Source organism: Brevundimonas sp. Bb-A (assembly GCF_009394735.1).
GTDB lineage: Bacteria > Pseudomonadota > Alphaproteobacteria > Caulobacterales > Caulobacteraceae > Brevundimonas > Brevundimonas aurantiaca.
Genome location: NZ_CP045456.1, coordinates 331,725 through 442,609, shown reverse-complemented (window position 1 = coordinate 442,609; position 110,885 = coordinate 331,725). Strand labels below are relative to the sequence as shown.

112 protein-coding genes and 2 pseudogenes (2 of these 114 cut by a window edge) are annotated in these 110,885 nt (G+C 68.8%); 70 read left to right on the top strand and 44 right to left on the bottom strand.

All coding sequences use genetic code 11. The features are described 5' to 3' along the window. The 9 genes from BSP_RS02255 to BSP_RS02215 form a co-directional block, all read left to right on the top strand. Positions 1-1,299, top strand: partial view of an MFS transporter gene (locus BSP_RS02255; RefSeq protein WP_054764272.1) — the 3' portion only. 228 nt of this gene lie to the left of the window's left edge; only the last 1,299 of its 1,527 coding nucleotides appear in the window; the start codon falls outside the window, past its left edge; it ends in the stop codon at positions 1,297-1,299. An 87-nt stretch (positions 1,300-1,386) separates the two neighbouring features. After that, on the top strand, positions 1,387-2,577 hold the full coding sequence (gene sucC / locus BSP_RS02250; RefSeq protein ID WP_152949167.1) for an ADP-forming succinate--CoA ligase subunit beta: 1,191 nt from the start codon (positions 1,387-1,389) through the stop codon (positions 2,575-2,577). 116 nt (positions 2,578-2,693) lie between these two features. Next, entirely contained in the window at positions 2,694-3,578 is an 885-nt protein-coding gene (locus BSP_RS02245) for a hypothetical protein (RefSeq protein WP_152949166.1), read from the top strand. 72 nt (positions 3,579-3,650) lie between these two features. After that, positions 3,651-3,908 (top strand): ribbon-helix-helix protein, CopG family, encoded by a 258-nt coding sequence (locus tag BSP_RS02240; RefSeq protein ID WP_054764270.1) that lies wholly within the window; start codon positions 3,651-3,653, stop codon positions 3,906-3,908. After that, on the top strand, positions 3,892-4,314 hold the full coding sequence (locus BSP_RS02235; protein WP_082382563.1) for a PIN domain-containing protein: 423 nt from the start codon (positions 3,892-3,894) through the stop codon (positions 4,312-4,314). Before BSP_RS02240 ends, BSP_RS02235 begins: the two co-directional genes overlap by 17 nt. Before the next feature lie 18 nt (positions 4,315-4,332). Beyond that, positions 4,333-5,235, top strand: coding sequence for a succinate--CoA ligase subunit alpha (gene sucD, locus BSP_RS02230; protein ID WP_054764268.1), 903 nt, complete (start codon positions 4,333-4,335; stop codon positions 5,233-5,235). 256 nt (positions 5,236-5,491) lie between these two features. Beyond that, positions 5,492-8,503: a 2-oxoglutarate dehydrogenase E1 component gene (locus tag BSP_RS02225; RefSeq protein ID WP_054764267.1), complete on the top strand. Its 3,012-nt coding sequence runs from the start codon at positions 5,492-5,494 to the stop codon at positions 8,501-8,503. Positions 8,504-8,542: 39 nt separating this feature from the next. Continuing rightward, the gene (gene odhB, locus BSP_RS02220) at positions 8,543-10,048 is read left to right on the top strand and encodes a 2-oxoglutarate dehydrogenase complex dihydrolipoyllysine-residue succinyltransferase (protein WP_152949165.1); all 1,506 of its coding nucleotides are present in this window, start codon (positions 8,543-8,545) and stop codon (positions 10,046-10,048) included. A 174-nt stretch (positions 10,049-10,222) separates the two neighbouring features. After that, positions 10,223-10,618: a hypothetical protein gene (locus tag BSP_RS02215; protein WP_152949164.1), complete on the top strand. Its 396-nt coding sequence runs from the start codon at positions 10,223-10,225 to the stop codon at positions 10,616-10,618. A 149-nt stretch (positions 10,619-10,767) separates the two neighbouring features. On the opposite strand, the gene prfA is transcribed toward BSP_RS02215, so the two are convergent. Then, complete coding sequence (gene prfA, locus BSP_RS02210) at positions 10,768-11,835, bottom strand: peptide chain release factor 1 (RefSeq protein WP_152949163.1); 1,068 nt, start codon at positions 11,833-11,835, stop codon at positions 10,768-10,770. A gap of 189 nt (positions 11,836-12,024) precedes the next feature. On the opposite strand from prfA, the gene BSP_RS02205 reads away from it, so the two are divergent. Genes BSP_RS02205 through BSP_RS02195 form a run of 3 tightly spaced genes read left to right on the top strand, consistent with a single transcriptional unit; the run spans position 12,025 to position 14,000 of the window. Next, positions 12,025-12,708 (top strand): response regulator, encoded by a 684-nt coding sequence (locus tag BSP_RS02205; RefSeq protein WP_152951032.1) that lies wholly within the window; start codon positions 12,025-12,027, stop codon positions 12,706-12,708. 44 nt (positions 12,709-12,752) lie between these two features. After that, positions 12,753-13,208: an Rrf2 family transcriptional regulator gene (locus BSP_RS02200; protein ID WP_054764262.1), complete on the top strand. Its 456-nt coding sequence runs from the start codon at positions 12,753-12,755 to the stop codon at positions 13,206-13,208. A 15-nt stretch (positions 13,209-13,223) separates the two neighbouring features. Beyond that, positions 13,224-14,000: a sulfite exporter TauE/SafE family protein gene (locus BSP_RS02195; RefSeq protein ID WP_054764261.1), complete on the top strand. Its 777-nt coding sequence runs from the start codon at positions 13,224-13,226 to the stop codon at positions 13,998-14,000. Positions 14,001-14,043: 43 nt separating this feature from the next. Here the strand turns inward: BSP_RS02195 and BSP_RS02190 are convergent, their stop codons facing one another. The 6 genes from BSP_RS02190 to BSP_RS02165 all read right to left on the bottom strand — a co-directional run bounded on the left by BSP_RS02190 (position 14,044) and on the right by BSP_RS02165 (position 21,252). Next, a complete protein-coding gene (locus BSP_RS02190) occupies positions 14,044-14,577 on the bottom strand; it encodes a hypothetical protein (protein WP_152949162.1) in 534 nt (177 codons plus the stop codon). After that, positions 14,574-15,044 (bottom strand): PEGA domain-containing protein, encoded by a 471-nt coding sequence (locus BSP_RS02185; RefSeq protein WP_191554694.1) that lies wholly within the window; start codon positions 15,042-15,044, stop codon positions 14,574-14,576. Before BSP_RS02185 ends, BSP_RS02190 begins: the two co-directional genes overlap by 4 nt. A gap of 118 nt (positions 15,045-15,162) precedes the next feature. Further along, entirely contained in the window at positions 15,163-16,308 is a 1,146-nt protein-coding gene (gene ispG / locus BSP_RS02180; protein ID WP_054764259.1) for a flavodoxin-dependent (E)-4-hydroxy-3-methylbut-2-enyl-diphosphate synthase, read from the bottom strand. A gap of 49 nt (positions 16,309-16,357) precedes the next feature. Further along, positions 16,358-17,473, bottom strand: coding sequence for a RodZ family helix-turn-helix domain-containing protein (locus BSP_RS02175; protein WP_152949161.1), 1,116 nt, complete (start codon positions 17,471-17,473; stop codon positions 16,358-16,360). 184 nt (positions 17,474-17,657) lie between these two features. Then, the gene (gene ptsP, locus BSP_RS02170; RefSeq protein WP_306414842.1) at positions 17,658-19,916 is read right to left on the bottom strand and encodes a phosphoenolpyruvate--protein phosphotransferase; all 2,259 of its coding nucleotides are present in this window, start codon (positions 19,914-19,916) and stop codon (positions 17,658-17,660) included. A 61-nt stretch (positions 19,917-19,977) separates the two neighbouring features. Beyond that, on the bottom strand, positions 19,978-21,252 hold the full coding sequence (locus BSP_RS02165) for an aspartate kinase (RefSeq protein WP_054764257.1): 1,275 nt from the start codon (positions 21,250-21,252) through the stop codon (positions 19,978-19,980). Positions 21,253-21,308: 56 nt separating this feature from the next. Here BSP_RS02165 and ubiG point away from each other — a divergent pair, with 56 nt between their 5' ends. Beyond that, positions 21,309-22,124, top strand: coding sequence for a bifunctional 2-polyprenyl-6-hydroxyphenol methylase/3-demethylubiquinol 3-O-methyltransferase UbiG (gene ubiG / locus BSP_RS02160; RefSeq protein WP_152949159.1), 816 nt, complete (start codon positions 21,309-21,311; stop codon positions 22,122-22,124). A gap of 50 nt (positions 22,125-22,174) precedes the next feature. On the opposite strand, the gene BSP_RS02155 is transcribed toward ubiG, so the two are convergent. Both BSP_RS02155 and BSP_RS02150 read right to left on the bottom strand, forming a co-directional pair. Continuing rightward, entirely contained in the window at positions 22,175-24,235 is a 2,061-nt protein-coding gene (locus tag BSP_RS02155; RefSeq protein ID WP_152949158.1) for an OPT family oligopeptide transporter, read from the bottom strand. Positions 24,236-24,313: 78 nt separating this feature from the next. Further along, positions 24,314-25,048: a phosphatase PAP2 family protein gene (locus BSP_RS02150; protein ID WP_227976017.1), complete on the bottom strand. Its 735-nt coding sequence runs from the start codon at positions 25,046-25,048 to the stop codon at positions 24,314-24,316. A 198-nt stretch (positions 25,049-25,246) separates the two neighbouring features. On the opposite strand from BSP_RS02150, the gene mutM reads away from it, so the two are divergent. The 3 genes from mutM to BSP_RS02135 all read left to right on the top strand — a co-directional run bounded on the left by mutM (position 25,247) and on the right by BSP_RS02135 (position 27,931). Further along, a complete protein-coding gene (gene mutM, locus BSP_RS02145; RefSeq protein WP_152949156.1) occupies positions 25,247-26,110 on the top strand; it encodes a bifunctional DNA-formamidopyrimidine glycosylase/DNA-(apurinic or apyrimidinic site) lyase in 864 nt (287 codons plus the stop codon). A gap of 67 nt (positions 26,111-26,177) precedes the next feature. Then, positions 26,178-26,963: an enoyl-CoA hydratase gene (locus BSP_RS02140; protein WP_054764253.1), complete on the top strand. Its 786-nt coding sequence runs from the start codon at positions 26,178-26,180 to the stop codon at positions 26,961-26,963. Positions 26,964-27,016: 53 nt separating this feature from the next. Beyond that, on the top strand, positions 27,017-27,931 hold the full coding sequence (locus BSP_RS02135; RefSeq protein ID WP_054764252.1) for an alpha/beta fold hydrolase: 915 nt from the start codon (positions 27,017-27,019) through the stop codon (positions 27,929-27,931). A gap of 164 nt (positions 27,932-28,095) precedes the next feature. Here BSP_RS02135 and BSP_RS16280 read toward each other — a convergent pair whose 3' ends face one another. The 3 genes and pseudogenes from BSP_RS16280 to BSP_RS02125 form a co-directional block, all read right to left on the bottom strand. Next, positions 28,096-28,392, bottom strand: a complete 297-nt coding sequence (locus tag BSP_RS16280) for an endonuclease domain-containing protein (RefSeq protein ID WP_192513689.1) — start codon at positions 28,390-28,392, stop codon at positions 28,096-28,098. A 72-nt stretch (positions 28,393-28,464) separates the two neighbouring features. Then, positions 28,465-30,327: pseudogene (recQ, locus tag BSP_RS02130) on the bottom strand (DNA helicase RecQ); the annotation flags it as partial. Positions 30,328-30,412: 85 nt separating this feature from the next. Beyond that, on the bottom strand, positions 30,413-31,390 hold the full coding sequence (locus BSP_RS02125; RefSeq protein WP_152949154.1) for a complex I NDUFA9 subunit family protein: 978 nt from the start codon (positions 31,388-31,390) through the stop codon (positions 30,413-30,415). Between the two features lie 357 nt (positions 31,391-31,747). Here BSP_RS02125 and BSP_RS02120 point away from each other — a divergent pair, with 357 nt between their 5' ends. Next, positions 31,748-32,179 (top strand): DUF488 family protein, encoded by a 432-nt coding sequence (locus tag BSP_RS02120; protein WP_152949153.1) that lies wholly within the window; start codon positions 31,748-31,750, stop codon positions 32,177-32,179. A gap of 178 nt (positions 32,180-32,357) precedes the next feature. Here the strand turns inward: BSP_RS02120 and BSP_RS02115 are convergent, their stop codons facing one another. Both BSP_RS02115 and BSP_RS02110 read right to left on the bottom strand, forming a co-directional pair. Continuing rightward, positions 32,358-34,310: a M1 family metallopeptidase gene (locus BSP_RS02115; RefSeq protein WP_152949152.1), complete on the bottom strand. Its 1,953-nt coding sequence runs from the start codon at positions 34,308-34,310 to the stop codon at positions 32,358-32,360. Positions 34,311-34,394: 84 nt separating this feature from the next. Beyond that, positions 34,395-35,639 (bottom strand): multidrug effflux MFS transporter, encoded by a 1,245-nt coding sequence (locus BSP_RS02110; protein ID WP_152949151.1) that lies wholly within the window; start codon positions 35,637-35,639, stop codon positions 34,395-34,397. Between the two features lie 128 nt (positions 35,640-35,767). On the opposite strand from BSP_RS02110, the gene BSP_RS02105 reads away from it, so the two are divergent. The 5 genes from BSP_RS02105 (at position 35,768) to BSP_RS02085 (ending at position 40,673) form a co-directional block, all read left to right on the top strand. Further along, positions 35,768-37,213, top strand: a complete 1,446-nt coding sequence (locus BSP_RS02105) for an AMP nucleosidase (RefSeq protein ID WP_054764247.1) — start codon at positions 35,768-35,770, stop codon at positions 37,211-37,213. 255 nt (positions 37,214-37,468) lie between these two features. Continuing rightward, entirely contained in the window at positions 37,469-38,092 is a 624-nt protein-coding gene (locus BSP_RS02100) for a hypothetical protein (protein WP_194166993.1), read from the top strand. Continuing rightward, the gene (locus tag BSP_RS02095) at positions 38,092-38,394 is read left to right on the top strand and encodes a transcriptional regulator (RefSeq protein ID WP_054764246.1); all 303 of its coding nucleotides are present in this window, start codon (positions 38,092-38,094) and stop codon (positions 38,392-38,394) included. The genes BSP_RS02100 and BSP_RS02095 overlap by 1 nt, the downstream gene beginning before the upstream one ends. 144 nt (positions 38,395-38,538) lie before the next feature. Further along, a complete protein-coding gene (locus BSP_RS02090; protein WP_054764245.1) occupies positions 38,539-39,330 on the top strand; it encodes a tyrosine-protein phosphatase in 792 nt (263 codons plus the stop codon). Continuing rightward, complete coding sequence (locus BSP_RS02085; protein WP_152949149.1) at positions 39,327-40,673, top strand: anthranilate synthase component I family protein; 1,347 nt, start codon at positions 39,327-39,329, stop codon at positions 40,671-40,673. Before BSP_RS02090 ends, BSP_RS02085 begins: the two co-directional genes overlap by 4 nt. On the opposite strand, the gene BSP_RS02080 is transcribed toward BSP_RS02085, so the two are convergent. The 3 genes from BSP_RS02080 to BSP_RS02070 are packed head-to-tail and all read right to left on the bottom strand — an operon-like array spanning position 40,625 to position 42,126. Beyond that, positions 40,625-41,179 carry a TadE/TadG family type IV pilus assembly protein gene (locus BSP_RS02080; RefSeq protein WP_054764243.1) on the bottom strand — a complete coding sequence of 185 codons (555 nt, stop codon included), beginning with the start codon at positions 41,177-41,179 and terminating at the stop codon, positions 40,625-40,627. The genes BSP_RS02085 and BSP_RS02080 overlap by 49 nt on opposite strands. Continuing rightward, positions 41,179-41,709: a TadE/TadG family type IV pilus assembly protein gene (locus tag BSP_RS02075; protein WP_054764242.1), complete on the bottom strand. Its 531-nt coding sequence runs from the start codon at positions 41,707-41,709 to the stop codon at positions 41,179-41,181. The genes BSP_RS02080 and BSP_RS02075 overlap by 1 nt, the downstream gene beginning before the upstream one ends. Positions 41,710-41,712: 3 nt before the next feature. Beyond that, entirely contained in the window at positions 41,713-42,126 is a 414-nt protein-coding gene (locus tag BSP_RS02070) for a pilus assembly protein N-terminal domain-containing protein (protein WP_054766768.1), read from the bottom strand. A 240-nt stretch (positions 42,127-42,366) separates the two neighbouring features. Here BSP_RS02070 and BSP_RS02065 point away from each other — a divergent pair, with 240 nt between their 5' ends. The 9 genes from BSP_RS02065 (at position 42,367) to BSP_RS02025 (ending at position 51,761) form a co-directional block, all read left to right on the top strand. Beyond that, positions 42,367-42,543, top strand: coding sequence for a Flp family type IVb pilin (locus BSP_RS02065; RefSeq protein ID WP_054764241.1), 177 nt, complete (start codon positions 42,367-42,369; stop codon positions 42,541-42,543). A 106-nt stretch (positions 42,544-42,649) separates the two neighbouring features. Further along, the gene (locus tag BSP_RS02060; protein WP_152949148.1) at positions 42,650-43,171 is read left to right on the top strand and encodes a prepilin peptidase; all 522 of its coding nucleotides are present in this window, start codon (positions 42,650-42,652) and stop codon (positions 43,169-43,171) included. A 76-nt stretch (positions 43,172-43,247) separates the two neighbouring features. Next, positions 43,248-44,225 carry a Flp pilus assembly protein CpaB gene (cpaB, locus tag BSP_RS02055; protein ID WP_224762254.1) on the top strand — a complete coding sequence of 326 codons (978 nt, stop codon included), beginning with the start codon at positions 43,248-43,250 and terminating at the stop codon, positions 44,223-44,225. Then, the gene (locus BSP_RS02050) at positions 44,222-45,880 is read left to right on the top strand and encodes a type II and III secretion system protein family protein (RefSeq protein WP_370513371.1); all 1,659 of its coding nucleotides are present in this window, start codon (positions 44,222-44,224) and stop codon (positions 45,878-45,880) included. Before cpaB ends, BSP_RS02050 begins: the two co-directional genes overlap by 4 nt. A gap of 4 nt (positions 45,881-45,884) precedes the next feature. Further along, a complete protein-coding gene (locus BSP_RS02045) occupies positions 45,885-46,568 on the top strand; it encodes a CpaD family pilus assembly protein (RefSeq protein WP_152949147.1) in 684 nt (227 codons plus the stop codon). 5 nt (positions 46,569-46,573) lie between these two features. Continuing rightward, entirely contained in the window at positions 46,574-48,142 is a 1,569-nt protein-coding gene (locus BSP_RS02040; RefSeq protein ID WP_227976016.1) for a cellulose synthase operon protein YhjQ/BcsQ, read from the top strand. Positions 48,143-48,331: 189 nt separating this feature from the next. Beyond that, positions 48,332-49,786 (top strand): CpaF family protein, encoded by a 1,455-nt coding sequence (locus BSP_RS02035; RefSeq protein ID WP_054766766.1) that lies wholly within the window; start codon positions 48,332-48,334, stop codon positions 49,784-49,786. Between the two features lie 4 nt (positions 49,787-49,790). Further along, positions 49,791-50,771 carry a type II secretion system F family protein gene (locus BSP_RS02030; RefSeq protein ID WP_054764236.1) on the top strand — a complete coding sequence of 327 codons (981 nt, stop codon included), beginning with the start codon at positions 49,791-49,793 and terminating at the stop codon, positions 50,769-50,771. Positions 50,772-50,780: 9 nt separating this feature from the next. Next, entirely contained in the window at positions 50,781-51,761 is a 981-nt protein-coding gene (locus BSP_RS02025; RefSeq protein ID WP_054764235.1) for a type II secretion system F family protein, read from the top strand. Between the two features lie 4 nt (positions 51,762-51,765). Here the strand turns inward: BSP_RS02025 and BSP_RS02020 are convergent, their stop codons facing one another. The 3 genes from BSP_RS02020 to dapE form a co-directional block, all read right to left on the bottom strand. Continuing rightward, the gene (locus BSP_RS02020) at positions 51,766-52,197 is read right to left on the bottom strand and encodes an SRPBCC domain-containing protein (protein ID WP_054764234.1); all 432 of its coding nucleotides are present in this window, start codon (positions 52,195-52,197) and stop codon (positions 51,766-51,768) included. Between the two features lie 41 nt (positions 52,198-52,238). Continuing rightward, positions 52,239-52,592: a hypothetical protein gene (locus BSP_RS02015; protein WP_152949145.1), complete on the bottom strand. Its 354-nt coding sequence runs from the start codon at positions 52,590-52,592 to the stop codon at positions 52,239-52,241. Between the two features lie 196 nt (positions 52,593-52,788). Continuing rightward, a complete protein-coding gene (dapE, locus tag BSP_RS02010; protein ID WP_152949144.1) occupies positions 52,789-53,976 on the bottom strand; it encodes a succinyl-diaminopimelate desuccinylase in 1,188 nt (395 codons plus the stop codon). Positions 53,977-54,018: 42 nt separating this feature from the next. Here dapE and BSP_RS02005 point away from each other — a divergent pair, with 42 nt between their 5' ends. Both BSP_RS02005 and BSP_RS02000 read left to right on the top strand, forming a co-directional pair. Further along, complete coding sequence (locus BSP_RS02005; RefSeq protein WP_152949143.1) at positions 54,019-54,495, top strand: cupin domain-containing protein; 477 nt, start codon at positions 54,019-54,021, stop codon at positions 54,493-54,495. A gap of 80 nt (positions 54,496-54,575) precedes the next feature. Then, entirely contained in the window at positions 54,576-55,784 is a 1,209-nt protein-coding gene (locus tag BSP_RS02000) for an MFS transporter (protein ID WP_152951027.1), read from the top strand. 87 nt (positions 55,785-55,871) lie between these two features. On the opposite strand, the gene BSP_RS01995 is transcribed toward BSP_RS02000, so the two are convergent. Further along, positions 55,872-56,897, bottom strand: a complete 1,026-nt coding sequence (locus tag BSP_RS01995; RefSeq protein WP_152949142.1) for a 2'-deoxycytidine 5'-triphosphate deaminase — start codon at positions 56,895-56,897, stop codon at positions 55,872-55,874. A gap of 81 nt (positions 56,898-56,978) precedes the next feature. On the opposite strand from BSP_RS01995, the gene apaG reads away from it, so the two are divergent. Then, positions 56,979-57,386 carry a Co2+/Mg2+ efflux protein ApaG gene (apaG, locus tag BSP_RS01990; protein WP_152949141.1) on the top strand — a complete coding sequence of 136 codons (408 nt, stop codon included), beginning with the start codon at positions 56,979-56,981 and terminating at the stop codon, positions 57,384-57,386. A gap of 249 nt (positions 57,387-57,635) precedes the next feature. On the opposite strand, the gene BSP_RS01985 is transcribed toward apaG, so the two are convergent. Further along, complete coding sequence (locus BSP_RS01985; RefSeq protein WP_054764228.1) at positions 57,636-58,172, bottom strand: GcrA family cell cycle regulator; 537 nt, start codon at positions 58,170-58,172, stop codon at positions 57,636-57,638. Between the two features lie 317 nt (positions 58,173-58,489). On the opposite strand from BSP_RS01985, the gene BSP_RS01980 reads away from it, so the two are divergent. The 5 genes from BSP_RS01980 to argF all read left to right on the top strand — a co-directional run bounded on the left by BSP_RS01980 (position 58,490) and on the right by argF (position 63,005). After that, entirely contained in the window at positions 58,490-59,323 is an 834-nt protein-coding gene (locus BSP_RS01980; protein WP_054764227.1) for an ABC transporter permease, read from the top strand. A 38-nt stretch (positions 59,324-59,361) separates the two neighbouring features. Beyond that, complete coding sequence (locus BSP_RS01975) at positions 59,362-60,255, top strand: M28 family metallopeptidase (RefSeq protein ID WP_152949140.1); 894 nt, start codon at positions 59,362-59,364, stop codon at positions 60,253-60,255. 97 nt (positions 60,256-60,352) lie between these two features. Then, positions 60,353-61,570, top strand: a complete 1,218-nt coding sequence (locus BSP_RS01970; RefSeq protein WP_255478934.1) for an aspartate aminotransferase family protein — start codon at positions 60,353-60,355, stop codon at positions 61,568-61,570. Between the two features lie 27 nt (positions 61,571-61,597). After that, positions 61,598-62,005, top strand: coding sequence for a GxxExxY protein (locus tag BSP_RS01965; RefSeq protein WP_152949138.1), 408 nt, complete (start codon positions 61,598-61,600; stop codon positions 62,003-62,005). 85 nt (positions 62,006-62,090) lie between these two features. Further along, the gene (gene argF, locus BSP_RS01960) at positions 62,091-63,005 is read left to right on the top strand and encodes an ornithine carbamoyltransferase (RefSeq protein WP_152949137.1); all 915 of its coding nucleotides are present in this window, start codon (positions 62,091-62,093) and stop codon (positions 63,003-63,005) included. Positions 63,006-63,050: 45 nt separating this feature from the next. Here argF and BSP_RS01955 read toward each other — a convergent pair whose 3' ends face one another. Together BSP_RS01955 and BSP_RS01950 are read right to left on the bottom strand one after the other, a co-directional pair. Next, on the bottom strand, positions 63,051-63,551 hold the full coding sequence (locus BSP_RS01955; RefSeq protein WP_152949136.1) for a pyridoxamine 5'-phosphate oxidase family protein: 501 nt from the start codon (positions 63,549-63,551) through the stop codon (positions 63,051-63,053). 70 nt (positions 63,552-63,621) lie between these two features. Beyond that, entirely contained in the window at positions 63,622-63,834 is a 213-nt protein-coding gene (locus tag BSP_RS01950; RefSeq protein ID WP_152949135.1) for a hypothetical protein, read from the bottom strand. A gap of 214 nt (positions 63,835-64,048) precedes the next feature. Between BSP_RS01950 and BSP_RS01945 the strand changes: the two genes are divergently transcribed. From BSP_RS01945 to BSP_RS01935, 3 genes are all read left to right on the top strand, one after another. Further along, positions 64,049-66,946, top strand: coding sequence for a tetratricopeptide repeat protein (locus BSP_RS01945; protein WP_227976015.1), 2,898 nt, complete (start codon positions 64,049-64,051; stop codon positions 66,944-66,946). 115 nt (positions 66,947-67,061) lie between these two features. Next, on the top strand, positions 67,062-67,985 hold the full coding sequence (locus BSP_RS01940) for a sulfite exporter TauE/SafE family protein (RefSeq protein ID WP_054764221.1): 924 nt from the start codon (positions 67,062-67,064) through the stop codon (positions 67,983-67,985). Next, positions 67,985-68,806, top strand: coding sequence for a TIGR02186 family protein (locus BSP_RS01935; RefSeq protein ID WP_152949134.1), 822 nt, complete (start codon positions 67,985-67,987; stop codon positions 68,804-68,806). Before BSP_RS01940 ends, BSP_RS01935 begins: the two co-directional genes overlap by 1 nt. Here BSP_RS01935 and gluQRS read toward each other — a convergent pair. Then, positions 68,790-69,650 (bottom strand): tRNA glutamyl-Q(34) synthetase GluQRS, encoded by an 861-nt coding sequence (gluQRS, locus tag BSP_RS01930; RefSeq protein WP_152949133.1) that lies wholly within the window; start codon positions 69,648-69,650, stop codon positions 68,790-68,792. The two genes, BSP_RS01935 and gluQRS, sit on opposite strands and share 17 nt — an antisense overlap. A gap of 214 nt (positions 69,651-69,864) precedes the next feature. Between gluQRS and BSP_RS01925 the strand changes: the two genes are divergently transcribed. The 3 genes from BSP_RS01925 (at position 69,865) to BSP_RS01915 (ending at position 71,860) form a co-directional block, all read left to right on the top strand. Next, positions 69,865-70,521, top strand: coding sequence for a DNA-3-methyladenine glycosylase (locus tag BSP_RS01925; RefSeq protein WP_054764219.1), 657 nt, complete (start codon positions 69,865-69,867; stop codon positions 70,519-70,521). Next, positions 70,518-71,168, top strand: a complete 651-nt coding sequence (locus BSP_RS01920) for a trimeric intracellular cation channel family protein (protein ID WP_054764218.1) — start codon at positions 70,518-70,520, stop codon at positions 71,166-71,168. The genes BSP_RS01925 and BSP_RS01920 overlap by 4 nt, the downstream gene beginning before the upstream one ends. A gap of 131 nt (positions 71,169-71,299) precedes the next feature. Then, positions 71,300-71,860, top strand: coding sequence for an HNH endonuclease (locus BSP_RS01915; protein WP_054764217.1), 561 nt, complete (start codon positions 71,300-71,302; stop codon positions 71,858-71,860). A 19-nt stretch (positions 71,861-71,879) separates the two neighbouring features. On the opposite strand, the gene pdeM is transcribed toward BSP_RS01915, so the two are convergent. From pdeM to BSP_RS01895, 4 genes and pseudogenes are all read right to left on the bottom strand, one after another. Beyond that, on the bottom strand, positions 71,880-72,665 hold the full coding sequence (gene pdeM / locus BSP_RS01910) for a ligase-associated DNA damage response endonuclease PdeM (protein WP_054764172.1): 786 nt from the start codon (positions 72,663-72,665) through the stop codon (positions 71,880-71,882). Continuing rightward, positions 72,662-75,249 (bottom strand): annotated as a pseudogene (locus BSP_RS01905) (ligase-associated DNA damage response DEXH box helicase). The gene pdeM and the pseudogene BSP_RS01905 overlap by 4 nt, the downstream one beginning before the upstream one ends. Then, positions 75,246-75,680, bottom strand: a complete 435-nt coding sequence (locus BSP_RS01900; protein ID WP_054764170.1) for a type II toxin-antitoxin system VapC family toxin — start codon at positions 75,678-75,680, stop codon at positions 75,246-75,248. The pseudogene BSP_RS01905 and the gene BSP_RS01900 overlap by 4 nt, the downstream one beginning before the upstream one ends. After that, entirely contained in the window at positions 75,677-75,913 is a 237-nt protein-coding gene (locus BSP_RS01895) for a hypothetical protein (RefSeq protein WP_152949132.1), read from the bottom strand. The genes BSP_RS01900 and BSP_RS01895 overlap by 4 nt, the downstream gene beginning before the upstream one ends. Before the next feature lie 96 nt (positions 75,914-76,009). On the opposite strand from BSP_RS01895, the gene BSP_RS01890 reads away from it, so the two are divergent. Genes BSP_RS01890 through hisC form a run of 5 tightly spaced genes read left to right on the top strand, consistent with a single transcriptional unit; the run spans position 76,010 to position 82,269 of the window. Further along, positions 76,010-78,889: an ATP-dependent DNA helicase gene (locus tag BSP_RS01890; RefSeq protein ID WP_152949131.1), complete on the top strand. Its 2,880-nt coding sequence runs from the start codon at positions 76,010-76,012 to the stop codon at positions 78,887-78,889. A gap of 1 nt (position 78,890) precedes the next feature. Next, entirely contained in the window at positions 78,891-79,364 is a 474-nt protein-coding gene (ybaK, locus tag BSP_RS01885) for a Cys-tRNA(Pro) deacylase (RefSeq protein WP_152949130.1), read from the top strand. 54 nt (positions 79,365-79,418) lie between these two features. Further along, positions 79,419-80,471, top strand: coding sequence for a DUF2125 domain-containing protein (locus BSP_RS01880; protein ID WP_152949129.1), 1,053 nt, complete (start codon positions 79,419-79,421; stop codon positions 80,469-80,471). Then, positions 80,471-81,157: a hypothetical protein gene (locus BSP_RS01875; protein WP_152949128.1), complete on the top strand. Its 687-nt coding sequence runs from the start codon at positions 80,471-80,473 to the stop codon at positions 81,155-81,157. Before BSP_RS01880 ends, BSP_RS01875 begins: the two co-directional genes overlap by 1 nt. Positions 81,158-81,171: 14 nt before the next feature. After that, entirely contained in the window at positions 81,172-82,269 is a 1,098-nt protein-coding gene (gene hisC / locus BSP_RS01870) for a histidinol-phosphate transaminase (RefSeq protein WP_054764164.1), read from the top strand. A gap of 278 nt (positions 82,270-82,547) precedes the next feature. On the opposite strand, the gene BSP_RS01865 is transcribed toward hisC, so the two are convergent. The 5 genes from BSP_RS01865 to BSP_RS01845 are packed head-to-tail and all read right to left on the bottom strand — an operon-like array spanning position 82,548 to position 86,387. Next, positions 82,548-83,342: a MipA/OmpV family protein gene (locus tag BSP_RS01865; protein WP_152949127.1), complete on the bottom strand. Its 795-nt coding sequence runs from the start codon at positions 83,340-83,342 to the stop codon at positions 82,548-82,550. A gap of 26 nt (positions 83,343-83,368) precedes the next feature. Further along, positions 83,369-84,100 (bottom strand): 1-acyl-sn-glycerol-3-phosphate acyltransferase, encoded by a 732-nt coding sequence (locus BSP_RS01860; RefSeq protein WP_054764162.1) that lies wholly within the window; start codon positions 84,098-84,100, stop codon positions 83,369-83,371. Beyond that, on the bottom strand, positions 84,101-84,769 hold the full coding sequence (locus tag BSP_RS01855; protein WP_152949126.1) for a YdcF family protein: 669 nt from the start codon (positions 84,767-84,769) through the stop codon (positions 84,101-84,103). Next, on the bottom strand, positions 84,766-85,671 hold the full coding sequence (locus BSP_RS01850) for an ABC transporter permease (protein ID WP_152949125.1): 906 nt from the start codon (positions 85,669-85,671) through the stop codon (positions 84,766-84,768). Before BSP_RS01850 ends, BSP_RS01855 begins: the two co-directional genes overlap by 4 nt. Beyond that, complete coding sequence (locus tag BSP_RS01845; protein ID WP_152949124.1) at positions 85,668-86,387, bottom strand: cell division ATP-binding protein FtsE; 720 nt, start codon at positions 86,385-86,387, stop codon at positions 85,668-85,670. The genes BSP_RS01850 and BSP_RS01845 overlap by 4 nt, the downstream gene beginning before the upstream one ends. 71 nt (positions 86,388-86,458) lie before the next feature. On the opposite strand from BSP_RS01845, the gene BSP_RS01840 reads away from it, so the two are divergent. The 5 genes from BSP_RS01840 to BSP_RS01820 all read left to right on the top strand — a co-directional run bounded on the left by BSP_RS01840 (position 86,459) and on the right by BSP_RS01820 (position 89,773). Further along, positions 86,459-87,487, top strand: a complete 1,029-nt coding sequence (locus BSP_RS01840) for an MJ0042-type zinc finger domain-containing protein (protein ID WP_152949123.1) — start codon at positions 86,459-86,461, stop codon at positions 87,485-87,487. Then, positions 87,480-88,013 (top strand): phosphoribosyltransferase, encoded by a 534-nt coding sequence (locus BSP_RS01835; RefSeq protein ID WP_152949122.1) that lies wholly within the window; start codon positions 87,480-87,482, stop codon positions 88,011-88,013. The genes BSP_RS01840 and BSP_RS01835 overlap by 8 nt, the downstream gene beginning before the upstream one ends. A 122-nt stretch (positions 88,014-88,135) precedes the next feature. Beyond that, on the top strand, positions 88,136-88,690 hold the full coding sequence (gene rplU / locus BSP_RS01830; protein ID WP_152949121.1) for a 50S ribosomal protein L21: 555 nt from the start codon (positions 88,136-88,138) through the stop codon (positions 88,688-88,690). A 97-nt stretch (positions 88,691-88,787) separates the two neighbouring features. Continuing rightward, complete coding sequence (rpmA, locus tag BSP_RS01825; RefSeq protein ID WP_054764155.1) at positions 88,788-89,075, top strand: 50S ribosomal protein L27; 288 nt, start codon at positions 88,788-88,790, stop codon at positions 89,073-89,075. A gap of 164 nt (positions 89,076-89,239) precedes the next feature. Further along, positions 89,240-89,773, top strand: coding sequence for a GNAT family N-acetyltransferase (locus BSP_RS01820; protein ID WP_054764154.1), 534 nt, complete (start codon positions 89,240-89,242; stop codon positions 89,771-89,773). Between the two features lie 14 nt (positions 89,774-89,787). On the opposite strand, the gene BSP_RS01815 is transcribed toward BSP_RS01820, so the two are convergent. The 3 genes from BSP_RS01815 to BSP_RS01805 all read right to left on the bottom strand — a co-directional run bounded on the left by BSP_RS01815 (position 89,788) and on the right by BSP_RS01805 (position 91,259). Then, complete coding sequence (locus tag BSP_RS01815; RefSeq protein WP_152949120.1) at positions 89,788-89,982, bottom strand: hypothetical protein; 195 nt, start codon at positions 89,980-89,982, stop codon at positions 89,788-89,790. 129 nt (positions 89,983-90,111) lie between these two features. Beyond that, entirely contained in the window at positions 90,112-90,675 is a 564-nt protein-coding gene (locus tag BSP_RS01810; protein ID WP_152949119.1) for a BA14K family protein, read from the bottom strand. A 74-nt stretch (positions 90,676-90,749) separates the two neighbouring features. Continuing rightward, a complete protein-coding gene (locus tag BSP_RS01805) occupies positions 90,750-91,259 on the bottom strand; it encodes a hypothetical protein (protein WP_152949118.1) in 510 nt (169 codons plus the stop codon). 189 nt (positions 91,260-91,448) lie between these two features. On the opposite strand from BSP_RS01805, the gene BSP_RS01800 reads away from it, so the two are divergent. After that, the gene (locus BSP_RS01800) at positions 91,449-92,651 is read left to right on the top strand and encodes a threonine ammonia-lyase (protein ID WP_152951025.1); all 1,203 of its coding nucleotides are present in this window, start codon (positions 91,449-91,451) and stop codon (positions 92,649-92,651) included. Further along, positions 92,632-93,147, top strand: a complete 516-nt coding sequence (locus tag BSP_RS01795) for an FKBP-type peptidyl-prolyl cis-trans isomerase (RefSeq protein ID WP_054764150.1) — start codon at positions 92,632-92,634, stop codon at positions 93,145-93,147. Before BSP_RS01800 ends, BSP_RS01795 begins: the two co-directional genes overlap by 20 nt. 221 nt (positions 93,148-93,368) lie before the next feature. On the opposite strand, the gene queG is transcribed toward BSP_RS01795, so the two are convergent. Both queG and BSP_RS01785 read right to left on the bottom strand, forming a co-directional pair. Continuing rightward, positions 93,369-94,496: a tRNA epoxyqueuosine(34) reductase QueG gene (gene queG / locus BSP_RS01790; RefSeq protein ID WP_152949117.1), complete on the bottom strand. Its 1,128-nt coding sequence runs from the start codon at positions 94,494-94,496 to the stop codon at positions 93,369-93,371. Between the two features lie 194 nt (positions 94,497-94,690). Further along, positions 94,691-95,230, bottom strand: coding sequence for a DUF2239 family protein (locus BSP_RS01785; protein WP_152949116.1), 540 nt, complete (start codon positions 95,228-95,230; stop codon positions 94,691-94,693). Positions 95,231-95,288: 58 nt separating this feature from the next. On the opposite strand from BSP_RS01785, the gene BSP_RS01780 reads away from it, so the two are divergent. Then, complete coding sequence (locus tag BSP_RS01780) at positions 95,289-95,624, top strand: GIY-YIG nuclease family protein (protein WP_152949115.1); 336 nt, start codon at positions 95,289-95,291, stop codon at positions 95,622-95,624. Here BSP_RS01780 and BSP_RS01775 read toward each other — a convergent pair. Further along, positions 95,621-96,307 (bottom strand): glutathione S-transferase family protein, encoded by a 687-nt coding sequence (locus tag BSP_RS01775; RefSeq protein ID WP_152949114.1) that lies wholly within the window; start codon positions 96,305-96,307, stop codon positions 95,621-95,623. The genes BSP_RS01780 and BSP_RS01775 overlap by 4 nt on opposite strands. Positions 96,308-96,362: 55 nt before the next feature. Next, positions 96,363-97,373, bottom strand: coding sequence for a cation diffusion facilitator family transporter (locus tag BSP_RS01770; RefSeq protein WP_152949113.1), 1,011 nt, complete (start codon positions 97,371-97,373; stop codon positions 96,363-96,365). A 157-nt stretch (positions 97,374-97,530) separates the two neighbouring features. Here BSP_RS01770 and BSP_RS01765 point away from each other — a divergent pair, with 157 nt between their 5' ends. The 12 genes from BSP_RS01765 (at position 97,531) to BSP_RS01710 (ending at position 107,430) form a co-directional block, all read left to right on the top strand. Then, the gene (locus BSP_RS01765) at positions 97,531-98,697 is read left to right on the top strand and encodes a citrate/2-methylcitrate synthase (protein ID WP_227976014.1); all 1,167 of its coding nucleotides are present in this window, start codon (positions 97,531-97,533) and stop codon (positions 98,695-98,697) included. Positions 98,698-98,721: 24 nt separating this feature from the next. After that, positions 98,722-99,522 carry an undecaprenyl-diphosphate phosphatase gene (locus tag BSP_RS01760; RefSeq protein WP_152949111.1) on the top strand — a complete coding sequence of 267 codons (801 nt, stop codon included), beginning with the start codon at positions 98,722-98,724 and terminating at the stop codon, positions 99,520-99,522. 45 nt (positions 99,523-99,567) lie between these two features. Continuing rightward, a complete protein-coding gene (locus BSP_RS01755) occupies positions 99,568-100,479 on the top strand; it encodes a class I SAM-dependent methyltransferase (RefSeq protein WP_152949110.1) in 912 nt (303 codons plus the stop codon). A gap of 142 nt (positions 100,480-100,621) precedes the next feature. After that, on the top strand, positions 100,622-101,356 hold the full coding sequence (locus BSP_RS01750; RefSeq protein WP_152949109.1) for a pseudouridine synthase: 735 nt from the start codon (positions 100,622-100,624) through the stop codon (positions 101,354-101,356). Positions 101,357-101,375: 19 nt separating this feature from the next. Beyond that, on the top strand, positions 101,376-101,639 hold the full coding sequence (locus BSP_RS01745; protein ID WP_152949108.1) for a type II toxin-antitoxin system Phd/YefM family antitoxin: 264 nt from the start codon (positions 101,376-101,378) through the stop codon (positions 101,637-101,639). Beyond that, on the top strand, positions 101,636-102,049 hold the full coding sequence (locus tag BSP_RS01740) for a type II toxin-antitoxin system VapC family toxin (protein ID WP_152949107.1): 414 nt from the start codon (positions 101,636-101,638) through the stop codon (positions 102,047-102,049). Before BSP_RS01745 ends, BSP_RS01740 begins: the two co-directional genes overlap by 4 nt. Further along, positions 102,046-102,687, top strand: a complete 642-nt coding sequence (locus BSP_RS01735) for a phosphoribosylanthranilate isomerase (protein ID WP_152949106.1) — start codon at positions 102,046-102,048, stop codon at positions 102,685-102,687. The genes BSP_RS01740 and BSP_RS01735 overlap by 4 nt, the downstream gene beginning before the upstream one ends. A 77-nt stretch (positions 102,688-102,764) precedes the next feature. Further along, the gene (gene trpB / locus BSP_RS01730; protein WP_370513382.1) at positions 102,765-103,967 is read left to right on the top strand and encodes a tryptophan synthase subunit beta; all 1,203 of its coding nucleotides are present in this window, start codon (positions 102,765-102,767) and stop codon (positions 103,965-103,967) included. After that, positions 103,964-104,413: a hypothetical protein gene (locus tag BSP_RS01725; protein WP_152949105.1), complete on the top strand. Its 450-nt coding sequence runs from the start codon at positions 103,964-103,966 to the stop codon at positions 104,411-104,413. The genes trpB and BSP_RS01725 overlap by 4 nt, the downstream gene beginning before the upstream one ends. Further along, a complete protein-coding gene (gene trpA, locus BSP_RS01720) occupies positions 104,410-105,249 on the top strand; it encodes a tryptophan synthase subunit alpha (protein WP_152949104.1) in 840 nt (279 codons plus the stop codon). The genes BSP_RS01725 and trpA overlap by 4 nt, the downstream gene beginning before the upstream one ends. Before the next feature lie 10 nt (positions 105,250-105,259). Beyond that, complete coding sequence (locus BSP_RS01715; protein WP_152949103.1) at positions 105,260-106,150, top strand: acetyl-CoA carboxylase carboxyltransferase subunit beta; 891 nt, start codon at positions 105,260-105,262, stop codon at positions 106,148-106,150. A 5-nt stretch (positions 106,151-106,155) separates the two neighbouring features. Next, the gene (locus tag BSP_RS01710; protein ID WP_152949102.1) at positions 106,156-107,430 is read left to right on the top strand and encodes a folylpolyglutamate synthase/dihydrofolate synthase family protein; all 1,275 of its coding nucleotides are present in this window, start codon (positions 106,156-106,158) and stop codon (positions 107,428-107,430) included. Here the strand turns inward: BSP_RS01710 and BSP_RS01705 are convergent. From BSP_RS01705 to addA, 3 genes are all read right to left on the bottom strand, one after another. After that, entirely contained in the window at positions 107,427-107,615 is a 189-nt protein-coding gene (locus tag BSP_RS01705) for a hypothetical protein (RefSeq protein WP_152949101.1), read from the bottom strand. The two genes, BSP_RS01710 and BSP_RS01705, sit on opposite strands and share 4 nt — an antisense overlap. 71 nt (positions 107,616-107,686) lie before the next feature. Beyond that, complete coding sequence (gene trxA / locus BSP_RS01700; RefSeq protein WP_152949100.1) at positions 107,687-108,025, bottom strand: thioredoxin; 339 nt, start codon at positions 108,023-108,025, stop codon at positions 107,687-107,689. 117 nt (positions 108,026-108,142) lie between these two features. Beyond that, positions 108,143-110,885 carry the 3' portion of a double-strand break repair helicase AddA gene (addA, locus tag BSP_RS01695; protein ID WP_152949099.1) on the bottom strand. Its footprint extends 689 nt past the window's final position, so the window shows 2,743 of its 3,432 coding nt (coding positions 690-3,432); its start codon lies beyond the right edge, outside the window — the gene reads right to left on this strand; the stop codon is at positions 108,143-108,145.

Genomic DNA, 110,885 nt, shown 5'->3' with positions numbered 1-110,885 from the left:
GCCATTCCCCTGGCCTGGCTGGCCGACCGGTTCAGCCGGGTGTGGATCATGACCGGGGCGCTCGCCGTCTGGTCGGGCTTCACCGCCCTGTGCGGCATAGCCGGCTCGTTCGGCCAGCTGTTCCTGTGCCGGATGGGCGTGGGCGTGGGCGAAGCGGGCGGGGTGGCGCCGGCCTATTCGCTGATCGCCGACTATTTCCCGCCGCATCAGAGAGCGCGGGCCCTGGCCGCCTTCGCCTTCGGGATTCCGCTGGGCATGGCCGCGGGCACCCTGGTTGGGGGACTGCTGGCGGCGACCTACGGCTGGCGCACGGCCTTCATCGTCGTCGGCCTGTCGGGTCTGCTGGTCGCGCCCCTGCTGCGGCTGACGGTCAAGGATCCCAAGCGCGGCGGAACCGATGCAGTGAAGACCGAAGCCCAGGTCGCGGCTCTGGCCGCCTCGCCGGTCGGGACGGATCGGGCGGGCAAGATCGCGGCCCAGATCATGCTGGGCCTGGGCGCCGGTCTTCTGGTCCTGGGGGGGCTGGACTGGCTGCTGGGTCTGTCGCTCGGCAATCCGCTGGTGCTCGGCTTCGGCGGCCTGCTGGCTGGGGTGATCGGCGCCTCCTTGATGGTGGCGCGGCGCACCGCATCGGTGGTGATCAAGAAGCCCAGCTTCTGGCTGCTGGCCTTGGGCGCAGCCTCGTCGTCCGTCTGCGGCTACGGCGTCGCCGGCTGGTTGCCCCTCTTCTTCATGCGCAGTTTCGACCTGAGCCTGCGCCAGACCAGCTGGTACTATTCGGGCATCGCCCTGATCGGCGGCCTCCTGGGCATTTGGCTGGGCGGAATGATCGCCGACAAGCTGTCGAAGAAGGGCAAGGGCGCCTATCCCCTGACCCCGGCCGTGGCCTTTCTGATCTCGGCGCCCTGTTTCATCCTGGCGATGAACTCCCCCTGGCTGATCGGCCTCGTCCTGCCGGGCGGGGGCAGCCATGCGCAGCAGCTGATCCTGGCCTTCCTGATCTTCCTTCTGCCCACGGGGTTGAACCTGGCCTGGCTGGGGCCGATCACGGCGGCGGTCCAGCATCTGGTCCCGGCGGCCATGCGCTCCACCGCCTCGGCCCTGTTTCTGCTGATCAACAATCTGCTGGGGATCGCGGTCGGCTTCTACTATTTCGGCTGGATGAGCGACCTCCTGGCGCCCCGGTTCGGAGAGGAGAGCCTGAGGTGGGCCATCTACACCGGCATGAGCTTCTATGTGCTGGCGGCCATTCTGCTGTTTGGGGCCTCGCGGACGCTGAAGCGGGACTGGGTGGACTAAAGGGTCATAATCAGACGGTTGCACCTGCGAAGGCGCGGGGCCTATAAGCCCCGCAAACTCTTCCCAGCAAAGATTGCGGCGGTCTCCATGAACATCCACGAATATCAGGCCAAGCAGGTTCTCAAGGGCTTCGGCGCCCCCGTCGCCGCAGGCGTGCCCATCACCTCGGCCGATCAGGCCGAGGCCGCCGCCAAGCAACTGCCTGGCCCGCTCTATGTGGTGAAGTCGCAAATCCACGCCGGGGGCCGCGGCAAGGGCAAGTTCAAGGAACTGCCGGCCGACGCCAAGGGCGGCGTGCGTCTGGCCTTCTCGATCGAGGAAGTCGTCGCCCACGCCAAGGAGATGCTGGGCAACACCCTGGTCACCGCCCAGACGGGCGAGGCCGGCAAACAGGTCAACCGCCTCTATATCGAAGACGGCGCCGACATTGATCGTGAACTGTATTGCTCGCTGCTGGTTGATCGCGCCTATGGCCGCATCGCCTTCGTCGTCTCGACCGAGGGCGGCATGGACATCGAAACCGTCGCCCACGACACGCCCGAGAAGATCCAGAACATCGTCATCGACCCCGCCACGGGCGTGACCGAAGCCGACGTCGCCGCCATCAACGCCGCCTACGGCCTGACGGGCGCCGCAGCCGAAGACGGCAAGTCGCTGTTCCCCGCCCTGTACAAGGCCTTCGTCGAGAAGGACATGGACATGCTGGAGGTGAACCCGCTGATCGTCATGAAGGACGGCCATCTGCGCGTCCTGGACGCCAAGGTCAGCTTCGACGGCAACGCCCTGTTCCGCCACGAGGACATCCGCGCCCTGCGCGATGAGACGGAAGAAGACGCCAAGGAAATCGAAGCCTCCAAGTGGGACCTCGCCTATGTCTCGCTGGACGGCAACATCGGCTGCATGGTCAACGGCGCCGGCCTGGCCATGGCGACGATGGACATCATCAAACTGTACGGCAAGGAGCCGGCCAACTTCTGCGACGTCGGCGGCGGCGCCGGCAAGGAGAAGGTCGCGGCGGCCTTCAAGATCATCACCGCCGACCCGAACGTCCAGGGCATCCTGGTCAACATCTTCGGCGGCATCATGAAGTGCGACGTCATCGCCGAGGGCGTGGTCGCGGCCGTGAAGGAAGTGGGCCTGAAGGTGCCGCTGGTCGTGCGTCTGGAAGGCACCAACGCCGAACTGGGCAAGAAAATCCTGAACGAGTCCGGCCTGACCATCCAGGCCGCCGACGACCTGGACGACGCCGCCCAGAAGATCGTCGCGGCGGTCGGCTAAACGTCAAGAGATCGTCTTTGATGCTCTGACGGCGGCGCTGCTTGCAGCGTCGCCGTTTCTCGTTGCGGAGGGCTGCGACGCCCCGCCATAGTCGTCGCCTATGGAGGGAGGGAGCCTTGCCGGATTTCGAAGTGGTCGCGATGGCTTTGGCGCCCGCGCGTCATCTCGCGGCCTTCACCGACCATTATCGGGCTAAGCACCCGGCGCGGATCAGAATCTATTTCGACGGCGAGGATGCACCTGACCCGGTCCAGGTCGGGCTCGATCCCAAGGATCTTATCGTCTGCGACGCGGCCTTCTGGACGACGCGCGGTGGTCGGCCCCAGGCGGTCGAGGATCGCCAGAGGGTCGTCTATGCCGAGGCCTATTCCACCCTGGCCTCCGATTGGCTGCTGGTCGTGGACATCGACGAGATGATCCTGGGCGATGTCGACGTGTCCGCTGTGCTCGGCGCCGTGGCGGCCGAACGCGAGGCGGTCATCTTCCCCTCGCTCGAGGCGGTGTGGCGGGCCGGCGACGACCTGACGCGCGAGTATGGAGCCACGCTGGCGCGCAAACCCTATCACGGCCCTTTGTCGGACCAGTTCGCAGACCTGATCTATCCGGGACGCGGGCGCTTCTTCGTTCGTGGTCTTCTGGCGCATCACATGGGCAAGCACGCGGTGCGGCGTGGCCTGCCTGACGTCATGGTCTGCATCCATGAGTCCAAGCGCGGGGACCGGCCGTTGAAGGCGGCGCGGGCGCGCGATCCCGGGACGGGGCGCACGGCCTGGCTGCTGCATCACGACGCCATCGGCTTGGACGCCTGGCGGGCCAAGTGGGACCGGCGCGTCGCGGCGGGCGACACCGCCGAAATGGGGCGCCGTCGCCGCCGCCAGCAGGCGGCCTATGTTCAGGCGCGAGAAGCGGGTGAGGAAGCCGCCCTGTTCGCGGACCTCTACGCCCTGAAACCCTGGCAGCAGGCGATCTTGCGACGGCTCGGGTTGTTACTGAATATCTGACCGGGCTTGCCTGGTCTGTCCACGCGGCCTATGTGCTCCACATAACCCGTGTAAGCCGCCCCGCTCGCGAACATGACCCGCAACATCACCCTCGCCATAGATGACGCCCTGCTCGACAAGGTGCGTGTTCTGGCCGCTATGAAGCGGACCAGCGTCAATGAGATGGTGCGCGGTTTCCTGGCTCGACTGGTCGAGGAAGAAACGGAACACGACGAGGCGACCGAAGCCTTGCTGAAGCTGGCCCGCGAAAGCGAAGGCCGGATGGGCGACTGGCGCCCCGCCAGAGAAGATGCATATAGCGGCGAGCCTCGTTTTGATCGCTGGCGCTGACGTCTTCCTGGACACCAACATCCTGATCTACGCCGCGCTCGGTTCTGTCGATGAACCGGCGAAGTACGATCGTGCGCTTGAGCTTCTGACCCGACGCTTCGGCACCTCGGGTCAGGTTCTGGCCGAATTCTATGTCACCGTCCAACGCAAGGGTGCGCGCCCTCTGACTCCGGAGGAGGCGCAGGAGTGGGTGTTTCGGTTGTCCAAGAAGCCCTTCCAGCCCATCGACTACAGGGTGGTCCGCAGCGGTATCGAGAACGCCCAGCGTTACATGATTTCCTACTGGGACGGCACCATCATCGCCGCCGCCGAACGGCTGGGCGCCAAGGTGCTCTATTCCGAAGACCTCAATCACGGTCAGACCTATGGGTCGGTCCGTGTCGAAAACCCCTTCCTTCCCGCCTAACCCAACCAGCGAGACCCCATGTCCATCCTCGTCAACAAAGACACCAAGATCATCGTCCAGGGCCTGACCGGCAAGACCGGCGGCTTCCACACCGAACAGGCCCTGGCCTATCACGGCACCCAGATGGTCGCCGGCGTTCACCCGACCAAGGGCGGCACGAACTGGACGGGCTCGCACGGCGAAACCCTGCCGATCTACGCCTCGGTCGCCGAAGCCAAGGACGCCACGGGCGCCGACGCCTCGGTCATCTATGTCCCGCCGTCGGGCGCCGCCGCCGCCATCATCGAAGCCATCGACGCCGAAATCCCCTTCATCACCTGCATCACCGAGGGCATTCCGGTGATGGACATGGTCAAGGTCAAGCGCCGGCTGGAAGGCTCCAACTCGCGCCTCTTGGGCCCCAACTGCCCGGGCGTCCTGACGCCGGACGAGTGCAAGATCGGCATCATGCCGGGCAATATCTTCAAGAAGGGCTCGGTCGGCATCGTGTCGCGTTCGGGCACCCTGACCTATGAGGCCGTGTTCCAGACCACCAATGAGGGCCTGGGTCAGACCACGGCCGTGGGCATCGGCGGCGACCCGGTCAAGGGCACCGAGTTCATCGACGTGCTGGAGATGTTCCTGGCCGATCCGGAGACCACCTCGATCATCATGATCGGTGAAATCGGCGGCGGGGCGGAAGAAGACGCCGCCCAGTTCCTGATCGACGAGGCCAAGAAGGGCCGCAAGAAGCCGATGGCCGGCTTCATCGCCGGTCGCACGGCGCCCAAGGGCCGCACCATGGGCCACGCCGGCGCCGTCGTCTCGGGCGGCAAGGGCGATGCGGAATCCAAGATCGCGGCGATGGAGGCCGCCGGCATCCGCATGTCGCAATCGCCGGCCCGTCTGGGCAAGACCCTGGTGGAAGTGCTGAAGGGCTGAGGCTTCGCGCTGCGCGCGGGCGCTCCGCTCGCCGCGCGGCGGCTCGCTGCTTGAGCGCCTTCGCGGCATCAAAATGCCGTGTGACGCAGAAATGGACGCCCTTGGTTTCGGCCGGGGGCGTTTTTCTTTCGGCATGCGACCAATTTCTCACCGAATTGCCCCGTTTCGGTCATGACCCATAAGGAAAGCGGGCCTATATGACGGGCGCGCCCCTCACGGAGATGTGTCCGCAGGGGCCAGGGAATAGACGAGAACAATGGCGGACGATGCGGGTCGGCTGAACCAGGTCTTTGCCGAGACCTCCTTCCTCTACGGGTCCAACGCGGCCTATATCGAGGAGCTGCACGAGAAATGGGCCAATGATCCCGGCTCGGTCTCGGCGGAATGGAAGGCTTTCTTCGACCAGCTGCGCGACAACGCCGCCGCCGTGAAGGCCTCGGCCGAGGCCGGCGGCTGGGGCCGCGCCGCCGTCGCCGAGCCGACCGAGGCGACCGCCGTGTTCGACGGCCGCTGGCCGGCGCCCAAGCCTGATCCCAAGAAGCCCGGCGCCCCGGCGCCCGCAGCCTCCAAGGCCGCGCCGGCCGAGGCCTCGCCCGAGGCGATCCGCGCCGCCGCCCACGATTCCATCCGCGCCCTGATGCTGATCCGCAGCTATCGCGTGCGCGGCCACCTCCAGGCCAATCTGGACCCGCTGGGCATCGAACAGCCGGTGGAAAATCCTGAATTGACGCCGGAATTCTACGGCTTCAGCGGCGCCGACCTGGATCGGCCGATCTTCCTGGACGGCGTGCTGGGCCTGCAGACCGGCACCATCCGCCAGGTGCTGGACATTCTGAAGCGCACCTACTGCGGCAATATCGGCATCCAGTACATGCATATCGCCGAGCCGGAGGAGAAGGCCTGGCTTCAGCAGCGGTTCGAGGGGCCGGACAAGTTCGAGCAGAACGCCTTCACCAAGGAAGGCAAGCTGGCCATCCTGAACAAGCTGATCGAGGCGGAGGGCTTCGAGCGCTTCCTGCACAAACGCTTCCCCGGCACCAAGCGGTTCGGCCTGGACGGCGGCGAGGCCATGGTCCCGGCCCTGGAGCAGGTGATCAAGCGCGGCGGCAACCTGGGCGTCGACGAGGTGGTGCTGGGCATGGCCCACCGCGGCCGCCTGAACGTGCTGGCCGCCGTAATGGGCAAGCCCTACAAGGTCATCTTCCACGAGTTCCAGGGCGGCTCGGCCGTGCCGAGCGACATCGAAGGCTCGGGCGACGTCAAATATCACATGGGCGCCTCCTCGAACCGAGAGTTCGACGGCAACCACGTCCACCTGTCGCTGACCGCCAACCCGTCGCACCTCGAAATCGTCAACCCGGTCGTCCTGGGCAAGGCGCGCGCCAAACAGGCCTTCGACATCCGAGAGGCCAACGCCGGCAAGCCCGAGGCCGAATGGGCTCTGGACCGCTCCAAGGTCGTGCCCCTGCTGATCCACGGCGACGCCGCCTTCGCCGGCCAGGGCGTGGTGGCCGAATGTTTCGCCCTGATGGGGCTGAAGGGCTACCGCACCGGCGGCACCCTGCATTTCGTCATCAACAACCAGATCGGCTTCACCACCAGTCCGCGGAACTCGCGCTCGTCGCCCTATCCGTCGGACGTCGCCCTGATGGTCCAGGCGCCGATCTTCCACGTGAACGGCGACGATCCGGAAGCGGTCGTCTTCGCCGCCAAGGTGGCGACGGAATACCGCCAGAAGTTCCACAAGGACGCGGTGGTGGACATGTTCTGCTATCGCCGGTTCGGCCACAACGAAGGCGACGACCCGACCTTCACCCAGCCGCTGATGTATTCGAAGATCCGCGCCCAGCCCTCGACGCGCGAACTCTATTCGCAGCGCCTGATCGCAGAGGGCGTGATTTCCCAGGCCGAGGTCGACGCCGAGATCGAGCGGTTCGAGAAATTCCTCGACGAACAGTTCGAGGCGGGCAAGACCTTCAAGGCGGACAAGGCCGACTGGCTGGACGGCCAGTGGAAGGGCATGGGCGCCGCCAAGGAAGAGCTGCGCGGCGATACGGCGGTGCCCCTGGCCAAGCTTCAGGACCTGGGCGCGCGCCTGACCACCATTCCGAACAGCGTCGACATGCACAAGACGCTGAAGCGGGTCATCGAGGCTCGCCGCGAAGCGGTCTCGACCGGCGAGGGCCTGGACTGGGCCACGGCCGAGAGCCTGGCCTTCGCCTCACTGGTGGACGAGGGCTTCCCCGTGCGCCTGTCCGGACAGGATTCGGTGCGCGGCACCTTCTCCCAGCGCCACTCGGGCATCATCGACCAGACGACCGAAGAGCGGTACATGCCGCTGAACAATCTGCGTGAAGGCCAGGCCAATTTCGAGGTCATCGACTCGGCCCTGTCGGAAGAGGCGGTGCTGGGCTTCGAGTACGGCTATTCGCTGGCCGACCCGAACACCCTGGTGCTGTGGGAAGGCCAGTTCGGCGACTTCGTGAACGGCGCCCAGGTGGTGATCGACCAGTTCATCACCTCCGGGGAACGCAAGTGGCTGCGGATGAGCGGCCTGACCATGCTGCTGCCGCACGGCTATGAAGGCCAGGGGCCGGAACACTCCTCCGCCCGCCTGGAGCGCTTCCTCCAGGCCTGCGCCGAGGACAATATCCAGGTCGCCAACTGCACGACCCCGGCCAACTATTTCCACATCCTGCGTCGCCAGATGCACCGGCCGTTCCGCAAGCCGCTGATCCTGATGACGCCCAAGTCGCTGCTGCGGCACAAGAAGGCGGTCTCGCCGCTGCGCGACCTGGCCGAGGGTTCGTCCTTCCACCGCGTGCTGCACGACGACGCCCAGACCCGCCCCGAGGTCGCCGGGATCAAGATCAAGGCGGACAAGGACATCCGCCGCGTGATCCTGTGCTCGGGCAAGGTCTATTACGACCTGCTGGACGTGCGCGAGAAGAAGATGAAGGAAGGCCAGGCGGTGGACGACGTCTACATCCTGCGTCTGGAACAGTTCTATCCGTGGCCGATCCAGTCGCTGCGCAAGGAACTGGCCCGCTTCCCGAAGGCCGAACTGGTCTGGTGCCAGGAAGAGCCGAAGAACATGGGCGGCTGGACCTTCGTCGATCCGTGGCTGGAGCTGACGCTGGACAAGCTGGACGTCGCGGCCAAGCGCGCCCGCTATGTCGGACGGCCCGGCTCGGCCTCCACGGCCGCCGGCCTGATGAGCCGGCACCTGAAGGAGCTCGAGGCCTTCACCAACGAAGCCTTCGCCTGATAAGCGTTTAAGACAGACCTAGAGACAGCTGGACCCGACATGGCCGACATCCTGACCCCCGCCCTCGGTGAATCCGTCACCGAAGCCACCATCGCGAAATGGACCAAGAAGGTCGGCGACGCGGTCAAGAAGGACGAACTGCTCGTCGAACTGGAGACCGACAAGGTCTCTCTGGAAGTCGTGGCTCCGGCCGACGGCGTCTTGGGCGCCATCAACGCCGCCGAGGGCGACACCGTGGCGCCCGGCACGGTCCTGGGTTCGGTGACCGAAGGCGGCGCGGCCGCCGCCCCGGCCGCTGCCCCCGCCAAGGCCGCCAAGGGCGAGGCCAAGGCGGCTGCAGCCGCCGCCGCTTCCAGCATCGACATCACCGTGCCGGTGATGGGCGAAAGCGTCGCCGAGGGCTCGATGGGCAAGTGGCTCAAGAAGAGCGGCGAGGCGGTCAAGAAGGATGAACTGCTGGTCGAGATCGAGACCGACAAGGTCGCGGTCGAGGTGTCGGCCCCGGCGGACGGCGTCCTGACCATCGCCGCCGACGAAGGCGCGACCGTCACGCCGGGCCAGAAGATCGGTTCGGTGTCGGGTTCCGGCGCTGCTGCGGCCGCGCCCGCCGCCGCCGCCCCGGCGCCGGTCGCCGCTCCGGCCAATACCGGTTCGGCCCAGGTGAAGAACGAGACCCTTTCGCCGGCCGTCCAGCGCGTGGTCGCTGAAAACAACCTGGATCCCAAGGCGATTTCCGCCACCGGACCCAAGGGCAATATCACCAAGGGCGACGCCATCGCCGCGATCGGGGCCGCTGCGGCCGCTCCGGCGCCGGCCGCCGCACCTTCGGCCCCGCGCGCTCTGGCCCCGCGCGAGGAGCGGGTGAAGATGACGCGCCTGCGTCAGACCATCGCCCGTCGCCTGAAGGAATCCCAGAATACGGCCGCCCAGCTGACCACCTTCAACGAGGTGGACATGACCAACGTCATGGCCTTGCGCGCCCAGTACAAGGAAGTCTTCGAGAAGCGCCACGGGGTGAAGCTGGGCTTCATGTCCTTCTTCACCAAGGCGGTGGTCGCCGCGCTTCAGGAAATCCCCGCAGTCAACGCCGAGATCGACGGCACGGACATCATCTACAAGAACCACTATGACATCGGCGTCGCCGTCGGCACCGACAAGGGCCTGGTGGTGCCGGTGCTGCGCGACGCCGACACCCTGAGCCTGGCCGGTATCGAAAAGGGCATCGGCGCCCTGGGCAAGGCCGCCCGCGACGGCGCCCTGACCATGGACCAGCTGCAAGGCGGCACCTTCACCATCACCAACGGCGGCACCTATGGGTCGCTGATGTCGACCCCGATCCTGAACGCGCCGCAGTCCGGCATCCTGGGCATGCACAACATCGTCCAGCGTCCGATGGCCATCAACGGCGAGGTCAAGATCCGGCCGATGATGTATCTGGCCCTCAGCTATGACCACCGCATCGTCGACGGCAAGGAGGCCGTGACCTTCCTGGTCCGGATCAAGGAACTGCTGGAAGACCCGCAGCGGGCCCTGCTGGACCTGTAAGAAACTGAAAAGGCGGCGATTTCGCCGCCTTTTTTGTTGGGCCTGATGTCGGGCCGAGCCCGTAGTGTCGAATATCGACGTTTGTGTCTTGGCGACGTCAGAGGTGGAGTCATTGCGTGACTACGGGTTCTTCCGCACTGACAAACCGCCCAAAAGGCGCGCCCTATTCTCGCCATGGAATGGGCGGCGCGCGCGATAGGGGTGTTCTACGTCTTGGGCGGTCTGATGCTTCTGTATCAGGCCTGGCTCAACTGGCGTCTGCAAAGGGCCTTGTCGGACCTGGTCGCCATTCCCGTCGCCGAGCAGTTCGGCGATAGCGTGATTGTTCTGGCCGGTGTGCTGGTCATGCTTTCTGGCGCAGCCCTGGCGGCCCTCAGCGGCTGGGCTGTCGTCGCCTTCATGGCGGGATGGACGGTCCAGGCGCTGTACCTGCTCTGGACCGATCATGTCTCTCGTATCGGGGAGCCTGAGGCCGTCAGCGGACGCCGCCAGTCAGTCCACGCCTTTACCGGCTACACCGCCGCCACCGGGATCGTCCTTTGGCTCCCCACGGTCGGCGTGCTGGGCTGAATAGGGGCGGCCTGGACGTGGCTGCGACGACAATTTGGCAAGGGCGGCAAGGTCCCGGCAGGGTCGCACCCGATCATCGTTAAAGAAACCGAGCCCGATCCCGCGCCCAGGGGAGGCGCGGACGACGCGGACCCAGGCGAAAACCAGGCCTAGCCGAACTCGGCCTCCAGGTCCGCAAGGCGGGCGGCCTGGTCCTCGGCGATCAGGGCGTCCAGCAGGGGGTCGATGTCGCCCTCCAACACCTGGGGCAGGCTGTGCAGGGTCAGGCCGATGCGGTGGTCGGTCACCCGCCCTTGCGGGAAGTTGTAGGTGCGGATCCGTTCGGACCGGTCGCCAGACCCCACCTGGGACTTGCGCGAGTCGGCGCGGGCCAGATCCTTGGCCTGGCGCTGCATGTCGTACAGGCGGACCCGCAGGTTCTTCATCGCCTTGTCCCGGTTCACGTGCTGGGACTTTTCGGACGAGGTGACGACGATGCCGGTCGGCAGGTGGGTGATCCGCACGGCCGAGTCGGTCTTGTTGACGTGCTGGCCCCCCGCGCCGGAGCTGCGGAAAGTGTCGATGCGGATGTCCTGGTCGCGGATCTCGATCTCGACGTCCTCGACCTCGGGCAGGACGGCGACGGTGGCGGCCGAGGTGTGGATGCGGCCGCCGGCCTCGGTGGTCGGCACGCGCTGGACCCGGTGGACGCCGCTCTCGAACTTCAGTCGGCCGAAGACGCCTTCGCCGGTGACGGTGGCGACGATTTCCTTGTAGCCGCCGGCGTCGCCCTCGGAGACGCTGTCGATCTCCACCCGCCAGCCCCGTGTGGAGGCATAGCGCGAATACATGCGGAACAGGTCGCCGGCGAACAGGGCCGCCTCGTCTCCGCCGGTGCCGGCGCGGACCTCCAGCACGGCCGAGGCGTTTTCATCGGCGTCGCGCGGGGCCAGCAGCAGGGCCACGTCGCGCTCCAACTGCGGCAGCCGCTCGGTCAGGGCGCGCAGCTCCTCCTGGGCCATGGCGGCCATTTCAGGATCGGACGCCATCACCTCCAGATCGGCCATTTCGGCCCGCAGCCGGGCCAGGCCCTGAACCGCGTCGGCGACAGGCTTCAGCTCGGCGTGTTCCTTGGACAGGCGGACGATCTCGGCCCCGTCGGTCGCCGCGCCCATCCGGGCCTCCACCTCATGGAAACGGTCGAGCACCTGATCGAGACGGGCCTGGGGCAGACGCAAGGCGGAACCATCCTGGGACAATGAGAGGGGCCGTCCTTAGCCCGCCCAAGGGGGCGATGTCGATCATCGCCATGACGGTCGGGGCGGCGACGGTTTCGTGACCTTCGATAACGATGGCGTCAAACGCGGTGGCGAACGTCATGGTCAGGGGTTAGCTGCGTGAAGAGACGCCGCTGTGAGAAGGACGCCATGTTCGACCGCCTGCCGCCTAGCGCTTCTGAAACCGCCCGCCCCGTCGCATCGACGCCCCCGCCCTCGCTGAGGAACCAGGAGGTGGAGGGGCTTTGCCGCCTCTTTGATCGGCGCTTGTCGGACCGAGGGGGCGAGCTTTCTCCGAGCCACAGGCGCGAACTGGACGCCTTGGCGGCCCGATACGGCCTAGCGATCGACCGTCCCGCCGCCCAGGTCTGGCGCGATCTGCGCGCCGTCATCAGCCGGACGGTGGGGCGGGCCTCGGAACCACCGGTCGCAGAACCGGCTTCTGCGCCGACCCAAGCCCCCGTCCCCTTAGAAGCGGGGCCCCTGACGGTGCTGGTCGTCGAGGACGACCCCGAAGCGGCGGCCGCCCTGACCGAGCTTCTGACCGAGGCCGGGCACAGGGTGGTCGGGCCGTTCCACAGCGCGGCGCCGGCTGAGGCGGCCGCGGCGCTGCACGCCATCGACGCCGCCCTGTTGGACGTCAATCTGTCGGACGGGGCGACGGGAAGGGGACTGGCGGAGCGATTGAAACGACGCTGGGACATGCGGGTGGTGCTGACGTCGGGTGACGTCGAGGCGGTCCGCCGCGCCGATCCGGCCGAGACTGTCGTGTTCAAACCCTATACGGGGGCGCAGATTCTGGCGGCCCTGGCCGGTAGGCGACGCGAGGGCTGACGGCGGGCGCTTGCGTCCGGCCGGTGGGCGGGCGATCAGACGGCATGCTGTCGAACCGATCCCGCTACGCCCTCCGCGCCATGGTGCATCTCGCCGGCCTGCCGGGCGGGGGGCCCGCCACCATCGGCGAGATCGCCGAGGCCGCCGCGGCGCCGCGAAAGTTCCTGGAAGCCATATTGCTGGACCTGCGTCGGCGGCATCTGCTCGTGTCCAAACGCGGGAGGACCGGCGGCTACGCCCTGGCCGCGCCGGCCGACCGCATCAGTTTCGCCGATGTGATCCGGGCGCTGGAAGGCCCTTTGGCGCTCGCGCCCTGCGCATCCCGCACCGCCTTCGGGCCTTGTGAAACCTGTCCCGACCTGGACACCTGTCCGCTTCGCCCGGTGCTGCAGGACGGGCGCGACGCCGTCGCCGCCGTTTTCGAGACGCGAACCCTTCTGCAAGCCGCTGCGAAGTTTTCTCCTATTGACCCAGTAGGAGATAAAGCCCCAACCTCGTGACCCTCTGGAGGGGCCATGCAAGACTTCCTGCTGTTTCTGTGCGTCGGGTTCTTGGCCCAGGTCGTCGACGGCGCCCTGGGCATGGCCTATGGGGTGATCTCCTCCACCGTCCTGCTTTCATTCGGCGTGCCGCCCGCGACGGCCTCGGCCAGCGTTCACGCGGCCGAAGTCTTCACCACGGCCGCTTCGGCGGGCTCCCATACGGTCAACAGGAATGTGAACTGGAAACTCTTCACCCCCCTGGCCTTGGGCGGGGTGGTCGGGGGAGGCTTGGGCGCCTTCGTCCTCACCAGCATTGACGGGGATCTGATCAAGCCCTGGATCACCGCCTATTTGGCCGTCATGGGCGTCGTCATCATCTGGCGTGCAACTCGCCAGACCCGCGAGCGCCTCTTCCCGCGAAAGTTCGCCGGGCCTCTGGGCCTTGTCGGCGGCTTCTTCGACGCCATCGGCGGCGGCGGCTGGGGCCCGACGGTCACCACCACCCTGGTCGGATCCGGCCAGGACCCCCGCGCCTCGATCGGCACCACCAATACGGCCGAGTTCTTCGTCACCTCCGCCATCTCCGCCACCTTCCTGGCGGCCCTGCTGACCGGCCACTGGGACCAGGCCGAGGGCGTCGCCACCCACGCCATGGCGGTGCTGGGCCTGATCCTGGGCGGGCTGATCGCCGCACCCTTCGCCGGGATTATCGCGCGGATCGCGCCGCGCCGAGTGCTGACCTATGGGGTCGGGGCCGTGGTTCTGCTGTCGGCGGGCTATCAGGCGCTGAGGCTGTTCAAGGTCATCTGAAGCGAGGGGCGACGGCGGCGGGCCGCCGTCGCCGAAAGGCGGCTTAACGCGCGCGGGCGCGGAAGCGGGTCAGGAAGGCCTTGATGTTTTCGCGAATGGACGCCTCGTTCGCCATCCGCAGACGTTCGACCCCCATGAAGGCCTGGCCCATGGTCGCCGTCCCGGTGGCGGCCACCGTTTCATCGAAGACGGTGCGGTCTGCCTGGGACACCGTGTAGCGGACCTGGCTCGTCACCGACATGTCGAAGCCCGCCAGGGGCTGCTTCAGGTCGATCAGAGAGGCCGCGACCGTCATGGGCGGCCCTTCGCTTCCCATATAGCCGGCGGCGGCCAGGGAATTCTCCAGCGCCGTCTTGAAGTCGGCGTTGGAAACTTGGGACGTCCACATCGGATTGGTGGCCTGACCGCCGGAAACGGTCACGGTCGTCACCGAGCGATAGCCCAGATCGCCTGAAGAGGCGGTCAGACCGGCGGTGGCCGGCAGGGTCATCATGGCGGGGTTGGACGGACTGGCGCAGGCGGCTACGCCTAAGAACCCGGCCGCGCAGCCGGCCATGGCGAGACGACGCAACATCATTGTTGGGTCGCCGCCTGGGCGCCTGCGGCGGGCGCGGCGGCGCGTGCGGCGGCTTCTTCGGCCGGGGTGCGCAGGGTGACGATCAGCGGATTGGGCTTCAGATCATTCATGGCGCCCGAGGTGGCGTCGATCGCCCCGCCGATCAGGCCCCCGATCAGGATGTTGCCCGCCATGGCCGTGCCGCCGGCGCCTGACACGCTGCTGGTGATGTCATGGGTCTGCGAAACATAGCCGTCCTTGGACACGGTGATGCGGAATGCATCCTTGCGCGGCATGCGGAAGGTGCAGGGCGTAGCCTGGCATTCGAAGCCGTTCGAGGTGCTGACCTGCGCGCCCGGCGGCGTGCTCTGAACCGTGAACTGCTGGCTGGAGCCGCGCGTCACGGTGGCGCAGGCGGGCAAGGAAAAGGCCACGCCGGCGAGCAGGAAGGCGCGCACGCCGGCGCGCGTTATGAAGTCGGAAATCATGAAACCCCCAAGAGAAGACAGGCCCGCTCCCCAGGCGGCCATAGGCTTCACCTTGCACTTGGGGGCGGCGTAGTCAATCCTGACGCGAAAAACGTCAATCTATGGGTGTGTAAATGGATTATTCCGCCGCAGCAGGTGCGGTTCGGGCGGCCTCCAACTCGGCCGCCTTCTGTTCCACCAGCTCGACGATATGGTCGATCATGCCGTCATTGGCCTGTTTGTGGGCGATCTTGCCGTTCAGATAGACCATGCCCGCGCCCTTGCCGCCGCCGGTGAAGCCGATGTCGGTATAGAGGGCCTCTCCCGGGCCGTTCACGACGCAGCCGATGACCGACAGGCTCATCGGCGTCGAGATATGGGCCAGCTTCTCCTCCAGCAGGCCGACCGTCTCGATGACGTTGAAGCCCTGACGCGCGCAGGAGGGGCAGGCGATGATGTTGACGCCCCGGTGACGCAGGCCCAGCGACTTCAGAATGTCGAAACCGACCTTGATCTCCTCGACCGGATCGGCGGCCAGGGAGACGCGGATGGTGTCGCCGATCCCCGCCCACAGCATGGAGCCCAGGCCGATGGACGACTTGATCGTCCCTGTGCGCAAGGGGCCCGCCTCGGTCACGCCCAGGTGCAGGGGGCAGTCGATGGCGTCCGCCAGCTGCTGATAGGCGGCGACGGTCAGGAAGGGGTCCGACGCTTTTACCGAGATCTTGAACTCGTGGAAGTCGTTGTCCTGCAGGATGCGGGCGTGGTTCAGGGCGCTCTCGACCATGGCGTCGGGGCAGGGCTCGCCGTACTTCTCGAGCAGCTCCTTCTCCAGAGAACCGGCGTTGACGCCGATCCGCATGGAGCAGCCGTTGTCGCGGGCGGCCTGGATGACGTCGCGGACCCGATCCGGGCTGCCGATATTGCCCGGATTGATGCGCAGGCAGGCGGCGCCCGCCTCGGCCGCCTCGATGCCGCGCTTGTAGTGGAAATGGATGTCGGCGACCAAGGGAACCTTGGCCTCGCGGACGATGGTGCGAAACGCTTGGGTCGATTCAACGTCGGGGCAGGAGACGCGAACGATGTCGGCGCCGGCCTCTTCCAGCTGACGGATCTGATCGATCGTCGCCCCCGCGTCGGACGTCGGCGTATTGGTCATCGACTGGACGCTGATCGGGGCGTCGCCGCCGACCAGGACTGAGCCGACGCGAATCTGGCGGCTCTTGCGCCGTTCGATATGGCGCCAGGGACGGACGTGGCCGAGTTCTGAAGTGTGGTCGCTCATTTCCGGCCCATATAGGCGCTCTGCGGCTCCGCGACCACCGGCGTAACGGTCAGTTCGTCGTTACGCCGGCGCCGGGATTGGCGACCGTCTCGCCCGTCGGTGCGGCGTCCTGGGTTCGCAGGAGCTGAGCCGAACGCTCGGCCTGAAGCTGGGCCTGACGGCGCGCCTGCTCCTCCGCCACCTGCCGGGCCGCCTGTTCGGCGCGGCTGTTCAGCTGGGCCAACGGGGTCAGAAGGGCGGGCAGGACGCCGCTGTGCTCGCCGTTCAGATAGACGTCGAAGGCGGCTGGATCAGACACGTCGATCGTGGCGTTGACGCCCATGGGGGCGCGCCAGGCCTCTCCCGGCGCCATCTGCCGGGCGAACAGGGCCTGACCCCCGCCCAGACGGACCACCAGGGCGCCGGCCTTCTTGGCCTGAATGACCACCTGCGACGCGGTGGCCGGGGCGCCGTAGACGGCGCCGCGCGGATTGAACGCCTTCTGCACCGGAGCGGCGTCCGCCGCCTGGGCCGCCGCGATCACCGCCGGATCGTTCGGATCGATCCCGGTCAGCTGAGCCTCAAGGCCGGGCGTGACATAGAGGGCGGGCGTCGTCTGGTCCGGCGGCGCAGCCCTGGGGGCGCCCAGCGCGATCGGGGCGGCCTGGCCGGGCACCTCTCCCAGCCGCCAGCTTTCCGGCACGGCGGCGATGTCGGACGGGCGGACCTCCTGGTGGATGTTGAGGCGCTGAAACACGTTCCAGCCGATCAGGGCGACGGCCACTATGGCGACGAGACCGATGATCCGCGGCGAATAGCGTTTGACGTCCTCAAAGGCGATGCCGATCGGCGCCTTCAACGGGGCGGAGGTGTCCGGGCTTTCGCGCTTGAACCGCTCCACGGCCAGCTGTTCGTCCAGCCCCAGGGCCGCCGCATAGCCCCGCACATAGCCGATGGCGAAGACGCGCGAGGGCAGGGACGACCAGTCGTTCTGCTCCAGAGCGATCAGGAAGCGGGTATGGACCTTGGTTTCGGCGGAGAGATCGGCCAGGGACTTTCCCGACTGTTCGCGGGCGCGGCGCAGGCCGTCGCCCAGAGTCGCGGCCTCGGTGATGGAGGGCGCGAGGTCCTTCCAGTCCGGATGAGCCTTGAACTCTTCGGGGGCGTTCCCCGCATCCAGCGCCATGACGCCTGACCCCACACTCGGAACGACAGAGAGCCGCCCCGTACTCGCAACGGACCCGTCCGGTAGCATGTCTTCGCGACGGGACGCGCCTCTCCCCTTCGGCGGACCCCATGCGTTCTGTGGATAAACCATATCGTCAGCCCCATCAACGGCGTTTCCCGAATCGGGATGCGCGCGCCAATCCTCAGGCGGCGACGTTCAACTTCCGGGCCAGGGATTCGATCTCGTTGCGGATCGAACCGGTGGAGAGGTTCAGCAGATTGTTCAGGCCGCGCCGTGCGGCCGTCAGATCGGCCGACAGGATCATCCGTTTGACCGGCCCGACCCCGCCCGCAGGCGCCGACAGGCGGGTGAAGCCCAGGGTGATCAGGGCGAAGGCCTCCAGCGGCCGGCCCGCCAGCTCGCCGCAGATCGAGACCGGGGTGCCGGTGTCGGCGCACGCCTTCTGGATGGTCTGGAGCGCACGCAAGGTGGGCGGCGACAGAGGGTCGTAGCGGTCCGACACCAGGGGATTGGTCCGGTCGGCGGCGTACATGTACTGGAACAGGTCGTTGGTGCCGATCGAGACGAAGTCGGTCAGGGGCAGAAGCGCGTCCAAATGCCACAGCAGGGACGGGCATTCGACCATGGCGCCGACGCGCAACAGGGCGGGCAGGGCGCGGCCGCGCCGCCGAGCCCAGGCGCATTCGACGTCGACCAGTTCGCGCGCGGCCCGGAACTCGTCCACCGTCGCGATCATCGGGAACATGACGCGCAGTTCGCGGCCCGCCGCCGCCGTCAGCAGGGCCCGAAGTTGCATCCGCAGCAGGGACGGCCGGTCCAGGCCCAGGCGGATGGCGCGTCGGCCCAGGGCGGGGTTCTCCTCCCGCTCGGCCTCCAGATAGGGCAGGACCTTGTCGCCGCCGATGTCCAGGGTGCGGAAGGTGACGGGCCGGTCGCCGGCCGCGTCCAGCACCAGCTTGTAAAGGGCCGTCTGGGCGTCCAGCCGGGGCAGTTCGTCCGAGACCATGAACTGGAATTCGGTGCGGAACAGGCCGATGCCTTCCGCCCCCGTCTCGTTCAGATTCTCCAGATCCACCGCCAGGCCGGCGTTGGTCAGAAGGCTGATCCGCTGGCCGTCCAGGGTCACGGCTGGGGTGTCGCGCAGCTGGGCGAACTGGGCCCGGCGCTGGTCGCGCACGGCCATCCGCGACTGGACCGCCTCGATCATGTCGGGGCGAGGGCGCAGATAGGCCTCGCCGGTCTCGCCGTCGGCGATGACCATATCGCCTTCCGACAGCCGGTCGCGCAGTCCCATCAGACGACCGACGCAGGGAATCTGCAGCGCGCGGGCCACGATGGCGGCGTGGCTGGCCGCCGATCCCTCTTCGAGCAGCAGGCCCTTCAGCTTGTCGCGCGGATATTCCAGCAGATCAGCCGGACCCAGGTTGCGCGCCACCACTATGGCGTCGTCGGGCAGTTCGCGCTCGCCGGGCTTGTCGCCCGCCAGCACCCGCAGCAGCCGGTTGGCCAGGTCTTCGAAGTCGTGCAGCCGCTCGCGGATATAGGGGTCGCGCGCCTGGGCGAAGCGGGCGCGGTGTTCGTTCCTGACTCGGTCCACCGCCGCCTCTGCGGTCAGGCCGTTCCTCACCGCCTCTTCCAGCGACCGGTTCCAGCCCCGATCGTCGGCGAACATCCGATAGGTCTCCAGCACCTCGAACGAGGGACCGGCCAGGCCCTGGCCCTTGTCCAGCATGGCGTCCAGGCCGGTCTTCAGCGAGGCCAGGGCCAGCTTCAGGCGGGCCTCCTCCAGACCGGGGTCCTCGGCCAGCAGTTTTTCCGGCGGCAGGGGCGCCTCGTGCAGCACCACATGGCCGAAGGCCAGGCCGTCGCCGAACTTCTGGCCTTTCAGCCGTTCCGGCCGATGCGGCGCCAGTTCGACGTCGCGCAGCTCCTCCTGGTCCAGCAGTTCGCCCGAGGAGACGGTTTCGGCCAGGACCATGGCGATGGTCTGGATGTCCTCGACCTCGTCCTCGTCATAGCGCCGCTCGGTGCGGTTCTGCACCACCAGCACGCCAATGGCGCGGCCGCCGCGCAGCAGCGGGGCGCCCAGGAAGGCGTGATAGGGGTCTTCGCCCGTTTCCGGACGATAGGAGAAGGCCGGATGCGACGGGGCGTCCGACAGACTGATCGGCTGGGCGGTCCGCGCCACTTCGCCGACCAGACCCTCGCCGGGGCGCAGCCGGGTGTTGTGGACGGCGCCGGGGTTCAGACCTTCGGTCGCGAAAAGCTCCAGCTCGCCCGAGGCGCGGCGCAGATAGATGGAGCAGACCTCGGCGACCATCGACCGGGCGATGATCTGCACCACCATGTTCAGACGGTCCTGAGCCGGGGTCGCGCCCGCGCCCGCCCCGCCCAGAGCCTCGCGGATCTGGCGCAGGAGGTTGCGTGGTCCCCTGGTCATCGCGCCGCCTGCCGGCATCATGGCTCCCGCGCCTCGGCGCCGCAGCGCCCGTTCAAATCACCTATACAGCGTCCAGGCCGTAAGCCGAATGGAGGGCGCGCACGGCCAGTTCGGCATAGGCGGCGTCGATCAGCACGCTGATCTTGATCTCCGAGGTCGAAATGGCCTGGAACTTGACCCCTTTGTCGGCCAGGGCCTTGAACATGGTCTGGGCCACGCCGGCGTGGCTGCGCATGCCGACCCCGACGACGGAGACCTTGGCCACGTCCTCGTCGACGCGGATCTCCTCGAAAGCCAGGTCGGCCTGGGCCGCCTTCATGATGTCGGCGGCGCGCACGGCGTCGCGGCGGCCGGTCGTGAAGGTCAGGTTCACCGTATTGGCGGTGCGGGCCTGGCTCTGGACGATCATGTCCACATTGACGTTGGCCTCGGCCAGACGGGTGAAGACGTCTGCGGGAGCGTCCACCCGGTCGGACAGGCCCAAAAGGGTGATGCGGGCCTCGTCACGGCTCATGGTCACGCCGGACACGATGCGTTTTTCCACGATCTCCTCCTCGTCGCAGATCAGGGTTCCGCCCTTGTCGGGCATTTGGCCGGACTCGTCCGGTTCGATGAAGCTGGACAGAACCCGCACAGGCACCTGTTTGGCCATGGCGAGTTCGACCGATCGGGTTTGCAGCACCTTGGCCCCCAAAGAGGCCATTTCCAGCATCTCCTCGAAGGAGACCTTGTTCAGACGCCGCGCGCGGCTCTCGATGCGGGGATCGGTCGTATAGACCCCGTCCACGTCGGTGTAGATGTCGCAGGGGCAGGACAGGGCGGCCGCCACGGCGACGGCCGAGGTGTCGGATCCGCCCCGGCCCAGGGTGGTGATCTTGCCGTCCGGGGTCACGCCCTGGAAGCCGGGCACGATGGCGATCTCGCCGGCGTCGACGGCGGCGCCCAGCTTCTCGCCGGGAATGTCGACGATGCGGGCGCGGCCGTGGGCGTCGTCGGTGACGATCGGCACCTGCCAGCCCATCCAGGACCGGGCGTTCAGACCCATGTTGCGCAGGGTCATGGCCAGGAGGCCGGACGTCACCTGTTCGCCCGAGGCCACCACCACGTCATATTCGTCGTCGCTGAGCGGCAGGCCGGCGGCGGCCGGACCGGCGCCGTCGGTCCAGGCGACCAGCTCGTTCGTCTTGCCGGCCATGGCCGAGACGACGACGGCCACCTTCTTGCCCGAGGCGGCCTCTGCGGCGACGATCCGCGCCGCGCGACGAATGCGTTCGAGGTCCCCCATGGAGGTGCCGCCGAACTTCATCACCAGTCGTGTGGTTTCGGGCCGCGTCATCGTGGCGTTCCGCCCCCTGCTTGCGTGAAAGGGCGCGAAGGTCCATCCCTCGCGTCATGACCGCTTCTAGCGACGCCGCACCGTCTCGCCTACCCCGCGAAGGGCATGGTTTTTCGCAAAATTCGCCCGAAGGCGCATTCGGCGCATCGATTGACCCGGCCGACGTCGCCCGCTTCTCGGCCCAGGCGGCCGAATGGTGGGATGCGCACGGGCCGTTCGCGCCTCTGCATCGGTTCAATCCGGCGCGGTTGAAGCTGATCCGCGAGCAGCTGTGCGCCCGGCTGGGCCGGGATTCGCGAGCGCGCCGCCCGTTCGAGGGTCTGGCCCTGCTGGACGTCGGCTGCGGCGGCGGGCTGATCGCCGAGCCGATGCGGCGGATGGGCTTCACCGTCACCGCCATCGACGCCTCGACCGAGAACATCGGCACAGCGCGCGCCCATGCCGAGATGGTCGGGCTGGACATCGCCTATCGCCCGGCGACCGTTGAACAGATGGAGGCGGAAAAGGCGGGGCCGTTCGATGTGGTCCTGACCATGGAGGTGATCGAGCATGTCGCCGATCCGGAAGGCTTCGTGCGCGCCTGTTCGCGCCTGGTCCGGCCGGGCGGGGTGATGATGGTCGCCACCCTGAACCGCACCCTGAAGTCCCTGGCGCTCGGCAAGGTGGCGGCGGAATATGTGCTGCGCTGGGTGCCGGCCGGGACGCACGACTGGCGCCAGTTCCTGAAGCCCCAGGAGATCCGGGAAATGCTGGCGGCGGAGCCGGTGACGGTCGAGGGCCCCTACGGCCTGAACTATGACCCGCTGACGGATCGCTGGAGCCAGAGCGACGACGCGGGGATCAACTATATGATGGTGGCCACGCGGGCCTGAAACGCGAAAGGCCGCCCCGAAGGGCGGCCTTTCCTTTTTGGGCCGAAGCCTCACACCTTCGAAGCGCGGCTGCGGGTCCAGGCGTAGAGGCCGATCACGGCGACGGCGAAGCCGACGATCCCCGCCAGCATGGCGGGCCAGGTCGAGCCCTCGGGCAGCATGGCGAACGGCGCGTCGTCGCGGGTGGCCACGATGACGCCGGCGGTGAAGACGCCGAACAGGCTTTCGCCCACGATCAGGCCCGAGGCCAGCAGCACGCCCATGCGGCGCGCCACATCGGCGTAACGGGTGCTGGAGACCGCCTTGTCGTAGATCCAGCCGCAGACGGCGCCGATGACCAGCATGGTGGTGACGGCGGCCGGCAGATAGAAGCCGATGCCGACGGCCAGGGGCGGCAGCTTGATCTTCTTGCCGGTCGCCTTCTCCAGCACGGCGTCCAGGATGATGATGACCACGCCGATCACCGCGCCCAGGCCGATCAGGTCCCAGCGCAGGTCGCCGCCGATGACGCCGCGCGCCAGGGCCGAGATCAGGGTGGCCTGAGGCGCCGCCAGGGTCTTGGCCCCCTCGACGATGGCGGGCGGGCCGCCCTCGAAGCCGAAGGCCTGGTTCAGAAGGTTCAGGATCAACGGAATGACCAGGGCGCCGGCGCCGACGCCGACGATCAGGGCGACCTGCTGGCGCCAGGGCGTGGCCTCGACCAGCTGGCCGGTCTTCAGATCCTGGAGATTGTCATTGGCGATGACGGCGACGGCGAAGACCACGGCGGTCACGATCAGGGCGAAGGCGATGATGGACGGATCGGCGGGCACGCCCGCGATCGCCATCACGCCCAGCATCAGCAGGGAGGCGATCACGACGGCCAGTATGCCGACGCCCGAGACCGGGCTGTTCGACGAGCCGATCAGGCCGGCCATGTATCCGCAGATGGCGGCCACGGCGAAACCGATCAGGACCACATAGACCAGGCCGCCGATCACCAGCAGGGGCGTCGATCCGGCCAGGGCTGGAGCGGTCTGGGCGAACCAGGCCAGAAGGCCGGCGATGCCGATCAGGCAGACGACCGAGATCCCGCCGACCAGCTTGATCGGCAGATCCTGTTCGGTCAGCTCCAGCGCCTCGCCGTGATTGCGGCGGGCGTTGGCGGCCAAGGCCGAGGTCAGGCCGCCGACCAGGGGGCCGGCCAGTTTGATCAAGGTCCAGATGGCGGCCACGCCGATGACGCCGGCGCCCATGAAGCGGACTTCGCGGCTCCAGACCCGTCCGGCCAGCTCCTCGGCGCCCGTTCCGGCGGGCAGGGTGGAGGCCATGGAGGGAATGCCGTGCGCCGTCAGCCAGGCGACGGTGTCGGGGCTGGTCAGGATCGGCACGGCGATCGCCCAGGCCAAAATCAGACCGAACAGCTGGGCCAGGCCGACGGTCAGGCCGATCAGATGGCCCGCGCCCAGAAGGGCGAACTGCATGCCGAAGCCCATGCCGGTGGCGCCGCCGCCCAGGGCGGCCGGAAGCTTGAAGAATTTCGCCGCCTCGCCGGCGAAGACGCGACCCGCGACCAGCAGGGCGTAGCCGGCCGAGACGACGGCGCCAGCGACCACGACCCAGAGGCCGGACTTGTTCTCGCGCACCGCGCTCTCGGTCTGTTCGGCCCCGCGCGAGCCGACCTTCAGCACCTCGGCGGCGGCGACGCCTTCGGGATAGGGCAGGCCGCCGCCCGTCACCAGGGCGCGGCGCAGCGGGATGGAGAAGGTTACCCCCAGGACGCCGCCCAGGATGCAGATGGCCACCGACTGCCAGAAGGGAAACTCCAGCCACCAGCCGATCATCACCAGGCCGGGCAGGACGAAGATGATCGAGCTCATAGCCCCGCCGACCGAGGCCACGGTCTGGACGGTCATATTCTCCCAGATGGTCGAGGTCTTGAAGGCCCGCAGCACGGCCATGGAGATGACCGCCGCCGGAATGGCCGAGGCGAAGGTCAGGCCGACCAGAAGGCCCAGATAGGTGTTGGCGGCGGTGAAGATCACCGCCAGCAGGCAGCCCAGCACAAGGGCGCGAAGGGTCAGTTCAAGCCGGCCCTTTCGGGTTTGGGGCGCAGCGACGGCGTCAGTCATGAAGATCGGTTCCCACGTTCGACCGGGACGTAAGCCCATTACGGTCGCTGCGGCAACTGGTCACGCTCAGCGGACTCCTCAGGCGGGGAGGGGCTGGCTCCAGCGAAGGCGCCGGCGCGCCCGCCGAACCAGGCCCGGGGCGGCCGCCGTCACCCGATAGACCCCCGCCATGACCAGGGCCGTCAGGGCCCAGGACAGCAGGATGTCGGACAGGAAATGCCCACCGAAGGCCAGCCGGTTCATCGACAGGGCCAAGGCGTAGACGAGCCCCAGCGGCAGGACCGCCGGTCGCCACCGCGCCGGAGTGACCACCAGCAGGACGCCCACCATCCAGGCGGCGCTGGAGCCCTCGCCGGAGACGAAGGAGCAGTTGGACTGGCAGGCGTCGCTGATCACCCAGGCCGGGGTGAAGACCGCGTCGCCGCCGAACTGGTCGATCTGGACCGGGCGGGCGCGCCCCCAAAGGCTCTTGAACAGCAGATTGACGACCAGCCCCGGTCCGAGGGCCAGGGCCGCGACGGCGAACATCGCCCGCCGCGCTGCGGCGCCGACGGAACGCCCGCGCAGGGCCCGCCAGATCAGGCGGCCGATCACCCCCAGCAGCAGAAGGGCCAGGACCAGGGTGGAACTCTTGCGCAAGGCCTTGAGCACGGGATCGCCGGCCAGGAAGAAGCCGGCCTCAGGTCGGTAGAAGAGGCGGCTCACGGCGATGTCCACGCCCGGAAAGACCAGAAAATAGGCGCTGATCGCCAGGACGGCCGCCGCAGCCAGAACGGCTGCGTCGTCGCGCGTGAGACGAAGGCGAGCGCTCAAGTCCGTCCAGGACGAGAGGCGCAGACGCGGCGCGGGCGTGATGACGGACTGAGACACATTCCCCCCGGATTGGTCTGGAGACGCCAATGCCAGAGCGCGGTGTCGTTCCCGCGTCATTACGAACAATGTTTTCCGAACATCCGGGCGAGCACGGACGATCGACTTGGCCTAGGTTCCAAGACCGGCTAGGAGCGCCCCATGCCTGAACTTCCCGAGGTCGAAACCGTCCGGCGCGGCCTGACGCCGGTGCTGGCGGGCGCGCGTCTGTCGCGGGTGCGGATCAACCGGCCCGACCTGCGCTTTCCGTTCCCGGAAGGCTTCGTTGAGCGGCTGGAGGGGGCGACGGTCGAACGCGTGGACCGGCGAGCCAAATATCTGCTTCTGCCCCTGTCCACCGGCGAGACCTGGATCACCCATCTGGGCATGACCGGCCGTTTCACCCTGGACGGCGCCCAGCTGGGCGAGTTCGAGGAGGCGGCGCCCATCGCGGGCAAGCACGAGCATTTCAGCGGCTGCGCCGAGCGCGACGGCCTTGCGACCCGGATCGGCTACGCCGACGCGCGCCGGTTCGGCTTCATGGGCCTGATCCCCACCGCCCAGGTCGAGGCCCACCCCTGGTTCGCCGGCCTGGGGCCCGAGCCGCTGGGCAATGGCTTTTCCGGCGCCCATCTGGCCGAGGCCTTCGCGGGCAAGAGCCAGAACATCAAGGTCTCCCTGCTGGATCAGAGGATCGTCGCCGGCCTGGGCAACATCTATGTCTGCGAGGCCCTGTACCGGGCCCGGATCTCGCCCCTGGTGGCGGCCGGATCGCTGTCGAAGGCGCGGCTGGAGACCCTGGCCTCGGTGGTCCGCGACGTGCTGAACGACGCCATCGCCGCCGGGGGATCGACCCTGAAGGACTTCGCCAACGCCGAGGGCGGCCAAGGCTATTTCCAGCACCGGTTCGACGTCTACGGCCGCGAGGGCGAACCGTGCCGGGGCGAGGGCTGCACGGGGACGGTCGTCCGCATCGTCCAGGGCGGACGCTCCACCTTCTACTGCCCGTCCTGCCAGAAGCGCTGAGGCGACCGGCCGTCATGACGAACGGCCGTCGATCCTCTATGACCGGCGTCAACAGAGGAGACCGCACATGGCCGACGCCTATTCCACCCTTCTGATCGAACGCTGCGCCGACGGCTATGCGGTCGTGACCCTGAACCGGCCCGAGGCGCTGAACGCCCTGAACTCGACCCTGTTCGGCGAATTGGCGGCCTTCCTGGACGCGGTCGAGACCGACGACAGCGTGCGCTGCCTGATCCTGACCGGCTCGGCCAAGGCCTTCGCCGCCGGGGCCGACATCAAGGAGATGGCGGACCAGTCCTACGCCGACATGTTCAAGGGCAATTTCTTCGCCCTGGGCCATGACCGGATCACCCGGTTCAGAAAGCCGATCATCGCGGCGGTGTCGGGCTATGCCCTGGGCGGCGGCTGCGAACTGGCCATGCTGTGCGACTTCATCATCGCCTCCGAGACCGCCAAGTTCGGCCAGCCCGAGATCAATCTGGGCGTGGCGCCCGGCATCGGCGGCTCCCAGCGGCTGACGCGCCTGGTCGGCAAGTCCAAGGCCATGGACATGATCCTGACCGCGCGGATGATGGATGCGGCGGAAGCCGAGCGCGCCGGCCTGGTCAGCCGCGTCGTCGCCCCCGAGGCCCTGCTGGACGAGGCCCGCGCGGCGGCCGCCAAGATCGCCTCGCAAAGTCCCCTGGCGGTGATGATGAACAAGGAGATGGTCAATGTCGCCCTGGAGACGACCTTGACCGAGGGCGTCCGTTTCGAACGTCGCCTGTTCCACTCCCTGTTCGCCTTCGACGACCAGAAGGAGGGCATGGCCGCCTTCGTCGAAAAGCGCAAAGCCGACTTCAAGGGGCGGTGATCCAAGGCCGCGACCGTCAACCGATCGCCGTGATCCGGCGTTAGGAGGGCGTCATGCGCCGCCTTCTGCTCTCGCTCCTTGCGATCCTGACCCTCGTCCTGCCGGGCCTCGCCTTGGCTCAAGCCCCAGCCCCAGCCCCAGCCCCAGCGTCTCTGGCCCCCGCCTTCCGCTCTGATCGGATCATCGTGGAGACGCGAGGCGCGGGGCCGGACGTGATCTTCATCCCCGGCCTGGGATCGACCGGGGCGGCCTGGCGGTCGACGGCGGACAGGCTGGAGGGCCGCTATCGGGTTCATCTGGTGACGATCCGCGGCTTTGGTCAGACGGACATCGGCGCCAACGCCCGCGGCGCCCTGGCCGCCCCGGCTGCGCTGGAGATCGAACGCTACATCCGCGAGCACAGGCTGTCCCGGCCCGCTCTGATCGGCCATTCGCTGGGCGGTCAGATCGCGCTGCGCGTGGCGGCGGACATGCGTGGCCGAGTCGGGCGGGTGATGGTGGTCGATTCCGCCCCCTTCTTTCCGGCCCTGGTCGATTCCCGCGTCACGACGCGCGAGGTCGAGCCCCTGGCGCGCCTGGGCTATCAGGCCCTGATGCTGTTCGGCGACCAGGCGCTGAAGGGCCAGGTCTCGGCCCTGGGCGGGGACCTGGGCCTGGCCGGCGACATGGTGTTCGACGGCCTGGGCCTTCAGGGCGGCGACCGGCGCGTTCTGGCCCAGGGGCTGTACGAGGCCCTGACCGTAGACCTGCGGCCTCGGCTGCGCGACGTCACCGCCCCGGTGACGGTGGTCTACGGCTGGACGCGGGATACGAACAATCCGCGCAACCGGCTGGAGGGGCTTTACCGCTACGGCTTCTCCACCCTGCCGCGTCCGGCCCAGTTCGTCCGCATCGAAGGCGCCGACCACCAGGTGATGATCGACCAACCGGCCCGGTTCCAGGCGGCGGTGGAGCAGTTTCTGGGATAGGCAAAGATCTTCCCCCGCTTGCGGGGGAAGTGTCAGCTAGTCGAGCGAAGCGAGACGGCTGACGATGGGGGAAGTTCCGCTTCTGCAAGAAAGAAGACTTCCCCCTCCGACCCTGGTTCGCTGCGCGAACGCCGGGCCACCTCCCCCGCAAGCGGGAGAGGGTCCTATTGGCCTTTGGCCTCGCGATAAATGTGAGCGGTCACGGCGGGAAGATCGTTCAGCACGTCGCGGGCCGGAATCCGCAGGGTGCGTATGCCCTGCTCGAGCAGGAAGGCGTCGCGGCGCGCGTCCTGCGCCGCACGGCCGTCGTGACTGTCGCCGTCGATCTCGACCGCCAGTCGAACGCCGGCGCAGTAGAAGTCGAGCACATAGGGCGGTATCGGGTGCTGGCGTCGGAACTTCAGCCCGCCCAATTTCTCGCCCCGCAGCGCCTGCCAGAGCTGGACCTCGGGCAGGCTCATGTCCCGCCGCAGATCGCGCGCCTTGTCGATGATGTCGGAAGGACGACCGTCTACGGACTCCAGACCCTTCGCCAACGTCTCCAGCACCCCCTTGCCGTAGCGGTCCAGTTTCGACTGGCCCACGCCGGGCAGGGCGGCCAGGGCCGTCAGGTCGCCGGGTTCGGCCTGGGCGATCTCCAGCAGGGTCTTGTCCTGGAAGATGACATAGGGCGGGACGTGCTGTTCCGAAGCACGCTCGCGGCGCCAGGCGCGCAAGGCCTCGAACCGGGCGCGGACGTCGGCGTCCATGGTCTCGAGCGCGGCGTTGCGGCCCTCGCCCGAGCGGTCGCGGCGGCCGGAGCTGGAGGCGCGGACGCGAAGCCGGCGCACCTCGATCCTGCGTTCGGCCTTGTAGACGGCGCGCACCGCCTCGGGGTCGCCCAGGCCGACCAGGGGCTTGCCGTCGTTCGGATCCTCGACCAGCAGGCCCTCGAACAGCAGGTGGTCGATGATGTCGCGCCAGCCGTTGGGCGAGACGTCGGCGCCTATGCCCCAGGTGGACAGCTGCTGCTCCCACGGCTGTACATCCTTGGTGCGGCTGGTCAGGTGGTCGATCACCCGGCCCCGGCCGAAGCGGCCGCCCAGACGCTGGACCGCCGCCAGGGCCTTCTGGGCGGGGACGGTGGCGTCATAGGTCTGGGGCGGGTCGCCGCAGATGTCGCAGACGCCGCAAGGGGCCGCGTCGGTCTCGCCGAAATAGCGGCGCACGGCCTGGGCGCGGCAGACAGCCCCGTCCAGCATGGCGAACAGCTGGCGAGCCTTGCGCACCTGAACCTGTTTGACCTCCTCGGCCATGGGGCGGCCGTCCAGCCGCCGCAGGGTCCAGGCGATGTCGGAGGGGCCGTACAGGGTGATGCCCTCGGCCGGTTCGCCGTCGCGCCCGCCCCGCCCGATCTCCTGCCAATAGGCCTCCAGCGAACCCGGCGGATCGGCGTGGATGACGAAGCGGACGTCGGCCTTGTCCACCCCCATGCCGAAGGCGATGGTGGCCACCATGACGGCCCCGTCCTCGGCCAGGAACCGCTCCAGCCGCCGGTCGCGCTCCTTCGTATCCATGCCCGCGTGATAGGCGATGGCGTTGGTTCCGGCGTCGCGCAGGGCCTGGGCCACGCGTTCGCAGCCGTCGCGGCTGCCGCAATAGACCACGCCCGACTTGCCGCGCCGTTCGCGCACCAGTTCGATGACGCGGGCGTCGGTCCTGGTGCGCGAGGCGCTCTCCTTGCGTTCGGCCGACAGCTGCAGGTTCGGGCGGGCGAAACTGTCGACGAAGACCCGGGCCCCCTCCAGCCGCAGCGAGCGCAGGATGTCGTCGCGGGTGCGGGCGTCGGCCGTGGCGGTCACGGCGATGCGGGGGACGTGGGGGAACCGCTCGGCCAGCAGGCCCAGGCTGCGATAGTCGGGGCGGAAGTCGTGGCCCCACTGGCTGACGCAGTGGGCCTCGTCGATGGCGATCAGGCTGAGGGGCAGTTCGGCCAGCCGATCCATCATGGCGCCCGCTGCCAGACCTTCGGGCGAGACGTAGAGCAGGTCGAGGTCGCCTGAGCGGGCGGCGGCCCAGATGGCCGACCGTTCGTCCAGCGAGACACCGGAATCCAGCCGGGCTGCAGCGACCCCCTGCTGTTTCAGGGCCTCGACCTGGTCGGTCATCAGGGCGATCAGGGGCGAGACCACCAGGCCCAGGCCGGGGCGCAGGATGGCCGGGATCTGATAGCAGACGCTCTTGCCGCCGCCGGTGGGCAGGACGGCCAGGACGTCGCGCCCGGCCAGGACCTCGGCCACCACCTGGCTTTGCAGGCCGCGGAAGTCGCCATGGCCCCAGACGCGCGACAGCAGGGAGCGGGCGTCGGCCAGACCGGGGGTCGTGGCGGGGCGGGGCTGGGTCTGGAGGGCCGGCATCCGAAGGTTGTGCACTCTTTGTTCCGGCCTGCGAAGCCCCTTCGACCGCTTTCACGGCCGAGCGGCTGACGCGGCTGGGGACGGATCAGTGCGCGGGCGAGGGGGCGAACTGGCCGCCGACGCGATAGCGGTACAGATAGGAGGGCGCGATCGACTCCATGCTGGCCGGATGGACGACGCCCAACGCGGCCAGACCCTCGGCGTCCGGCGAGACCACATTGTCCTTCTGCAGCATGACGACCTGATCGCGGGTCAGGGGCGGGGTCAGACCGATCAGGCTGGCGGTCTGGAGCAGCGAGCCCAGCAGCCGGGCGACCGGGAAGGGAATGGGGGCCAGCAGACGGTCGCGACCCGTCTCGCGTTTCACCAGCTCCAGCACTTCGCGGAACGTAAAGATATCCGGTCCGCCCAGTTCATAGGTGCGGCCGGCCGCGTCGCCGCGGGTCACGGCCCGGGCCACGGCCTCGGCCACATCGCCGACATAGACCGGCTGGAACCGGGTCTTGCCGCCGCCGATCAGCGGCAGGGCGGGCGCCAGGGTCGCCATGGCGGCGAACCGGTTCAGGAAGCCGTCGTCGGCGCCGAAGACCAGCGAAGGACGCAGGATGACGGCGTCAGGATAGACGGCGCGGATCTCGTTTTCCGCCTCGCCCTTGGTGCGGGCGTAGGCGGAGGGGCTGTCGGCGTCGGCGCCGATGGCCGAGATCTGGACGACACGTTCGACGCCGGCCGACTTGGCCGCCTGGGCGATGTTCTTGGCGGCCTCGACGTGGGCGCTCTTGAAGCCGCGCTTGCCGCCGCCGTCGTGCAGGACGCCGACCAGATTGACCACGGCGTTCGAGCCGCGCACGGCCGCCGCCACATCCTCGGCGCTGGTGACGTCGCAGCGGATGAACTGAATCTGGCCCGGATCGCCGGCCGGCTGGACCTCGATGGCCAGGACCGGGTTGCGCACCGCCACGCGGATGCGCCAGCCGCGACGGGCCAGGGCGCGCACCGCCTGGGCTCCGATGAAGCCCGAACCTCCGAAGAGGGTCACGACGCCGGGGGCGAGGTCAGCCATGGGAGAAGCTCCAGTGAATTCCGTGTCGGCGGGATAGCCGATGGGGCGCCGCATCGCAACGCGGGCGACCCGGTCCGGGCGGAGGAAACGAAAAACAGTGTCCGATGTGTCCGATGTGTCCGGTTCGCGCGGTCGTGCGCTCCCAAAAAAGGTGTCCGATGTGTCCGATGTGTCCGATGTGTCCGATCTGTCCGATCCGATCTGCTCGCCCGTCCGCCGCCTCCGCTCGTCCCCGTCGATCCGCGACTGTCGCACGGCGGGCGGCCCAGGGGCGCAGAAGGCGGGTTTGGAGTCCTAAGCGGTTGGAAAGGCTGAGGGCGGCTTGGCGATCGAGCGGCGCTCGCCCATCTAGGGCCCATGCAGATTTTCACCATCGGATATGAGGGGGCGACCCAGGCGGAGGTGATCGGGCGGCTGAAGGGCGCCGGGGTCGATCTGCTGATCGACGTCCGGGCGGTCGCCGCCTCGCGCCGCGCCGGCTTTTCCAAGACGGTCCTGGGCGAAAGCCTGAAGGCCGAGGGGATCGACTATCTGCATCTGCGGGGGCTGGGCACGCCCAAGGCCGGTCGCGACGCGGCCCGCAAGGGCCATGTCGCCGAGATGCGCGCGATTTTCGCCGACCATCTGGCCGAGCCCCAGGCCCAGGTGGAGTATGCGCGGCTGAAGGATCTGGCGGGTGAGAAGCGCGTGGCCCTGCTGTGTTTCGAGGCCGATCACGCGGGATGCCACCGCGCGGTGTTGGCCGAGCGGCTGGCCGAGGAGGACGGGGCGACGGTGGTCAATCTGTAGGGGCGGTGGCGAGGCCCACCTTCCCCCGCTTGCGGGGGAAGCGTCAGGTCGTGGCGCGAAGCGACACGCCTGACGATGGGGGGCGTTTTTCCTCTGAAACAAGACTCCCCTCTCCGACCCTGGTTCGCTTCGCGAACGCCGGGCCACCTCTCCCGCAAGCGGGAGAGGGTCTTTTGCTTTACGGCCGGCCCACCAGGTCGTCGACCGAGCCGCTGGTCACCGGGTGATACAGGGGCCGGGCCTCGGCGTAGATGCGGCGGGCGATGGAACGGCCCCAGTCGCCCTCGTTCCACAGGGTCTGGAACAGGGGCAGGACGAATTTGCGTCGGCCCTGGCTGGTCAGGAACCGCTCGGCCGTGGCGACCGCGGGCTGATAGCGGTGGGCCAGGGCGATCTGGAGCCAGGCGAAGGTCAGTTCGCTGTTGCCCTCGTTCGCCAGGTTCAGGGTGCGCTCCATGTCCGCCAGCTGGGCGTCGGTGAGCCAGTCGCCGCTGCCGTTTCCAACCGGGGGGCGCCAGCCGAGGAAGCGCTGGCGCTGCTGAGTGTTCCAGTCCTTCCAGGGGACGGCCGAGGCGGGGCCCTTGCCGACAAAGAAGGCCCATGCCGCGTCATCGACCGGCTTGAAGGCGTTCGAAACGGGCGCCACGGCGTTGGACGGCAGGCCGGGCTGATAGACCCAGGCGTCCAGCTGAAGCTGGGATTCCAGGGCCGCGTCGCCCTTCACCAGATGGGTGCGGATGTCGTCCAGGAACATGGCCGTGGTCATGGGGCGATAGGCGTTGCGGTCGAAATAGCCGCGCAGCCAGGCGTCGAACCGATCCCGGCCCACGGTGCGTTCGACCGTCCGCAGGAACAGGGCGCCCTTTTCATAGGCGATGTCGTTCATGCCGTCGTCGGGGTCGCGGCCCTTCAGGTCCAGATGCAGGCGGGTGTCGGGCGCGGGCAGGGACTTCAGCGTGTCCTGCAGGCTGCCCCAGCCCAGGACCTGTTCCTGCATGGCGCGGTCATGACCATAGACCGACTCCATGATCCGGTTCTCGAAATAGACGGTGAAGCCCTCGTTCAGCCAGAAGTCGTTCCAGGTCGCGTTGGTCACCAGATTGCCCGACCAGGAGTGGGCCAGTTCGTGCGCCACCAGCGAGACCAGCGACCGGTCCCCGGCGATGATCGTCGGGGTGGCGAAGGTCAATTTGGGGTTCTCCATCCCGCCGAACGGGAAGGAGGGCGGCAGGACCAAGAGGTCGTAGCGGCCCCAGCGATAGGGGCCGTAGAGCTTTTCGGCCGCGTCCACCATCTCGGCGGTCGGCTCCAGCTCATGGGCGGCGGCGCGCAGGCGGCTGGGCTCGGTCCAGACCCCGGTGCGTTCGTCGAAGGGGGCGAAGGCGATGTCGCCGACGCCGATGGCGATCAGATAGGGCGGGATCGGATTGTCCATCCGGAAGCGCCAGGTCTTCATACCGTCGGCGGCGGGCTCGCCGTTCGGCGTCAGATGGTCGGCGCTCATGACCACGGTCAGGTCTTCGGGCGCGGTGATCCGGGCCGAATAGGTCTGGCGAATGCCGGGGCTGTCCTGGGTCGGGACCCAGGTGCGGGTCAGGATGGCCTGGCCCTGGCTGAACAGATAGGGCTTTTGACCGCCCGCCGTCTGGCTGGGCGACAGCCATTGCAGGGCCGCTGCGTCGGGCCGGGTCGAATAGCGGACGGTGATCTTGCGCCGTTCGTTGGGCGCGAAGGCCGGGAAATAGACGGTCAGGGGCTGGCCCTTGATGGCGTCATTGTCGCCGACGACGTAACGCAGCGGCTGACCCGAGGCGTCGCGCACGTCCTGAATGTCCAGATTGCGGATGTCGAGAATGATCTCGTTGGCGCCGGGGACGGCCAGGATGTCCAGGGTCGCCGTGCCCGACAGGGTCTTGGCCTCGAAGTTCGCGGTCAGGTCCAGGGCCACATCGACGACGCGGGCGATCTCGGGACGGGCGTAGGTGTGGCTGTCGACGGCGTCCGGGCCGGGGGCGGGCGCGACGGCCGGCGGCGCCAGGGCCGCGCTTCCGGTCGTGGTCGAACAGGCCGAAAGGCCCAGGGCCGAGGCGAGTGCGAGGGCGGAGACGAGGCCGAAGGCTTTGCGCGTCATCGAGGCTTTCCGGATCAGATCATGAGCTTGGCCCGGAGAACGCGCGGAAACGCGAAAAAGATCAAGCCTCGACGCGGCCGCAGCCTATGCGGTCGGTGGCGCGTGATGGGCGCGGAACAGCCGGCCCCGCTCGGCGAACAGGACCAGGGCCAGGGCCGTCAGGCCGAAGACGGTGAAGCCCAGGGACATGGGCACGGTGGTGCCGTTGAACTGCTGACCCACCGCAAAGCCCAGCAGGGAGCCGAAGACGGTGGAGATGAAGCCCTGGATCGAGGCGGCCGTGCCGGCGATATGGCCCATGGTCTCCATGGCCATGGCGCCGAAGTTCCCGGCGATCAGGCCGAAACAGAACATGGTCAGGGTCTGCAGGACCGCGAAGGTCCAGATCGTCTCATGTCCGCTGAGGGCCACCGCCGCATGGACCGCCGACACCGTGGTGAAGCCGATCAGGGCGGTGTGGGAGATCTTGCGCGAGCCCAGTTTCACGACCAGCCGGGCGTTGACCAGGGAGGCGACCGCTATGCCGCCCGCGATCAGGGCGAAGACGGCGGGGAAGGCGGCCTCGGCGTCGAAGACGTCGGCGAAGATCTGCTGGGAGGAGTTGATGAAGCCGAACAGGGCGCCGGTGATGGCCGTCATGGCCAGGGTGTAGCCCATGGCGGTGCGGTCGGTCAGGGCGGTCTTATAGGCCGAGGTCAGGCGTTTGACCTGGATCGGCAGACGATCCTCCGGCTTCAGGGTCTCGGGCAGGCGCAAGGACGCCCAGACGATCAGGGCCACGCCGATCAGGCCGAGGCCCGCGAAGATCCAGCGCCACGGCCCGACCAGCATGATCAACTGCCCCAGCGACGGCGCCAGGATGGGCACGCCCAGGAAGACCAGGAAGCTGAACGACATGACCCGGGCCATGGTGCGCCCCTCATAGCGGTCGCGCACGATGGAGACGGCCAGCACGCGGGTGCAGGCGCTGCCCAGCCCCTGGCCGATCCGCGCCAGGATCAGGGTCTCGAAGGTGGGGGCCAGGGTCGCCAGCAGGCTGAACATCACATAGACGCCGACGCCGAACAGCAGCACCGACTTGCGTCCGAACCGGTCTGCGACCGGACCATAGATCAGCTGCGCCGCGCCGAAGCCCAGAAGATAGGCGGTCACCACCCACTGAAGGCTGTTTTCGTTCGCCACGCCCAGGTCGGCGCCTATGGCGGGCAGGGCGGGCAGCATGGAATCGATCGCCAGGGCGTTCAGCGCCATCATCAGGGCGATCAGACAGACGAACTCGACGAATCCGGGTTCTCTTCTGGCGGGGGCTGACGCGGCGGAAACGGACATCCGGGCCAGATGCCCCGCCGCGCCGCGAACCGCAACCAGTCGCCGGCTATAAATTGCTGCAATGCAGCGAAATCGAGGTTGAACGCCGGGCGCCTCGCCAATGTCATGAAGCTTCGCTAGAGGAAGTCATGACAGAACAGATGACAGCACAGGCGGCGCTGGACCGCCTCGAAACCCTCTACACCCAATCCGTGACCAACCTGCGCGACGCCGTGCGGGATTTCGTCAACACCGGCGCCCGGCCCGATCCGGTCAAACGCGCCGAAGGGGTGTTCGCCTATCCCGAACTTCGCATCCGCTGGGACGGGGATCGCCCCCAGGACCTGGAGCCGCGCGCCTATGCCCGGCTGGCCAAACAGGGGGTCTATTCGACCACCGTCACCCGGCCGGACCTGTTCCGCCCCTATCTGACCGAACAGCTGGGTCTGCTGGAAAAGGAATACGGCGCGACCTTCGAGGTCGGGATTTCGAACCAGGAAATCCCCTTCCCCTATGTGACCGACGGGCTTGAGGTGGCGCTGGACCGGTCGATGACGGCGGCCCTGGCGCGCTGGTTCCCGACCACGGACCTGGCCCATATCGGCGACGAGATCGCCGATGGTTTGTTCGACATGGGCGGCGACTTCCCCCTGTCGCATTTCGACGGCCTGCGGACCGACTTCTCCCTGGCGCGGCTGAGACACTACACCGGAACCCCGGTGGACGACGTCCAGTCCTATGTCCTGTTCACCAACTACAACCGCTATGTCGACGAGTTCGTGCGCTGGGCCATCGAACAGCTGCAGACGCCGGGCACGCCCTATCAGACCCTGTCCTGCGCCGGCGGGGTGGTGATCACGCGCGACACCCCCAATCCCGAGACGGCGATCAGCGATACGGCCTGGAAGAAGCACCAGATGCCGGCCTATCACCTGACGGCGCCGGGCCACCAAGGAGTGACCCTGGTCAATATCGGCGTCGGCCCGTCCAACGCCAAGACGATCACGGACCACCTGGCCGTCACCCGCCCGCACGTCTGGCTGATGATCGGCCACTGCGGGGGCCTGCGCGCCAGCCAGACCATCGGCGACTATGTGCTGGCCCACGCCTATCTGCGCGACGACCATGTACTGGACGCGGTCCTGCCGCCGGACATTCCGATCCCTTCGATCGCCGAGGTCCAGCGCGCCCTGTACGATGCGACCAAGTCGGTCAGCGGCATGCCGGGCGACGAGGTCAAGCTGCGGCTGCGTACCGGCACGGTGGTCACCACCGACGACCGGAACTGGGAGCTGCGCTATTCCAAGTCGGCGCTTCGCTTCAACCAGAGCCGCGCCGTCGCCATCGACATGGAAAGCGCCACCATCGCCGCGCAAGGCTACCGGTTCCGGGTGCCCTACGGCACCCTGCTGTGCGTCTCGGACAAGCCGCTGCACGGCGAGATCAAACTGCCGGGCCAGGCCAACCGCTTCTACGAAGGCTCGATCTCGGAACATCTGCAGATCGGCATCCAGGCGGTCGGCCTGATGCGGGACGAGGGACCGAAACTCCACTCCCGCAAGCTCCGCGCCTTCGACGAGCCGCCGTTCCGTTAAGAGGGGCGCGATAGACCCTCTCCCGCTTGCGGGGGAGGTGGCCCGGCGTTCGCGCTGCGAACCAGGGTCGGAGGGGGAGGTTTCACTTGAAAAGAAGACTTCCCCCAATCGTCAGCCGTCTCGCTGCGCTCGACGAGCTGACACTTCCCCCGCAAGCGGGGGAAGGTCTGTTCGCTGTCGCAGATCAAGAAAGCGCTTTACAATGCAAAGCGCATTGTGCATCCTGTGATCATCGGATTTCAGGAGGAGTTCGCCATGACGCGCGACACGCAGACGATCCAAGACGACATCGCCTATATGCGGGCTTTGGCTCACGAAGGTCGGCACGCGCCCCTGCTGGCGGGCCCCATACTGGTGGCTGCGGCCATCATCTTCGGAGGCGCCAGCCTGGGGCAGTGGGCGCTCAAGACCGACTTGATCGCGCTGAATCCCTGGGCGGCGCTCTGGCTTTGGATCGGTTCGGCCCTGGTCTTCGCGGCCGCCCTGGTCGTGCTGATCGGGCGGATGAAGGGACGCCCCGGCTATAATTCGTCGGGCAATCGGGCGGTGGGCGCGGCCTGGTCCGGCGTGGGCTTCGGCATCTTCGTCACCTGGTTGGCCCTCACCGCCCTGTCGGTGAAGAGTGGAAGCTGGGGCTGGATGGCGGTCATGCCGACGGTGGTTCTGACGGCCTATGGATCGGCCTGGATGGTCGCGGCGGCCATGACGCGCGTGCGGTGGATGAGCGTCACGGCCCTGTTGTCCTACGCCGGCGCCGTCGCCATAGCCTGGTTTGCGGACAGTCCGGCCATCTATCTGGTCTATGCCCTGGTCCTGGCCGCCGTCGCCCTGGTCCCCGGTCTGATCCTGATGCGGCAGGAACCGTCGGAGATCGTCTGATGGCCGATGACTTCGACATCAGCCGGATCGACGAGGTCATCCACGGGCGGATCCGGCTGGGGATCATGGCCTATCTGTCCGGCGCGGACACAGCCGACTTCAACACCTTGAAGACCCGGCTCCAGACGACCGACGGCAATCTGTCGGTCCATCTGAGAAAGCTGGAGGAGGCGGGCTTCGTCGCCGTGACCAAGAGCTTCATCGGCCGCAAGCCCCTGACCCAGGCCAGTCTGACCGAAGAGGGCCGCGCCGCCTTCGTCGCCTATCTGGACGCCATGGCGGGCCTGCTGCCGGCGCGCTAGAGCATGATCGTTTCGGACGGAACCGCTTTGCGGTTCCGACAGAAGCGTGAATCATGCTCTCGCTTTAATCTGGAGCCTGATTCACCGTTTCAGCGGAACCGCGAAGCGGTTCCTCTTCAGCGGATCAGGCTCTAGAAGCGGGGCATGAGCCACCGTCTCCATGCCTTCGAGGCCATCGACAACTTCCGCGACTATGGCGACTACGCCACGGCGGCCGGGCGACGCATCCGCCCCGGCCGCCTGCTGCGCTCGGGCCATCACGCCCGGGCCAGCGACGCCGATCTGGAGCGGCTGAAGGGGTTCGGCCTGGGGGCGGTGGTCGATCTGCGCCGACCGGGCGAAAGGCGCGACCAGCCCTCGCGACGGCATGACGGTTTCGACGCCCTGGTGATCGAGGGCGGGATCGACGACGGGGCCGAGGCGCCCCACATCACCTTCCTGAAAACGGCGGACCTGACGCCGGATTCGGGTCGGCGTTTCATGACCCAGACCTATCGCAGCCTGCCGTTCGACGCCGCCCACATCGACGTTTTCGGCCGCTATTTCCAAGCCCTGGGACAGATGGGGGGCGATCAGGACCGACCCGTGCTGATCCACTGCGCGGCGGGCAAGGACCGGACCGGCTTTCTCGCCGCCTTGACCCACCATCTGCTGGGCGTCCGCCACGACGACCTGATCGAGGACTATCTGCTGACCAATACGGCCGTCGATCTGGTCGGTCGCGCCCCCGCCATTGCCCGGCGTCTGCACGAGATGACCGGCCGTGTCGCCTCCGACGACGCGGTGGTGGCCTTCCTCGGGGTGGAGGCCGCCTATCTGGACGCCGCCTTCGCCGAGGTCGAGGCGCGATACGGATCCCTGGACGCCTATCTGGAACAGGCCCTGGGCGTCGACGCCGCCCTGCGCGCCCGGATCGAGGCGCGGCTGTCGGCGTGAACGGCGCCCTGACCCATGTGGTCGTCCGCGATCATCCGTGGACGGACCCCTTGGCTGTCGCGGCCGGGATCGGTGGGACGGACGGCGCCCTGGCCCTGCTGTCGGACGGCGGTCCCGGCGGCCGCTGGTCCCATGTGGCGACGGCGCCGGATCGGGTTCATGTGGGCGGGGTCGAAGCCGATCTGTTCGACCCCCTGCGCGATCCGGCCTGGAGCGCAGGGACGGTGGGACTGGCCGCCTATGACGCGGGCGCGCGACCGGCGACCGGCGAGCGGCCCCTGGTGTGGCCTGACCTGATCCTGGCCCGCTATCCGGCCATGCTGAGCTTCGACCATCATCAGCGGCGTGTTCGCGCCGTCGGCCGGGGGGCGACGGCGGCGCAGGCCGAGGCGGCGGCCGTTCAGGCGTCGAAATGGCGGGCGGCGGCGGTCACGCCTGCGACTCCCGACGCTCCGGCCGAGACCTTTGCGGCCGAGGCGCCGGACCAGGCCTATCGCGACTGCGTGGCCGAGGTGGTCGCCCGGATCGCGGCCGGTGAACTGTTTCAGGCCAATATCGCCCGCGCCTGGGGCGGCGCGCTGAAGCCAAAGGCCGATCCGTTCGACGTCTTCCTGCGGCTGCAACAGGGGCGGGCCTCGCCCTACGGCGCCTTCTGGCGGATCGGCGACCGGGCCCTGGTGTCCAATTCGCCTGAGCTCTTCCTGGCCTTGGACGGCGAGACCCGGCGCATCGAGGCGCGGCCGATCAAGGGCACGCGCGCCCGGTCGGCCGACCCGCTCGAGGACGCGGCCCTGGCCGCCGCGCTTCAGGCCAGCGCCAAGGACCGGGCCGAAAACCTGATGATCGTCGATCTGATGCGTAACGACCTGGCCCGCGCCTCGCGCGTCGGCTCGGTCGCGGTCGAACGGCTGTTCGCGATCGAGAGCCATCCGACCGTCCACCATCTGGTCTCGACCGTGGTCGGCCGGGCCGAGCCGGGGGTGACGCCGGCCGACCTGCTGGAGGCGACCTTCCCGCCGGGCTCGATCACCGGGGCGCCCAAACACCAGGCCATGAAGGTCATCGCCGAATATGAGCCGCCGCGCGGCGCCTGGTGCGGGTCGCTGTTCATTCTGGAAGACGGCGGGGGGCTGACCGCCTCGGTCCTGATCCGCACCGCCGCGTTCGAGCGCCGGGACGAGTGTTGGACCTTCCGCACCCTGGCCGGCGCCGGAATCGTCGCCGACAGCGACCCTCAGTCCGAACTTGCCGAGACCGAAACAAAGATCGCCGCCCTGAGACAGGCTCTGACGGGTCAGCAGTCCGTACAGGCGATCTGCGTCACCTCGCGCGGATTCAGATAGGCGCGGCGGGTGAAGCTGGCGGACGGCAGGAAGCGCTGGAACGGCGAGGCGTAGGTGTAGCGGGCCTCGGCGATGATGATCGACGACCCGACCGGCAGGAGATCAGCGGGAATGTCGGCGTCCGCGACGGTGAGTCGGCCGCTGAGGGCCCCACTCCCGCCCGAGGCCGCCCAGCTGCGGCTCCAGTTCACCGTATATTTGGTCGTCGTGTCCCGGCTGACGCTGCTGACCCTCTGTTCCAGCGAGGCCGGGGCGAAGGGCGCCATGATGGAGGGGCCCACCAAAAAGACGTTGTCGATGTCGGCCTTGGTGATGTCGCGGGACTGGGCGGTCAAATCCGCGACCGAAGCGGCCACATGGCTGGTGCGACGCACAGCCATATAGCCCTGACACAGATCGACCATGCCTGCATAGAACAGGATCATGACCGGGGCGATCAGGGCGAATTCGACCGCAGAGACCCCGGTCTCGTCGCGCGCCAGCCTGCGCATCAGGGACCGGCGCATCAGAAGGGCTCGTTGCGGAAGGCGGTGGTGGCGGAGATCATGATCTGTCCGGGCCCCGCGGCGCTCACGGACTGGGTCAGGGCGGGCACGATCATCGGCTGTTTGTACCAGACACGCGCGACGACCAGATTCTGGGCCGCGCCGGGGTCGTAGCCGGTCTTGGACAGGTCCAGGACGCCGTTCTCGTCCTTGGGCGGGTCGATATTGTCGGAGAATTTGGCGACGACCCGGACATCGACGGTGGCGCGGGCGGCGCAGTCGCTCTTGAACACGCTCATCTGATCGCAGAAGGCCTGTTTGAACCCAGCCTGATCCAGACCCTTGGCCTGGGCCTCGCCGGTTCGGATTTCGCGGCTGACGGTCAACAGGGCGTTTTCGGCGACGGCGTCGGTGATGAAGACCAGACCCAGCTGGAAGATCGAGAACAGCAGAAGAAAGAAGGGGGTGGCGACCAGGGCGAACTCCACCGCCGCCGCGCCTTCACGGTGACCGGCGGAGCCGCGACGGGGAGAACGATCCAGCGCCGCCATGGATCAGGGCGCCGAGGCCGGGCCGGTCGCGGCGGCGCCGGCGCGCAGGCTGGGGGCGCAGGAGGCGCCGCAGGTCATTTCCGTGGCCTGGGCCCCGCGCCAGACCCGAACCGATCCGGTCGATCCGCCGGTAACCACGATCTCGCGCTGGAACAGGGTGCGGCCCACGCCGTCGACCGCCACCACCTCGGTCACCCCATAGCCCTTTCCGACGATGAACAGGGTGTTGGCGTCCACCACGGTGACGTCGGCGATCTGAGGATTGGCGACGATGACCGAGGCGGCGGCGCCCCGCAGCTGGACGCGCGCGGAGCGGTCGATCTCGACATTGAGCGCGCCGTTCGGGCTCTGGGCCTGGGCGGGCAGGCCGGCCAGGGCGAGGACGGCGGTGATGACGGCGATGGAAAAGCGGGGCATCGGCGGCTCTGAAACAAGGGCGCGCATCAGCGCGGACGCGCGCATGATGGCCCAGGCTTCCTCAACAAAGGCTGAAGTTCGTCGATCCGGGATTTTCTGTGGTGAATCCGCAGGTAACTAAAAACCGTGACCTGCCCTTAACGCCTCTTGGTCATTCTAACCGTGCGTTTTGGGGGTCAAGCGGGCTACCGGCTCCCCCCGCCAAGTTGCTCGCTAGACATTTACACAAGGGAACTCACCATGACTAAGTTCATCTCGCGTTTCGCTAAGGACGAATCCGGCGCCACCGCCATCGAATACGGCCTGATCGCCGCTCTGATCGCCGTCGTGATCATCACCGTGCTCGGCACCGTCGGCACCAACCTGAACGCCCGTCTGGAGGAAGTCGCCACGGGTCTGGAGAAGAAGGGCGAATAAGACGCCCGACGTCTTGAAGCCTGGGAAGGGCCGGAGCGCACGCTCCGGCCCTTCTTCTTTGCGGCGCGGCAACCCGGCCTTAATCCGCCCGTGCCAGCATGGGGTCATGGACCTTCTGAGCCTTCCCTTCCTGGCCGTCTTTCCGATCCTGATGGTGGCCACGGGTCTGCACGACCTGACCACGATGCGGATTCCGAACTGGATCTCCCTGGCCCTGCTGGCCGCCTTCTTTCCGGCGGCCCTGCTCGTCGGCCTGACCCTGCCTGAGATCGCCGTCCATCTGGGCGTCGGCTTCGCCGCCCTGATCCTCGGCATGGGCCTGTTCGCCCTGAACTGGATCGGGGGCGGGGACGCCAAGGCCCTGGCTGCGGCCTGCCTGTGGTTGGGGTTCGGCGATCTGGGGCCGCTGCTGCTGTGGATCGCCCTGGCCGGCGGCGGCTTCTGCCTCCTGCTGATCCTCGCCCGCCAATACTATCCTCTGCTGTCTCCGCTCCCGCCGCGCCTTCCGTGGGTCGCCCGCCTGCTGGAGCCCAAGGGCGATATTCCCTATGGCGTCGCCATCGCCATCGGCGCCCTGCTGACCTTTCGCGAGGGCGACATGGTCGTTCGCGCCTTGGCGGTTTCTTGAGGTTGCGCAAGCGGGCGTCGCTTAGGAAGCGTTAACTCTCGGGCCTCATGATCGTTAACGGTAGGGGGCGAGGATCATGTCCGGCTCGCCGCGCCTGCCGGAGATCGTCTGGATGAAGCCCGCCCGCATCGTCGTCCTTTGCATCGCCGCCGTGTCCGCACTGGGCCTGGCTCTGGTCGTGCGCGCCATGGGGCAGGGCGAGCCCGCCGCGCCGGCCGCCGCCGCGCCTGTCGAGGCGCGCCCCATGGCCAAGATTTTGGTCGCTGCCCGCGATCTGGAGCCCGGCAAACGCCTGACCGACGGCGACCTGTCCTGGAAGGACTGGCCGGTCGATCAGTTGAACCCCGCCTTCATCAGCGACGGCTCCGTCCCGCTTCCCGCCGCCGCCGACAAGCCGGCCGAGGCCAAGCCCGCTGATGAAAAGGCCGTCGCCGACAAGACCGCCGGCGCGGTTCAGCGGGTCGGCGAGGCCGCCGGCCGCCTGGTCGGGACCGGAGTCAAGTCCGACTATGTCGGCTCGGTCGTGCGCGAACCCATTCTCGCCGGAGAGCCGATCGTGGCGCGCAAGATCGTGCGCGCGGGCGACAGCGGCTATCTGGCGGCCTATCTGGAGCCCGGCATGCGCGCCATGGCCATTGCGGTCACGGTGGAATCGGCCGCCGGCGGCTTCATCCTGCCCGGCGACCGGGTCGACGTCGTCCTGACCGCCCAGAAGGAGACTCCTTCCGGGGCGGTGGAAGGCGGCGGCTCGGGCTCCAAATATTCGTCGGCCACAGTGATGCAGAACGTCAAGGTCCTGGCCATCGACCAGTCCACCCGGGTCGGCGACGACGCCCAGGCCGTGGTCGGGGCGACCGCCACCCTGGAGGTCCGCCCCCAAGACGCCGTGCTTCTGGCCCAGGCCAAGTCCGAGGGCGAACTGTCCCTGTCGCTGCGCTCCTACGCCGATACGGCGGGGCCGTCCGGCGCGACCCGCGCGCCCCAGGCGGCGGCCCTGACGCGCAACGTGCGGGTCTATCGCGGCGGGACGCCTGAAACCGTGGTGACGCCGTGAGAGCCTCGATCCTGTCCAAGGCCGTCCTGATCACGGTCGCCGCCGCCGGCCTGGTCCTGGCGCCGGCCGCCGGAACGGCCCAGACGCGCGCCGCCGTGTCGATGGGGACGGCGCCGCGGCTGATCAACCTGCCGCGCGGCACCTCCTTCGCCGTGGATCTGCCGGCCGACGCCCGTGACGTGATCGTCTCCAATCCGCAGGTGGCCGAGGCCATGCTGCATTCGCCGCGCCGGATCACCGTGATCGGGATCGCGCCGGGTGAGACCGACGCCGTCTTCCTGGACGCCGCCGGCCGCACCATTCTGAGCCTGCGCGTCCGGGTCGATGCGGGCGTCAGCGCCCTGCAGGACACCCTCAGCCGCGTGGCCCCCGGCGGCGGCATCCACGCCGAGGCCGTCAACGACAGCGTCATACTGACCGGAACGGCGGACAGCCCGGCCCAGGCGGCCCAGGCGGCCCAGGTCGCCCGCGCCTTCGTTTCGGCGCCGGAGAAGGTGATCAACATGATCAGCGTCGCCGGCTCGGACCAGGTGACGCTGAAGGTGCGCGTGGTCGAGGTGCAGCGCAGCAGCCTGAAGCAGCTGGGTTTCAACGCCGACATTCTGAAGGGCTCGGGCATCCACTCCTACGGCTTCAGTCGGCCGAACACCTATGGAGTAAACGGGGCGGCGGCCGGGGGCGGCGGCCTCTGTTACAATCAGACGGGCGGTCGGACGACGAACGGGACCAGCACGGTCTCCAGCGGCAGTCAGACGAGCGCCGGCTCGAACGCCAGCGCCTCCCAGACCTGGACGGGCGCCCCCTTCCCGACAACGGTTACGGTCACCGACGTCAACGGCAATCTGGTTCAGGTCCCTGGAACGGCCCTGGCCCAGGCGTCGACCGGCTCCTCGAGCGCGGCCTCGGTCTCGAACGCCATCCAGGATATCGCCTCCACCGCCTTCCGCACCATGACGGGCACGAACGCCACCGGCTGTCTGGAGGCGTTCGAGCGGGTCGGTCTAGCCCGGACCCTGGCCGAGCCCAATCTGACGTCGGTGAACGGCGAATCCGCAAACTTCCTGGCCGGGGGCGAGTTTCCCCTGCCGACCGGGCGGGATCGGGACGGCAACATCACCGTGACCTATAAGCCCTACGGCGTGGGCCTGGCCTTCCGGCCCATCGTCCTGTCGGGCGGCCGCATCTCGCTTCAGGTCAAGGTCGAGGTGTCCGAACTGACCGAACAGGGCGGGTTCACCATCGGCGCCGGCACGGCCTCGTCCATCACCCTGCCGGGCCTGACCGTCCGACGCAGCGAAAACACGGTCGAACTGCCGTCAGGCGGCGCGATGATGATCGCCGGCCTGTTGCAGGAAAGCACGAGGCAGGCGGTCGATTCCCTGCCCGGCATGACCAATCTGCCGGTGCTGGGCTCCCTGTTCCGCTCGCGCGACTATCTGAACGGCGAGACCGAGCTGGTCGTCATCGTCGAGCCCTATATCGTCAGTCCGACCTCGCCGGATCGGATGCAGACCCCTGCCGACGGCCTGCGGATCGCCACGGATTCCCAGACCATCCTGTTCGGACAGCTGAACCAGGTCTATGGCGCGCCCGCTCCCGGACCGGCCGGTTCAGGCGCCGTCTGGCAGGGCGCCGTCGGCTATGTGATCGAGTGAGCTCATGACCCGTCTCTCGTTCTTGCCTCTCGCCCTGTTGGCCGGCGCGGCGCTCGGCCTCTCCGCCTGCGTCGGCGGCCCGGCCAGCCTGGGCGGTGAACCGCCCCTGACGCCGGTCTCCCGCTATGCGCTCCAGGTGGAGACCGGCCTGGACCGGATCGCCCTCGCCGTTCACGACGACGGCCTTTCGGCCAATCAGAACGCCGCCCTAGCCGCCCTGGTCGAACGGTTCGCCGCCGTCGGCGCCGGTTCTATCACGATCGAGGCGCCAGCCGGGGACGATCCGGTCGCCGCCCAGACCGCCTACGCCGTGCGCGACGCCCTGGCCCGTCTCGGGGTGGGGGGCGACCGGCTGCGCATCCTCGGCTACGACGGACCCAATCCGCGCGCGCCGGTCCTGGTCGGTTTCGAGACGGTCCAGGCGGCCGTGCCCCGCTGCGGAACGGCCTGGGGCAATCTGAGCCGGACCGGGGACAACAGGTCCTCGTCCAACTTCGGCTGCGCGGTCAACGCCAATCTGGCGGCCCAGATCGCCGACCCGCGCGACATTGCAGGGCCGCGCGCCATGACCCCCGCCTCGGCCGGGCGGCGCACGGTGGTGTTCGACAAATACGCCGCCGGCGAGCAGACCGCCGCACCCCAGGAGACGCTGGTGGAGAGCGCGGGCATTTCGACGGCGGTGGACTGAGCCTGATGAACCCCGCCGCGCCTCGCCCCTTCGACGCCCTGGACGACGGTTTCGACGTCGACATGGACTTTTCCGAGCCGTCCGCCTTCCCGACCTCGGACGCCCGATCGGCCGCCTTCCTGAGCGCCGGCGCCCATCCGGGCCAGCCGGCGCCCCCCGGCGGGGGTTCGCCCCAGGCCCCCGCGCCCTCCAGCTTCAATCCTGTCGGCGAGATGGTGGCCAGGGCGCAGTCGACGCTTGCGCCCGCGCCTGCGGCGACGCCCCATTCGGCGCCCGCTCTGGCGCCCATGATGTCGGCCGAGACCAGCCTGGCGCCCCTCGGCGCCATCGGCGAGGTGTCGGTGCCCCGCATCGCCATCCATGTTTTCGCCGAACGTCAGGACACCCTGGCCGCAGCCGAGCGCGCGGCCCAGGACCGGCGCCTGTCGCGCGCCACCACCCAGATCCGCATCGGCGGGGTCATGGGGGCGGTCGAGACCTATCGCCATGAGCCGACCCCGCCCCTGATCATCGTCGAATGCCTGAAGGACCCCCAGACCCTGCTGTGGGAGGTGGATCAGCTGGCCGAGGTCTGCGACACCGGCACCAAGGTGGTGGTGATCGGGGCGACCAACGACATCCTTCTGTTCCGCGAACTGATGCGGCGCGGCGTCAGCGAATATCTGGTCGCCCCCCTTCAGCCCCTGCAGCTGATCGCGGCGATCGGCGGCCTGTTCAACGATCCGGCCCAGCCCTTCGTCGGCCGCTCCATCGCCTTCGTCGGCGCGCGGGGCGGGGCGGGCGCCTCGGCCGTGGCGCACAACACCGCCTATGCGATCTCTGAGCGGATCGGCGCCAACACCGTCATCGTCGACTACGACCTGCCGTTCGGCACGGCCGGGCTGGACTTCAACCAGGATCCGCTGAACGGGGTGGTCGACGCCCTGGGCCAGCCGGACCGTCTGGATGCGACCCTGCTGGACCGGATGATGGTCCGCTGCACCGACAAGCTGAGCCTGTTCGCGGCCCCGGCGACCCTGGACACCGACTGGGACATCTCCACCGAGGCGTTTGAAGAGGTCACGACCCGCATCCGGGCCACCGCCCCCTTCGTCATCCTGGACCTGCCGCATCTTTGGTCGCCGTGGATGCGCCGCACCCTGATCAGCGCCGACGAGGTGGTAGTGGTGGCGACCCCCGATCTGGCGGCGCTGCGCAACGCCAAGAACATGATCGACCTGGTCCGTCAGGGCCGGCCCAACGACGCTCCGCCGCGTCTGGTGCTGAACCAGGTCGGCGTGCCCGGCCGGCCGGAAATTCCGGCCAAGGATTTCGGCGCCGCCCTGGGCGTGCATCCCAGCCTGATCATCCCGTTCGACGCCAAGACCTTCGGGGCGGCGGCCAACAACGGCCAGATGATCCTGGACGCCGGCGCCAAGACCAAGGCGGCCGAAGCCTTCCAGACCCTGGCCCAGATCGTCTCGCGCCGAGAGCTGCCGGCTGCGGCTGCAGGCAAGCCCGTCAAGGCGGCGCGACCCGCCGACGAGGACAGGGCGTCCAAATCCCTGTTCGGCTCTCTGTTCAAGAAACGCTGACGGATGTTCGGCAAACGCACAGGTCAACCCGGCGTCGGCGCGGCGCCCCTGCGCGAGGCGCCCTCTGCCGCGCCGCCCGCCGCCACGGGTTTCGACGCGCCCCTGCGTCAGCCGACGCCCGGCGTCCAGACCGAGGCCTTTGCCTTCGGCGGACCTGACGATCTGACTGCGGCGGCCGGTTTCGGCGAGATGGACCCGGTCGGGGCGGCCCCGCCCAAGCCGGACCGGCTGGACGCCCTGGCGGCCCGACCTTCATCCCCGTCCGAGGCGCCCCCGCCCCCGTCGGGGGGCAAGGCTGCAGGGCCCCGGCCGACCGCCGGTTTCGAACAGTTGAAGAAGGCCCAGGCGGTCGCCGAGATCGTCCGGGAACAGAGCGACTATTATCACGCCACGAAGACCACCATCTTCAATGCGTTGATGAACACCATCGACCTGGCCAACCTGGCTCAGCTCGACAACAAGACGGCGTCGGAAGAGATCCGCGACATCGTCGCCGAACTGGTGGCGATCAAGAACGTCTCCATGTCGGTGGCCGAGCAGGAGCACCTGGTCCAGGACATCGTCAATGACGTCCTGGGCTATGGCCCGCTGGAGCCGCTGCTGGCGCGCGACGACATCGCCGACATCATGGTCAACGGCGCCGGCCGGGTCTTCATCGAAGTGGGGGGCAAGGTCCAGCTGACCAATGTCCGCTTCCGCGACAACGCCCAGCTGATGAACATCTGCCAGCGGATCGTCTCTCAGGTCGGTCGCCGCGTCGATGAATCCAGCCCCATCTGCGACGCTCGCCTGCCCGACGGCTCGCGCGTCAACGTCATCGCTCCGCCCCTGGCGATCGACGGACCGACCCTGACGATCCGGAAGTTCAAGAAGGACAAGCTGACGATGAAGAATCTGGTGGAGTACGCCTCCATCAGTCCCGAGGGGGCGCGCGTCCTCGGCGTCATCGGCGCTTCACGCTGCAATCTGGTCATCTCGGGCGGCACCGGCTCGGGCAAGACGACGCTGCTGAACACCCTGACCGCCTTCATCGACCCGACCGAGCGGGTCATCACCTGCGAGGACGCGGCCGAACTTCAGCTGCAGCAGCCGCACGTCGTGCGGCTGGAGACCCGGCCGCCCAATCTGGAGGGCCAGGGCCAGATCACCATGCGGGACCTGGTCAAGAACTGTCTGCGGATGCGGCCCGAGCGGATCATCGTCGGCGAGGTGCGCGGGCCCGAGGCCTTCGACCTGCTCCAGGCCATGAACACCGGCCACGACGGCTCGATGGGCACGCTGCACGCCAACTCCCCGCGCGAAGCCATCAGCCGGATGGAGTCGATGATCACCATGGGCGGCTACGGCCTGCCGTCCAGGACCATCCGCGAGATGATCGTCGGCTCGGTCGACGTCATCATCCAGGCCGCGCGCCTGCGCGACGGCTCGCGCCGCATCACCCACATCACCGAGGTGGTGGGTCTGGAAGGCGACGTGATCGTGACCCAGGATCTGTTCGTCTACGACATCACCGGCGAGGACGAGAACGGCAAGATCATCGGCCGCCACCGCTCCACCGGCATCGCCCGTCCCCGCTTCTGGGACCGCGCCCGCTACTATGGGCTGGAGCGCGAGCTGGCCGACGCCCTGGACGCGGCGGAGTAGGGGCATGCTGCCGATTCTCGCCGCTGTTCTGGCCTTCATCACCATCGGCGGCCTGGGCTGGGTCTTCGTCGGCGGAGACGATTCCTCGAGCCAGGCCCTGAAGCGGGCCAACAAGCTGGGCGAGACCAAGCGAAACGCCGCCACGGCGCGCAGGGCGGCGGCCGCGGCCAGCACGCCCGAGGCCCGCCGCAAACAGATCGCCGAACAGTTGAAAGAGGCCGATCGCCGCGAGCGCAAGGCCCGCGCCACCATGTCAGTGCGGCTGAAACAGGCGGGCCTGAGCATAGGCGTGCGGACCTTCTACATCGTCAGCGCCGTCGCCGGCGGGATCGCGGCCCTGCTGGGCCTGGTGTTCGGGCTGCACGTCATTCTGGCGCTCGGTCTGGGCGTGGGGGTGGCGCTGGGCCTGCCGCGCTGGATCGTCAGCTTCCTGGCCAAGGGCCGGATGAAGAAATTCTCCCTGGAGTTCCCCAACGCCGTCGATGTCATCGTGCGGGGCATCAAGTCCGGCCTGCCGGTCCACGAGTGTTTCAAGATCATCGCCCGCGAAAGCCCGGCGCCCCTGGGGCCCGAGTTCAAGCTGCTGGTCGAGGGCCTGGGGGTCGGCATGACGCTGGAACAGGGGCTGGAGCGGATGTACGAGCGCATGCCGTCGCCGGAGCTGCGCTTCTTCACCATCGTCATCGCCATCCAGCAGAAGACCGGCGGCAATCTGGCCGAGGCCCTGGGCAATCTGTCGGCGGTTCTGCGCGCCCGCCGGATGATGGCCGAAAAGGTCAAGGCCATGTCGTCCGAAGCCCTGGCTTCGGCCGGGATCATCGGCTCCCTGCCGCCGGCCGTCATGGCCATGGTGATGTTCACCAGTCCCGGCTACATGATGTCCCTGTTCACCGACATCCGCGGCAACGCCCTGTTGCTGCTGGCGGGGGTTCTGATGGGACTGGGCGTCTTCGTCATGAAGCGCATGATCTCGTTCAAGATCTGAGGCGGGGACATGGACGGTTTCATTCGCTTCATCACCGACCCGCAAAACCTGCTCAGCATAGGGGTGGGGGTGCTGGTCTTCGCCACCGTCCTGACCCTGCTGTCTTCCATGACCCGGGGCGTTCAGCTGGACAAGCGGATGAAGGCGGTTTCGGAGCGCCGCGACGACCTGAAGCGTCGCTCACGCGCTGCGATCCAGTCGGGCCAGGGCGCGCTGCGCCACAGCGATGACGAGGGCTTCAAGAAGCTGCTCGTCGACCGGCTGAACCTGACCAAGCTGCTGGAAGACCCGAAGGTCGCCGACCAGATGGCCCAAGCCGGCTATCGCGGTCCGCGTCCCTTGACCACCTTCTACTTCTTCCGCTTCGCCTCGCCCTTCCTGTTCCTGGCGGTGGCGGTCTTCTATCTGTTCGTGCTCAAGATCGTCGACTGGCCGACGATGAACAAGATCAGCGCCTGTATGGGCGCCGTGGTCGCCGGCTTCTATGCGCCGAACCTCTATGTGAAGAACCGCATCGCCAAACGCCGGGCCTCAATCATGCTGGCCTTTCCCGACGCCCTGGACCTGCTGCTGATCTGCGTCGAGGCGGGAATGTCGATTGAGGCGGCCGTCAACAAGGTCAGCCAGGAGATCGGCTCCTCCTCGATCGAACTGGCCGAGGAACTGTCCCTGCTGTCGGCCGAGCTCAGCTATCTGCCGGACCGCCGCATGGCCTATGAGAACCTGGGCCGGCGCACCAACCATCCAGGCGTCAAGTCGGTGGCGGTCGCCATGACCCAGGCCGAGACCTACGGCACGCCCCTGTCCTCGGCCCTGCGCGTCATGGCCAAGGAGAACCGCGAACTGCGCCTGTCGGCGGCGGAGAAGAAGGCTGCGGCCCTGCCGGCCCAGCTGACGGTGCCGATGATCCTGTTCTTCCTGCCGGTCCTGTTCATCGTCATCCTGGGCCCGGCGATCCTGAACATCATGGACACCATGGCCAAGGGCTGAAGCGTCAGCCCTCTGCGGCGGCCTTCAATCCGTCGACGATGGCCTGGTGCGCCTCGCGCAGGGCGTTTCTGTGCTTGTCGTGAAACAGTTCGCCGCGCAGGCCCGCGAACTTGTGGCCAGACGAGACGATGCAGCGCCCCTTCTCCAGCTCCTCGATGTCGATGTAGCGCAGGGTGCGGAACAGAAAGCCCCGGTTCTCGGTCCAGACCAGCCGCACATAGGGCCGCCATTCCGCAACCCGGGCCGCCGCCCGCCGCTCGCCCTGGCCGGGAAAGGCCTCGGTGATCGTCAGCTGGCCGCCAAAGGCGATGGCGCCCTCCACATCGGTCTCGTGCGGATTCCAGCGGTTCCAGCCGGGCAGGTCCGAGACCAGCTCCCAGAGCCGGTCAGAGGTCGCCTGCACCCCGGCGCGTCGTTCGATCTTGGCGTCTTCCATGGCGCCGATCTGACACGGCTGGACGGCGGAAGGAAGACGTCTCAGTCGGGAACGACCATCTTCAGCCGCCGCCCGTCGTCCAGCCCCAACCGCGTCTTGACCTCGAACAGGTCGGCGCCGGCCGGAATGATCAGCAGCTTCTTGGGCTGGGCCGTATTGACCGCGACCACGGCGCCCTTTGGACAGATGTCGAAACAGTCGGCGCTGGTGACGGTCAGCGCCCCCTTCCGACCCTTCTTGCCCTTCTTCAGGTGCAGATATTTCCGCAGCGCCTTCTTCAGGGTCAGGTCCCCGTCCGGCCCGAACCCGCCGTCCAGCTTCTTGGAGCATTTGCGGCAGACCAGGACCACATCCTTCCACTCGGTCTTTGCGCTCTTGAACTCTTCGACGGCCATGATTCGAGTGTCGCCGAGCGATGGTCGTTGCACAAGCGGAATGGGTTCGTCGTCTCCTCCCCGCCTAGCGGGGAGGTGGCGCGGCGCTTCTTCAGCGCCGTGACGGAGGGGCTGCTGACCCGGACTCGGTGCGGCGGACAGGCCCCTCCACCGCTTCGCGATCCCTCCCCGCAGAGCGGGGAAGAGACGGATATGACTACAACCGCTCGAACACCGTCTCGATCACCCGGCGATAGACCGCCGTCAACGCCTCCAGCTCCGCCGTCGGCACCCGTTCGTCGATCTGGTGCATGGTCTGGCCGACCAGGCCCAGTTCCAGCACCGGGCACAGGGCGCGGATGAAGCGGGCGTCGGAGGTGCCGCCGGTGGTGGAGGCTTCGGGGCGGCGCCCCAGCTCGGCCTCGACGGCGTCCTGCACCCCCTCCACGAAGACCCCCGGCTCGGTCAGGAAGGCCTCGCCGGAACACAGGTGCTCCAGGCTGATCTGCAGCCCGGTCTGGGCCTGCATGGCCCCGGCCTCGCGGTTCAGCCAGTCGATCAGGCCGTCCCCCGTATGGCTGGGGTTGAAGCGGATGTTCAGCCGCGCCCTGGCCTCGGCCGGAATGATGTTGGTCGCCGGATTGCCGATGTCGATGCTGGTGATCTCCAGGTTCGACGGCGGGAAGCTCTCATAGCCGTCGTCCAGGACATGGTCGTTCAGCCGGCTCATCAGCCGGGCGATCACCGGCGCCGGATTGGCCGCCCGTTCCGGATAGGCGACGTGGCCCTGTTTGCCCGTGACCGTGATCCAGCTGTTCAGCGAGCCGCGCCGCCCGACCTTGATCATGTCGCCCAGATGTTGCGACGACGAGGGTTCGCCCACGATACAGGCGTCGATCACCTCGCCCTCGGCCGCCAGGGTCTCGACCACCCGTTTGGTGCCGTGAAGCGCCGGGCCTTCCTCGTCGCCGGTGATCAGGAAGGAGAGGGAGCCCTTCGGCTCACCTTCAGCCAGCACCTGGGACACGGCGGCGACCCAGGCGGCGATCCCGCCCTTCATGTCCACCGCGCCGCGTCCGTACAGGACGCCGTCCCTGACCTCGGCGTTGAAAGGCTGGGCCGACCACTGCTCGGACGGCCCGGTCGGCACCACGTCCGTATGGCCGGCGAAGCACAGGTTGGGCGAGGCGGTTCCACGTCGCGCATACAGGTTCTCGATCCGCGCATGGACCCCTTCGCCCCCCGGCCCCTCGAAGGCCAGGCGGCGGCAGGTGAAGCCCAGGGCCGTCAGATGGCGCTCCAGCACGTCCATGGCCCCCTCGTCGGCGGGGGTGACGGATGGAATACGGATCAGGTCGCGGGTCAGTTCGACAGGATCGATCACAGGAGTTGATGCGCGGCTCATGCGCCTATGCTTTAGGGACATCGCGTCACGGCGAGAAGTCCCATGCCCAAGATCGACATCGAGGCCGCGCCCAGAGGCGACGGCACGACCTATCCGGACGAATTCGCCGGCCCTTGTCTGTCGCGCCGCCGCTGGAAGCTGGGTGATGCGGCGGGCCTGACCCAGTTCGGCGTCAACCTGCTGCGCCTGCCCGACGGCGCCTGGTCCAGCCAGCGCCACTGGCACGAAGCCGAGGACGAGTTCGTCCTGGTGGTCGAGGGCGAGGTCGTCCTGGTCGAGGACGACGGCGAGACCGTGCTTCGCGCCGGCGACTGCGCCGGCTTCAAGGCCGGCGTCCCCAACGGCCACAGGATCGAGAACCGATCCGGCCGCGAGGCGGTTCTGCTCGAGGTCGGCACGCGCAGCCCGACCGTCACCCCTTGCGACTACCCCGACATCGACATGGTCCTGCCTGCGGGCGCGGACCGCTATTTCCACCGCGACGGTTCGCCCTATCCGAAGTTCCCCAGACGCACGTGAGCACCGAAACCCTCGACACCGCCCCCGCCGCCCCGCCGGTTCCGCCGCCTCCGCCCGAGGGCCCCGACAGTCCCTGGGGCATCCGCGATTTCCGCCTCCTGTGGTTCGGGCGCGTGGTCGCGGTTCTGGCGATCCAGATCCAGTCCTCGGCCCTGCTGTGGCAGGTCTATGAGATCGCCCGGCGCGATCATCCGATCGAACAGGCCAGTCTCTATCTGGGCCTGGTCGGCCTGTGTCAGTTCCTGCCGCTTCTGGCCTTCACCCTGCCGGCCGGGGCCATGGCCGACCGGCGCGACCGGAAACGCACCGTCTGGATTTCCATCCTGGTCGAGGCGGCCTGCGCCGGCTCCTTTCTGGCCATGGCCCTGCACGGAAACCCGCCCCTGTGGGGGCTGCTGGCGGTCGCGGCCCTGTTCGGCGCCGCGCGCGCCTTCCTGGCGCCGGCCAGCCAGGCCTTCCTGCCGATGGTGGTGGGGCGCAAGGCCCTGCCGCCCGCCATCGCCGCCCAGTCCATCGCCTTCCAGACCGGGGCCATCGCCGGTCCGGCCCTGGGCGGGGTGATCGTGGGCGTCAATGTGCCCCTGGCCTATGCGGTGTCGCTGGGGATGTTCCTCTTGGCCGTCGCCGCCTTCATCCTGATCCGCACCAGCGGCAAGCCGGCGCCCCAGGCCAATCCCCTGTCGCCGATCGACGCGGTCAAGGAGGGGCTGGCCTATGTGTGGAAGACCAAGATCGTGCTCGGCGCCATTTCGCTGGACCTGGTCGTGGTCCTGCTGGCGGGGGTCGCGCTTCTGACGCCGATCTTCGCCCGCGACATCCTTCATGTCGGCCCCCAGGGCTTCGGCCTGCTGCGGGCGGCCTTCGGCGTCGGCGCCATGGGCATGGCCATCTATCTGAGCCGCTTCCCGATCCGACGGAACGGCGGGCGCTGGATGTTCTCGGCCGTGGCGGTGTTCGGCCTGTGCACCCTGACCTTCGGCCTGTCCAAGATCGTCTGGCTGTCCGGCCTGGCCCTGCTGATCGGCGGGGCGGCGGACATGATCAGCGTCAATGTGCGCCAGACCCTGATCCAGCTGGCCACGCCCGACCATATGCGCGGGCGGGTCTCGTCGGTCTCCATGCTGTTCATCGGCGCCTCGAACGAGCTGGGCGAAGCCTATTCCGGCGTCATGGTGCGGATGCTGGGCGCGGTGGGAGCTGCCGTCTTCGGCGGCTTCGGCGCGCTGGCTGCGACGGGGGCCTGGGCGGCGATGTTCCCGGGGCTGAGGAAGGCGGATCGGCTGACGTGAGGGGTTAGTGGCGAGTGACGAGTGACGAGTGGCCAGAGAGGCGGGGAGGGCTCGCCACTCGCCACTCGCCACTAACCACTCCCTTAATCACCACCCTCTGAAATGCTTCGACAGCTTCAGGCCCTGGTTCTGATAGTGGCTGCCGCTTTCGCCATACAGCCGGCTGGGCCGTTCGGTCAGGGGCTCATAGACCAGGCGGGCGACGATCTGGCCGTGCTCGAGCAGGAACGGCGTATCGTGGGTGCGGACCTCCAGCACCCCCTTGGAGCCGGCGCCGTGCGCCTCATCCGTGCCGAAGCCAGGGTCGAAGAAGCCGGCGTAGTGGACGCGGAACTCGCCTACCGACGGGTCGATGGGGGTCATTTCGGCGGCCTGATCGACCGGAATTTCGACGTCGTCGGACGAGGCCAGGATGTAGAACTCGCCCGGATCCAGCAGCAGTTCGCCGCGACGCAGGGTCAGCGGCTCCCAGAAGTCGCGCGGGTCGTGGCCGTCGATATGGTCCAGATCCACCACCCCGGCGTGGCGGCGCCCGCGGAAGCCGACGATGTCGCCGCCCTGCAGATCAACGCCGACCGAGCGGGTCTCCAGCTTGGGCGGATCGCCGGCCTTCAGCCTGAGTTGGTTCAGCCGGGTGCCGGGTCGCACCAGGATGGAGAAGGTCTGGGGCGCGACCTCCATATAGAGGGGGCCGTCATAGCCCTCGGCCACATCGTCGAAACTGGCGCCCTGGTCGGTCAGCAGGCGCACGAAGACGTCCACCCGGCCGGTCGAGGACTTGGGATTGGCCCGCGCGATCAGCCCCTTGGGCAGGTTCAGCCGCTCCTGAAGGCGCACGATATAGACGCAGCCCTTTTCCAGCACGACCCCGGCGTCGGTGATCACGATCCGGTGCATGGCCACGTCGGCGATCCGTTCCTCGACCTTGCGCCGGCCGGGCAGGAAGGAGGCGCGCACGCGCCAGGCCTGGTCCGACAGGCGCAGGTCCAGGCTGGCGGGCTGGACCTGGTCATGATCGAACGGGGTATCGGACGTGATGGCGCCGGCGGCGATCAGGGTCTCGATGGACTGGGCGGGCAGGATGCCGGGACGGGGCGCTTGGAAGAAACTCATGGCGTCAGTCTCACACGGTTTTCGCGACCTGTCGCCAAGTCGCGCTTGCGGCCCGCGCGCGGCGGGGCGAGCATATAGCCCATGCACGATGGTCCTGCCTATACCGCCGAAACGAACGGCATACTGATCCGGGTGCGGCCCAGCTATTTGGCGGGCCAGTCGGACCCGGACGAGGGCCGCTGGGTCTGGGCCTATCAGGTCGAGATCGTGAACCTGAGCGGGACGACGGTCCAGCTGATGGCCCGCCGCTGGACCATCACCGACGGCCACGGCCATGTCGAGGAGGTGCGCGGGCCGGGCGTGGTGGGCGAACAGCCGGTCATCGAACCGGGCGGCAGCTATGCCTATGCGTCCGGGTGCCCCCTGCCGACCGACAGCGGGTCCATGGTCGGGGCCTATTATATGACCGACGCCGAGGGGCGCAGTTTCGAGGTCGAGATCCCGGCCTTCTCGCTGGATACGCCCGGTGCAAGACGGGTGTTGAACTGAGCGAAAGCGGATGGGGCTGCGTCAACCCGGATGAACCGCAGCCCCGCCCCCTAGAGTCTCGCCGACCGCTTGCGCGACCGGCGAGGGGGAGGTCGGCTCCATAAGGAGCATCTGTGACGCGGGCATGACCCGCTTCATTTTAGTGCGCTATGTTCGCGACGCGGTCGCTCAGGACTTGAGCGCAGAGCGCCGCTGCCGCGCGGCGCTCAAGTAGCGCGAAGCGCGGTAGCGCCTCCAAACATGTCGCCCTTAGATGTAGCGCCGCAGGCTGCGGGCCAGGTCGGACGAGCCGTCCTTGCCGCGCTTGACCTGGGGCTGGTAGGCGACGCGGGCGTGTTCGACGCAATAGACGCCTTCCGAGGCGCGACGGCCGCAGAAGCTGAACTCGCGCGACGACGGATCCCCGATCGGCCATTTGCACATATGGGCGCCCAGGGTCATGACCGTAGCCGTGCCCGGCAGGTCCGGGATCGGGGCGGGCGCCGGAGCGGCCGGTTGAACCGCTTTGGGCTGGACCACTTCCAGGCGGCGCGGCGCGGCCGGCTGGGCGGCCGCCGTCGCGGCCGGGGCCGCAGGGCGGGGGCGGGCGGTGCGGAAGGTCGCGGCGGTGCGGGCCGGCTGGGACGGGGCGGCCCGGCCCGACAGGCCCAGACGGTGAACCTTGCCGATCACGGCGTTGCGGGTGACCCCGCCGCCCAGTTGTTTGGCGATCTGGCTCGCGGATTGGCCTTCCAGCCAGAGCTTCTTCAGCGCGCCTACGCGGTCGTCAGTCCAGCCTGCGGTCATGCCACCCTCCAGCGAGTTTGGATTCAATATCTAGGTTCAGGCTCCCCCTCCGGGGTCTTGACCTACCACTAATCGTAAACCAGCCGTTAACAGACGCAATATGTGCGAATCGCACTGTCCACAGAAACCAGATGTTGAATCGCCGGAGTGGCGAGTGGCGAGTGGCGAGTGGCGAGTGGGGTCTGCCGCGGTCTCTGAGCCCCTCGGTCGGCTGTGGTGCGCACTCCGAGGCCCGCGCCTACTCGCCACTCGCCACTCGCCACTAACCACTCGCCACTCCCTTGCGCAGCAAGGGCGCAAAGCGCATCTGGCGGCTCATGACCGAGACCACGCCCGACCTGATCGCCACCCGCCCGTCCGGACTGCCGCAGCCGCGGCGCTATCCGGGGATCAACTGGATCGGGGTGCAGACCCTGTATCTGCGCGAGGTGCGGCGGTTCTGGAAGGTGGGGGCCCAGACGGTGGCTGCGCCGGTGGTGACGACCCTGCTCTATATGCTGGTCTTCGTGGTCGCGCTTCAGGACGCCCGGCCGCCGCTGCACGGCACGCCCTTCGCCCTGTTCGTGGCGCCCGGCCTGATCATGATGGCCATGCTGAACAACGCCTTCGCCAACGCCTCGTCCAGCCTGATCCAGGCCAAGATCATGGGCACGGCCACCGACTTCCTGACCCCGCCGCTCAGCCCGCTGGAGCTGACCCTGGGCTTTACCCTGGGCGCGGCGACGAGGGGCGCGGTGGTCGGTCTGGTCACGGCCCTGTGCGTCCTGCCGTTCGCGCCGCTCGGGGTCGCCAATGTGCTGGCCATCGTCTGGTTCGCGCTCGCGGCCAGCTTCATCATGGGGATGACCGGGGTGCTGGCGGGCCTGTGGAGCGAGAAGTTCGATCACCTGGCGGCGGTCCAGAACTTCATCGTCATGCCGATGACCTTCCTCTCGGGCACCTTCTATCTGGTCGAGAACCTGCCCGAACCCTTCCGCACGATCAGCCGCTACAACCCCTTCTTCTATCTGATCGACGGTTTCCGTTACGGCTTCATCGGCCATGCCGAGAGCAATCTGACGGTCGGCGTGATCGGATCGGCCGTGCTGATGGTTATCATGGGGACGATCTGCTGGCTGGTGTTCCGTTCGGGCTGGCGCCTGAAGAGCTAGCCCGCTAACTCTGGCGGATCACCCTGGGGAGGTCCGCCATGCTGTTCCGTTCGCTCGTCGCCGCTGCGGCGCTTCTTGTCGCCCTTCCGGCCGCCGCCCAAGACTCCGGCGCCGCGATCCAGTCGGCCGCCGCCGCCTTCGTCAAACCGACGAACGCCGAGCGCATGGCCGTCATCGTCGATCAGCTGACGGCCGCCGGTCTGCCGCACCAGATTCAGGCCTTCGACGGCGGCAATCAACGCACCGGGCCGATGGCCGGCTCGAACGTTGTCGTCACCCTGGGCGACGGCCCCAAGGACATCGTCCTGACCGCCCACTATGACGCCGTGAAGCTGCGCGACGGGTCGATGTCCCAGGGGATCGTCGACAACGCGGGCTCGGTCCTGGCCATGATCGAGGCGATGAAGGCGCTGAAGGGCCAGACCACCGGCCACCGGCTGATCTTCGTCCTGACCGACCAGGAGGAGCTGGGCCTGATCGGCGCCAAGGCCTGGCTGGAGAGCCACGACAAGAGCCGCATCCACGCCGTGATCAACGCCGACGTCGCCGCCTACGGCCGCACCGTCATGTACGGCGAGAACAACGGCGCCCCGTCGGGCTTCGTCCTGACCGCCCTGCGCAGCCAGTGCGCGGAACAGGGCGTCAACTGCATCGCCTTTCCCGTCTATCCGCCCAGCGACGACCGGGTCTTCTCAGCGGCCGGCGTGCCCGTAGTCTCGCTGGGAACCCAGGACGCCGTCGGCGCCCACCAGATGTGGCTGGCCTTCAACGGCGGCGAGGACAACGGCCTGAAGGAGGGCTTCGTCCCGCCGGTCTTCCAGCGCATCCACTCGACCGAGGACAAGCTGTCCTATCTGAACGGCGAGGACGTGGCCCGCTTCGGCCGCTTCATCGCCGACCTGACCCTGCGGCTGGACCGGACGGCGCCCTGACGAAAGCCCATGGCGCCGGTGTTGACTAACACTGTCGCCCGTCCGACAACGCCTGTCCCTATGAAACCGGCTCCGTCGCGCCTCGCGTCGGGGCCGTATCGCTTTTGGAGGTCTTAGTCCCGTGTCCACGAACCATCTGATGGGTGTCTACAATCGCGCGCCGCTGGAAGTGGAACGCGGCCGAGGCGCTCGCCTGTGGTCGACCGACGGGACCGAATATCTCGATTGCGTCGCCGGCATCTCGACCAACGGCCTGGGCCACGCCCATCCCGAACTGGTCCAGGCGGTCAAGGACCAGGCCGAGAAGCTGTGGCACGTCTCCAACATCTTCCGCATCCCGGGCCAGGAGGCCCTGGCCGACGCCCTGTGCGAAAGCAGCTTCGCCGATGTGGTCTTCTTCACCAACTCGGGCACGGAAGCGGTCGAATGCGCCCTGAAGACGGCGCGCAAATATCACTCGGCCAAGGGCCATCCCGAGCGGATCGACATCTACGGCTTCGACGGCTCCTTCCACGGTCGCACCTACGGCGCCATCAACGCCGCCGCCAACCCCAGCTATACCGAGGGCTTCGGCCCCGCCATGCAGGGCTTTCACCAGCTGAAGTGGGGCGACCACGAAGCCATCAAGGCGGCCGTCGCCAATCCGACCACGGCGGCCATCATCGTCGAGCCGGTCCAGGGCGAGGGCGGCTGCCGCGCCATGCCGGAACAGTGCCTGCGCGGACTGCGTGAGCTGTGCGACCAGCACGGCGTCCTGATCATCTTCGACGAGGTCCAGTGCGGCATGGGCCGGACCGGCAAGCTGTGGGCCCACGAATGGGCCGGCATGTCGCCCGACATCATGGCGGTGGCAAAGGCCCTGGGCGGCGGCTTCCCCATCGGCGCCTGCCTGGCCACGGCCGAGGCCGCCTCGGGCATGACGGTCGGCGCCCACGGCTCGACCTTCGGCGGCAATCCGCTGGCCATGGCCGTGGGCGGCAAGGCCCTGTCCCTGATCAACACGCCCGAGATCCTGAACAACGTCAATGAGATCGCCGGCTATCTGAAGCAGCAGCTGGCCGGGCTTCAGTCCCGCTTCCCGGACGTCATCGTCGACGTCCGCGGCAAGGGGCTGCTGATCGGGGTCAAGCTGGTCCCGAACAATCGCGAGTTCATGGCCTTGGCGCGCGACACGCAACAGCTGCTGATCGCCGGGGGCGGCGACAACTGCGTGCGCCTGCTGCCGCCGCTGAACCTGACGCTCAACGAGGCCCGCGAACTGATCACCCGGTTCGAAGCCGCCTGCGAGGCCGCCCGCGAGAAGTGGGCCGCCTGATCGGTTTCATCACAACGGGCACGGCGAATGCACCACGGCCACGACGGGAGGGAGCCTGTTTCCCCGAAAGTGAACGAGGGCGGTCGCGCCGTTATGGACGCGGCCTTCGCCGTGCATCGGGAACTTGGGCCGGGCTTGCTGGAGTCGGTTTACGAGCATTGCCTCGCCAGCGATCTGATGCGTGCGGGTCTTGCCGTTGAACGGCAGGTCGCCATCCCCGTCCACTACCGCGAAGACCGATTGGATGTCGGTTTCCGGCTCGATCTACTGGTGGAGAGTCAGGTGATCGTCGAGGTGAAAGCGATCGACGCCCTGGCGTCGATCCATACTGCTCAGATACTCACCTATCTGAGGTTTAGTCAGATCAGATTGGGCTATCTGATCAACTTCAATACGCCCAGACTAAAGGACGGCTTTCGCCGTCTGGTTTTATGATCTCACCGGCCGCCTTCCGTCGTGTTCGTCGTGACGCCGTTGTGCTCTTTGTGATGAAACTTTTTTCGCCTCGACCGGATCACCCATGACCCGCCACTTCCTCGACATCCATCAGTTGGACGCCGCCGACCTGCGCGCCATTCTGGACGACGCCCACGCCCGAAAGGCCGCCCGCAAGGGCTGGCCCCAGGGGCGTCCCGACGCCGACGCCCCGGCCAAGGACCGCGTCCTGGCCATGATCTTCGAGAAGAACTCGACCCGCACCCGCTTCAGCTTCGACGCGGCCATCCGCCAGTTGGGCGGCGCCTCCATCATCGCCACGGCGTCCGACATGCAGCTGGGCCGGGGCGAGCCGGTCGAGGACACGGCCCGCGTCCTGTCGCGCATGGTCGACGCCGTGATGATCCGCGCCAACAGCCATGAGGACGTCGAACGCTTCGCCCGCGTCTCGACTGTGCCGGTGATCAACGGCCTGACCGACCGGTCCCACCCGTGCCAGATCCTGGCCGATCTGCAGACGATCGAGGAACATTGCGGCCCGATCGCGGGCAAGACCGTCGCCTGGGTCGGCGACGGCAACAATGTCTGCCACAGCTTCATGCATGCGGCGCCCAAGTTCGGCTTCCACCTGAACGTCGCCTGTCCGGCCGAATATCACCCCGACCTGCGCGACCTGGCCAAGGGCGGGAACGCCGTGACCCTGACCAGCGACCCGCGCGAAGCGGTCAAGGGCGCCGATGTCGTCGTCACCGACACCTGGGTCTCCATGGGCGACCAGGATTATGAGGCGCGCCTGGCGGCGTTCGAGGCCTATTCGGTGGACGAGGCCCTGATGGACCTCGCCGATCCGGACGCGGTCTTCCTGCACTGCCTGCCCGCTCACCGGGGCGAGGAAGTGACCGACGCCGTCATCGACGGCCCCCGCTCCCTGGTCTGGGACGAGGCGGAGAACCGCATCCACGCCCAGAAGGCGGTGCTGGCCTGGTGTTTCGCAGGCTGATGAAAAAGGGGCCGGGATGAAAACCTCGGCCCCGCTTCCTCTATCCTAGCTCAGGTTCACGTCCGACACGCCGCCGACGTCCGGCTGGGTCTTGGTCAGATTGGCCTTCAGGATCTGGTAGCCGAAGCCCACGCCGCCCTTGTCCGACACCCAGACCCGGCCGTCCTCGGCGTCGAAGCGGATAAGGGTCAGGTGGGGGTCGTCCTTGCCGTCCGGGTACCAGGCGGCCACGACCGGGTTCCAGTATTTGTCGATCCGGGCGCGGTCCTGGTCGATCGACAGGGCGCCGTGGATGCAGGCCTGCACCTTCTGGTCCTTGGCCTGGTAGCAGAACATGCCGGCCTGACCGCCCACGGCCACGTCGCGGGCGAAGTCGGTGTCGTCGCGACTGAAGAACCAGATGGTCCCGGTCTCGGGCTCGCCGAAGCCGGTCATCGGCTGATGGTGGTAGCCGGCCTGGTCCAGGCCCAGCATGCCGGTGTTGGAGTCCTTCAGACTGTCCCAGAATTCCTTCTCGGCCTGGGCAGGGGTCAGGGTGTCGGCCATGTCGTGCGTCTCCTTTTGGGGTCGCGGAGACAATGGTCGGGCTCGGATCGGGTTCCTGACGGGGGACGGCTCAGGGAATCCAGGGCGCGCGTTCGGCGCCGAACAGGGTCGCCAGATGAATCAGCAAGAGCAGGGCCAGGGCCGCGGCGCCCAGCATGATGAACCGCCAGGGCGTCATTCGCGGCCCCTTGAACGGATTGGGCGGCTGGGCGCCCCGCCAGCCGGCGAAGACCATGACCGCCAGGGCGGCGACCAGCAGGATCAGTGTGGCGTTCAGGTCCATCGGCTGCACCTGCCCAAGCCCGGCCGGTTGCGCAAGGGAAGTCTTGCCGAAGTCTTAATCTTAAGGCGACGTTAACCCTGATCGGCCCAGAAACACAGGGTGCGGCGAGATTTCCACAGGCTGGAGAGAGGCCGCAACATCTTGCGGTTAACCACACGTTTACACCCTCGATATTGGCGTTATAGCCTTGCCGCATGGGTCGGGAGCCGAATCAGTGAGCGCAGCCGCGCCTTGGAGTGTTAAGGGCATCGACCCGAAAGCCCGCGAGGTCGCCAAGGATCTTGCGCGCCGTTCAGGCATGACCCTGGGCGAGTGGCTGAACTCCATGATCATGGACGACGAGGAAGAGGGCTACGCCACGCTTCCGCGCCGCGGTCCTGTCGCCGACACCTATGACCGCCGCCATCGCGCCCGCCGTCTGGACGACGCCTATGAGCCGTCGGACGAGAAATGGCAGAGGGTCAGCGCCTCGATCGACGCCCTGGCCGCCCGGCTGGAGGCGGCCGAGCGCCGTTCGACCGTCGCCATCCAGGGGGTCGATCAGGCCGTCGCCGGCCTGGTGCGCCGCCTGGACGGTCATGACGCCCAGACCAAAGGGCAGGCCCGGCGCATTGACGACATCGCCGAGGAGCTGCGCGAGGGGCACCGCCGTCTGCGCGCCTTCGAACGGGACACCGGTCCTCAGGTTCAGGAAGGCTTCGGCAAGGTCGAACAGTCCATCGGCGCCCTGGCGGGGCGGCTGTACGACATCGAAGAGCGTCAACGCGCCGGCGTGGCGGATCTGCGCCAGCGGATGGAGGCGGTCGAAAAGGCCGCCGGACCCGGCGCTGGCTCGGATCTTCTGGCCCAGGTCGGGGCGCGTCTGGACCAGGCGCAAAGCCGCACCACCGAGGCCCTGAAGGCGCTGGAACGGTCCTTCGCCGATCTGGATCAGAGGCTGCGCGCCGCCGAGGGCCGGGTCGAGCCGGAAGGGGCCCGCGACGCCGCCCGGTTCGAAAAACTGGCCGAGACCCTGTCGCGTCAGATCGACAGCAACCGCGCCGAGATGATGCAGCGGCTCGACGCCGCCGAGACGGGCGCTCGGATCGACCGGATCGAACGGGCGGTTCAGGCCGTCAACGACCAGGTCCAGGCCTCCGAGCGCAAGGGCGCCCAGGGGCTGGAGGCCATGGGCCGCGAAGTCCTGAAGATCGCCCAGAACCTGAATGCGCGGATGCAGGCCGCCGAACGGGCGGGCGCCGATCAGGCCGAGGCCGTGACCCGCGCCGTCAGCCGCAAGGTGGACGAAGACCTGGCGCGCCATTCGGCCCAGGTCGATCAGACCTTCGCCCGCCATGTCGATCGGGTCGAACAGAGGCTGACCGCGACAGAGGACCGCCACGCCCTGGCGCTGGAGAAGCTGGGCGGCGAGATCACCCGCATCTCCGATCAGCTCAGCGACCGGATCGTCCAGTCCGAGCGCCGCTCGCAGCAGGCGCTGGACGACATCGCGCGGCGTCTGTCGGAAAGCTCCGAGAAGATCGAGCAGCGTTACGACCGCGCCTCGGGCGAACTGGCCGAGCGGATGCGGCTGAGCGAGGAGCGCACGGCCCGCCTGCTGGCGGAAGCCCGCGAGAGCATCAACGCTCGCCAAGCCGGTTCCGCCGACCGTCCCGCCTTTGAAGACCGGGCCGCGCCGACCGCCGACATCGCGGTCGAGGCGGGGGGATGGGACATTCCCGAGGCCGAGCCCAGGCCCCGCGCCGTAGCGGCGCGGACGGCCCAGGCCGCCGTCTCCGCCCCGGTGGAGCCGGACTGGCGCGCGGCCGTCTTCCCCGACGACTCCTTCGACGACGGCGACGACTGGTCCAGCGATGCGGCGGCGACGCCCAAGGCGGCGCCCTTCCCCTCGTCCTTCGCCGCTGCCCCGGCGACGCCCGAACCTGAGCCTGAACCCGTCACGCCTGCGCCCGAGCCCGCGCCTGTGGTCGAGGCCGCGCCGGTCATTCAGCCGTTCGGCGGCTTCGGCGGGGCCGATGTCGAGGATGCGCTGGACGCCACGGCCCCGGCTGCGACCTCGGCCTTTGCGGCTCCGGCTTCGGCGGAGACCCCCGACCTGGAGGTATCCGCACGCGAAGATGATTTCGGCGGCGAGACGGAGTTCGTCGATCCCCGGCGTCTGCGCGCCTCCATGGGCGCCGCCGCGGCGGCGGGCCGGGCCTCCTCGACCCGCTCGACCATCAACGCCGCCCGCGCCGCCATGACCGTCCCGGCCCCGGTCGAGGCGCCGCGCCAGGGGTTCGGCCTGGCGCCGAAACGCGGCGGCAAGTCCAAGCTGCAGGAACGTCTGGACAAACAGGCCGCCCGCGACGGTTCGACCGTCAAGAAGGCCTTTCTGGCCTCGGTGACGGCGGTGGCTTTGACGGGCGGCGCCTATGCTTCGCTCAGCCTGGCCGACGGTTCGGGCCTGCCTGACATCAACCTGCCCGGCCTGCCGGGACGCGACGCGGCGCCGGCGGCGGCCGAGCCGGCCGCTCCGCCTCTCGCCATGGCGGTGACGCCCGCCGACGCCGTCCCGACCGCCGAGGCGGGGGCGGAGGCCTATGACCGCGCCGTGGAACAGATCGAGAGCGGCGATCCGGAAGGCGTCGAAGCCTTGAAGAAGGCGGCCAACCTCGGCTACGCCCCGGCCCAGACCTATCTGGGACAGCTTTATCTGGCCGGGGCGGACGGCGTCGCCGCCGATCCGGTCGAGAGCCGCCGTTGGGGCCGTCGCGCGGCCGAGAACGGCGACCCGCGCGGCATGCACCTTTACGGCATGCAGCTGTATGAAGGCGACGGCGGAGCCGCCAATCAGGCGGAAGGCCTGGTCTGGCTGGTCAAGGCGGCCGAACACGGCCTGCCGGACAGCCAGTATAATGTCGCGCGCATCTATGAGACGGGCGCCGACGGGGTGGCCAAGAATCTGACCGAGGCGCTGAAGTGGTACATGATCGCCGCGCGCGGCGGCGACAGCGAGGCTCAGGCGGCGGTGAACCGTCTGCGCCCGACCGCCAGCGCCACGGCCCAGCGCGCCGCCCGCACCGCCGCCGAGGCCTTTGTGTCGCAGCAGTCCGCCAAGGCGACGGGCTGAGGCCGGGTTTCGGATCAAAGCCCCAGACCAGGGTGGCGGCGCGCCGTCCCCGTCGCTAAAGACCAGCTGTCGCCGTTCGGCGCTTTCCGTTTCGCTCCAGCCGAAGGCGCGTCCTTTGGATATCTATCTGCCGATCGCCGAGGTTTCGGTGAACTGGCCGACCCTGGTGATCCTGGGGGCGGTGGTCGGCTTCGTCTCGGGCCTGTTCGGCATCGGCGGCGGCTTCCTGATGGCCCCGATCCTGGTCTTCCTCGGCATTCCCCCGACCGTGGCGGTCGCCAGCCAGGCCAGCCACGTCGTGGCCTCCTCGACCTCGGGCGTGATCCGCTACGCCGGCCAGGGGGCGGTCGATTTCCGCATGGGGTTGGTGATGGCGGGCGGCGGCGCCGTCGGCGCCTTGGCCGGGGTCGAGCTGTTTCGCTATCTGCGGCTGCTGGGTCAGGCGGACCTGGTGGTGGCCCTGTCCTATCTGGTCTTCCTGGGCGTCATCGGCGGGCTGATGCTGAACGAGAGCCTGACCGAAATCCTGCGCCGCCGCCGGGGTCTGCCTGCGCCCCGCAAGGAGCGCCGCCGGCCCCTGTGGCTGTACGGCCTGCCGCTGAAGATGAAATTCCCCAAGTCGGGCCTCTACATCAGCGCCCTCCCGCCGTTCGGCCTGGGCGTTTTCGCAGGGGTGCTGTCGGCGATCATGGGGGTGGGGGGCGGCTTCATCCTGGTGCCCGCCATGCTGTACGTCCTGCGGATGCGGGCCGGCGCCGTGGTCGGCACCAGCCTGTTCCAGATCATCATCACCACCGCCATCACCACCATTCTTCAGGCCGGGCGGAACCAGACGGTCGACATCGTCCTGTCCACCATCCTGCTTCTGGGCGGGGTCGTCGGGGCCCAGATCGGCGCCCGCTTCGCCGGTCGGTTCCGGGCGGAAGAACTGCGGGCGGCCCTGGGGCTGATCGTTCTTCTGGTGGGAATCCAGATGGGGCTGGAGCTGTTCGTCCGGCCCAGCGACATCTTCCTGATCGCGCCGGGGGTCGCCGACTGATGCAGGCGCTTCCACCCCCTCCACCCGCGATCGAGGCCCCTCTCCCGCTTCCGGCGCCCGACCGGTCCGAGGCCACGACCGGGGAGCTGCGCGTCGCAGCCGCCCTGACCGACGCCAGGGTCCGGGTCGATTCCAGCTTCCGCGGCGCCTCGATCGTACTGTTCGGCGCCGTCTTCAATCCGACGCCGGAACCCGCCGATGTGGTGGTGGTGGTGCGCGGGCCGGACGCGCCCGTGCGCCTGGTCAAGAAGACCCGCAACATGGGCGTCTGGCTGAACAGCCGCCCGGTCCTGTTCGAGGGGGCGCCCGGTTTCTACATGACCGCCTCGACCCGACCCCTGTCCGACATCGCCGAGTTCGGCCAACTGCGGCGGCTGGGGGTGGGGGTCGATCACCTGAGGATCGACGCGCCGGAGGAGAGCCGCACCGTCACCCGCTACGGCGTGCGCGACGTGGTGGTCAGCCGTCTGGGCGACGACTATCTGGACTGGCGGCGCGCGGTGATCCGGCTGAAGGAGGCGGCGGCCCTTTACGACACCGATCCCAAGGGGGTCGAGTTCGTGGACCGTGGCCTGTTCCGGGCCGAGGTGAAACTGCCCACCGTCGCCCCGACCGGCAAATATTACGCCGAGGTCTGGCTGTTCCAGGACGGGGAGCCCCAGTCGGTTTCGAACCTGACCCTGACGGTGGAGAAGGTGGGTCTGGAGCGAGACATCTATGAGTTCGCCCATCGTCGGCCGTGGCTTTACGGCCTGGTCTGCGTCCTGTTGGCGGCCCTGACGGGCTACGGCGCCTCGCGCGTCTTCAGTCGCCGGAACTGAAGCCCAGTTCGGCCCGCAGGGTCTCGGCCGTCAGGCCGCCGGCGCGCAGTTCCGCCAGGGTCACGGACCGATCCCGCTTGGCGTAGCGCCGCCCGTCCGGCCCGGTCAGCAGGGGGTGGTGGCGATAGACGGGGGAGGGCCAGCCCATCAGGGTCTGGATCAGCCGCTGCACATGGGTGGCTTCGAACAGGTCTTCGCCCCGGATCACATGGTCGATCCCCTGCAGGGCGTCGTCATGGGCGACCGCCAGATGATAGGCGACGCCCGCGTCCTTGCGGGCCAGCACCACATCGCCCCCCGCCTCGGGCCGCACCTGGATCACGCCGGTCTCGCCGCCCGGTCCCGTCCCTTCCTCGACGAATGTCAGGCTCGTCCAGATCGCCTCCCCCAGGGCCTGGCGCGCCCGATCCAGCGACAGCCGCCAGGCGAAGGGCCGGCCCTCGTCCATAAACCTCGCCTCCTCCTCCTCCGGATGGGGGCCGGGGCGCACCGCCTCCATCGCCCCGTGGGGCGCATCGCCCAGGCCGTCCAGGATGTCCTTGCGCGTTCGGAAGCACCGGTACAGAAGCCCCTGACGCCGCAGATGGTCCAGAACGGCGGCGTAATCGTCCAGATGCGCCGACTGGCGCCGCACCGGCGTCTCCCAGTCCAGCCCCAGCCAGGCCAGGTCCTCCAGAATCCCGACCTCGAACTCCGGGCGGCAGCGGGTCGGGTCGATGTCCTCGATCCGCAGAACGAACCGCCCCCCGGCCCTCCGAGCCGCAGTCCAGGCGGTCAGGGCGGAAAAGGCGTGGCCCTTGTGCAGGCGGCCGGTGGGGGAGGGGGCGAAACGGGTGGCGAACATTTCCCTGATCCTAGCGGTTTCCGGACCCGAACGGCGCCCCGCCCTTTTCGAGAGCCCACATCGGTCCCAGAGCCTGATCCGTTGAGGAGGAACCGCTTCGCGGTTCCGCTGAAACGGTGAATCAGGCTCCGGATTAGAGCGAGAGCATGATTCACGCTTCTGCCGGAACCGCCTCGCGGTTCCGCCTGAAACGATCATGCTCTAAGCGTGGGCGATGCCCGTCGCCCCGACAGTCCAGGATATCGCCGCCGCTCGAGACGCTCTGGCCAAGGCCGATCCCGCTCTGGCGCGGGCCCATGCCCAGACGCCCGCCTTCGAATGGCGGCTGCGGCCTGGCGGCTATGAGGGTCTGTTCCGCATGATCGTGGAACAGCAGGTCTCGGTCGCCGCCGCCGCCTCCATCTGGGGGCGCACGGTCGAGGGGCTGGGCGGGGCCGTGACGCCGGAGGCGGTGCTGGCCCACGACGTCGAGGCGCTGCGCGCCTTCGGCCTGTCGGGGCAGAAGGCCCGCTACGGACGCGAGATCGCCCTGGCTCAGGTGGAGGGGCGGATCGACCTGGATCATATGCAGACCCTGTCGGACGAGGCGGCGATCGCCGCCCTGACGGCCATCCGGGGCGTCGGCAAATGGACGGCCGAGACCTATCTGATGTTCTGCGAGGGGCGGCTGAACGTCTTTCCCGGCGGGGACGTGGCCTTGCAGGAGGCCATGCGCTGGGCCGACCGGGCCGAGGTCCGGCCGAACGAGAAACAGGCCTATGCGCGCGCCGAAATCTGGCGGCCGCACCGCGGGGTGGCGGCGCATCTGCTGTGGGGATGGTATGGCGGGGTGCGGCGCGGCGAGATCGCGCTGGAGGATCACACGCCATGACCCCGCTGGACCCCGCCCTGACCGAGCCGCTGCGCAACCCCCAGACCATGCTGGCGGCCCTGGACTTCGCCGGGGTGGCGGTCTTCGCCGCCACGGGCGCCCTGGCGGCGGCGCGGGAAAAGCACGACGTCGTCACCTTCGCCTTCTTCGCCGCCATCACCGGCGTCGGGGGCGGGACCCTGCGCGACCTGCTGCTGGGCCTGCCGGTCTTCTGGGTCCAGGACTGGCGCTATATGGCCGTCTGCCTGTCGGCGGCGGTGGTGCTGTGGCTGATCGGCCAGAGGGACTGGCGGTTCCGCGCCCTTCTGTGGCTCGACGCCGTCGGCCTGGGCGCCTATGGGGTCATGGGGGCGGCCAAGGCCGAGGCGGCCGGGGCCCACCCGCTGATCTGCATCGTCATGGGCACCTTGACCGCCTGTTTCGGCGGGGTGGTGCGCGACACCCTGGCCGGCCAGCCGTCGATCCTGCTGCGGCGCGAGATCAACGTCACCGCCGCCATCCTGGCCGCGACCCTCTACATCGTCCTGAGGATGCCCGAGACGCCGATCTGGCCCGCCGCCATCGTCGCAGCGATCGCCGGCTTCATGCTGCGCGCGGGCGCCCTGCGCTGGGGATGGACCCTGCCGGGGTTCCCGGCGCGAAATTGACCCGGTTTCGTCGTCTGTTCGTCATGGCGACGTCTTCGAATCGGCGCTAGGTTATGAGCCTCTGACTAGGGAAGGAGATCCGTCTTCAATCCTGTCGCCTCCATATCCTCCGCTGTGAGCGGGAGGGCCTGATGCAGGTTCTCCATCGACCGCCGTCGGGCTTTCCGGCCCTGGTGCTGAATGCGGATTTTCGGCCCCTGTCCTACTATCCGCTGTCGCTGTGGCCGTGGGAGGAGGCGGTCAAGGCGGTCTATCAGGATCGGGTGGACGTGGTGTCCCTGTACGAGAAGGTGGTGCGCTCTCCGTCGATGGAGATGCAACTGCCCAGCGTCATCGCGCTCAAGACCTATGTGGATCAGGATCGCAGCCCGGCCTTCACCCGGTTCAACGTCTTCCTGCGCGACGGCTTCGCCTGTCAGTATTGCGGCGCCTCCACCGAACTGACGTTCGACCATGTGATCCCTCGGTCCCAGGGCGGTCGCACGACCTGGGAGAACATCGTCGCCGCCTGCGGTCCCTGCAATCTGACCAAGGGCGGGCGGACGCCGCGCCAGGCCTTGATGCCGATCCGGCGCGAACCCTACCGCCCCAACGCCTGGCAGCTTCAGGAGGCGGGACGGCGTTTCCCGCCCCATTATCTGCACCAGAGCTGGCTCGATTACCTGTACTGGGACATTGAGCTGGAGCCCTGAATCCCGTCGAGGCGCGGCGTCAGGCGAACCGACTCGGACGCCGGCGGTCGGGGGCGGCGGGCTCGGCGCAGGTCTTCCATGACACGGCATGGACCTTGTCGCGCCCCAGGACGGCGGCCATCGGTTCTGAGCCGAACAGGTCGGCTATGGCCGGATCACAGACGTCCAGCCCGCCGGTGAAGGCGCCGAAGGCCGGCAGGATCAGGCGCGATCCGTCGGTGATGAAACAGGGGCGGCGAACGCCGCGGCCATAGGCGACCACGCGGGCGGCGGGATGCAGGTGGCCGGCGACCTCGCCCTGGCGGTCGTCCGTCCCGGTGCGGGGCTCGGGCTCGTGGGTCAGGCGAAGCCCGCCCAGCCGCATCTCCGCCAGGACCACGCCGGGCAAACCGAGCGTGGAGGCGGTCAGGGCTTCACGGTCGTGATTGCCCTCCAGCCAGGTCCAGTCGCGCCCGGCCGCCAGCCGGTCCAGGCGGAGGCGGTCTTCCACCGCCATGCGTGGCACGGCTTTTCGGTCATGGAAGCTGTCGCCCAGCAGGATGACCCGGACCGGGTCCAGTTCGGCGATCTCGGCTTCCAGCCGGTCCAGGGTGGCGCGGCTGTCGTAGGGCGGCAGCATCTGGCCGCGTGCGGCGAAGGCCGAGCCCTTCTCCAGGTGCAGGTCCGCCGCGACCAGGGTGCGATGGGCGGGAAGCCACAAAGCCCCGGAACAGCGCAGCACGCAGGTCTCGCCCGCGATCTGGACCCGCAAGGACCCGCAGGGCTTGCGCGTGGGGGACAGGGTCTGGCGCAGGGCGGCGTTCATGCGGGCGCCTCGTCCATGACCTCGGCGATCAGCTGTTCGGCGCTTTCGTCCAGGATCATTTCGGCGGCGTCCCCGCCGACCCGCTCGCGCCCGATCTGGACCAGGACCGGCACGCAGAAGGGCGAGGGGCGCGTCAGCCGCTGATGACGGATGCGACCCTCGATCCGCGTCAGCATCTGGCCCAGGCGCGCCACGTCCAGCAGGCCCGAGGCGGCGTCGGCGCGGGCGGTCTTCAGCAGCAGATGGTCGGGCTGATGGCGGCGGAGCACGTCATAGATCAGGTCGGTGGAGAAGGTCACCTGCCGGCCGGTCTTTTCGGCGCCCGGCTGGCGGCGCTCGATCAAGCCCGAGATCAGGGCGCAATTGCGGAAGGACCGCTTCATCATGAAGCTCTCCTCCAGCCAGGCCTCCAGATCGTCGCCCAGCATGTCCGGCTGGAACAGGGCGTCCAGGTCGATCCGGGCCATCGGCTTGATGGACCAGACGGCCAGGGAATAGTCGGTGACGACGAAGCCCAGCGGCCCGACGCCCAGCCGGTCCAGCCGCCGGGTCAGCAGCATGCACAGGGTGGTGTGGGCCAGATTGCCCTCGAACGGATAGGCGACCAGGAAATGCCGGCTGCCGCGCGGAAAGGTCTCCACCAGCATGGATTCGGCGTCGGGGATGGCGGAGCGCTCGGCCTGGAGCGCCAGCCATTCCTGCACGTCCGGCGGCAGGACGCGCCAGTGGTCGGGGTCCTGAACCATCGTCCGCACCCGATCGGCCAGAGAGGTGGACAGGGGGAACTTCGACCCGCCCCAGGAGGGGATCTTGGGCTCCTTGTCGTTCGCGTGGGTGACCAGGGCGTCCGTTCCGACAATGCCCTGGAACGCCCAGACCTGACCGGCGAACAGAAAGGTGTCGCCGGGCGTCAGCTGTTCGAAATACCATTCCTCGGCCTCGCCCACCTTGCGGCCGGGGACCAGCTGACGCGAGGCCCCGCCGCGACGGCCGGCGACGCGCACGTTCAAGGTTCCGGCCGAGACGATGGCGCCGACGTTCATCCGGTGGCGCTGGGCGATATGTTGGTTGCGCACCTTCCAGCGGCCGTCCGGCGTCCTGACGATGCGGGCGAACCGGTCGTAGGTGCGCAGCGCATAGCCGCCGGTGGCGACGAAATCGACCACCTCTTCGAACTGTTCCCAGCTCAGGCCGCGATAGGGGCCGCAGCCGGTGATCTCGTCGTACAGGGCCTGCATGTCGAAGGCCTCGGAGCAGGCCACGCCCATCACATGCTGGGCCAGCGTATCCAACGTGCCGATATGGATCGGCTCCCAGTCGAAGGCGTTGTCGGCGACCGCCTCGCGCGCCGCCTGGCATTCCAGCATTTCGAACCGACTGGCGGGCACCAAGAGGGCGCGCGACGGTTCGTCCAGCCGGTGGTTGGCGCGGCCGATCCGTTGGACCAGACGGCTGGAGCCCTTGGGCGCCGCCATCTGGATGACCAGATCGACGTCGCCCCAGTCGATGCCGAGATCCAGCGTCGAGGTGCAGACCACGGCCCGCAGGTCGCCCCGCGCCATGGCCGCCTCGACCTTGCGTCTTTGTTCGGCGGCCAGGGAGCCGTGGTGCAGACCGATGGGCAGGCTTGCATCATTGATTTCCCACAGCTGCTGAAAGACGAACTCCGACTGCCAGCGGGTGTTGACGAAGATCAGGGCCAGGTTGGCGCGCTGGATGGCGGCATAGACCTCGGGGATGGCGTGCCGGCCGGTGTGCCCCGCCCAGGGCACATGGCCCTCGGAGATCAGCACGTCGATGACGGCGGGAGCGCCGGGATCGCCCTTGACCAGGCGCACCAAATCTCCCCCCGATGGGGGGAGGGGACCAGGCGAAGCCTGGTGAGGGGGCTTGCTTCGAACTCGGCGTCTAAGTCGGCCCCTCCACCGCTTCGCGGTCCCCCTCCCAATGGGGGAGGATTGAAGCGCGGCGCCAGCCACCTTCGGATCAGGTCCGGGTCTTCGATCGTCGCGCTCAGACCCACCCGTCGCATCCCGGGGGCGAAGCTCTGCAATCGCCCCAGGCCCAGCGACAGCAGGTCCCCCCGCTTGCCGCTCCAGATGGCGTGGACCTCGTCCAGCACGACGCATCTCAGATCGGCGAAATAGGACCGGGCGCCTTCCCAGGCGCAGAACAGGGCCAACTGTTCCGGCGTGGTCAGCAGGATGTCGGGCGGGAAGTCGCGCTGACGCTGGCGTTTCGACTGTTTGGTGTCGCCCGTCCGCGTCTCGACATGGATGTTCAGCCCGATCTCGCGGATCGGCGTCATCAGATTGCGTTCGACGTCGGTGGTCAGGGCCTTGAGCGGCGACAGATAGAGGGTGTGGACGCCCGAGCCTGGTCCTGTCTGCGGCTTGGGTCCGCGTTCCGCCAGCTCGATCAGACTGGGAAGAAACCCCGCCAAGGTCTTGCCGCCGCCGGTGGGCGCGACCAGCAGGGCGTGCGCCCCCGCCTGGCCCGCCGCGACCATCTCCAGCTGATGCCGCCGGGGCGACCAGCCGCGCGACGCGAACCAGTCGGCGAACAGGGGCGGAAGCGTCGTCATCCGCTCCACGGCGACAGCAGACGGCAGCCGCTGTGTTCGAAATGGCGGGTGTTGCGCGTGACGAGGGTCAGATCATGGACTAAGGCGGTCGCCGCGATCAGTTCGTCGATCACGCCGGGCGTCAGACCCTGCCTCCGATGTGCGTCGCTGACGGCGCCCCATCGCCGCGCGACGTCGACATCGACGGGCAGGATCCGCTTTCGATAAACCGACAGGATCAAATCCCGCCGCTTCGAAAGCTCGGCCCGCTTGGGACTGTCAGGCAGGTTCAGAATGCCGCGATCCATCTCGCCCAGTAGAAGAACGCTTAGGAAAATTCCCTCTTGCCGGTCCGCAGTTTCGGCCTGCTGGTCGTGCCACGCCATGAAGCCGGGGTCGGGGCGAGGCTTGCCCAGTTCGCTGATGGCGTTGGTGTCGAGCAGAAACCTCAAAAATCAGCCTCGCGCGCCGGCCGGGGGTCGCGGGTAAGATCGACGTTGGACCAGTCCATGCCACGGAGAATCTCCAGCATGGTCGGTTTGCGCTTCTGCATTTCCTGGAACCGATTCAGGGGGATCACGACCAAAGGATCGTGGCCTTCGACCTCCAGCTTTTGAGGGCCGTCAGCCTCGACACGAGCGGCGAGCGCTTCCAGCCACGCATCGGGATCAATCGGCTTGTTCACGGCGATCTCCTCGTTTGGACGACATATAGAGGCAGAAGGCCGGCGAAACCAGATGTTCCCGTTCCGTTTCGCTGGTCGGCTCGCTATGCTGCGGCCGTGTCCGACGAATCCGTCATCGCCGAATCCCGCCTGAGCGGCGCCGAGCCCTGGCTGGACCTGCCGCCAGCGCTCGCCACCCCGCCCGGCGCGGGGGCGGTGTGCGACGACCAGGGGGCGCGGAAGATCGGGCGGGGGGCGGCCGAGGGGTTCTTCACCGGCGGGCCGGTGCTGGTGGCGCATGCGTCGCTGACGGCGCGGCGGCTGGGGCTGACGCCGCCGCCTCGGTCCGGCGACCTGATGGATGTGCTGGAGCTTTACGCCTTCGTGCGGCCCGCTCAGTTCTGCGCGCCCTCGCCGACCGGCCTGGCCCTGGTCCTGGGGCTGGCGGAGCCGAAGTCGCCCGAGGCGCAGGCGGCGGTGTTGCGTGAAGCGGCGGCCGTGCTGCTGCGTGAGCTGGCGGCGCCCGCCTATCCCGAACGTGAAGCCGCCTATGTTCTGGCCCTGACTCTGCAAAGGGCGGGCTGGGCCTGGGGCGAGCGGGTGGTTCAGGCCCTTGAGGCGGGCGGGGTGCGGGCGCGCCAGCATCGCGGCTCGGGCCTGGACGTCTGGAGCCGGCTGACGGAATGGGAGGACGAGGCGCCGCGCGGCGAGGCGGGCTCGGCGCCCGTCGACAGCGAGAGCGCCCGCATCCGGCTGGAGAAGCTGCTTCAGGCCTCGGGCCTGGACGAGACGCGCCCGACCCAGTCCGACTACGCCGCCGAGGCCGCCTTCGCCTTTTCGCCGCGTAATGAAGAGGGGCGGCCGCGGGTGCTGCTGGCCGAGGCGGGGACGGGCACGGGCAAGACCCTGGGCTATCTGGCGCCGGCCTCACTCTGGGCCGAGCGGAACCAGGGGGCGGCCTGGATCTCGACCTATACGCGGGCCCTGCAACGCCAGATCGACCGCGAGAGCCAGTCGTTGTGGCCCGATCCGGAGGAGCGCCGCCGAAAGACGGTGATCCGCAAGGGGCGCGAGAACTATCTGTGCGTCCTCAATCTTCAGGACATGGTCCAGGCGGCCCAGTTGGGGAGCGGCGACCTGATCGGCCTGGGCCTGGCCGGACGCTGGGCCCTGCACACGCGCGACGGGGACATGACCGGCGGCGACTTCCCCGGCTGGCTGTCGGGCCTGTTCGCCGTCCCGCCCGCCCACTCGGCCGGCGCGGCCAATCTGGTCGACCGGCGGGGCGAGTGCGTCCACGCCGCCTGTCCCCACTATCGCACCTGTTTCGTCGAAAAGACCATACGCGCCAGCCGTCGCGCCGACCTGGTCATCGCCAACCACGCCCTGGTCCTGACCCAGGCCGCCTTCGACGGGGCGCGCTCGGCGCGGGGCCAGCAACAGGACGGAGAGACGGCGGCGCTGAAGCGGATCGTCTTCGACGAGGGCCACCATCTGTTCGACGCGGCCGACAGCGCCTTTTCCGCCTGCCTCTCGGGTCAGGAGGCGGCCGAGCTGCGCCGTTGGATTCGCGGACCCGAGGGGCGGGGGCGGCGCGGACGCGGGCTGGAACAGAGGCTCGGCGATCTGGTCGGGGACAATGAGGCGGCGCAGAAGGCGCTTCAGGACGCCATCCGCGCGGCGGCCGCCCTGCCGGGCGAGGGCGTGTCCGGCCGGGTGGCCCCCGCCTCGGGCGAGGTCAATCCGATCGGGCCGATCGAGGCCTTTTTAGCCGCCGCCCTGGATCAGCTGCGCGCCCGCACGGCGGAAACCCCCTATGGCGGGGCCGAGTTCGGCATGGAGTGCGCGCTCAAGCCCGTGACCGAAGCCGTGGCGGAGACGGCCCGCGCCGCCGCCCAGGCCCTGGCGGCGGTCGAGGCCCCGCTTCTGGCCCTGGCCCGGCATCTGGAAGATGTCCTCGACGACGAAGCGGCCGAGCTGGACGGCTCGCAGCGGTCGCGGATCGAGGGGGCCTTGCGGGGCCTGGATCGGCGCGCGCGGATGACCCTGCCGGGCTGGCGGTCGATGCTGGCGGCGCTGGAGGACGGCGGGGATGAACCTGATCCCGACTTCGTCGACTGGCTGTCGGCCGAGACCGCTTTCGGCCGCATCCACGACGTGGCCCTGCGCCGCCACTGGATTGATCCCACCGTCCCGCTGGAGGCGGCGGTGATCGCGCCCTCGCACGGGGTGCTGGTGACCTCGGCGACCCTGTCGGACCCCTTGCAGGACGATCCGTTCGACCTGGCCCGGCTCAGGACCGGCTCGGCCCGGCTGATCGAGCCGCCGCGCACCCTGAAGGTCGAAAGCCCGTTCGACTATGCGGCCAACAGCCGGGTCATCGTCGTCAACGACCTGGTCAAGGACGATCCGCGCCAGACGGCGGCGGCGATGCGTGAGCTGTTCCTGGCGGCCGGGGGCGGGGGCCTGGGCCTGTTCACCGCCATCCGACGTCTTAAGGCGGTCTATGAGCGGCTGGGGCCGGACCTCGCGAAAGCCGGAGTGCCGCTGTACGCCCAGCACGTCGATCCGCTGGAGGTGGGCGCCCTGGTCGACATGTTCCGGGTCGAGGAGAACGCCTGCCTGCTGGGCACGGACGCGGTGCGCGACGGGGTGGACGTGCCGGGTCGGTCGCTGCGAGTCCTGGCCTTCGATCGGGCCCCCTGGCCGCGCCCGGACCTGCTGCACAAGGCGCGGCGCGAACGGCTGGGCGGCCAGTTTGGGCAGGGCAGGGGCTATGACGACGCCCTGGCCCGCGCCCGCATCGCCCAGGCTTTCGGGCGGCTGATCCGCCGCGCGGACGACAAGGGGGTCTTCCTGATGCTGGACGCCGCCACCCCGACGCGGCTGTTCGCCAGCCTGCCGCCTGGGATAGAGGTGCAGCGCATGGGTCTGGCCGACGCCGTCGCCCTGACCCGTGACTTTCTTCAGACGACGCCGCAGACCGAGACCGATTGAGATGTCGAAGACCACGCCCGCCACCGTCGCCCTCGCCAAGGCGGGCGTCGCGTTCGAACTGTTTCCCTATGCCTATGATCCCGATGCGCCGCGCGTGGGGCTTCAGGCGGCTGAAGCCCTGGGGCGGCCGCCGGAAGAAGTGTTCAAGACCCTGATGACCCTGGCGGACGGGGCGCCCGCCTGTGTCGTCATTCCCTCCGACGCCGAGGTCAGCATGAAGAAGCTGGCCGCCGCCCTCGGCGCCAAATCGGCCCAGATGATGAAGCCCGCCGACGCCGAACGGCTGACGGGCTACAAGGTCGGCGGGGTCAGTCCCTTCGGTCAGCGCAAGGCCGTTCCGACCCTGTTCGACGAGATGGCGGCGCTGTTCGACCAGATCCTGATCAACGGCGGCCAGAGGGGGCTGCTGCTGGGTCTGGCGCCGGACGAGGCGGTGCGGGCGGCGGCCGCGCGGCTGGTCGATCTGACGGCCTGACGCCTTATGCGGGCGGGGCCGGTTGGGGTATAGCGGCCTTGAACCGGAGTTTGCATGACCGAGCCCTCGACCCCGCGACACAGCCGCGCCGGCCTTTACGGCCCCTTCATCCTGGTGCTGATCGCCCTGGCCGCCTGGACGGGCTGGTGGTTCTATCTGACCCGTCGGATCGACGCGGGGCTGGAGGCCCAGGCGGCGAGCCTGCGCCAGCAGGGGTGGGAGGTCCGCTACGCCGACAAGCGGATCGTCGGCTGGCCGTTCCGCGCCCATGTGCGCCTGACCCACGTCACTGTGGCCGCGCCCTCGGGCCTGGCGCTGGCGGCGCCGGAGCTGGAGGCCGAGGCCAACGCCTATCAGCCGACCAAATGGGTGGTCGCGGCGCCGGAGGGGCTGGTCCTGACCCGCGCCGGCAAGGGCAAGGTGGCGGTCCACGGCGATGCGATCCGCATGAGCGCCGGCGGCATTGATCAGCGCTGGCCCAATCTGGCGCTGGAGCTGGTCAATCCGATCTTCACGGCCCTGCCCCAGGGCGAGCCCTTCCCCATCGCCCGGGCGGCGCGGATCGAATTCTACACGCGGCCGCATCTGGAAGGCTCGACCGTCGCGACCGACGACATCGACGTCATGTTCCGACTGGTCGACGGCCAGGGACGGCGCGACGGGCCGGTCGAGGGCTTCGCCCAGGACGGACAGCTGACGACCCAGCTGGAGGCCACGATCGGCCGGGCCAGTCTGTTGAAGGGGGCGGACGCCGCCGGGGTCTTTTCCGCCTGGACCGCGGGCGGCGGGACCTTTCGCAATCTTCGCGGCGATCTTCAAGCGGGCGAAAGCCGCGCCACCCTGAGCAGCGACGTCCTGAAGGCCGACGCCGACGGGCGGCTGACCGGCCAGGTGACGCTCCAGTCGCAAAGGCCGCTGCCGGCGCTTTCGGGCCTGGTGGAAAGCCGAGGCCGGGCCGGCGAGCGTCTGGGCGCGGTCGGGGCCGCCGCTGCGGCGGGCGCCGCCCAGGCGGCCGGGGGCGAAGAGGTTCCGCTGACCCTGGTCTTCCGCGACGGCCGGACCTGGCTGGGGCCCTTCGCCCTGGCCCCTGCGCCCAAGCTGTTCTGATGGCGTTCCTGAACGAACCCCCGGCCGATGCGGCCCTGGACGCCCTGGACCGGGCGGTGGTCGAGGCGGTGCGAGCGCGCCTGGCCGCCGGCCCTCGCACGCGCCTGGACGCCTCGGCCCTGAGTCTGCGCGCGCTTCTGGCTGGGGCGCAGCCTGGCGATACGAAGGTGCTGAAGGCCCTGTGGGGGCGGATCGAGGCCGCCGCCGGGCCGTCCCTGATCACCAGCGGCGGCCTGGCCCAGGTGCTGGCGGCCGATCGGTACGGCCTGGGCGGGCGGCCTCTGCCGGCCGAAGAGGCGCTGAAGGCCGTGGAGGAGGGGGCGCGGGCTCTGATCGACCTGTCGTCTGATCGTCCCTGGTGGGGTCGGCTGCTGGCCCGGCCGGAGCTGAAGATCGCCGGGGCCCTGCCGGACGACGCCCGCGCCCGTCCCCAAGCCTTTCTGGTGACGCGCGAGGGGTCCGGGCCGACCGGCGAGGATCGGACCTTCTGGGTCACCGACAGCGGCTGGTCCGAGACGAAGATCGTCGAAGCCATGGGCGAGGCCGGGCTGGTCGCCGATCCTTTGGCTGCGGCAGGCGGCTTGAAGCTGTTCGCCCTGGCAGGCTATGTGCAGGCCGAGGACGGGCGGCTGACGAACGCCCCCGGCCGCCTGACCGGCGTCATCGGCGCCGCCCCCATCTTCTGAGATCAAGGTTTTCCATGACCGACGCGCCCCAGGGCCCCCAGCCCAAGCCCGGCATCCTCGACATCGCCCCCTATGTCGGGGGCAAGTCGTCCATCGCCGGCGTCGCCGAACCGATGAAGCTGTCCTCCAACGAGAACATGCTGGGCGCCGGCGAAAAGGCGCGCGCGGCCTATGAGGCGGCGGTTCGCAACATCCACATCTATCCCGACGGGCGGGCGACCAAGCTGCGCACCGCCGTGGCCCAGACCCACGGGCTGGAGCCCGAGCGGCTGATCTTCGGCAACGGCTCGGACGAGGTCTTCGCCCTGCTGAACCAGACCTATCTGACGGCGGGCGACAACATCGTCTGCGGCCAGTACGGCTTTCTGGCCTATCGGATCAGCGCGATGGCCTGCGAGGCCCAGGTCAAGCTGGCGCCCGAGCCGAACTACAAGGCCGAGGTGGACGCGCTGCTGGCCCAGGTCGATGAGCGGACCAAGATCGTCTATGTCTCCAATCCGTCGAACCCGACCGGCAGCTACAACTCCGGCGAGGAGATCCGCCGCCTGCACGCGGCCCTGCCGGCTCACGTCATCCTGGTGATCGACGAGGCCTATGCCGAATATGTGACCGAGCCGGACTGGGAGACGGCCTTCCCCCTGGCCCGCGACGCCGACAACATCGTCGTCACCCGCACCTTCTCCAAGATTCACGGCCTGGGCGGTTTGCGGATCGGCTTCGGCTATGCGCCGCTAAAGGTGGCCGAGGCGATCGACCGCATCCGCCTGCCGTTCAACGTCTCGGTTCCGGGGCTTGAGGCGGCGACGGCGGCGCTGGGCGACGAGGCGCACCAACAGGCGTCGCGCGAGCTGATCTCGACCTGGAAGCCGCGCCTGACCCAGGCCCTGCGCGGCTTCGGCCTCGAGGTCCTGCCCAGCGCCGGAAACTTCGTGCTGGTCGTGTTCGACGGGGCCGAACGGGCCGCCGCCGCCAATGATTATCTGAACGCCAAGGGGATCATCGTGCGGCCGGTCGGCGGCTATGGCCTGCCCCAGGCCCTGCGCATCACCATCGGCACGGAAGATCAGAACCGCGCCGTGATCGACGCCTTGAGCGAGTTCGCGGCTCAATAGGCATGGGCTTGCGGTCGGCAGGAGTGTTGGTTGGAGGGATCGTGTTGAGCGTGTCCGCCTGCGCCACGCCCTTGCCGCCGCTGCCCACTGACCCGGCTCAGCGATGCGAAGCCCTGGGCGGCCTCGTGCTTGAGGGGCCGCCTATTCAGACATCCGACAGCAAGGTGGAGCGCGGTCAGTTCCTTGGGTGCAACCTAGACCCTCACACGAGCGAAAAGGATGTACGCCAAGCCAGGCGGGCTTGGCGAGAGCATCACAACTCGGGAGGCTGACGCGGATCAGCCGCCGAAGCGACGGGCGAAGAAGACGCCCGTGCGGATGGTGTCGTCTTCCTGGGACAGGGGGCTGTCGGCCACGTCGCCCAGGCGGCGTTCATAGTTGACCAGGGCGCCGGCGCCCCATTTGTCGTTCAGCGGGACCAGCAGGAAAAGGCTGGCGCCGGCGCCTTGCAGACCGCTGCCCGGCGAATAGGGGGCGATGCCGTTCCGGGCGGCCTCTTCGGCGCTGACGCCGTAATAGGCGTCGGCCAGTTTGGCGTCGCCGCCGCGCGCATAGACCGAGACGTTCATCAGGCCGATGGGCGTCACCCGCTGATGGCCGACCGAGGCGTAGTATTCCGTACCCTCGCTGACGTCCGACACGTCGCGGCTGACACGGCCGCCCACCACGATGTTTCCGGGAAGGCGCTGGAAGGCGTAGGCGGCCACGTCGGCGCCGAAGTCCGGCCGATCCAGGTCCAGGCCCTCGATGTCTTCCGGCGAAAAGCGAGGGCGCAATTGCAGCCCGGCGCGGAAGCTGTCGGTCTTGATCGCATTCCAGCCCAGGCCGTCGATGGCGTTCAGATAGACGACGTCGCGATAGTTGGCCGAGACCCAGGGCACGACCCGCGTCTCAGAGCCCGTGTCGCCGCCGCTGTCCTTGCTGTAGAGGGCGCCGACGCCCAGATCGACAGTCCAGCCGTCGGCCGCGGGGCGGATCTGCTCATAGGGCTGGGACTGGGCCAGGGCGGCGCCCGCGGTCAGGGCGGCGGCGGTGAAGGCGGCGGCGGTCAGGGCAAGGCGGCGCAGGGACATGGGGGAGCTTCCTCATACGGGATCGGTCACCCCATACGTTCGAGCGCGGCCTTTGGCTCCAACAGTGCGGCGGAAGCCGTCTCGATGCGACTTTCCAGCAACGCCATCATCTGTCCGCGTTTCAGTCCGGCGGGAATCGGCTCCAGGAACTCGAACACCACCGTCCCCGGATAGCGGCGGAAACCGTGGGCGGGCCAGTGGACGCCCGAGTTCGTGGCGACGGGCCAGCAGGGCCCCTCCAGATCGCGATAGATGGCCGCGACGCCGGGCTTGTAATCGCCGGGGACGCCGGGTGCGTTGCGCGTGCCTTCGGGGAAGATGACGATCTGACGGCCTTCGGCCAGGCGGTCTTTGGCCTGGCGCGTCATGTCCTTGAGCGCCTTGGCGTGACCGGCGCGATCCACGGCGATCATCTTGGCGCGCCAGGCGAACCAGCCGAAGAAGGGCAGGGGCATCAGCTCCTTCTTCATGACGAAACAGGCGTCGGGCAGGACCGCCAGCAGGGCGACGATGTCCAGCATCCCCTGGTGTTTGGAGGCGATCAGGGCGGCGCCGGAGGGGGCGTTCTCCAGCCCGCGCACCTCCACCTTGACGCCGGCGATCCAGCGCAGGCCGAACAGGGCGATCCGCGCCCACAGCTTGCAGACGCCCTGGACGTAGCGGTGCGGCGCCAGGAGGATGGGCGACAGGCCGATGGCGATGATCGGCATCGACAGATAGAGCCAGGCGGTGAAGAGCAGGGAACGCAGGGTGTTCACTTAGGCGGGGGCCTTTTCGGTCGGGGCGGAAGCCTCGGGCTCTGAGGCTGAGGCTGAGGCTGGGGCTAGGGCTGGGTTTGGGGCGTCTCGGCTGAGCCGTCGCACGGCCTCGCGCCCCAGGGCGGCGAGGTATTTCATATATTCCAGGGTCATCCGTCGGGCCGTGACCGTGGCCCGCCACCAGTGGCGATTGTCCAGCGACGGCGTGGAGACGGCGTAGGGGGTCAGTTCCAAGCCCGGCGCCTGGCCGCGGATCTCCACCAGGGAGCGGGGCATGTGATAGTCGGAGGTGACGACGATCAGATGATCATAGCCCTTGGACCTCGCCCAGGCGGCGATCTCCTGGGCGTTGCCCACCGTATCCTCGGCCTCGAAGCCCAGATCGACGCAGCAGTTGAACAGGCGGCTCGAGCCGGGGGTCAGTTCGCGCAGTTCGCGACGGCGGACCTCGCGGTTCACGCCCGAGATCAGCACCCGTTCGCCCTTGCCCTGCTCCAGCAGGCGGATGGCGGCGTTGACCCGTTCAGACGAGGGGCCGGTCAGGGCCACGATGGCGTCGGCGGGGGCGGGCTCTTCCGCCGGGGTCAGTTCGCGCACCCGATGGGCGAAGGCGAACAGGCCGACCAGCCAGATCAGGGCGACGATGCCGATGACGACGAGCAGTCTCATGCCTTCCCCCTGCCTGAGCCCAGCACCTGCATGGCGGCGAATCTGGCCGCCACAAGCGCCACCGTAGCCGCCAGCAGCGGACATGGCGAGAGCAACAGCAGATCCCCCCAGGTCACGGGCAGGGCCTGGCTTAGCCCCCCCGATCCGCCCAGGAGCCGTACAAAGGCCAGAAGCAGGGCCGCGAACAGGGCGCCGACGGCGCCGGCGCCGGCCGCGATCAGGGCGAACCGCCGCTGGAACAGCCAGGCGATGCGCCCGTCGGTCGCCCCGTTCAGGCTCAGGGTCTCGATCACGCCTCGGCCGGCGGCCAGGCCGGCGCGGGTGGCGTAGGCGATGGCGGCGGCGGCGGCGAAGGCGATCGCCAGGAAGGCCGCGCCCGCCAGGACCGTGATCAGGGCGGCCGACCGTTCGACCTCGCCTCGCCACAGGCTGTGGTCGTCCACCGTGGCGTCCAGACCGGCCTCGGCCAGGGCGCGGCTCAGGCTGACGGCGCTGGCCGGGGCGTCGGGGTCCAGCCGGACCGTCACCAGATGCGGCAGGGGCAGGTCGGGCAGGACGGCGTCGCCCAGCCAGGGTCGCAGCAGATCCTCGGCCGCCTTGCGGTCAAGGGCGGCGGCCTCTTCGACCCCGGGCACGCCCGCCAGGGTTTCGGCGGCGCGGGCGGCGGCGGTGTCGCCGCTTTCGCCGACGCGGGGCCGCACCTGAACGGTCGCCTCGGCCCCCAGCTGACGCGCCCAGCCGTGGGCGGCCCGATCGGCGGCCGAGGCGGCGACGGCGGCCAGACAGGCCAGGAAACACAGGACGGCGATGACCGTCATCAGCCAGGGCTCGCCCGCGGCGGCGGGGGGCAGCAGGCCGGGTCGACGTCGGGGAAGGCTCCGGGCCAGGATCGACGGCGTCATGCGGCCATCCTGCTGGCTTCGCTCAACCGACCCTGGTCCAGCTTCAAAACCTTGGCTCCCGACCGTTCGGCCAGGGCCTGATCGTGGCTGGCGATCAGGACGGTGGCCCCCAGGCGGTTCAGCGATTGGAACAGGCGCAGCAGCTTGTCGGCCATGACGGCGTCCACGCTGCCGGTCGGTTCGTCCGCCACGATCAGGCCGGGACGGGTGATGACCGCGCGGGCGATGGCCAGCCTCTGCTTCTCGCCGCCGGACAGGGCGGGCGGGCGGGCATCCATCCGGCGGCCCAGCCCGACCCATTTCAGCATCTCTTCGACATCGGCGGCGTAGTCGGCCTCGCGCCCGCCCGCCAGCCGCAGCGGCAGGGCCGCATTGTCGAAGGCGGACAGATGGTCCAGCAGGCGGAAATCCTGAAACACCACCCCCATGCGGCGCCGAAAAGCGGGGATGTCGCGCCGGTCGATGTGTGAAACGTCGGTCCCGAACAGGCGGAGGCTTCCCTTGGTCGGCCGGTCGGCCAGGGTCAGAAGCCGCAGCAGCGACGACTTTCCGGCGCCGGACGGTCCGGTAAGGAAGTGGAAAGAGCCTCGCGTCAGAATGAGGTTAACGTCTCGCAGCACGTCGGGCGCGTCCGCATAGCCGAAACCCACGCCCGACAGGCGGGCGGTCTCGGCGACGGGGGCGGAATCGGCGGCGCTGGGGGGCGGGGACGGCATAGGGTTTGTTTTCAGGGACAGGGCGTGGACCGCGCCTTACGGGAGGGGGCGACAGCCTCGCAGTCAGCCACATGATACTGACCTGCCCCGCCTGCGCCACCAGCTATTTCATTCCCGACGACGCCTTGGGGGCGAACGGCCGCAAGGTCCGCTGCAAATCCTGCGGCGAGGTGTGGCGGGCGAGCCCCGATGAACCGCTGGAGCTGAGCGTCGCGCCCGAACCGCGCGTCATCTCTACGCCCGAGCCGGAAGCCGTCTCTGAGCCCGCCAGCCTGGCCGAAACCCCGGCGCCGGAACTGCCCAAGGCCTTCCGCGCCCGCGCCGAACAGCAGCGACGCCTGCGTCGGGCCGCAACCCACGGCGTGGTCTGGGCCGGTCTGGCCAGCGTCTTCCTGGGCCTGATCGTCTCGGCCTTCCTGTTCCGGATTCAGGTGGTCGACGCCTTTCCCCGCGCCGCGGCCGCCTATGCTGCGGTCGGCGCCCCGGTGAACCCCGTCGGCCTCGACTTCGAGGCCATGAGCGCCAAGGAGGTTCCTTCGCGGCCCGGCATGGTCCTGGTCTCCGGGGCCCTGCGCAACGTCCGTGACACCGAGATCGTGGCCCCGCCGGTGCGGGTGGCCCTGCTGGACGAACACGGCGCCGAGATCGGCTTCAAGCTGGTGACCATCGACGCTGCGCCGGTCCTGCCCGGCAAGGTGCAGGGCTTCGCCGTCCTGATCCCCGACCCCGGCGGACACGCCGCCGACATCGGCGTCAACTTCGTCACCGCCGAGACGCCGCACGCCGCGCCGAACGGCCACGCACCGGCTCCCCACGGGTCGCCCGAAAGCCATGGAGACGAAAGCCATGGGGCCGAGGCCCACGGCGAGGCCCATGCGCCGCCCGCCGCCGCCCACGCTCCGGCCGATCATGCGCCGGCCGCCGCCTCTGAAGGCCACGCGCCCGCCAACGCCCATGCGGAACTGGCGCCGGCCTCCAACGGCCTGCGTTCGGCGGTGGCGCCGGGGATGGGCGGCCGTCAGGCCGCTCCGGTCGAGGCCCGACCCCTCGCGACGGTGGACAGGGCTCATGGGGAGGCGGTATCCGCCTCTCATGGCTGATCCTTCCCCCACGCCGACCGTTCTCCTGGCCGAGGCCGACATCGCCCGCATCGTGGCGGACCTCGCCGCCCGCATCGCCCCCGTCACCGATGACGAGACGGTGGCGGCCGTCCTTCTGACCGGGGGGCTGTGGTTCGCCGCCGACCTGACCCGCGCCCTGTCCCGCATCGGCCGCAACGTTCGTTTCGACGCGCTTTGGCTCGCCTCCTATGGGGACGAGAAGACCAGCCGGGGCGCGATCGACGTCTATGCGCCGTTCCAGCGGCCGATCGCTGGGCGCAAGGTGCTGATCCTGGACGACGTCTTCGACACCGGCCTGTCCTTGGCCGAGGCGGCGCGGATCGCGCGCGAAGGCGGGGCGTCCGAGGTCCTGACCTGCGTCTTCGCCCGCAAGCCCTGGCCCGCCCCCCGCGCGCCCGAGCCGGACTTCGTCGGTTGGGAGGCGCCGAACCGGTTTCTGGTCGGATACGGCCTGGACAACGCCGGCGGCCTGCGCGGCCTGCCGGACATCTGCGCGCTGGACTGACGATAAAAGCGGCCGGTTCGGCGTTGACTCTGAGACGCCCTTCCGTATATGTCGCCGCTCTTCGCCCCCGGGGGTCCTCCCGGAGGGCGTATTCTTTTTTGCGTTTGCGCTGAGGCTTCAACATGTACGCGGTGATCAAGACCGGCGGCAAGCAGTACCGGGTTCAACCGGGCGACACCATCGTCGTCGAAAAGCTCGACGGCGACGCCGGCGCTGAGCTGAAGTTCGACAGCGTCCTGATGCTGGGCGGCGACAACGGCGTGACCGTCGGCGCGCCCCTGGTCGACGGCGCCTTCGTCGGCGCCACCCTGATCGAGACCCGCAAGGGTGAGAAGATCAAGATCTTCAAGAAGATCCGTCGCCAGGGCTATCGCCGCACCAACGGCCATCGTCAGATGGAATCGGTCCTGCGCATCACCGGCATCGAAGGCGCCGGCCAGTCCGCCAAGTGGGACGGCAAGGTGGAGCTGATCACCAAGGCCGAGATCAATCTGCGGGCCCGCGGTCTCGCGACCCGCGGCGCGACCTCGTCGCTGGGTTCGACCGAGACGGTCGTGACCGAAGCCGACGGCGCCGACGTCAAGGCGGCCGTGGTCGAGAGCTCGGCTCCCGCCAAGAAGGCTCCGGCCAAGAAGAAGGCCGCGCCCAAGGCTGAAGCCGCCGGCGACGAAGCCTAAGACATTCACCGGCGCCCCGGCGCCAGACCAGTTAAGAGAGACGTCCTCAAGTAGGCCGACAGGCCGGTAGGACACTCAGGAAAGACGGAGCGGCAAGATGGCTCACAAGAAATCCGGCGGTTCGTCGCGCAACGGTCGCGACTCTGAGTCGAAGCGCCTCGGCGTGAAGAAGTTCGGCGGCGAGCGCGTGCTGGCCGGCAACATCATCGTGCGTCAGCGCGGCACCACCTTCCACCCGGGTGAGAACATCGGCATGGGCCGCGACCACACCCTGTTCGCCCTGACGAACGGTGCGGTGAAGTTCACCACCAAACGCGGCGGCCGTTGTTACGTCTCGATCCTTGCGGCGAATGACGACGCCGCCCAGGCGCTCGCCGCCGAGTAACGCAGTCTGGAACATACCGGATCGCGTTGCTCACCGAAGCAGCCGATCCGGACCAGGGAACTATTCCGCGGGGTGTCTGGATCACCAGGCTCCCCGTTTGCGTTTCCCCGCCTCGAAGACCGCCCGAGCCCTCCAAGGAGGCGGTCCGAACGGAGGCGAACGCCATGTGCGTCATCGAAACCTCTCCCGTCGTGGAGACCCGGCGCCTGATCCTGCGCGCGCCTGCGCCGCAGGACGCGCCGCGCATCGCGGCCCTGGCCAATGATCTGGACATTGCGCGCATGACCAAGCGCATGCCGCACCCGTTCCGCATCGAGGATGCGGAAGACTTCGTCATTCAGGTCGCCTCCCAGGATCCGGCGCGGGCCAACACCTTCGTCATCGAGCATGAGGCGGAAGGGCCGATCGGGGTGATCGGCCTGTTCGAAGGCGAGGACCGGGTGCCCGAGACCGGCTATTGGATCGGCAGAGACTATTGGGGGCGCGGGTTTGCGACCGAGGCGCTGGACGGCGCCCTTGTCTGGGCCGGACGGCGGTGGAAGCGGCGCGCCCTGGTCGCCGGCCATTTCGCCGACAATCCGGCGTCGGGCCGGGTGCTGGAGAAGGCGGGCTTTCTCTACACCGGAGAGACCCGTCGCGCCTGGAGCCGCGCGCGGGGCGCCGAGGCGGACACGCGGATGATGGTCTGGCTGGCCTGAGCCGCGCCTCTCGATCAGCCCGCCAGGCCGGGGCCGTAGACCACAGCCGCTCCGACCAGGCCGGCCAGCAGCATGGCGCTCGCCCCGGCGATGAAGGCGGCCGCCGTGCGCGCGCGGCGACGGCGCACGCCGCCCGACCGATACTGGCGGACCAGGATCATCGGACCCCGGGTGAAGGCTTCGGACCCGATGATATTATGCTGGGACATCAAGACCCTCCCCTGATCGTCGGCGACATGCGGGGATCAGTCGGGGGCGGTCGCGGCCAGAAGATGGCGATCCCCGTTACCGGAATCGCAACTTCGTGAGCTTCATCCGTACGGAGACGGTTCGGCGGCTCAGCCGCAGAAGATCAGCCGCCCGTCGTAAGTCCGGTAGAAACCGCTGGCCGGATCGTAGGAGCGATAGGAGGCGCGGCACCAGGCGACGCGATAGGGGTCGCGCGGCGTCCCTCCATAGCCCCCGCCGGAGGGAGGGCCGTAGCCGTCGTCTGGGCCGTAACCGACGCCCCCGCCGGGATAGACCAGATCGGGCCGTCCGTAGGGACCGGGATAGACGACGGGTCGGCCCGGGTAACGGCCAGGACCATAGCTGGGCGCCCAATAGCGGTCGCTCCAGCCCGGATGGCGGGCCGGTCTCCGGTCGCGCCAGACGGCGCCGCAGTCGGTGCGGCCGGCGTCCCAGAAACGGTCGCAGCGATAGTCGCCCGGCCGGTCCGCTTGGCCGTTGAAGTCGTAGCCTCGACGGGCGTCGCCGTCCCGGCTCCGGTCTCCATGGCCGTAGCCGTACTCATAGCTCCGGTAGGAGCCGTAGCTGGAATAGGATTGGGCCAGGGCCGGGGCGGCGGCCGCAAGGGCGGCCGAGGACAGGGCGAGAAGGGCGGCGATCGAGGCGGGTCTCATGTCGGTCTCCCTGGACGCGCCCGGCGGGCCGCCGGGCTTGGGCTCAAGGGTGGAGGGGGACGCTAAGGCTCGGCTTACAGGGTGACATTGACGACCTTGCCGCCGCGCGTGTCAACGCGGCGCATCAGGACCAGGGGCGGCTCGTCGCCCGTCCGCACCGGCACGATCAGGAACCAGCCGCCGTCGGGCAGGCCGCTGAAACGGAACCGGCCGTCGCGGCAGGGCTCGGATCGGACAAAGCCGGTGTAGTCGGCGCTGGCGTCGGGCACGGTGCGGGCCCGAACCACGGCGGCGGGGACGGCGGCGCGGTCGGTGGAGCCGTAGAGGGTGCGGAAACGAGCGCGGGTATAGGGGGTCTCGGGCGTCAGGCCGGCCGAGGCGACGCAGGCGTAGGACTTGCCGTCCTGGGTATAGGCGACGCGGCCCTCTATGGCGGCCTGGCCGGTGCGCTGGGACCAGGCGAAGTCGGCCGCGTTGAAGGCGGCGGGGCCGCCGGTCGGGGCGCCGGCGGGGAAGGTCGTGGGGGCGCAGGCCGAAAGGGCGGCGGCCGCGACGGCGGCCAGGGCGAGGGGGCGGATCGACATGGGGGCTTCCTTCCGAGAATCCGGCCCCCAGGGGAAGGGCCGGGATGCGACAGTCCATTATCGCACGACCCACAACGCCCTCGCCACGGTCAAGGTTGCACCCTCTGGACCCGGAACCGACAAAGCGCGAAAGAGGCGGCGGAAATGCTCGGGCGCAGCGCCCGGCAGGCAGTACTGGAGCGCGCCTATATGACCGTCACCTTCGCCGATATCGAGGCGGCCCGAGGCCGGATCGCCGGTCAGGTGGACCGCACCCCGGCCCGCTATTCGCGCAAGCTGTCGCAGCTCACGGGCGCAGAGGTCTGGGTCAAGTTCGACAATCTGCACTTCACCGGCAGCTTCAAGGAGCGCGGGGCGCTGAACCGGCTGCTGATGCTGACCCCCGAGGAGCGCAAGCGCGGCGTGGTCGCAGCCAGCGCCGGCAACCACGCCCAGGCCCTGGCCTATCACGGCGGACGGCTGGGGGTGCCGGTCACCATTGTGATGCCGGAGGGCACGCCCTTCGCCAAGATCAACGGCACCCGGTCGCACGGGGCGACCGTGGTGATCGAGGGGCTGGACTTCACCGGCTCGACCGAGGCGGCCAAGCGGCTGGAGGCGGAGAAGGGCTACGTCTTCGTCTCGGCCTTCGACGACGAAGGCATAGTGGCGGGCCAGGGGGTCTGCGCCATCGAGTTCCTGGAGGACGCGCCGGATCTGGAGGCCCTGATCATTCCGATCGGCGGCGGCGGCCTGATCGCCGGCTGCGCCATCGCGGCCAAGGCGATGAAGCCGGACATCAAGGTCTTCGGGGTGGAGGCGGCGCGCTATCCCTCCTTCACCGCCAAACGGGCCGGAAAGCCCCCGGTCTGCACCGGCCAGACCATAGCCGAGGGCATCGCCATCAAGGCGGTCGGCGACATCCCCTTCGCCCTGGCCAATCCGCTGGTCGACGAGGTCTTCGTCTGCGAGGAGGCGGACTTCGAACGGGCCGTCTCCTATTTCGTCACCTATGAGAAGACGGTGTCGGAAGGGGCGGGCGCGGGCGGTCTGGCGGCGCTTCTGGCCTATCCTGATCGGTTCAAGGGGATGAAGGTCGGGCTGGAGCTGTGCGGCGGCAATATCGATCCGCGGATGCTGGCGGTGGTGCTGAACCGCGAGATGGTCCGTGAACGGAGGTTGATCGTCTATCGCATCCTGGGCGACGACCGGCCGGGCATGTTGTCGGCCATGGCGGCGGTGATCGGCGGCCTGGGCGGAAACATCATCGACGTGGTCCACAACCGCCTGGCCCTGGACGTGCCGGCCAAGGGCGCCGAGTTCGACATCATGGTCGAAACGCGCGATAGCACCCACGCCGACGAGATCGGCGAGGCCTTGAAGGAACGCGGCTATGAACTTCGGATGGGGTAGGGCGGCGCTGCTGGCGGCCGTGTTGCTGGCGGGCTGCGGCCGATCCGAGCCGGTCGATCCGAACGCGGGCAAGGCCGAGGCCGTCGCCTTTCTGGAGAAGAACGCCAAGGAAGAGGGCGTCGTCACCCTGCCCAGCGGGCTTCAGTACAAGGTCGTCCAGTCGGGCCCGGCCGGCGGCGTCAGTCCGGACCGCAACGACCTGGTCAAGGTCGATTACGAGGGCAAGCTGATCGACGACACCGTCTTCGACAGCTCCTTCGCGCGCGGCGCGCCGGCCATCTTCACCCCCGAGGAGGTGGTCAAGGGCTGGACCGAAGCCTTGCAGAAGATGCATGTCGGCGACGAATGGATCCTCTATGTGCCGCCCGAGCTGGGCTATGGCGAACGCGCCAGCCCCAAGATTCCGGCCAATTCGGTCCTGATCTTCCGGCTGAAGCTGCTGGACGTGGCCAAGGCGCCGGGCGGCGGATCGGGCGTCGGGACCGCGATGGGGTGAGGCCCGCACGATCCGTCTTCTCCCCACGTCGTGGGGAGGAGACGAAAAGTGCACTGCGAATTTTTTGAGTGCACTTTCGTGCAGATTTTTGCGATCGGCTCGCAGCGTTGCGGTGAATGTCAAAGATCAGGACGGCAGTATAACCGTCTCGGCGCGCGCGGTGGGTTGAAGAGCGCTGATTTCGAGCAAGCTTTTGAAATCGCGTCCGTCCATCGCGTGGGTCATGAGGACCAAGCCGTTTCGGACCGCCGCCATTCCTCCAGAACCTGGGGATCGGTTTCGGTCGTCGCCTGGGCCAAGGCCGCAAATTCGGCGGGCGGCGTCAGCTGCGACAGGGCCCAGACGGCGGCGCCGCGCACCAGGGGCGAGGGGTCGGCCAGCAAGGCTTTCGTCGGGGCGATCAGCGTCGCGTCACCCGAGTTTCCCACGGCGTAGAGCACGTTCCTGAGAAACCGGTCGCGTCCGATCCGCTTGACCGGGCTCTTGGCGAAGAGGGCGCGGAAGGCGGGATCGTCCAGCGTCAGCAGGTCGGACAGGCGCGGGCTTTCAAGGGCCGGGCGGGGCTGAAGCCGGATTTCGCGGGCCTCTTGCGCGAACTTGTTCCACGGACAGACGGCTAAACAGTCGTCGCAGCCATAGATGCGCGATCCGGTCAGGGTGCGGAACTCGACCGGCCAGGGACCGCCGAATTCGATGGTCAGGTAGGAGAGGCAGCGTCGGGCGTCGAGCTGGAACGGGGCGGGGAAGGCCTTGGTGGGGCAGGCGTCGAGACAGGCGGTGCAGCGGCCGCAGTGTTCGGTCTCGGCCGCGTCCGGCTCGATCTCGGCGGCGGTCAGGATCGTGCCCAGAAACAACCAGTTGCCGTGGGTGCGGCTGAGCAGATTGGTGTGTTTGCCCTGCCAGCCCAGTCCGGCGCGCTGGGCCAACGGCTTTTCCATCAGGGGGGCGGTGTCGACGAAGACCTTGATGTCGGCGCCGTTGCGGGCGGCGATCTGGCCCGCCAGCTGTTTCAGCCGGCCCTTGATGACCTCATGATAGTCGTCGCCGCGCGCATAGACCGAGATGTAGCCGGCCGAGCGGTCGGCCAGCTGATCCAGCGGGTTCTGGTCGGGGCCGTAGTTCATGCCGAGCACGATGGCGGTCCTGGCCTCGTCCCACATGGCGGTGGGGTGCCGGCGGCGGTCCAGGGTGGTCTGCATCCACGCCATGTCGCCATGCCGGCCCTCGTCCACGAAACGCCGCAGCCGCTCGCCCGCCGGCCAGGCGTCGGCCGCCGAGGCGAAGCGGCAGACGTCGAAGCCGAGCTCGGTCGCGCGCCGGCGGATGAAGGTTTTCAGGCGGTCGGACACGGGGCGGGGATAGCACGAAATCGGGCGAGGAAGACCTTCCCCCGCTTGCGGGGGAAGTGTCAGCGCGTCGAGCGGAGCGAGACGGCTGACGATGGGGGAAGTTCAGCCTTTGGCGACACTTCCCTCTCCGACCCTGGTCCGCTGCGCGGACGCCGGGCCACCTCTCCCGCAAGCGGGAGAGGATTCTGGGGCGGTCATTCGGTCGATGCGGCGCCGTCGAACAGCTCAAGGATTTGGGCCTGGATGTCGGGCGACCACGGGGCGATCAGGGCGGCGAGCCGGTCGCGGTCGCCGGCGAACAGGGCGCGGCTGGCCTCTTCGAAATCGGGGGCGTCGCCGGCTGTTTCGACCATGAAGCCATAGGCGGCCTCGGTGCGGCGGCGCCGCGCGTCGTCGTCTGCGCCGGTCTTGCGGGCCTGGTCCACCAGACGCCGCAGGGCGGCCGAGGCGCCCCCCGGCTGGCTGGCCAGCCAGTCCCAGTGGCGGGGCAGGAGCGTGACCTCGCGCGCGGCGACGCCCAGGCGCGGACGGCCGCGCCTGGCGGCCGGAGCGGCTTCTGTCTCGCGGAGGTCCAGGTCGACCGGCCGACCGGTCGCCAGATCGAACACGCGCAGCGCGGCTTGAGGCGCCGCCTCCAGGGCCTTGCGCAAGGCGGCCGCTACAGCGGCGTCCGAGCCTCTGGCGATGCGGCGGGGGCCGTCGAACAGAACCAGATTGCGATTTTCGTCGCCCATGTATTTACCCGGATGAAATTAGTCGTCATATTTATACCCGGATAAATAAGAGAGCGCCATGACCCAGACAGATCGCAAGACCCTGATCGCGGAATATAAGGAGCGGCCGACCATCGCCGGGGTCTATGCTGTGATCTGCAGCGCGACGGGCCAGGTCTGGGTCGGCAAGAGCCGCCACATCGACACCGAACAGAACGGCCTGTGGTTCGCGCTGCGTCACGGCGGCAGCCCCTATCGGTCGCTCCAGGCGGCCTGGAAGGCGCACGCACCCGAGGATTTCCGCTTCGAACAGCTGGACCGTCTGCCGGAGGACGTCTCGGACCTGCGCCGCAAGGATGAGCTGATCAGTCGAGCGAAGCTGTGGATCGCGCGATTGGGGGCCGAGGCGCTTTAGAAGTCCAGATCGGCATACCACCCCGACGGCGGCACGCCGACGAAGCGGTCGGCCAGCAGGGGGCGGAAGCAGGGGCGGGATTTGACCTTGGAGTACCAGAGCTTCAGCGCGGGCCAGTGGGTCCACTGGACCTCGCCGAAATAGTCGAGGACCGACAGGTGGGCGGCGGCGATCAGGTCAGCCTGGGACAGGCGGCGGCCGGCCAGCCAGTCGCGGGCGGCGACCAGCTCTTCCAGCATGGCGAGGTGGGATTTCAGGGCGTCGCGGCCGTGGCGCAGGGCGCGGGCCTCGGGCGGGCCGAGCTTCAGCAGGGGTTTCTCCATCCGCTCGTGCAGAAGGACGGCGTCGACCTCGTCGGTGAAGCGGCGCTCGAACCAGCCGGTCAGGCGGCGCGCTTCGGCCCGTTCGGCAGGGTCCGCCGGCAGGAGCAGGGGGGACTTCTGCTGGTCCTCGATCCAGCCCAGGACGGCGGGCAGTTCGCACAGGGTCAGGGGGCGACCGCGGTCGGTCGTCTGGACGACGGGCGGCAGGCCCGAGGGGTTCAGATCATTGACCGGGCAATCCTCTTCCCACGGACGAACCGGCGTATCGGTCCATTCGATCCGCGCCTCGCCCAGGCCCAGGCGCGCCGCGCGCGAGGCGGGCTGGAAGGGGAAGTGGAACAGGACGCAGGAGCCGGACATAGGCCCTAGATGCGCCCGCACCCGTTAATGTCCGTTTACCGCATCGGCGGGGCTGTCAGGACCAGGGGCCTTTGGGCGGGGCCGGCGGCGTGTCCGCTCCAGGGGCCTGGGCCTCGGCGGCGGGCGCCGGTTCGGACGCGGCGGGGGCGACGGCGCGCCGGCGCGGGTCGGCGTGGATCAGGATGTCGGCCGTGGGATAGTGGCTGAGCACCCGGTGTTCGGCCTCGACGACGATGGCGTGGGCCGCCTCCAGACGCAGATCGGGGTCCAGATCGACATGCATCTGGATCATCATGACCGAACCGGCCATCCGGGTGCGCAGCTGGTGGACGCCCTGGATGCGGGGGTCGGCCAGGACGGCCTGGGCGATGGCGGCGCGGTCGCTTTCCGGGACGGCGCGGTCCAGCAGATGGTCGGCGGCGGCCCTCAACATGCCGATCGCGCCCCAGAACAGCCAGACGGCGACCACCAGTCCGGCGGCGGCGTCCAGCCCCGGCGCGCCGAGGAAGGCGCCCGAGATCACCCCGACCAGCACCACCAGATTGGAGGCCAGATCGGCGGCGTAATGGGCGCGGTCGCCCGCGACCGCCAGGGAGCCGCTGGTCTTCAGGGCGCGGGTCTGCATCCAGACCAGCCAGCCCGTGACGGCGATGGAGGCGATGACCACCCCCACGGCCCAGCTTCCGGCGGTGACGGGACGCGGGTCGAAGATGCGCTGCAGCCCCTCCCAGCCGATGAACAGGGCCGAGGCGAAGACCAGACCCGCCTGGACCAGGGCCGCCAGGGCCTCGCCCTTGCCGTGGCCGTAGCGATGATCCTCGTCCGGGGGCGCGGCGGCCCAGCGCACGGCGAAGAAGGTGGCCAGGGAGGCCGCCAGGTCCAGAACCGAATCCGTCAGACTGGCCAGGATGGAGACCGAGCCGGAGGCGCCCAGGGCGAAGGCCTTCAGCGCGATCAGGGTCAAGGCCGCCCCGACCGACAGCCGCGTGATGCGGCGCGTGGCCAGATGCGGATCCTCCGAAGGGGGCGGGGCGGGCGGTCGGGCGGGGGCGGGCGTCGGCGTCATCGGCTGGTCTTGTCGCGCAATCGTGGCGGAAAGCCAACCGGGGCGCTCATTTGGACTGGTCCAACTGGATCGGGCGCGTCATTAGGATTAAGGAGACGAAACGGCGCTATGTCGGTTTCCGTTCATACGGGGCATCGGTCGTAGTCGTGGGGGCGGCATGGACGCTGACGAACGCTGGATCGCGAGACATGAGGCCCTGACCCGCCTGGGGGTCAAGGCCCAGACCCTGTACGCCTATGTCAGCCGGGGGCGGATCGCCGCCCGTCCCGACCCCGCCGACCCCCGCAGAAGCCTGTACGCCGCCGCCGACGTGGCCCGCCTGTGCGGCGACGGGGCCGAAGGCGAGACCGAGGTGCGGGCGCCGGTCGTGGGGGCGGCGGCGCGCGGCGAGGCCGACATTCAATCCTCCGTAGGCCTGATCGCCGAAGGCCGGCTGTTCTATCGCGGTCTGGACGCGGTGCAGCTGGCTGAGACGGCGACCGTCGAGGCGGCGGCCCGCCTGCTGTGGGACGTGCGGGACGGGGACCCCTTCGTCGGACTGAAGCCGCGTATCGATCCGATCGTCGGCGGTTCGACCCAGAGGCGGGTTCTGGCCGTACTGGGCCGTCGCGCGATCGAGGACCGCTCCCTGCGCAGCCACGACCCGGCGGGACTGAAACAGGAGGCGGCCTCGCTGCTGAACGAGGTGGTGGACAGCGTCTCCGGCCCCGGCCCGCGCCTGTATCTGCACCAGCGTCTGGCGCGCGGCTTCAAGGCGTTCGAACGCGACAGCCATCTGATCCGCCGCGCCCTGGTGCTGGGGGCCGACTGCGGTCTGGACGAGGCGGTGCTGGCGACGCGGGCGGCGGCCTTCGGCGGCGCGCCCCTGGCCGGGGCGGTCCTGGCCGGGATCACCACCCTGAGCGGCGCCCCCCTGGGCGAGCTGGGCGAGGTCGTGGCCTATGTGGGAGAGGCGCGGCGCGACCCGTCGGGCGCGGCGCGACGTTGGCTGGCCCTGAAGGGCGGGGTTCCGGGCTTCGAGGAGACGGCGGCCTTCGGCCGGGTCGATCCGCGGGCGCGGGCGCTGTTGGAGGCGGCGGGGCTTCCGGCCGATCTCCAGGCCCTGCTGGTCGAGGGCGAGGCGGCGGCGGGGCGGCCCGCCGGCTTCGACCTGGCCCTGGCCCTGACGGCGCGACGGCTGGACCTGGGGCCGACGGGAGCGGGCGACTTGCTGCTGCTGGGGCGGCTGGTCGGCCTTTTGGCCCATGCTGTGGATCAGGCGACGGACGGCTCGCCTATCCGGGCGCGATTGCGCTATGTGGGGCCCGAGCCGGGCGCGCACTGACCTCCGGCCTGTGACGGGGACTTCATGTCGGACTGGCTTGCGGCGATCATTCTCGGCCTGGTCGAAGGACTGACCGAGTTCATTCCGGTGTCCTCCACCGGGCACATGCTGCTGCTGGGCCATTTCATGGGCTTCCAGAGCGCGGGCAAGACGTTCGAGATCGTCATCCAGCTGGGGGCGCTGCTGGCCATTATCAGCGTCTATTTCAAACGGCTGTGGACCCTGGCGACGCGCTGGCCCTTCGATCCGGAGGCCCGGCGGTTCCTGATCGGCCTGCTGCTGGCCTTCGCCCCGGCGGTGGTGATCGGCTTCCTGGCCTACGACTTCATCAAAGACGTGCTGTTCGAAACGCCCCAGGTGATCTGCGTCGCCCTGATCGTCGGCGGGGTGATCCTGTTGGCCCTGGACCGGATGGACAAGCGGCCGCAGTGGCTGGACGCCAGCCAGTATCCGATGCGGGTCTATTTTCTGATCGGCCTGTTCCAGTGCCTGGCCATGATCCCCGGCGTATCGCGATCCGGCGCCACCATCGCCGGCGGCCTGTTGCTGAAGACCGACAAGCGGTCGGCGGCCGAGTTCAGCTTCTTTCTGGCCCTGCCCACCATGGGGGCGGCGGTGGCCTATGACCTATTGAAGAACCATAAGACGCTGGACTTCAGCGACGTCGGTCTGATCGCGGTGGGCTTCGTGGTGGCCTTCCTGACGGCCCTGGTGGTGGTGCGCTTCCTGCTGGACTTCGTCTCCAAGCACGGCTTTGGCCCCTTCGCCTGGTGGCGGATCGTGGTCGGGGTGGTCGGTCTGGCCCTGTTGCAGGCGGGGTTCTGACGCCCCGGCTGGCGATTTTCGCCCCCAGCCTCTAAGGGGCGGGGCATGAGCACGCTTCTTTACGGCCGACCGCCGGTCGTCTTCGATCCGCCCAGCGCCGGCGCCGGCGCCGCGATCCAAGTCTCGCCCCTGATCCCCGGCTCGACCGCCCTGGAGGCTGTGAGCGAAGGCTCGGTCGACGAGATCATGATCTACGCCCCGCCCGGCGTGCTGGAGCGGCGCTACACCCTGGCCCTGGCGCTGAGGGCGCTGAAGGTCGGGGGGCGGCTGGACGTCATGGCCTTGAAGGACAAGGGCGGGTCGCGGCTGAAGAAGGAGCTGACCGGCTTCGGCGTCGAGGTGGGCGAGACGGCCAAGGCGCACCATCGCCGCTGCGTCGTGATCAGGCCCGAGGCGATGACGGGTATCGACGCGGCCATAGCCGAGGGCGCGGCGCGGATCGTGCCGGGGCTGGAGGCCTGGTCCCAGCCGGGGATCTTCGCCTGGGACCGGATCGACGCGGGCTCCGCCCTGTTGGCGCAGCACCTGCCGGCGCTGAAGGGGGCGGGCGCCGACCTGGGCTGCGGCTATGGGGCTCTGGCGACGGTGGTCCTGCGGTCGCCGGGGGTGACGGGCCTGCGGCTGATCGACCTGGACCGCCGAGCCGTCGAGGCGGCGCGGAAGAATGTCGAAGACCCACGGGCGAGCTTTGAATGGGCCGATGTGCGGACGCTGGCTGCGGCGGGCGAACTGAACTTCGTCGTCAGCAATCCGCCCTTCCACGACGGCGGGGCCGAGGATCGACGGCTGGGCCAGGCCTTTATCCGCAAGGCGGCGGAGTTGCTGAAAAAGGGCGGGGTCGCCTGGATCGTGGCCAATCGGCATCTGCCCTATGAGGCCGAGTTGAACGCCGCCTTCGGCCGGGTGCGACTGGTCGCCGACGAAGGCGGGTACAAGCTGTTCGAGGCGGTGAAATGAGGCGCTCTTCTCTGAGCCGTCATCCTCGCCCTTGTGGCGAGGATCCAGACTCCCGGTGTTCGACGGGAGTGCTGTCTGCCGACGCACCGGGAGTCTGGATCCTAGGGACAAGCCCTAGGATGACGGGTGTCGGGGGTGCGGCATGACCAAGACCCCCACATCGCGCGTCGATCGCCTGCTCGGCTCGATGGGCTACGGGTCGCGGGCCGAGATGGCGCGGATGGCCAAGGCGGGCGGGATCCTGCTGGACGGCGCGGATCTGACCGACGTGTCGAGGCGGATCGCCGTGACGCCGGACCTGCCGAGCCGCATGGAGATCGACGGGGAGCCGCTGGACCCGGTCCAGGGTCTGGTGATCCTGCTGAACAAGCCGCTGGGCATGACCTGTTCCCACAAGGAGGAGGGGGCGCTGGTCTATGACATCCTGCCGGATCGGTGGCGGCGGCGCGATCCGGCCATCTCGACCATCGGCCGGCTGGACAAACAGACCAGCGGCCTGTTGCTGCTGACCGACGACGGCGACCTGCTGCACCGGGTGATCAGCCCCAAACGCCATGTGGCCAAGGTCTATCGCGCCGGTCTGGGCCGGCCGCTGACGGGGACGGAAGGGGCGCTGTTCGCTTCGGGCGAACTGGTGCTGGAGGGGGATGACAAGCCGCTGGCGCCGGCCGTGCTGGAGGTCGTGTCCCCGACCGAGGCCCTGCTGACGGTGACGGAGGGACGCTATCACCAGGTGCGCCGCATGTTCGCCGCCGTCGGCAACCATGTGGAGACCCTGCATCGCGAGCGGCTGGGTGGGCTGACGCTGCCGGCCGATCTGGCGCCGGGGCAGTGGCGGCTGCTGACGCCAGAGGAGATCGCGCTAATCTTCGACTGATTGGACATTGGACGGTCAGATGGCTATCTTGATGGCCATGTCCAGCTACTCCGTCGCCGAAGCCAAGAACAACCTGCCCAAGCTGCTGGACCGCATGCTGGCGGGCGAGGTTGTGACCATCACACGGCGCGGCGTGCCTGTGGCGCGACTGGAGCCGGCGCAGGAGGTCGAGCCGACGTCAGGGCCGATGGACATGGACTGGCTGAAACGTGTGCGGATCAAGTCTGAAGCCGAGATGGACTCCGTAACTCTCTTGCGCCGGATGCGGAACGAAGAGATTTGACCGTCTATCTGGACACCAGCGTCCTGATGTCCCTGTTTCAGACCGACAAGCACACTGAGCGGGCGTCGGTCTGGATCGCGGGTGTCGATGCCTTCGTCATGAGCAGTTGGGCTCTCACAGAGTTTTCCTCCGCCTTGGCGGTGAAGACTCGTATGCGCAATCTGCGCGACAGGGATCGGCGCGAGTTCGAACTGCAACTGGACCAATGGTTGAGAGGCAGGGTCGTCCTTTCTGTGGTTGACGGTGACATGGTGGAAGCGCGGCGCCTGGTGAAAAACGACGTGAGATTGCGCGCTCCCGATGCGCTTCATCTCGCGCTGGCGGCGAGGCATGGCTGCAGCCTGGCGACTCTTGACGAGGACATGGCCACGGTCGCCACCGACATAGGGCTGACGGTGATCGTCCCATGACGATCAAGATCAAGATCTGCGGCCTGACGACGCCCGACACCCTGGACGCCGCCCTGGACGGCGGGGCGGATTTCGTGGGGGCGGTGGTGTTTCCCAAAAGTCCCCGTCACATCGCGCCCGAGGCCGCCGCCGACCTGTTCGAGCGGGCGCGGGGGCGGGCGAAGATCGTGGCGGTGACGGTCGATCCGGACGACGCCCTGCTGGAAGAGATCGCGCGGACGCTGAGGCCGGACTTCATCCAGCTGCACGGGGCGGAGAGCCCGGCGCGGGCGGAAGCCGTGCGGGCCCTGACCGGGGCGGGGGTGATCAAGGCCCTGCCGATCCGCCATGGCGACGACTTCGCCGCCGCCGACGAATGGGATTATCACGCCGATCATCTGATGTTCGACGCCAAGCCGCCGGAGGGGTCGGTCCTGCCGGGCGGGGTGGGGCATAGTTTCGACTGGACCCTGCTGGCGGATCGGGCCTTCCGTCATCCGTGGTTCCTGGCGGGGGGGCTAAATCCCGACAATGTGGCCGAGGCGCTGCGGCTCGCCGGGGCGCCGATGCTGGACGTCTCCTCTGGCGTCGAAAGCGCGCCGGGTGTTAAGGACGCCGACCGGATCGCGGCCTTCATCCAAAACGCGCGCCGGTCGTAATTACGACGCCTCTCCGCGTGAAAGTCGAAACCGTGAACGCTCAAACGCCCATCCAAGCTCCTGATCCCGCCCAGCCGCTGTCCAACGCCTATGCCTGGCCGGACGCGCAGGGACGGTTCGGGCCTTACGGGGGGCAGTTCGTGGCCGAGACCCTGATGCCGCTGATCCATGAGCTGGATGCGGCCTATAAGGCGGCCAAGGCGGACCCCAGTTTCCAGGCCGAACTGGACGGCTATCTGACCCACTATGTGGGTCGCGAGAGCCCGCTGTATTTCGCCGAGCGGCTGACCGAACATTTCGGCGGGGCCAAGATCTGGCTGAAGCGCGAGGATCTGAATCACACCGGCGCGCACAAGATCAACAACTGTATGGGCCAGATTCTGCTGGCCCGGCGCATGGGCAAGACCCGGATCATCGCCGAGACCGGCGCCGGCCAGCACGGGGTCGCCTCGGCCACCGTCTCGGCGCGGTTCGGCCTGCCCTGCACCGTCTATATGGGGGCGGTCGATGTGGAGCGGCAGCAGCCGAACGTCTTCCGCATGCGTCTGTTGGGGACCGAGGTCTTCCCCGTCACCGCCGGCGCCGCGACCCTGAAGGACGCGATGAACGAGGCGATGCGCGACTGGGTGACCAATGTCTCGGACACCTATTACATCATCGGCACGGCGGCGGGTCCGCACCCCTATCCGGCCATGGTGCGCGACTTCCAGTCGGTGATCGGCAAGGAGATCAAGCGCCAGTCCCAGGCTCAGTTCGGCAAGCTGCCGGACGCCGTCGTGGCCTGTATCGGCGGCGGATCGAACGCCATCGGCGCCTTCCACCCCTTCATCGAGGACGAAGGCGTGCGGCTGATCGGGGTCGAGGCGGCGGGCCACGGACTGGACACGCCGGACCACGCGGCCTCGCTGAAGGGCGGGCGGTCCGGGGTTCTGCACGGCAACCGGACCTATCTGTTGCAGGACGAGGACGGAAACATCGTCGAGGGCCATTCGATCTCGGCCGGGCTGGACTATCCCGGCATCGGGCCGGAGCACGCCTGGCTGCACGACATCGGCCGGGCCGAATATCGCTCGGCGACCGACAATGAGGCGCTGGAGGCCTTCCAGCTGTGCTCTAAGCTGGAAGGCATCATTCCGGCCCTGGAACCGGCCCACGCCCTGGCGCGGACCGGCGAAGTGGCGCGCGAAGTCGGCAAGGGCGGCGATGTCGTCCTGCTGATGTCGGGCCGGGGCGACAAGGACATCTTCCAGGTCGCCCGTCATCTGGGAGTGGAATTGTGATCCGCAGCCTGTCGGCGATCGCCGCCGCCCTGAGCCTTTCGACCGCCGTTCAGGCCCAGACGCCGGTGGACGTTAAATCGGCCGATGTCGGCCTTTTGCCCGGCGCGCAGTTGTCGCCCGATTGCGGCGGTCTGAACAATCTGGCGGGCCGCGCCTGGTGCGTGACCGCGCCCCTCGGTCAGGTCGGCGCCCTGGCCGACGCCTATATCGCCGATCTGGCGACAAAGAACTGGCTGGCGGCGGGCGGCGACGAGAACCGCGTCGTCCTGATCAAGCGTCGCGAGGGCGGCGGTTGCGACGGTATGCAGATGGTCGCCTTCTACGACGCGGCCAGGGTCGCCGTCGCCGAACTGCCCGCCTATCTGGGCTTCGCCACCATTCCGGGCGACGTGTGCGGGCAGGCCGCCGCCGCCGAGAAGCCTGCTTCGGACGCATCGACCCAATGACCACCGCCCGTATCGACGCCTGTTTCGCCGCACTGAAGGCCGAGGGCCGGGCGGCCTTTATCCCCTATGTGATGGGGGGCGATCCGTCGCGCGAAGAGGCGCTGGCGATCCTGAAGGGGCTGCCTGCCGCCGGGGCCGACATCATCGAACTGGGCTTTCCGTTCAGCGATCCGATGGCCGAGGGGCCGCCGATCCAGCGGGCGGCGATCCGAGGCATGGCGGCGGGTTTCGGCCTGCGCTCGACCATGGATCTGGCGCGGGAGTTCCGCAAGGACGACCAGACGACGCCGATCATACTGATGGGCTATCTGAACCCGATCGAGAGCCTGGGATACGACGCCTTCGCCGCCTATGCGGCCGAGTGCGGCATCGACGGGCTGATCGTGGTGGACTGCCCGCCGGAAGAGGCCGCGCCGCTGATCGAGGCGCTGGACAAGGTTTCGATCTCGCTGATCCGCCTGGCGACGCCGACCTCGGACGACGACCGGCTGAAGATCGTGGTCCAGGGCACCTCGGGCTTCGTCTATTACGTCGCCGTCGCTGGCGTGACGGGCGTCAAGGAAGCGAACGCCGACGTCGTGGCGCCGGCGGTGGAGCGGGTGCGCAAGGCCTCGGGCCTGCCGGTCGCGGTCGGCTTCGGGGTCAAGACGCCGGAGCGGGCAGCCGAGATCGCCCGCGTCGCCGATGCGGTGGTGGTCGGCTCGGCCCTGGTGGACGAGGTGGCCGCCGCTCTGGAGGCCAATGAGCCTGCCGCGCCGCGGGTGCTGGCCCGGGTCAAGGCGCTGGGCGACGCGGTTCGATCGGTGACTAGTGCTTCCGTGACGGAAACCGTCTAAGAGCCCGCCCATGGTCGACAAGAACAAACCCCAGGAAAAGCGCGGCGGCTGGCTGAGCCGTTTCGCGCCCGGCGTCCGCAAGATCGTGTCGCGCCGCGACACCCCCGACAATCTGTGGGTCAAGGACCCCGACACCGGCGAGATGCTGTACCGCTCGGACCTGGAGGCCGCCCTGTGGGTGACGCCGTCGGGCCGCCATATGCGGATCGACGCGCCGACGCGGTTGAAGGCCACCTTCGACGGCGCCGTCTATGATACGATCGAGACGCCGGACGTGCCTGAGGATCCGCTGAAGTTCTCGGACGGCAAGTCCTACAAGGACCGGCTGAACGCCGCGCGCAAGGCGGCGGGGCGCAAGGACACCATGGCGATCGGCTGGGGTTCGGTCGGCGGTCAGAAGGCGGTGGTCATCGTTCAGGACTTCACCTTCATGGGCGGGTCGCTGGGCATGGCGGCGGGCGAGGCCTTCATCAAGGCGGCGCGCGAGGCCGTGGCCCGCAAGGTTCCGCTGGTCTGTTTCACCGCCGCCGGCGGGGCGCGGATGCAGGAAGGCGCCCTGTCGCTGATGCAGATGGCGCGCACCACCCTGGCCATAGAAGAGCTGAAGTCGGCGAAACTGCCCTATGTGGTGGTGCTGACCGACCCGACCACGGGCGGTGTGACCGCCTCCTACGCCATGCTGGGCGATGTCCATCTGGCCGAGCCGGGCGCCTTGATCGGCTTCGCCGGTCCGCGCGTGATCGAGGCCACCATCCGCGAAAAACTGCCGCCGGGCTTCCAGCGCGCCGAATATCTGCAGGAGAAGGGCATGGTCGACCGGGTCGTGACCCGCGCCGATCTGCCCCAAGTCCTGGGCCGGATCCTGTCCATGCTGATGGGCGGAAACCGCCTGGCGGCCTGACGGCCTTGGACCCGATCTCGGAACGTCTCCGGGCGCGGCATCCGCAACGGATCGATCTGTCGCTGGACCGGATGCGCGCCCTGTGCGCGGCCCTGGGCGATCCGCAGCACCGGTTGCCGCCCGTGGTCCATGTGGCGGGGACGAACGGCAAGGGGTCGACCGTCGCCCTGATCCGGGCCATCGCCGAGGCGGCGGGGCTGAAGGTCCATGCCTATACCTCGCCCCATCTGGTGCGGTTCAACGAGCGGATTCGGCTGGCGGGGCGGTTGATCCAGGACGATCATCTGAACGCCGTCCTCGATCGGATAGAGTCCGTGTCCGGCGAGGCGACCGTGTTCGAGAGCACCACCGCCGCCGCCTTCCTGGCCATGGCCGAGACCCCGGCCGATCTGGCGGTGATCGAGGTCGGCCTGGGCGGGGTGCTGGACGCCACCAATGTGATCGAACGGCCGCTGCTGAGCGTGATCACCCCGGTCGACTATGATCATGCCGAGTTTCTGGGCACGGACCTGGCCGGGATCGCCTCGGAAAAGGCCGGGGTGCTGAAGGCGGGGGCGCCGGCCGTCATCGGGCGCCAGCGCGAGGAGGCGTTCAAGGCCATCGAACGCCGGGCCGCCGACGTCCATGCGCGGCTGACGGTTCTGGGGGTGGATTTCGACGCCTGGGCCGAGCGGGGCGGCATGGCCTTCCAGACGGCGGACCTGTTCATGGACCTGCCGGCGCCCGCCCTGGCGGGGGCGCACCAGATCGACAATGCGGCCGTCGCCATAGCCGCCGCCCTGGAGCTGGATCTGCCGGAAAGCGCGATCATCGAAGGGCTGAAGGCCGTGCGGTGGCCGGCGCGGCTGCAGCGGATCTCGACCGGACCCTATGGGCAGGCGGCCAAGGCGGCGGAGGCGGAGCTGTGGCTGGACGGAGGGCACAATCCCCATGCCGGACGGGCGCTGGCGGCTTTTCTCGCCGAACGGCAGGCGCGGGCGCCGCGCCCCCTGGCCCTGATCTGCGGCATGTTGGGCAATAAGGACGCCGGCGGCTTCTTCGCGGCCTTGAAGGACAGCCAGGCCACGGTCTTCACCGTCGGTTTCGACGGGGCGGCGGCCGAACCTGCGGCCCTGGCGGCCGTGGCGCGCGGCCATGGGCTGGCGGCGACCCCGGCGGGCTCGGTGGGCGAGGCCCTGGACCTTGCCTTGCGGTTCGGTGCGGGCCGGGTGGCGATCTGCGGGTCTCTGTATCTGGCGGGCGAGGTGCTGGGCGCCAGCCCGGAGACCTGGCCCGTTTAGCGGGTCATCCAGGGTTTGGACTTGCCCGCCGCGATGCGGGCGGCCTGCTCGCGCTGGAAACGTCCGCCGCGCGGCGGCTTGGGCCGAGCCTCCAGCTTGGCGGTCTTCAGGCGCAGGGCCTTCTGAACCGGGGTTTCGCCGGGGATGTCGTCCGGGGTGTCGTCGGGCGGGGTTTCGTCGCTCATAGGCGGCCTTCTAGCAAAAACGCCCGCCGGTCGGAACCGGCGGGCGTCTGTCGTTCAGATTTCGTCCGAGATCAGGCGGCGTCGGCCTTGACGCCCGCCTCGGCCAGCCATTCGACGATCTTGCCCTTGGGCATGGCGCCGACCTTCATCGAGGCCATCTGACCGTCCTTGAACAGCATCAGGGTGGGGATGCCCTTCACGCCCAGTTTGGACGGGGTCATGGGGCTGTCGTCGATATTGATCTTGGCGACGGTGACCTGACCGCCCAGTTCGTCGGCGATCTGTTCCAGGGCCGGGCCGATCTGTTTGCAGGGGCCGCACCATTCGGCCCAGAAGTCCACCAGGACGGGGGTGGAGGATTTCAGGACGTCGGCGTCGAAGCTTTCGTCCGTGACTTTGACTGTCGCCATGAATGGCTCCCTGGGGCGCGGTCGCCGGGCCCGTAGGGGCGAGCGGCTTGAGCGCATGTTGAGATGGTCCGGTCTGTCCGGGTTCGGAGGCAGATGTGGGAGCGAATCGCGGGCAATTCAACTGTCCGCCAACGCCGCATCCAGCATGGCCTGCGGGATCGGCATCAGCTTGGGTCCGTCGGTCCAGACCAGGGCGGCCTCGACCGGGCGGTCGGGGTAGAGGCGTTTCAGCACGGCGACATAGACGGCGGCCTGAAGCACATAGGCGGGATCGACCCGGTCCAGGGCGTCGGGGGCGGGGCGGTTGGTCTTGTAGTCGATCACGAGCACCCGATCGGGCGTGACCACCAGTCGGTCGATCCGGCCGTTGATCGCCACGTTCGATAGGCCGGCCGGGGGGCCGGCCAGGGCGCCGGTCAGGGCGACCTCGGCGCGGGAGCCGGGGCCGAACACGGGGGCGAAACGGGCGTCGTCCAGCACCGAGAAGGCGGCGGCGATCATTTCGGCGCGCTGGGCCTCGTCCAGATCGGTCTCGCGCGCCAGAAGGCGGCGGGCGGCGTCGGCGCGATCAGCGGGCGCGATCTCGGGCAGGCGCTCCAGCAGCCGGTGGATCAGGTCGCCGCGGCGGAACCGGCCCAGGGCCGCGCCGCCCGCCGCGCTGCGGGCGAGCGGCGAGGGGGCTGGGATGCGGACCTGGCCTTCCATCCGCGACGGCGAGGCGAAGCGGGCGGCGGCGTCGGGCGGGGGCGGCACTGCGGCCCAGGCGGGCAGGGCGTCGGCGGAGGCGGTCGCGGCGGCCTGGGTCGGGCGATGTTCGGGATCGACGCCGAAGCGGCGGACGCCGTTCTCCACCTCGCGCACCTGATCCCCCAGCCGGTCGAAGGTCTCCTCGATCACCGACCACCAGCTGCCGGCCTCGGCGCCCCGGCTGGAGGCGCGGCCCATGACGATGACGCGGTCCCGCGCGCGGGTCAGGGCCACATAGAGCAGGCGCAGGGTCTCGTCGTCGGTGCGGGCCTGGCGCGCGGCACGAGCGTCCGCCGAGGCGGGGCAGTCGTCACGGGCCGAGCCGGGCGCCATCAGCCAGGCTTCGCCTTCGCCCTCGGGCGTGACGGCGGGCATCAGGGACGGCCCCTGGGCCTTCGCCTTCATGGTGGTGTCGGGCAGGATGACGATCGGCGCCTCCAGCCCCTTGGCGCCGTGGACGGTCATGACGCGGACCTCGCCGCGCGCCCCCTCAAGTTCGCGCTTCACCTCGACGTCGGCGGCCTCGAGCTGAGCGAGGCAGGTCTCCAGATCGATCGCGCCGCGGTTCTCGGCCGCCAGGACCTGGTTCAGGGTTTCATCAACGGCTTCTTCCGCCTCGCGGCCCAGCCGGGCCAGGACGCGGGCGCGGCCGGAGCGGCCGGTGTCGTCCACGCGGTTCAGGGCCTGGGAGAAGAAGGCGAACGGGTCGCCGCCGCGCGCGGATATGGCGGCCTGGAGCGTGTCGCGGGCGCGGGTCCATTCGGGGCGTTCGTGCGCCCGGTCGCGCAGGTCGCGCCACAGCTGGCCGCCTTTCCGGTTCTCGCGCCCGGCGAGGGCGTAGAGGCCGTCCTCGTCCAAGTCGCACAGGGGGCTGCGCAGCACCTCGGCCAGGGACAGGTCGTCGTCGGGGAAGAGGGCGAAGCGGGCCAGCGAAATCAGGTCGTCGAAGACGATATGGCTGGACAGTTTCAGCCGGTCGGCGCCGGCGACGGGGACACCCTCGGTCTTAAGCGCGCGGATGATCTCTTCGAAGGTGGCGTCGCGGCGGCGGACCAGGACGATGTAGTCGCCGTAGCCGGTGGGGCGCAGATCCCGCGTTCGGCTGTCGAAGACGGCCAGGCCGCTCTCGACCTGACGGCGGATCTCGCGGGCCAGGTCGCGGGCCAGGCGTTTCCGGGCGCTGCCGGCGCTCTCTTGATCGACTGGATCATCCCAGGCGTCGGTCTCGGGCGCGGGCTCGTCGAGGAACAGGGGCCACAGGTCGACGGCGCCGTGCTGGCCGATGCGGGCGGGGATATGGCGGGCGATGTCGCCCTGGGGGCCGGTCAGGGCGCGGGTGCGGTCGGGATCGGCGAAGACGGCGTCGACGAAGGCCAGCACCTCCTCGGTCGAGCGGTAGGAGGTGTTCAGCTCCGGCCCGGCGAAGGGCTCGCCGGCGCCCTCGGCCAGGGCCAGGAAGTCGGCCCGCTCCTGGCGCAGCCGTTCCGGCCGGGCGCCCTGGAAGGAGTAGATCGACTGTTTCTCGTCGCCGACGGCGAAGACGGTGCGGCCCGACGTCTGGCCGGAGTAGAACTCTCCGGTCAGGGCGCGGACGATGGCCCACTGGTCGGGAGCGGTGTCCTGGGCCTCGTCGATCAGGACGTGATCGACCCCGCCGTCCAGCTTGTACAGCACCCAGGCGGCGGCCCCGCTGCGGGTCAGAAGGGCGGCGGCGCGGGCGACCAGGTCGGGGAAGTCCAGCGCGCCGCGCTGGGCCTTGGCGGCCTCGTAGAAGGCGGCGTGGGCGCGGGCCAGGGTCAGAACCTTGATCGTGTCGTCGGCGACCTTGGCCTTACGCAGGGCTTCGCGCGTGGCGAGGTATTTGGTCTGGAGGTCCAGCAGCCAGCCGACCGCGCCTTGCGGCGCCGACTTGGTGCCCATGCTCTTTCGTGGCTCGCCCGCCTGGGTGCAGAAGACGCCCGCCAGGGCGGCGAAACCGGCGTAGGGTGGGGCGGCCACGCTCATGGCGTCGGCGATCTTGCGGTCGTTGGTCGAGCCGGTCGCCATGGCCTCGGCCATGCGGTTCCATTCGGCGGGGTCGATCCAGGCGATGAAATCCCGCTCCAGATCTTCC

Bases quoted from the DNA above. Each gene is read 5' to 3' on its own strand.
- BSP_RS01705 (WP_152949101.1), bottom strand. From the start codon at position 107,615: ATGAGCGACGAAACCCCGCCCGACGACACCCCGGACGACATCCCCGGC.
- trpA (WP_152949104.1), top strand. From the start codon at position 104,410: ATGACCACCGCCCGTATCGACGCCTGTTTCGCCGCACTGAAGGCCGAG.
- BSP_RS02070 (WP_054766768.1), bottom strand. From the start codon at position 42,126: ATGCCCCGCTTTTCCATCGCCGTCATCACCGCCGTCCTCGCCCTGGCC.
- BSP_RS01965 (WP_152949138.1), top strand. From the start codon at position 61,598: ATGCACCACGGCCACGACGGGAGGGAGCCTGTTTCCCCGAAAGTGAAC.
- BSP_RS01980 (WP_054764227.1), top strand. From the start codon at position 58,490: ATGACCGAGACCACGCCCGACCTGATCGCCACCCGCCCGTCCGGACTG.
- BSP_RS02100 (WP_194166993.1), top strand. From the start codon at position 37,469: ATGACGCGCGACACGCAGACGATCCAAGACGACATCGCCTATATGCGG.
- BSP_RS02125 (WP_152949154.1), bottom strand. From the start codon at position 31,390: ATGGCTGACCTCGCCCCCGGCGTCGTGACCCTCTTCGGAGGTTCGGGC.
- dapE (WP_152949144.1), bottom strand. From the start codon at position 53,976: ATGAGCCGCGCATCAACTCCTGTGATCGATCCTGTCGAACTGACCCGC.
- BSP_RS02155 (WP_152949158.1), bottom strand. From the start codon at position 24,235: ATGACTGACGCCGTCGCTGCGCCCCAAACCCGAAAGGGCCGGCTTGAA.
- BSP_RS01925 (WP_054764219.1), top strand. From the start codon at position 69,865: ATGCCCGTCGCCCCGACAGTCCAGGATATCGCCGCCGCTCGAGACGCT.
- BSP_RS02215 (WP_152949164.1), top strand. From the start codon at position 10,223: ATGGAATGGGCGGCGCGCGCGATAGGGGTGTTCTACGTCTTGGGCGGT.
- BSP_RS01975 (WP_152949140.1), top strand. From the start codon at position 59,362: ATGCTGTTCCGTTCGCTCGTCGCCGCTGCGGCGCTTCTTGTCGCCCTT.
- sucC (WP_152949167.1), top strand. From the start codon at position 1,387: ATGAACATCCACGAATATCAGGCCAAGCAGGTTCTCAAGGGCTTCGGC.
- BSP_RS02035 (WP_054766766.1), top strand. From the start codon at position 48,332: ATGGACCCGGTCGGGGCGGCCCCGCCCAAGCCGGACCGGCTGGACGCC.
- BSP_RS01760 (WP_152949111.1), top strand. From the start codon at position 98,722: ATGTCGGACTGGCTTGCGGCGATCATTCTCGGCCTGGTCGAAGGACTG.
- BSP_RS01920 (WP_054764218.1), top strand. From the start codon at position 70,518: ATGACCCCGCTGGACCCCGCCCTGACCGAGCCGCTGCGCAACCCCCAG.
- BSP_RS02165 (WP_054764257.1), bottom strand. From the start codon at position 21,252: ATGACGCGGCCCGAAACCACACGACTGGTGATGAAGTTCGGCGGCACC.
- BSP_RS02200 (WP_054764262.1), top strand. From the start codon at position 12,753: ATGCTGTCGAACCGATCCCGCTACGCCCTCCGCGCCATGGTGCATCTC.
- BSP_RS02185 (WP_191554694.1), bottom strand. From the start codon at position 15,044: ATGATTTCCGACTTCATAACGCGCGCCGGCGTGCGCGCCTTCCTGCTC.
- apaG (WP_152949141.1), top strand. From the start codon at position 56,979: ATGCACGATGGTCCTGCCTATACCGCCGAAACGAACGGCATACTGATC.
- BSP_RS01785 (WP_152949116.1), bottom strand. From the start codon at position 95,230: ATGGGCGACGAAAATCGCAATCTGGTTCTGTTCGACGGCCCCCGCCGC.
- BSP_RS02060 (WP_152949148.1), top strand. From the start codon at position 42,650: ATGGACCTTCTGAGCCTTCCCTTCCTGGCCGTCTTTCCGATCCTGATG.
- BSP_RS01780 (WP_152949115.1), top strand. From the start codon at position 95,289: ATGACCCAGACAGATCGCAAGACCCTGATCGCGGAATATAAGGAGCGG.
- BSP_RS01955 (WP_152949136.1), bottom strand. From the start codon at position 63,551: ATGGCCGACACCCTGACCCCTGCCCAGGCCGAGAAGGAATTCTGGGAC.
- BSP_RS01770 (WP_152949113.1), bottom strand. From the start codon at position 97,373: ATGACGCCGACGCCCGCCCCCGCCCGACCGCCCGCCCCGCCCCCTTCG.
- BSP_RS01810 (WP_152949119.1), bottom strand. From the start codon at position 90,675: ATGAGACCCGCCTCGATCGCCGCCCTTCTCGCCCTGTCCTCGGCCGCC.
- BSP_RS02030 (WP_054764236.1), top strand. From the start codon at position 49,791: ATGCTGCCGATTCTCGCCGCTGTTCTGGCCTTCATCACCATCGGCGGC.
- BSP_RS02120 (WP_152949153.1), top strand. From the start codon at position 31,748: ATGCAGATTTTCACCATCGGATATGAGGGGGCGACCCAGGCGGAGGTG.
- trxA (WP_152949100.1), bottom strand. From the start codon at position 108,025: ATGGCGACAGTCAAAGTCACGGACGAAAGCTTCGACGCCGACGTCCTG.
- BSP_RS01950 (WP_152949135.1), bottom strand. From the start codon at position 63,834: ATGGACCTGAACGCCACACTGATCCTGCTGGTCGCCGCCCTGGCGGTC.
- BSP_RS01715 (WP_152949103.1), top strand. From the start codon at position 105,260: ATGGTCGACAAGAACAAACCCCAGGAAAAGCGCGGCGGCTGGCTGAGC.
- argF (WP_152949137.1), top strand. From the start codon at position 62,091: ATGACCCGCCACTTCCTCGACATCCATCAGTTGGACGCCGCCGACCTG.
- ispG (WP_054764259.1), bottom strand. From the start codon at position 16,308: ATGAGCGACCACACTTCAGAACTCGGCCACGTCCGTCCCTGGCGCCAT.
- BSP_RS02020 (WP_054764234.1), bottom strand. From the start codon at position 52,197: ATGGAAGACGCCAAGATCGAACGACGCGCCGGGGTGCAGGCGACCTCT.
- ptsP (WP_306414842.1), bottom strand. From the start codon at position 19,916: ATGACCAGGGGACCACGCAACCTCCTGCGCCAGATCCGCGAGGCTCTG.
- BSP_RS01745 (WP_152949108.1), top strand. From the start codon at position 101,376: ATGGCTATCTTGATGGCCATGTCCAGCTACTCCGTCGCCGAAGCCAAG.
- BSP_RS02140 (WP_054764253.1), top strand. From the start codon at position 26,178: ATGGCCGACGCCTATTCCACCCTTCTGATCGAACGCTGCGCCGACGGC.
- BSP_RS02240 (WP_054764270.1), top strand. From the start codon at position 3,651: ATGACCCGCAACATCACCCTCGCCATAGATGACGCCCTGCTCGACAAG.
- BSP_RS02225 (WP_054764267.1), top strand. From the start codon at position 5,492: ATGGCGGACGATGCGGGTCGGCTGAACCAGGTCTTTGCCGAGACCTCC.
- BSP_RS02080 (WP_054764243.1), bottom strand. From the start codon at position 41,179: ATGCGCCGGTCCCTGATGCGCAGGCTGGCGCGCGACGAGACCGGGGTC.
- BSP_RS01845 (WP_152949124.1), bottom strand. From the start codon at position 86,387: ATGCCGTCCCCGCCCCCCAGCGCCGCCGATTCCGCCCCCGTCGCCGAG.
- rpmA (WP_054764155.1), top strand. From the start codon at position 88,788: ATGGCTCACAAGAAATCCGGCGGTTCGTCGCGCAACGGTCGCGACTCT.
- BSP_RS02075 (WP_054764242.1), bottom strand. From the start codon at position 41,709: ATGGCGGCGCTGGATCGTTCTCCCCGTCGCGGCTCCGCCGGTCACCGT.
- odhB (WP_152949165.1), top strand. From the start codon at position 8,543: ATGGCCGACATCCTGACCCCCGCCCTCGGTGAATCCGTCACCGAAGCC.
- BSP_RS02135 (WP_054764252.1), top strand. From the start codon at position 27,017: ATGCGCCGCCTTCTGCTCTCGCTCCTTGCGATCCTGACCCTCGTCCTG.
- BSP_RS01880 (WP_152949129.1), top strand. From the start codon at position 79,419: ATGACCGAGCCCTCGACCCCGCGACACAGCCGCGCCGGCCTTTACGGC.
- BSP_RS01815 (WP_152949120.1), bottom strand. From the start codon at position 89,982: ATGTCCCAGCATAATATCATCGGGTCCGAAGCCTTCACCCGGGGTCCG.
- BSP_RS02110 (WP_152949151.1), bottom strand. From the start codon at position 35,639: ATGTCCGTTTCCGCCGCGTCAGCCCCCGCCAGAAGAGAACCCGGATTC.
- BSP_RS01775 (WP_152949114.1), bottom strand. From the start codon at position 96,307: ATGTCCGGCTCCTGCGTCCTGTTCCACTTCCCCTTCCAGCCCGCCTCG.
- BSP_RS02205 (WP_152951032.1), top strand. From the start codon at position 12,025: ATGTTCGACCGCCTGCCGCCTAGCGCTTCTGAAACCGCCCGCCCCGTC.
- BSP_RS01765 (WP_227976014.1), top strand. From the start codon at position 97,531: ATGGACGCTGACGAACGCTGGATCGCGAGACATGAGGCCCTGACCCGC.
- BSP_RS01750 (WP_152949109.1), top strand. From the start codon at position 100,622: ATGACCAAGACCCCCACATCGCGCGTCGATCGCCTGCTCGGCTCGATG.
- BSP_RS01805 (WP_152949118.1), bottom strand. From the start codon at position 91,259: ATGTCGATCCGCCCCCTCGCCCTGGCCGCCGTCGCGGCCGCCGCCCTT.
- BSP_RS02195 (WP_054764261.1), top strand. From the start codon at position 13,224: ATGCAAGACTTCCTGCTGTTTCTGTGCGTCGGGTTCTTGGCCCAGGTC.
- BSP_RS02065 (WP_054764241.1), top strand. From the start codon at position 42,367: ATGACTAAGTTCATCTCGCGTTTCGCTAAGGACGAATCCGGCGCCACC.
- BSP_RS01735 (WP_152949106.1), top strand. From the start codon at position 102,046: ATGACGATCAAGATCAAGATCTGCGGCCTGACGACGCCCGACACCCTG.
- BSP_RS02105 (WP_054764247.1), top strand. From the start codon at position 35,768: ATGACAGAACAGATGACAGCACAGGCGGCGCTGGACCGCCTCGAAACC.
- pdeM (WP_054764172.1), bottom strand. From the start codon at position 72,665: ATGAACGCCGCCCTGCGCCAGACCCTGTCCCCCACGCGCAAGCCCTGC.
- BSP_RS01795 (WP_054764150.1), top strand. From the start codon at position 92,632: ATGAACTTCGGATGGGGTAGGGCGGCGCTGCTGGCGGCCGTGTTGCTG.
- rplU (WP_152949121.1), top strand. From the start codon at position 88,136: ATGTACGCGGTGATCAAGACCGGCGGCAAGCAGTACCGGGTTCAACCG.
- BSP_RS01835 (WP_152949122.1), top strand. From the start codon at position 87,480: ATGGCTGATCCTTCCCCCACGCCGACCGTTCTCCTGGCCGAGGCCGAC.
- BSP_RS16280 (WP_192513689.1), bottom strand. From the start codon at position 28,392: ATGAGCCTGCCCGAGGTCCAGCTCTGGCAGGCGCTGCGGGGCGAGAAA.
- BSP_RS01985 (WP_054764228.1), bottom strand. From the start codon at position 58,172: ATGACCGCAGGCTGGACTGACGACCGCGTAGGCGCGCTGAAGAAGCTC.
- BSP_RS01850 (WP_152949125.1), bottom strand. From the start codon at position 85,671: ATGACGCCGTCGATCCTGGCCCGGAGCCTTCCCCGACGTCGACCCGGC.
- BSP_RS02005 (WP_152949143.1), top strand. From the start codon at position 54,019: ATGCCCAAGATCGACATCGAGGCCGCGCCCAGAGGCGACGGCACGACC.
- BSP_RS02040 (WP_227976016.1), top strand. From the start codon at position 46,574: ATGAACCCCGCCGCGCCTCGCCCCTTCGACGCCCTGGACGACGGTTTC.
- BSP_RS02090 (WP_054764245.1), top strand. From the start codon at position 38,539: ATGAGCCACCGTCTCCATGCCTTCGAGGCCATCGACAACTTCCGCGAC.
- BSP_RS01935 (WP_152949134.1), top strand. From the start codon at position 67,985: ATGCAGGCGCTTCCACCCCCTCCACCCGCGATCGAGGCCCCTCTCCCG.
- BSP_RS01915 (WP_054764217.1), top strand. From the start codon at position 71,300: ATGCAGGTTCTCCATCGACCGCCGTCGGGCTTTCCGGCCCTGGTGCTG.
- ybaK (WP_152949130.1), top strand. From the start codon at position 78,891: ATGTCGAAGACCACGCCCGCCACCGTCGCCCTCGCCAAGGCGGGCGTC.
- BSP_RS01755 (WP_152949110.1), top strand. From the start codon at position 99,568: ATGAGCACGCTTCTTTACGGCCGACCGCCGGTCGTCTTCGATCCGCCC.
- BSP_RS01855 (WP_152949126.1), bottom strand. From the start codon at position 84,769: ATGAGACTGCTCGTCGTCATCGGCATCGTCGCCCTGATCTGGCTGGTC.
- sucD (WP_054764268.1), top strand. From the start codon at position 4,333: ATGTCCATCCTCGTCAACAAAGACACCAAGATCATCGTCCAGGGCCTG.
- ubiG (WP_152949159.1), top strand. From the start codon at position 21,309: ATGACCGCTTCTAGCGACGCCGCACCGTCTCGCCTACCCCGCGAAGGG.
- BSP_RS02095 (WP_054764246.1), top strand. From the start codon at position 38,092: ATGGCCGATGACTTCGACATCAGCCGGATCGACGAGGTCATCCACGGG.
- BSP_RS01875 (WP_152949128.1), top strand. From the start codon at position 80,471: ATGGCGTTCCTGAACGAACCCCCGGCCGATGCGGCCCTGGACGCCCTG.
- BSP_RS02175 (WP_152949161.1), bottom strand. From the start codon at position 17,473: ATGGCGCTGGATGCGGGGAACGCCCCCGAAGAGTTCAAGGCTCATCCG.
- BSP_RS01820 (WP_054764154.1), top strand. From the start codon at position 89,240: ATGTGCGTCATCGAAACCTCTCCCGTCGTGGAGACCCGGCGCCTGATC.
- cpaB (WP_224762254.1), top strand. From the start codon at position 43,248: ATGTCCGGCTCGCCGCGCCTGCCGGAGATCGTCTGGATGAAGCCCGCC.
- hisC (WP_054764164.1), top strand. From the start codon at position 81,172: ATGACCGACGCGCCCCAGGGCCCCCAGCCCAAGCCCGGCATCCTCGAC.
- BSP_RS02045 (WP_152949147.1), top strand. From the start codon at position 45,885: ATGACCCGTCTCTCGTTCTTGCCTCTCGCCCTGTTGGCCGGCGCGGCG.
- BSP_RS02015 (WP_152949145.1), bottom strand. From the start codon at position 52,592: ATGGCCGTCGAAGAGTTCAAGAGCGCAAAGACCGAGTGGAAGGATGTG.
- BSP_RS01840 (WP_152949123.1), top strand. From the start codon at position 86,459: ATGATACTGACCTGCCCCGCCTGCGCCACCAGCTATTTCATTCCCGAC.
- BSP_RS02115 (WP_152949152.1), bottom strand. From the start codon at position 34,310: ATGACGCGCAAAGCCTTCGGCCTCGTCTCCGCCCTCGCACTCGCCTCG.
- mutM (WP_152949156.1), top strand. From the start codon at position 25,247: ATGCCTGAACTTCCCGAGGTCGAAACCGTCCGGCGCGGCCTGACGCCG.
- BSP_RS01865 (WP_152949127.1), bottom strand. From the start codon at position 83,342: ATGTCCCTGCGCCGCCTTGCCCTGACCGCCGCCGCCTTCACCGCCGCC.
- gluQRS (WP_152949133.1), bottom strand. From the start codon at position 69,650: ATGTTCGCCACCCGTTTCGCCCCCTCCCCCACCGGCCGCCTGCACAAG.
- BSP_RS02190 (WP_152949162.1), bottom strand. From the start codon at position 14,577: ATGATGTTGCGTCGTCTCGCCATGGCCGGCTGCGCGGCCGGGTTCTTA.
- BSP_RS01995 (WP_152949142.1), bottom strand. From the start codon at position 56,897: ATGAGTTTCTTCCAAGCGCCCCGTCCCGGCATCCTGCCCGCCCAGTCC.
- BSP_RS02025 (WP_054764235.1), top strand. From the start codon at position 50,781: ATGGACGGTTTCATTCGCTTCATCACCGACCCGCAAAACCTGCTCAGC.
- BSP_RS01800 (WP_152951025.1), top strand. From the start codon at position 91,449: ATGACCGTCACCTTCGCCGATATCGAGGCGGCCCGAGGCCGGATCGCC.